Annotated in this window: 84 protein-coding genes (1 of these 84 cut by a window edge); 83 read left to right on the forward strand and 1 reads right to left on the reverse strand. The window is 40.9% G+C overall.

Annotation, left to right across the window (positions count from 1 at the left end; all coding sequences use genetic code 11):
* The 56 genes from trmFO to AWT60_RS09620 form a co-directional block, all read left to right on the forward strand.
* Positions 1–1,256, forward strand: the 3' portion of a protein-coding gene (trmFO, locus tag AWT60_RS09345; protein ID WP_024424183.1) for an FADH(2)-oxidizing methylenetetrahydrofolate--tRNA-(uracil(54)-C(5))-methyltransferase TrmFO. 49 nt of this gene lie to the left of the window's left edge; 1,256 of the gene's 1,305 nt are visible here — the last part of the coding sequence; the start codon falls outside the window, past its left edge; its stop codon occupies positions 1,254–1,256.
* 62 nt (positions 1,257–1,318) lie between these two features.
* Positions 1,319–2,236: a tyrosine recombinase XerC gene (xerC, locus tag AWT60_RS09350; protein WP_087978882.1), complete on the forward strand. Its 918-nt coding sequence runs from the start codon at positions 1,319–1,321 to the stop codon at positions 2,234–2,236.
* Between the two features lie 14 nt (positions 2,237–2,250).
* Positions 2,251–2,796 (forward strand): ATP-dependent protease subunit HslV, encoded by a 546-nt coding sequence (gene hslV / locus AWT60_RS09355; RefSeq protein ID WP_024424181.1) that lies wholly within the window; start codon positions 2,251–2,253, stop codon positions 2,794–2,796.
* Between the two features lie 16 nt (positions 2,797–2,812).
* Positions 2,813–4,213 carry an ATP-dependent protease ATPase subunit HslU gene (hslU, locus tag AWT60_RS09360; protein ID WP_041108980.1) on the forward strand — a complete coding sequence of 467 codons (1,401 nt, stop codon included), beginning with the start codon at positions 2,813–2,815 and terminating at the stop codon, positions 4,211–4,213.
* A gap of 34 nt (positions 4,214–4,247) precedes the next feature.
* Positions 4,248–5,027 carry a GTP-sensing pleiotropic transcriptional regulator CodY gene (gene codY, locus AWT60_RS09365; protein WP_041108981.1) on the forward strand — a complete coding sequence of 260 codons (780 nt, stop codon included), beginning with the start codon at positions 4,248–4,250 and terminating at the stop codon, positions 5,025–5,027.
* A gap of 288 nt (positions 5,028–5,315) precedes the next feature.
* A complete protein-coding gene (gene flgB, locus AWT60_RS09370) occupies positions 5,316–5,705 on the forward strand; it encodes a flagellar basal body rod protein FlgB (protein ID WP_041108983.1) in 390 nt (129 codons plus the stop codon).
* Positions 5,705–6,157, forward strand: coding sequence for a flagellar basal body rod protein FlgC (flgC, locus tag AWT60_RS09375; RefSeq protein WP_024424179.1), 453 nt, complete (start codon positions 5,705–5,707; stop codon positions 6,155–6,157). Before flgB ends, flgC begins: the two co-directional genes overlap by 1 nt.
* Before the next feature lie 11 nt (positions 6,158–6,168).
* Positions 6,169–6,486, forward strand: a complete 318-nt coding sequence (fliE, locus tag AWT60_RS09380) for a flagellar hook-basal body complex protein FliE (RefSeq protein WP_076839565.1) — start codon at positions 6,169–6,171, stop codon at positions 6,484–6,486.
* 49 nt (positions 6,487–6,535) lie between these two features.
* A complete protein-coding gene (gene fliF / locus AWT60_RS09385) occupies positions 6,536–8,128 on the forward strand; it encodes a flagellar basal-body MS-ring/collar protein FliF (protein ID WP_218677166.1) in 1,593 nt (530 codons plus the stop codon).
* An 11-nt stretch (positions 8,129–8,139) separates the two neighbouring features.
* Positions 8,140–9,156 (forward strand): flagellar motor switch protein FliG, encoded by a 1,017-nt coding sequence (gene fliG, locus AWT60_RS09390; protein WP_034281776.1) that lies wholly within the window; start codon positions 8,140–8,142, stop codon positions 9,154–9,156.
* Positions 9,149–9,913, forward strand: a complete 765-nt coding sequence (gene fliH, locus AWT60_RS09395; protein ID WP_218677167.1) for a flagellar assembly protein FliH — start codon at positions 9,149–9,151, stop codon at positions 9,911–9,913. Before fliG ends, fliH begins: the two co-directional genes overlap by 8 nt.
* Complete coding sequence (fliI, locus tag AWT60_RS09400) at positions 9,910–11,226, forward strand: flagellar protein export ATPase FliI (RefSeq protein ID WP_197202457.1); 1,317 nt, start codon at positions 9,910–9,912, stop codon at positions 11,224–11,226. Before fliH ends, fliI begins: the two co-directional genes overlap by 4 nt.
* Before the next feature lie 8 nt (positions 11,227–11,234).
* Positions 11,235–11,678, forward strand: coding sequence for a flagellar export protein FliJ (fliJ, locus tag AWT60_RS09405; RefSeq protein ID WP_218677168.1), 444 nt, complete (start codon positions 11,235–11,237; stop codon positions 11,676–11,678).
* 12 nt (positions 11,679–11,690) lie between these two features.
* Positions 11,691–12,392 (forward strand): MotE family protein, encoded by a 702-nt coding sequence (locus AWT60_RS09410; RefSeq protein ID WP_218677169.1) that lies wholly within the window; start codon positions 11,691–11,693, stop codon positions 12,390–12,392.
* Positions 12,393–13,718 (forward strand): flagellar hook-length control protein FliK, encoded by a 1,326-nt coding sequence (locus AWT60_RS09415; protein WP_218677170.1) that lies wholly within the window; start codon positions 12,393–12,395, stop codon positions 13,716–13,718.
* On the forward strand, positions 13,718–14,164 hold the full coding sequence (gene flgD / locus AWT60_RS09420) for a flagellar hook assembly protein FlgD (protein ID WP_218677171.1): 447 nt from the start codon (positions 13,718–13,720) through the stop codon (positions 14,162–14,164). Before AWT60_RS09415 ends, flgD begins: the two co-directional genes overlap by 1 nt.
* Positions 14,165–14,181: 17 nt before the next feature.
* Positions 14,182–14,976, forward strand: coding sequence for a flagellar basal body rod protein FlgG (gene flgG / locus AWT60_RS09425; RefSeq protein ID WP_034281786.1), 795 nt, complete (start codon positions 14,182–14,184; stop codon positions 14,974–14,976).
* Between the two features lie 37 nt (positions 14,977–15,013).
* A complete protein-coding gene (gene swrD / locus AWT60_RS09430; protein WP_008344794.1) occupies positions 15,014–15,229 on the forward strand; it encodes a swarming motility protein SwrD in 216 nt (71 codons plus the stop codon).
* On the forward strand, positions 15,226–15,654 hold the full coding sequence (fliL, locus tag AWT60_RS09435; RefSeq protein ID WP_197202461.1) for a flagellar basal body-associated protein FliL: 429 nt from the start codon (positions 15,226–15,228) through the stop codon (positions 15,652–15,654). Before swrD ends, fliL begins: the two co-directional genes overlap by 4 nt.
* Before the next feature lie 32 nt (positions 15,655–15,686).
* The gene (fliM, locus tag AWT60_RS09440) at positions 15,687–16,685 is read left to right on the forward strand and encodes a flagellar motor switch protein FliM (protein ID WP_024424167.1); all 999 of its coding nucleotides are present in this window, start codon (positions 15,687–15,689) and stop codon (positions 16,683–16,685) included.
* A complete protein-coding gene (gene fliY / locus AWT60_RS09445; protein ID WP_024424166.1) occupies positions 16,675–17,796 on the forward strand; it encodes a flagellar motor switch phosphatase FliY in 1,122 nt (373 codons plus the stop codon). The genes fliM and fliY overlap by 11 nt, the downstream gene beginning before the upstream one ends.
* A gap of 27 nt (positions 17,797–17,823) precedes the next feature.
* Entirely contained in the window at positions 17,824–18,186 is a 363-nt protein-coding gene (gene cheY, locus AWT60_RS09450; protein WP_007499584.1) for a chemotaxis protein CheY, read from the forward strand.
* Between the two features lie 18 nt (positions 18,187–18,204).
* Complete coding sequence (gene fliZ / locus AWT60_RS09455; RefSeq protein WP_041109001.1) at positions 18,205–18,864, forward strand: flagella biosynthesis regulatory protein FliZ; 660 nt, start codon at positions 18,205–18,207, stop codon at positions 18,862–18,864.
* Positions 18,857–19,522 (forward strand): flagellar type III secretion system pore protein FliP, encoded by a 666-nt coding sequence (gene fliP, locus AWT60_RS09460; RefSeq protein ID WP_008354479.1) that lies wholly within the window; start codon positions 18,857–18,859, stop codon positions 19,520–19,522. Before fliZ ends, fliP begins: the two co-directional genes overlap by 8 nt.
* Positions 19,523–19,538: 16 nt before the next feature.
* Positions 19,539–19,808, forward strand: coding sequence for a flagellar biosynthesis protein FliQ (gene fliQ, locus AWT60_RS09465; protein WP_003211206.1), 270 nt, complete (start codon positions 19,539–19,541; stop codon positions 19,806–19,808).
* Positions 19,809–19,814: 6 nt separating this feature from the next.
* Positions 19,815–20,594, forward strand: a complete 780-nt coding sequence (fliR, locus tag AWT60_RS09470) for a flagellar biosynthetic protein FliR (protein ID WP_024426982.1) — start codon at positions 19,815–19,817, stop codon at positions 20,592–20,594.
* Positions 20,591–21,679, forward strand: a complete 1,089-nt coding sequence (flhB, locus tag AWT60_RS09475; protein ID WP_056766440.1) for a flagellar biosynthesis protein FlhB — start codon at positions 20,591–20,593, stop codon at positions 21,677–21,679. The genes fliR and flhB overlap by 4 nt, the downstream gene beginning before the upstream one ends.
* Before the next feature lie 29 nt (positions 21,680–21,708).
* Positions 21,709–23,742, forward strand: a complete 2,034-nt coding sequence (gene flhA / locus AWT60_RS09480; RefSeq protein ID WP_041109003.1) for a flagellar biosynthesis protein FlhA — start codon at positions 21,709–21,711, stop codon at positions 23,740–23,742.
* A complete protein-coding gene (flhF, locus tag AWT60_RS09485) occupies positions 23,742–24,860 on the forward strand; it encodes a flagellar biosynthesis GTPase FlhF (protein ID WP_202739065.1) in 1,119 nt (372 codons plus the stop codon). The genes flhA and flhF overlap by 1 nt, the downstream gene beginning before the upstream one ends.
* Positions 24,854–25,759, forward strand: coding sequence for a MinD/ParA family protein (locus AWT60_RS09490; RefSeq protein ID WP_218677189.1), 906 nt, complete (start codon positions 24,854–24,856; stop codon positions 25,757–25,759). Before flhF ends, AWT60_RS09490 begins: the two co-directional genes overlap by 7 nt.
* A complete protein-coding gene (locus AWT60_RS09495; protein ID WP_218677172.1) occupies positions 25,756–26,829 on the forward strand; it encodes a protein-glutamate methylesterase/protein-glutamine glutaminase in 1,074 nt (357 codons plus the stop codon). The genes AWT60_RS09490 and AWT60_RS09495 overlap by 4 nt, the downstream gene beginning before the upstream one ends.
* Positions 26,830–26,834: 5 nt before the next feature.
* Positions 26,835–28,862, forward strand: coding sequence for a chemotaxis protein CheA (locus AWT60_RS09500; RefSeq protein WP_041109011.1), 2,028 nt, complete (start codon positions 26,835–26,837; stop codon positions 28,860–28,862).
* 24 nt (positions 28,863–28,886) lie between these two features.
* Complete coding sequence (locus tag AWT60_RS09505) at positions 28,887–29,348, forward strand: chemotaxis protein CheW (RefSeq protein WP_024424157.1); 462 nt, start codon at positions 28,887–28,889, stop codon at positions 29,346–29,348.
* Positions 29,349–29,360: 12 nt separating this feature from the next.
* Positions 29,361–29,987 (forward strand): chemotaxis protein CheC, encoded by a 627-nt coding sequence (locus AWT60_RS09510; protein ID WP_163115146.1) that lies wholly within the window; start codon positions 29,361–29,363, stop codon positions 29,985–29,987.
* On the forward strand, positions 29,987–30,487 hold the full coding sequence (locus AWT60_RS09515) for a chemotaxis protein CheD (RefSeq protein WP_024424155.1): 501 nt from the start codon (positions 29,987–29,989) through the stop codon (positions 30,485–30,487). Before AWT60_RS09510 ends, AWT60_RS09515 begins: the two co-directional genes overlap by 1 nt.
* A gap of 24 nt (positions 30,488–30,511) precedes the next feature.
* Positions 30,512–31,279, forward strand: coding sequence for a FliA/WhiG family RNA polymerase sigma factor (locus AWT60_RS09520; protein WP_024424154.1), 768 nt, complete (start codon positions 30,512–30,514; stop codon positions 31,277–31,279).
* 21 nt (positions 31,280–31,300) lie between these two features.
* The gene (locus AWT60_RS09525; protein ID WP_218677173.1) at positions 31,301–31,840 is read left to right on the forward strand and encodes a Swarming motility protein SwrB; all 540 of its coding nucleotides are present in this window, start codon (positions 31,301–31,303) and stop codon (positions 31,838–31,840) included.
* Between the two features lie 155 nt (positions 31,841–31,995).
* Positions 31,996–32,730, forward strand: a complete 735-nt coding sequence (rpsB, locus tag AWT60_RS09530) for a 30S ribosomal protein S2 (RefSeq protein WP_024426991.1) — start codon at positions 31,996–31,998, stop codon at positions 32,728–32,730.
* 91 nt (positions 32,731–32,821) lie between these two features.
* Positions 32,822–33,703 carry a translation elongation factor Ts gene (gene tsf, locus AWT60_RS09535; protein WP_024424151.1) on the forward strand — a complete coding sequence of 294 codons (882 nt, stop codon included), beginning with the start codon at positions 32,822–32,824 and terminating at the stop codon, positions 33,701–33,703.
* Between the two features lie 134 nt (positions 33,704–33,837).
* Positions 33,838–34,560, forward strand: a complete 723-nt coding sequence (pyrH, locus tag AWT60_RS09540) for a UMP kinase (protein WP_008344767.1) — start codon at positions 33,838–33,840, stop codon at positions 34,558–34,560.
* Position 34,561: 1 nt separating this feature from the next.
* Complete coding sequence (gene frr, locus AWT60_RS09545; protein ID WP_024424150.1) at positions 34,562–35,119, forward strand: ribosome recycling factor; 558 nt, start codon at positions 34,562–34,564, stop codon at positions 35,117–35,119.
* 130 nt (positions 35,120–35,249) lie between these two features.
* The gene (locus AWT60_RS09550) at positions 35,250–36,032 is read left to right on the forward strand and encodes an undecaprenyl pyrophosphate synthase (protein WP_024424149.1); all 783 of its coding nucleotides are present in this window, start codon (positions 35,250–35,252) and stop codon (positions 36,030–36,032) included.
* A 12-nt stretch (positions 36,033–36,044) separates the two neighbouring features.
* Positions 36,045–36,839: a phosphatidate cytidylyltransferase gene (locus AWT60_RS09555; protein ID WP_024424148.1), complete on the forward strand. Its 795-nt coding sequence runs from the start codon at positions 36,045–36,047 to the stop codon at positions 36,837–36,839.
* A gap of 39 nt (positions 36,840–36,878) precedes the next feature.
* Positions 36,879–38,030 carry a 1-deoxy-D-xylulose-5-phosphate reductoisomerase gene (dxr, locus tag AWT60_RS09560; protein ID WP_041109015.1) on the forward strand — a complete coding sequence of 384 codons (1,152 nt, stop codon included), beginning with the start codon at positions 36,879–36,881 and terminating at the stop codon, positions 38,028–38,030.
* Between the two features lie 6 nt (positions 38,031–38,036).
* Entirely contained in the window at positions 38,037–39,302 is a 1,266-nt protein-coding gene (gene rseP / locus AWT60_RS09565; RefSeq protein WP_087975441.1) for an RIP metalloprotease RseP, read from the forward strand.
* An 80-nt stretch (positions 39,303–39,382) separates the two neighbouring features.
* A complete protein-coding gene (locus AWT60_RS09570; protein WP_218677174.1) occupies positions 39,383–41,080 on the forward strand; it encodes a proline--tRNA ligase in 1,698 nt (565 codons plus the stop codon).
* Between the two features lie 73 nt (positions 41,081–41,153).
* A complete protein-coding gene (locus AWT60_RS09575; RefSeq protein WP_218677175.1) occupies positions 41,154–45,467 on the forward strand; it encodes a PolC-type DNA polymerase III in 4,314 nt (1,437 codons plus the stop codon).
* Between the two features lie 425 nt (positions 45,468–45,892).
* Positions 45,893–47,743, forward strand: coding sequence for a glycoside hydrolase family 9 protein (locus AWT60_RS09580; RefSeq protein ID WP_218677176.1), 1,851 nt, complete (start codon positions 45,893–45,895; stop codon positions 47,741–47,743).
* 32 nt (positions 47,744–47,775) lie between these two features.
* Complete coding sequence (locus AWT60_RS09585; protein WP_218677177.1) at positions 47,776–49,881, forward strand: glycoside hydrolase family 48 protein; 2,106 nt, start codon at positions 47,776–47,778, stop codon at positions 49,879–49,881.
* An 80-nt stretch (positions 49,882–49,961) separates the two neighbouring features.
* Entirely contained in the window at positions 49,962–51,191 is a 1,230-nt protein-coding gene (locus AWT60_RS09590; protein WP_218677178.1) for an endo-1,4-beta-xylanase, read from the forward strand.
* Between the two features lie 24 nt (positions 51,192–51,215).
* Positions 51,216–52,349: a glycoside hydrolase 5 family protein gene (locus AWT60_RS09595; RefSeq protein ID WP_163115142.1), complete on the forward strand. Its 1,134-nt coding sequence runs from the start codon at positions 51,216–51,218 to the stop codon at positions 52,347–52,349.
* 308 nt (positions 52,350–52,657) lie between these two features.
* Positions 52,658–53,251 (forward strand): hypothetical protein, encoded by a 594-nt coding sequence (locus AWT60_RS09600; protein WP_024426999.1) that lies wholly within the window; start codon positions 52,658–52,660, stop codon positions 53,249–53,251.
* Positions 53,244–53,537 (forward strand): winged helix-turn-helix domain-containing protein, encoded by a 294-nt coding sequence (locus AWT60_RS09605; RefSeq protein WP_024427000.1) that lies wholly within the window; start codon positions 53,244–53,246, stop codon positions 53,535–53,537. The genes AWT60_RS09600 and AWT60_RS09605 overlap by 8 nt, the downstream gene beginning before the upstream one ends.
* Before the next feature lie 21 nt (positions 53,538–53,558).
* Positions 53,559–54,452, forward strand: a complete 894-nt coding sequence (locus AWT60_RS09610) for an ABC transporter ATP-binding protein (RefSeq protein ID WP_163115141.1) — start codon at positions 53,559–53,561, stop codon at positions 54,450–54,452.
* A gap of 257 nt (positions 54,453–54,709) precedes the next feature.
* Positions 54,710–55,456 (forward strand): ABC transporter permease, encoded by a 747-nt coding sequence (locus AWT60_RS09615; protein ID WP_024427002.1) that lies wholly within the window; start codon positions 54,710–54,712, stop codon positions 55,454–55,456.
* A 76-nt stretch (positions 55,457–55,532) separates the two neighbouring features.
* The gene (locus AWT60_RS09620; RefSeq protein WP_218677179.1) at positions 55,533–56,252 is read left to right on the forward strand and encodes a pentapeptide repeat-containing protein; all 720 of its coding nucleotides are present in this window, start codon (positions 55,533–55,535) and stop codon (positions 56,250–56,252) included.
* Between the two features lie 220 nt (positions 56,253–56,472).
* Here AWT60_RS09620 and AWT60_RS18755 read toward each other — a convergent pair whose 3' ends face one another.
* Positions 56,473–56,598: a plantazolicin family TOMM peptide gene (locus tag AWT60_RS18755; RefSeq protein WP_080701195.1), complete on the reverse strand. Its 126-nt coding sequence runs from the start codon at positions 56,596–56,598 to the stop codon at positions 56,473–56,475.
* A gap of 421 nt (positions 56,599–57,019) precedes the next feature.
* On the opposite strand from AWT60_RS18755, the gene AWT60_RS09630 reads away from it, so the two are divergent.
* The 27 genes from AWT60_RS09630 (at position 57,020) to rnjB (ending at position 83,362) form a co-directional block, all read left to right on the forward strand.
* Positions 57,020–57,727: a Rossmann-fold NAD(P)-binding domain-containing protein gene (locus AWT60_RS09630; protein ID WP_218677180.1), complete on the forward strand. Its 708-nt coding sequence runs from the start codon at positions 57,020–57,022 to the stop codon at positions 57,725–57,727.
* A gap of 14 nt (positions 57,728–57,741) precedes the next feature.
* Positions 57,742–58,722, forward strand: coding sequence for a TOMM precursor leader peptide-binding protein (locus AWT60_RS09635; protein ID WP_218677181.1), 981 nt, complete (start codon positions 57,742–57,744; stop codon positions 58,720–58,722).
* 2 nt (positions 58,723–58,724) lie between these two features.
* Positions 58,725–60,071, forward strand: a complete 1,347-nt coding sequence (locus tag AWT60_RS09640) for a YcaO-like family protein (protein ID WP_041109037.1) — start codon at positions 58,725–58,727, stop codon at positions 60,069–60,071.
* Positions 60,072–60,096: 25 nt separating this feature from the next.
* Positions 60,097–60,906: a SagB/ThcOx family dehydrogenase gene (locus AWT60_RS09645; RefSeq protein WP_218677182.1), complete on the forward strand. Its 810-nt coding sequence runs from the start codon at positions 60,097–60,099 to the stop codon at positions 60,904–60,906.
* A gap of 13 nt (positions 60,907–60,919) precedes the next feature.
* Entirely contained in the window at positions 60,920–61,585 is a 666-nt protein-coding gene (locus tag AWT60_RS09650; protein ID WP_052462962.1) for a CPBP family intramembrane glutamic endopeptidase, read from the forward strand.
* A 26-nt stretch (positions 61,586–61,611) separates the two neighbouring features.
* Positions 61,612–62,418, forward strand: coding sequence for a class I SAM-dependent methyltransferase (locus tag AWT60_RS09655; RefSeq protein WP_218677183.1), 807 nt, complete (start codon positions 61,612–61,614; stop codon positions 62,416–62,418).
* A gap of 718 nt (positions 62,419–63,136) precedes the next feature.
* Positions 63,137–63,610 (forward strand): ribosome maturation factor RimP, encoded by a 474-nt coding sequence (gene rimP / locus AWT60_RS09660; protein WP_003211398.1) that lies wholly within the window; start codon positions 63,137–63,139, stop codon positions 63,608–63,610.
* 32 nt (positions 63,611–63,642) lie between these two features.
* Positions 63,643–64,758, forward strand: coding sequence for a transcription termination factor NusA (nusA, locus tag AWT60_RS09665; protein WP_024424140.1), 1,116 nt, complete (start codon positions 63,643–63,645; stop codon positions 64,756–64,758).
* Positions 64,759–64,773: 15 nt separating this feature from the next.
* Entirely contained in the window at positions 64,774–65,058 is a 285-nt protein-coding gene (gene rnpM, locus AWT60_RS09670; RefSeq protein ID WP_024424139.1) for an RNase P modulator RnpM, read from the forward strand.
* Positions 65,051–65,353, forward strand: a complete 303-nt coding sequence (locus AWT60_RS09675; protein WP_024424138.1) for a YlxQ family RNA-binding protein — start codon at positions 65,051–65,053, stop codon at positions 65,351–65,353. The genes rnpM and AWT60_RS09675 overlap by 8 nt, the downstream gene beginning before the upstream one ends.
* A 19-nt stretch (positions 65,354–65,372) precedes the next feature.
* Positions 65,373–67,493 (forward strand): translation initiation factor IF-2, encoded by a 2,121-nt coding sequence (gene infB, locus AWT60_RS09680; protein ID WP_025092597.1) that lies wholly within the window; start codon positions 65,373–65,375, stop codon positions 67,491–67,493.
* Positions 67,490–67,768 carry a DUF503 domain-containing protein gene (locus tag AWT60_RS09685; protein WP_024424137.1) on the forward strand — a complete coding sequence of 93 codons (279 nt, stop codon included), beginning with the start codon at positions 67,490–67,492 and terminating at the stop codon, positions 67,766–67,768. The genes infB and AWT60_RS09685 overlap by 4 nt, the downstream gene beginning before the upstream one ends.
* Before the next feature lie 17 nt (positions 67,769–67,785).
* Positions 67,786–68,136, forward strand: coding sequence for a 30S ribosome-binding factor RbfA (gene rbfA, locus AWT60_RS09690; RefSeq protein ID WP_007499525.1), 351 nt, complete (start codon positions 67,786–67,788; stop codon positions 68,134–68,136).
* A gap of 68 nt (positions 68,137–68,204) precedes the next feature.
* The gene (gene truB, locus AWT60_RS09695) at positions 68,205–69,134 is read left to right on the forward strand and encodes a tRNA pseudouridine(55) synthase TruB (protein ID WP_218677184.1); all 930 of its coding nucleotides are present in this window, start codon (positions 68,205–68,207) and stop codon (positions 69,132–69,134) included.
* A 17-nt stretch (positions 69,135–69,151) separates the two neighbouring features.
* The gene (ribF, locus tag AWT60_RS09700) at positions 69,152–70,117 is read left to right on the forward strand and encodes a bifunctional riboflavin kinase/FAD synthetase (RefSeq protein ID WP_034623584.1); all 966 of its coding nucleotides are present in this window, start codon (positions 69,152–69,154) and stop codon (positions 70,115–70,117) included.
* A gap of 140 nt (positions 70,118–70,257) precedes the next feature.
* On the forward strand, positions 70,258–70,527 hold the full coding sequence (gene rpsO / locus AWT60_RS09705) for a 30S ribosomal protein S15 (RefSeq protein WP_008354438.1): 270 nt from the start codon (positions 70,258–70,260) through the stop codon (positions 70,525–70,527).
* A 181-nt stretch (positions 70,528–70,708) separates the two neighbouring features.
* Entirely contained in the window at positions 70,709–72,826 is a 2,118-nt protein-coding gene (pnp, locus tag AWT60_RS09710) for a polyribonucleotide nucleotidyltransferase (RefSeq protein WP_024424134.1), read from the forward strand.
* A gap of 124 nt (positions 72,827–72,950) precedes the next feature.
* Positions 72,951–73,904 (forward strand): polysaccharide deacetylase family protein, encoded by a 954-nt coding sequence (locus AWT60_RS09715; protein WP_218677185.1) that lies wholly within the window; start codon positions 72,951–72,953, stop codon positions 73,902–73,904.
* A gap of 33 nt (positions 73,905–73,937) precedes the next feature.
* The gene (locus tag AWT60_RS09720) at positions 73,938–75,167 is read left to right on the forward strand and encodes a M16 family metallopeptidase (RefSeq protein ID WP_025092599.1); all 1,230 of its coding nucleotides are present in this window, start codon (positions 73,938–73,940) and stop codon (positions 75,165–75,167) included.
* A gap of 72 nt (positions 75,168–75,239) precedes the next feature.
* Positions 75,240–76,163, forward strand: a complete 924-nt coding sequence (locus AWT60_RS09725) for an aminoglycoside phosphotransferase family protein (protein WP_218677186.1) — start codon at positions 75,240–75,242, stop codon at positions 76,161–76,163.
* 71 nt (positions 76,164–76,234) lie between these two features.
* Complete coding sequence (locus tag AWT60_RS09730; protein WP_008344726.1) at positions 76,235–76,507, forward strand: YlmC/YmxH family sporulation protein; 273 nt, start codon at positions 76,235–76,237, stop codon at positions 76,505–76,507.
* A 123-nt stretch (positions 76,508–76,630) separates the two neighbouring features.
* The gene (dpaA, locus tag AWT60_RS09735; RefSeq protein WP_095408534.1) at positions 76,631–77,533 is read left to right on the forward strand and encodes a dipicolinic acid synthetase subunit A; all 903 of its coding nucleotides are present in this window, start codon (positions 76,631–76,633) and stop codon (positions 77,531–77,533) included.
* On the forward strand, positions 77,530–78,123 hold the full coding sequence (gene dpaB / locus AWT60_RS09740; RefSeq protein WP_218677187.1) for a dipicolinate synthase subunit B: 594 nt from the start codon (positions 77,530–77,532) through the stop codon (positions 78,121–78,123). The genes dpaA and dpaB overlap by 4 nt, the downstream gene beginning before the upstream one ends.
* A gap of 139 nt (positions 78,124–78,262) precedes the next feature.
* Positions 78,263–79,282: an aspartate-semialdehyde dehydrogenase gene (gene asd, locus AWT60_RS09745; RefSeq protein WP_024427010.1), complete on the forward strand. Its 1,020-nt coding sequence runs from the start codon at positions 78,263–78,265 to the stop codon at positions 79,280–79,282.
* Between the two features lie 92 nt (positions 79,283–79,374).
* Positions 79,375–80,589, forward strand: a complete 1,215-nt coding sequence (dapG, locus tag AWT60_RS09750; RefSeq protein WP_024424126.1) for an aspartate kinase — start codon at positions 79,375–79,377, stop codon at positions 80,587–80,589.
* 30 nt (positions 80,590–80,619) lie between these two features.
* The gene (dapA, locus tag AWT60_RS09755) at positions 80,620–81,486 is read left to right on the forward strand and encodes a 4-hydroxy-tetrahydrodipicolinate synthase (protein WP_024427012.1); all 867 of its coding nucleotides are present in this window, start codon (positions 80,620–80,622) and stop codon (positions 81,484–81,486) included.
* A gap of 208 nt (positions 81,487–81,694) precedes the next feature.
* Entirely contained in the window at positions 81,695–83,362 is a 1,668-nt protein-coding gene (gene rnjB / locus AWT60_RS09760; RefSeq protein ID WP_012010007.1) for a ribonuclease J2, read from the forward strand.
* The last annotated feature ends 200 nt before the right edge of the window (positions 83,363–83,562 follow it).

Here is an 83,562-nt window from a genome sequence, read left to right on the forward strand (position 1 = left end):
CAGCATGGCAAATCGCTAAACGAGGAATTAAAGTCAATTTATATGAAATGAGACCTGTGAAACAAACGCCGGCTCACCACACAGATAAATTTGCGGAGCTTGTATGCAGCAACTCACTGCGTGCGAATGCTTTGACAAATGCAGTAGGTGTATTAAAGGAAGAAATGCGTCATTTAGATTCAGCTATCATCGCAGCAGCAGATGAAAGCTCAGTTCCTGCTGGCGGCGCGCTTGCAGTAGACCGTCATGAATTTGCAGCAAACGTGACAGACCGCGTGAAAAATCATCCGAATGTTACTGTCTTTCAAGAAGAGGTGCAGAGCATTCCAGAAGGTCCGACAATTATCGCGACTGGCCCGCTGACATCTGAAGCACTTTCCAAAGAATTAAAATCGTTAACAGGAGAAGAATATCTCTATTTCTACGATGCAGCGGCACCTATTCTAGAGAAAGACAGCATTGATATGGATAAGGTGTACTTGAAATCTCGCTATGACAAAGGAGAAGCTGCTTATTTAAACTGTCCAATGACAGAAGAAGAATTCGATCGTTTTTATGAGGCGCTCATTTCTGCTGAAACTGTGCCATTAAAAGAATTTGAAAAAGAAATCTTCTTTGAAGGCTGTATGCCAATTGAAGTCATGGCGAAAAGAGGAAAGAAAACGATGCTGTTTGGTCCGATGAAGCCAGTAGGACTGGAAGATCCGAAAACAGGAAAAAGACCTTACGCTGTTGTTCAATTAAGACAGGATGATGCAGCAGGTACTTTATATAACATCGTTGGCTTCCAGACACATCTGAAATGGGGCGATCAAAAGGAAGTATTCCGTTTGATTCCAGGTCTTGAAGAAGCAGAGATTGTTCGTTACGGCGTGATGCACCGTAATACATTTATTAACTCCCCAAGCCTTTTAAGACCGACTTATCAGTTTAAAAATAGAGATGACCTATTCTTTGCCGGACAAATGACAGGCGTTGAAGGGTATGTCGAGTCCGCAGCGTCCGGACTTGTGGCTGGAATTAACGCCGCTCGTTTTGTCAAAGGAGAAGAGCTTGTGACACTTCCTGAGGAGACGGCGATTGGCAGTATGGCTCACTACATCACATCGACAAACAAGAAAAGCTTCCAGCCGATGAATGCGAATTTTGGTTTGCTGAAAGATCTAGGTGTTCGAATTAAGAACAAACAAGAACGCTATGCAGAGTACGCTAAGCGCGCAATCGAAACTATTCAAACTATTTCGAAATCTCTGTAGTAAAACATTGCACGGAAAGCAAGATATGTGATACCATTTAAAAGCCTTAAAGAGGTGTAAAAATGACGAATAAACAGCGTCTTGTCCACTTATTCATTGAATATCTGCAAATTGAAAAAAACTATTCAGCTTTAACGATCTCAGGATATACAGAAGCCATTGAAGAGTTTGTCAGATTTATGAACATTCAAGGAATAGACGGTTTTGAAGAGGTATCCTATCAAGATACGAGAATTTATTTAACAGAAGCTTATGAAAAAGGCCTGACAAGAAGAACGATTAGTAAGAAAGTCTCTGCGCTTCGCAGCTTTTATAAATTTTTATTAAGAGAACAGCTTGTGAAAGAAAATCCTTTTTTACTCGTTAGCTTACCAAAGCAGGATAAGCGGATTCCTTCATTTTTGTATGAAGAGGAACTAAAAGAGCTTTTTACAGTTTCTGATGTCAGCACACCGCTTGGGCAAAGAAATCAAGCCATTTTAGAACTTCTTTATGCAACAGGTATGAGGGTCAGTGAGTTATGTTCATTAAAAGAATCTGATCTTGATCTATCGATGGATACAGTGCTTGTTCATGGGAAAGGCAGCAAGCAGCGGTATGTTCCTTTCGGGTCATATGCTCATGAAGCGCTCATTACTTATTTAGAGGATGGAAGGCAGAAGCTGAAATCTAAAGGGAAAGACCGCGCTGATACTCATGTGTTTTTGAATCAGCGCGGGATGCCTCTTACAGACCGAGGTGTACGATTCATTCTCACTGAATTAATGAAAAAGGCGTCAGGTACATTACATATCCATCCTCACATGTTAAGGCACACCTTTGCTACGCATCTCTTAAACGAGGGGGCGGATTTGAGAAGTGTTCAAGAACTTCTCGGTCATTCAAATTTATCATCTACACAGGTGTACACGCATGTATCAAAAGATTCTTTAAGAAACACGTACATGTCTCATCACCCAAGGGCTTTTAAACGATCCTAAAAGGAGGTTTTTTCATGTCATCATTTCATGCAACAACCATCTTTGCCGTTCAGCATAAAGGAAAAAGTGCAATGGCTGGCGACGGTCAAGTCACTTTCGGGCAGGCTGTCGTGATGAAACACACAGCAAAAAAAGTGCGCCGTCTTTTCGGAGGCAAGGTGCTTGCAGGTTTTGCAGGTTCAGTAGCCGATGCTTTTACACTCTTTGAAAAGTTTGAAACAAAGCTTGAAGAATATGGTGGTAATTTAAAGCGGGCAGCCGTAGAACTAGCGAAGGAATGGCGAAGTGACAAGATGCTAAGGCAGCTTGAGGCTATGCTCATCGTCATGAACAAAGAAAGCATCCTGCTTGTGTCTGGAACAGGAGAGGTCATTGAACCAGATGATGGGATTTTGGCCATTGGCTCAGGCGGCAACTATGCGCTTAGCGCCGGGAGAGCACTCAAAACCCACGCAGGTGATCATCTCTCAGCGAGAGAAATTGCAAAGGCCGCTCTTGAAACGGCCGGAGAAATCTGTGTCTACACGAACGATCAAATCACTTTAGAAGAGCTTGAATAGAAAGGACATGAGACGTATGGAGAAAAAGCCGTTCACCCCAAGAGAGATAGTTGAAAAGCTTGATCAATACATCATTGGTCAGCTTGATGCGAAAAAAGCAGTGGCGGTGGCTTTAAGAAACCGTTACAGAAGAAGTCTTTTGCATGATAAGCTTAAGGATGAAGTCGTTCCTAAAAACATTTTAATGATCGGTCCAACAGGTGTGGGGAAAACAGAGATTGCCCGCAGAATTGCTCGAATTTCTGGTGCGCCTTTTATTAAAGTGGAAGCGACGAAATTTACTGAAGTGGGTTATGTCGGCCGTGACGTAGAGTCCATGGTGAGAGATTTAGTTGAAACAGCGATTAGACTCGTCAAAGAAGAAAAGATGAAAGATGTTCAAGAGGAAGCAGAAAAACAAGCAAATAAACGTCTTGTTCATTTACTTGTTCCTGGCAAGAAAAAAAGCCAGTCTGTGAAAAATCCGTTTGAGATGCTGTTTGGCGCCTCTGATGAAGATGACCGTGATCGAGATCATTCAAATGAAGAAGTGGAACTCGAATCGACAAGAAAGCGAATCGCTCATCAGCTGGCGATGGGAGAACTTGAAGATCATTACGTTACGATTGAAGTAGAAGAACAGCAGCCTTCCATGTTTGATATGCTTCAAGGCTCGGGTATGGAGCAAATGGGTATGAACATGCAGGATGCGCTCGGCAATCTAATGCCTAAAAAGAAAAAACGCAGAAAGCTGACTGTCAGAGAAGCAAGAAAGGCGTTAACGGCTGAGGAAGCTTCAAAACTGATTGATATGGATGAAGTCAGTCAGGAAGCGGTCTACAAAGCAGAGCAGCAAGGAATTATTTTTATCGATGAAATCGACAAAATCGCCAAAAGCGGTGGTGCATCATCTGCAGATGTTTCTCGTGAAGGGGTTCAGCGTGATATTTTACCGATTGTAGAAGGTTCAACTGTGATGACGAAATATGGTGCCGTTAAAACTGATCATGTGCTGTTTGTTGCAGCAGGTGCATTTCATATGGCAAAGCCATCAGATTTGATTCCAGAGCTTCAGGGGCGCTTCCCAATCCGTGTAGAATTAGATAAATTAAGTATAGAAGACTTTGTGAAAATCTTAACGGAACCAGATAATGCATTATTAAAGCAATATAAAGCTTTACTTGAAACAGAAGGTATATCTCTTGAATTTTCTGACGATGCTATTCATAAGATTGCCGAAGTGGCTTATCATGTCAATCAGGAGACAGATAACATCGGTGCAAGAAGGCTTCATACCATACTTGAGAAGCTGCTTGAAGAGCTTTCATTTGAGGCGCCTGATATTACGATGGAGACAGTGACCATTACCCCTCAGTATGTTGAAGAGAAGCTAGGAAAGATTGCAAATAACAAAGATTTAAGTCAATTTATACTTTAACAAATGAATAAAGTAATCTAGGAGGATCATTATTATGGCGTTACTACAAAAAACAAGGATTATTAACTCAATGCTGCAAGATGCAGCGGGGAAACCAGTTAATTTTAAAGAAATGGCAGAAACACTGAGAGATGTCATTGATTCAAACATTTTCGTATTAAGCAGAAGGGGAAAGCTTCTTGGCTACTCCATTAATCAACAGATCGAAAATGCACGTATGAAAAAAATGCTTGAAGATCGTCAGTTCCCTGAAGAATATACAAAGAGTCTATTCAATGTCCCTGAAACGTCTTCAAACCTTGATATTAACAGTGAATATACAGCTTTCCCGATTGAAAACCGTGACTTATTCCAATCAGGTTTAACAACAATTGTTCCAATTATCGGTGGAGGAGATCGTTTAGGTACGTTAATCCTGTCCCGCTTGCAAGATACATTCAAAGATGATGATTTAATTCTTGCTGAATACGGGGCTACAGTTGTTGGAATGGAGATTCTTCGCGAGAAAGCAGAGGAAATCGAAGAAGAAGCAAGAAGTAAAGCGGTTGTCCAAATGGCGATTAGCTCTCTTTCATACAGTGAGCTTGAAGCGATTGAGCACATTTTTGAAGAGCTGGATGGAAACGAAGGTCTTCTCGTTGCAAGTAAAATTGCAGACCGTGTAGGGATCACGCGCTCAGTGATCGTAAACGCCTTACGTAAGTTAGAAAGTGCAGGCGTGATTGAATCTCGTTCTCTTGGAATGAAGGGAACGTACATCAAAGTGTTAAACAACAAATTTTTAATTGAACTCGAAAATTTAAAATCTCATTAATCCAAAACCCTTTTTGGCCGAAATAAAGGCTGAAAAGGGTTTTTTTATGTGAAAAAATGAGGATTTGTCCGAAAAATGTCACTCTTTTTTCCAAGAAACCCCTTACAAATCTGTAGTGCTTTGAATCTAGGTCTTTATACCTATTCGTAAAATAGATATATATTACGAGTTTTTTTTACATATACATCATAGACTTTAATCCTATTATTTCTTACAATGAACATATGGTTTTACAAATCTCGACATGATTAAATGGAATGAAATACATATGATTGGAGGTATATGGTTTTGGATATATTTTCTGGAACGATAAGCAACCTTGAGAATGCCTTGGGCAGAGCGAATGTTAAGCAAAAAGTCATAAGCAATAATATCGCAAATATAGACACACCGAACTACAAGTCGAAAAACGTCGCATTCCATGACATGCTAAATGATGCGTCAATCAAATTAGATGCTAAAAAAACATACCAAGGACACATTGATTTTTCAAAAAAAGGGTCTAATTATTCAGTTGTTTCGAGCAACCGTACTTCTTATCAAGAAAACGGAAATAATGTCGATATTGATCAAGAGATGAGTGAACTCGCTAAAAACCAAATTCAGTATAATGCGCTGGTGGAAAGAATGAGCGGGAAATTCAATTCTCTTAAAACAGTTTTGACAGGAGGTAAGTGATGTCAATCTTTTCAGGAGTGAACGCTTCGGCCTCAGCATTAACGGCACAGAGGCTCAGAATGGACGTTGTATCCTCAAACCTTGCAAATATGGATACAACAAGAGCTAAACAGGTTGATGGCAACTGGGAGCCTTATAGACGTAAGCTTGTCACATTACAGCCGTCAGGTGAATCGTTTTCATCTATATTGAACTCAAGTATGAATTCGAGCGGCAAATTAGGAAACGGCGTCAAAGTAACAAAGATTACTGAAGACGAAACTCCATTCAACCTTCAATATGATCCTACAAATCCCGATGCCAATGAAAATGGATATGTTCAAACACCAAATGTCGATCCATTAAAAGAAATGGTCGACCTCATCAGCAGCTCAAGATCATATGAAGCAAACGTGACTGCTCTAAATGCGAACAAAAGCATGCTGATGAAAGCTTTAGAAATAGGAAAGTAAGGTGAAAACAATTGGTTAATGCAATATCTCCTTTCCAGCTTCAAACTGCTCAGCAAGCAAGTGAATTGACGAATGCATCGCCCGTTCAGGCGGCTGCACCTAAAAGTCAAACGAATTTCTCTGATGTGCTGAAGAATTCCATTGAGGCATTAAATCAATCACAGCTGAAATCAGACCAGTATACAAATGCGCTTGCACAAGGAAAAGATGTCAATCTCGATGAAGTCATGATTGCTTCACAAAAAGCGAGTGTTACACTCACAGCTGCAACAGAGTTTCGAAATAAAGCAGTCGAAGCGTACCAAGAGATTATGAGAATGCAGATGTAGGAGGTGCTGGTGGACAAAAAAAGACTGAATGGAATGACCGGGGGTTAAGATGAATCGTACTTTAATGCAATTAAGAACAAAAACAGTTGAGTTTTGGCGAAATCGATCAAAATTACAAAAAATACTCATGATTGGCGGCGTTGCTGCCCTAGCAATCATTATTACGGTTGTTAGCATCTTTGCTTCTTCTGAAAAAATGGTTCCGCTCTTTAGAGACTTGTCTGAGGCAGAAGCTGGACAAATCAAACAGGAACTAGATGGCAAAAACGTTAAATCGGAACTTGCAAACAATGGAACAACGATTCTCGTTCCAGAAAAGCAAGCAGATTCTTTAAAAGTAACACTCGCATCCGAAGGGCTCCCTAAGACAGGCAACATTGATTATTCCTTCTTTGCAAACAATTCAGGCTTCGGTTTAACAGATAATGAATTTGATGTTCTGAAAGTAGACGCAACTCAGACAGAACTATCCAATCTGATCAACAAGATTGATGGGATTAAAGATTCAAAAGTTATGATTAACCTGCCAAAAGATTCCGTTTTTGTTGGAGAAGAGCAAAGTAATGCATCAGCATCCATTGTGCTGCAAGTTGAGCCTGGCTACACGCTCACACCGCAGCAAGTAAAAGGCCTTTATCATCTTATTTCAAAAAGTGTGCCGAATTTAAAAACAGAAAACATTGTCATTATGGACCAAGATTCCAACTACTACGACTTAAACACCAGCTCCGATTCCTATGCAAGTGGAATGGATGCACAGCAGCAGAAAAAAGAGGAAATCGAAAAGAACCTTCAAAGAAAAATTCAGCAGCTGCTCGGAACAATGATGGGTCAAGATAAAGTGGCTGTATCGGTCACAACAGACATTGATTTTACTGAAGAAAAAAGAAAAGAAGACCTTGTAGAACCTGTTGATAAAGAAAACATGCAGGGAATTGCTGTCAGCGCTGAAAAGATTGCTGAAACTTATTCAGGTAATGGCGCAGCAGCTGGAGGCACTGCTGGAACAGGTGACGATGATGTCACAAATTATCAAGGTGCCGATGGAGCGAATGGAAGCGGAGATTACGAAAAGAGCGAAGATCGCATCAATTATGAAGTCAACCGCATTCATAAAGATATCAAAGAAAGCCCTTATAAAATTAGAGATGTTGGCATTCAAGCATTGGTCGAACCACCAACTGCAAACGATGTAAACTCTTTAACGGCTGAAAGACAAGATGATATCAAAAAGATTCTTTCAACGATCATTAGCACATCGATTGATAAAGAATACACAAATGGTCAAGCGCTCACTCAAGCAGACTTAGATAACAAAATCGTTTTATCTGTATCAAAATTAGACGGTAAACAGCAAACTGCGGCAGATAACCCTTCAAACAATATTCCAATCTGGGTTTATATTGTAGGCGGTGTGCTCCTACTTGCAATTATCGCTCTTATCATTCTTCTTGTACGCAAGCGTAGAAGAGATGAGGAAGAAGAGTTTGAGTTTGATGAACGTACACCAATCGATGTTCCTGATATCGACACTGAACCAGAAACAGAAGAAATGGTGAGAAAAAATCAGCTTGAAAAAATGGCAAAAGAAAAACCAGAAGACTTTGCTAAATTGCTACGCAGCTGGCTGTCCGAGGATTAGGAGGAATACACATGTCGAGAAAAGATCCAAATCGACTAACAGGCAGACAAAAAGCAGCAATCCTAATGATTTCCTTAGGGCTAGACGTGTCAGCATCTGTATACAAACATCTGTCTGAAGACGAAATAGAAAAATTAACATTAGAAATTTCTAATGTACGAAGTGTAGATACTGCTAAAAAAGATGAAGTCATCGAAGAGTTTCACAGCATTGCCATCGCGCAGGACTACATATCGCAGGGCGGTCTTATGTACGCAAGACAAGTGCTTGAAAAAGCGCTTGGTGAGGACAAAGCGGACAGCATCTTAAACAGGCTAACATCCTCTCTTCAAGTGAAACCATTTGATTTTGCTCGAAAGGCTGACCCAGAACAAATTTTAAACTTTATCCAGCATGAGCATCCACAAACGATTGCACTTATCCTTTCCTACCTGGATCCAGTGCAGGCTGGGCAAATTTTATCTGAGTTAGGCGAGGAAGTACAAACTGAGGTTGCGAGACGTATTGCCTTAATGGACCGCACATCTCCAGAGATCATCAATGAGGTGGAACGTATTCTTGAACAAAAGCTTTCTTCAACCTTTACGCAGGACTATACGCAAACGGGCGGAGTCGAAGCGGTAGTAGAAGTGCTAAATGGTGTAGACCGTGCTACTGAGAAGACCATTTTAGACACACTTGAAATTCAAGATCCAGAGCTTGCGGATGAAATTAAGAAACGTATGTTTGTCTTTGAAGATATTGTCACTCTTGACAGCAGAGCGATTCAGCGCGTCATCAGAGATGTTGAAAATGATGACTTATTGCTCGCACTCAAAGTGGCAAGCGAAGAAGTCAAAGAAATTGTCTTCCGCAACATGTCACAGCGGATGGTCGAAACATTCAAAGAAGAAATGGAGTTTATGGGGCCAGTCCGGCTTAGAGATGTCGAGGAAGCACAAACCCGTATTGTCAGCATCGTAAGACGACTTGAGGAAGCTGGAGAAATCGTCATAGCTCGAGGCGGAGGAGACGATATCATTGTCTAGGATTATCAAACATGAAACATCTGTTATTCCTGAACAAGGACGGCAAACGATTCCTTTACAGCAAGTAAACTTTAAAAGAGAACATCACGAAGAAGAGCTTGTCAATGAAACCGAAGCATCACAGCTTGTACTCAGTGATGCAGAAGATCAAGCGAGCCGCATATTAGAACAAGCAAACAGTGAGCTGGAAAAAACAATGGCTGAAATCAATCAGCGCAGAACTGATTTTGAAGAAGAAAGAATGCAGCTTATTGAAGAAGCGAAACAAGCAGGTTATCAAGACGGCTTCCAAAAGGGCGAAGCAGATGCGAATATGCAGTACCAAGCTATTCTTGATCAAGCAAATGACATCGTCAGTCTTGCAAGGCAGGATTACGAAGAAAAAATTGAAAGCTCTGCTGAGCAAATTGTGGAACTCGCTTTTGAACTCGCCAAACGCGTTTGGAATGCAGCTGAGGACACGAAAGATCCATTTTTGACTCTTGTGAAGCAGGTCATTTCAGAAGTGAAAGAATATGATGATATTTCCATCTATGTTGACCCTGAACATTACGAGCATGTGATGGAATATAAAGACGAATTGATTAGAATCCTTCAAAAGGATACACACCTTGCCATTTACTCGGATGAAAAAGCGCCAAAAGGAACTTGTTATGTAGAAACAAGTTTTGGAAAAGTAGAAGCGAGTGTTGATACCCAAATGAATCAGTTGAAAGAAAAATTATTAGAAGTCATTGATTCAGGTGATCACAAATGAAAATGGATGTACTAAAAGAAACGATTGAAACCGCCGATCCTTATAAACGATTTGGTAAAGTCAATCGAGTGGTTGGGCTGATGATTGAATCTAAGGGGCCGGAGAGTTCGATCGGTGATGTGTGTCTCATTCATAAAAAAGGGAGCAAGCACCATCCGATAAAAGCAGAGGTCGTAGGATTTAGAGATGAAAACATTCTGCTCATGCCTTATGTAGAAGCATCCAATATTTCACCAGGAAGTCTTGTTGAAGCGACCGGTGAGTCGCTGAAGGTCAAAGTAGGGACTGGATTAATTGGTGAAGTCGTTGATGCCTTCGGTCATCCGCTTGATGGCAGTATGCTCCCAAAGGGACTTGCACCTGTTTCGACAGATCAGTCACCTCCAAATCCAATGGACAGGCCGCCTATTCGAGAAAAGATGGGTGTTGGTGTTAGAGTGATTGACAGTCTGCTCACAGTTGGCACTGGTCAAAGGATCGGGATTTTTGCCGGAAGTGGTGTTGGAAAAAGTACCTTAATGGGGATGATTGCAAAGCAGACAGAAGCAGACCTGAATATCATTGCCCTTGTGGGAGAGCGTGGCCGTGAAGTTCGTGAATTTATTGAAAAGGATTTAGGTGCTGAAGGACTGAAGCGATCCATTGTTGTCGTTGCAACTTCTGACCAGCCTGCACTGACGAGACTGAAAGCTGCGTATACAGCAACAGCTATTGCGGAGTATTTCAGGGACAGAGGCAAAAATGTCATGTTCATGATGGATTCTGTTACAAGGGTCGCCATGGCGCAAAGGGAAATAGGACTCGCAACTGGCGAGCCGCCAACAACAAAAGGATATACACCTTCAGTGTTCGCTATACTGCCAAAATTGCTCGAACGAACTGGGACAAATCAGCTTGGTTCCATCACAGCGTTTTACACAGTGCTTGTTGATGGGGACGATATGAACGAGCCGATTGCTGATACAGTGAGGGGGATCCTTGACGGGCACATTGTACTTGATCGTGCTTTAGCCAACAAAGGACAATTTCCCGCTGTTAACATTCTGAAAAGTATCAGCCGTGTCATGAGTAATATCGCAAGTCATGATCACAAGGAGGCGGCTAACCGGTTCCGCCAGCTTTTATCCACTTATCAAAACGCTGAAGACCTCATTAATATTGGAGCATATAAAAAAGGCTCCTCCAAAGATATCGATGAGGCCATGCAGGCTTACCCTCATCTGATTACATTTTTGAAGCAGGATGTAGAAGAGGCTGTATCTATTGAAGACAGTGTGAGTTTATTGCTCAGTTTGATGAATAGAGAGGATTGACAAAAACAGTGAGATATCAATACAAGTTTCAAAAGCTCTTAGAACTGAAAGAAAGTGAAAAAGACAAGTCACTCGCAGCATACCAACAATCCGTTTCGGCATTTGAGCAAGTTGCTGAAAAACTCTATGAAAATATGAGTAAAAAAGAGCTAATGGAAAAAAGCAAAGAAGAAAAGCTGAGAAGTGGAATGAGTGTTCAAGAAATGCGTCATTACCAGCAATTTGTGACCAACTTAGATAACACCATCCAGCATTATCAGCAGCTTGTGATCATGAAACGCAATCAAATGAATGAAAAACAATCTGATTTAACTGAAAAAAACATTGAGTTTAAAAAGTTTGAAAAAATGAAAGAAAAGCAATTTGAAAAGTTCTCCCTTGAACATAAGGCAATTGAAATGAAAGAAATGGATGATATCTCTATCAGCCAATTCATGTTTCAAGGACATTAGGAGTCGAGATGAATGCCTAAGAAGGAAAAAACGAAGGAATCAGGTGGCGGGAAATTTCAATGGATCTTGTTTATTGTCATCATCCCATTGATTGTGCTTGTGATTGTCACTGGCACAATCCTTTATATGGCAGGTTTTGATCTAAAAAAACCGCTCCAAAACATTCCGGTGATTAGCAGCTTAGTTGGTTCAGATGACAACTCAAAAACGTCATCTTCATCTAATGATCAAAGCGATGCAGAGTTGAAAGAACTGAAAAAGACCATTAAAGAGCAAAAAAATGAACTCGAAATTGCACAAAAAGATTTGAAAACAAGTGATGAAGAGATTAAGAGACTGAATCAAAAAATCAACTCACTTGAAAAAACATCTGAAAATGATGAAAAGAATACGTCAGCCAATGACAGTTCATCGAATAACAGCTCATCAAATAACACGTCAGGTAATAACTCGGCAGGAACGTCCTCTGATGCAGCGGCATCCTCTAATCAGCAGACAAAAGGAAAGGTCGCCAGCATTTATGAAAGCATGGACCCAGGGAAATCCGCCAAAATTTTATCAGAATTAAGTGATAAAGAGGCGTTAAAAATCCTTGAAGAGCTGAGCAAAAATAAACTGACAGACATATTAGCAAAACTGACACCTCAGAAGGCAGCAACGTTTACAAAAGAGCTTGCCAAAAAAGAAGAAAGTGAAAATGGGGGTGGACAATAAGTGAAGCTATTGGATATTGGAGCCTTACAGCAATCTTCTCAAGGTCTCTCAGGGCTAAAAGGAGACGGCGCTGCATCTGCACGCGGTTTGTTTAAACAATTGCTTAGCGGAGCAGGCGCTCAAAGCGGGCCTGTTCATGCTGAGACAGCCGCTCTTACCTCTCTTTCTATCAATGATGCGATGCAAATTGTTGAAAAATGGATGCAATCACCTGAAGAAGGAATGAGCGCAGACCTACTAAGTGCGCTTCAAACACTACAAGGTCAAACGCTTGAATCATCCGATCTCAAAACACTTGAAGAGTTATTTCAAAAAATGGAATCTTCCATTTACGGTGATCAAGCTGAAAAGCCAGGTTCTGAACATAGTGAACAGCTCATACAAGTCCACTTTTTCATCTATCAATTGCTCAATCAACAGCCGCCAAGCTTTGATGCGAAACTTGTGCAGGATATTGAAGGGAAAGGTCAAGACTTCATCCACTTTCTCTCGAAAAACGGGGTAGATGAAAAACTCATTCAGCAAGTAAAAGAGCAGTTCTTCTCGCAGGGATCAGCACCCAAGCTGAATTCGATGACTCAAAGTGAGCTAAAGCACTTTAATCAGTTAATCGACCATATGATGGCGAATGCGAAAGGGTCTGACAAAGAGTGGAAAATTTCACTAGGAGAGTTGAAGGAACTAATCTCTCCAAAACAAGAATCTACTCTCGCTTCTCCGGCAAAAGGGAATGCATCTCTTGAGTGGCTCATCAAAAAAGAAGTCGTTAAAGGACAAAGCGCTGCTGCACCAGCTTCTGAAAAAATAATGACCCATACACTTTTGCCAGGTCATAAGCAGTTTTTCCAACTGCAGTCAGCGGCTCCTGTTCAGCAGACACAAACGACTGATGAAAAGCCGGGAACAGTTGATCAGCAAATTCTAAACACGTGGAAGCAAATGAAATTCACGCCGTTTGGCAATTCAAGCGGACGCTTTACCGTTCGATTAAATCCAGAAAATCTTGGATTCATTACCATTCAGCTAACCAAGCAAAACGGTATGTATGCGAGTAAAATTACAGCCTCGACGCAAGCAGCGAAAGAGCTGTTAGAGCATCATCTGCCGCAGCTCAAGCAGGCGCTTCCGAATATGTCGGTTCAAGTGGACCGTTTCCATATACCGCTTCAATCAAATGAGCAGCCGTTATTTGGACAGTTTAGTGAAGAAAACAAGCAGCAGCAGCCAAAAGGACAGAATTTCCAGCAGGCTGATGAACAGGAAGCAGAATTCCAAGATGTACTGGATGCTCTTGTTGGGTCAGATGAAGAAGAGGAGGAGATCTAATGGCAACAGTTGATGCTACGAATAGAACAGCCGCACTAACAGACACTTCTTCAAAAGCAGAAAAGAAAACAGATACGCTTGGTAAAGATCAATTCTTGAAAATTTTGCTCACGCAGCTTCAAAACCAAGATCCGACAAACCCGCTTGATGACCGTGAGTTTGTCACGCAGCTTGCGACATTTTCATCTTTAGAACAGCAAACCAATATGAACGATTCGATCACCAAGCTGAATCAGCTCATGTCTACATTTGTTGCACACCAAGATCCGTTTACGACGTATGTAGGCTGGATTGGTAAAGAAGTATCGGGCAAATTGGATGATAAAGAGATATCGGGCACTGTGAAGTCTGTTAAAAACATAGACAATGAATACTTACTTGTTTTAGAGGATGGAACGAAAATCAGCCCTTGGGATGTTACAGCAGTTGGAGAAAAAACGAAGTAATTCGAGGAGGAAAATAAATGTTACGCTCACTTTACTCAGGAATTAGCGGAATGAAAAACTTCCAATCAAAATTAGATGTGGTAGCCAACAACGTAGCCAACGTTAATACACATGGATACAAAAAAAGCCGTATCACGTTTAAAGATATGGTCAGCCAAACCATTTCAAGCTCAGGTGGACCAACGAACAACTCTGGTTCAATCAACTCAAAACAAATTGGTTTAGGGTCCTCTTTATCTTCTATTGATAAAATCATGAAATCAGGTTCTTCTCAAAATACAGACGAACCATTTGATTTCTATATTAATGGAGATGGATTTTTCCGCATTCAAAAGCAAGGTGAAATCCTATTTACAAGAACAGGGAACTTCAAACCTGATTCAAATGGGGATTTGGCAACACCTGATGGAAACTATCTACTTGGCATGGATGGGCAAAGAATCAACATTCCAAGCGACAATGTGTCAAGTGTCAGTGTTGGGCCAGATGGGACCGTTTCTGTTGTTGAGAACAACGTTTCTCGTACTGTTGGGCAAGTATCACTTGTGTCATTCAGTAATGCAGGAGGTTTAGATAAAGTTGGGGATAACCTATACCGCCAAACGCTCAGTTCCGGTGCGCCAAGTAATGCCATCGCTCCTGGAAGTCAAGGAACAGGTGAACTTCAAACAGGGAAACTTGAAATGTCAAACGTTGATTTAACAGATGAGTTTACCGAAATGATTATCGCGCAGCGTGGATTCCAATCGAATGCAAAGACGATCACAACATCTGATGAAATTCTGCAAGAGCTTGTGAATCTGAAACGATAGGAGGTAGGGGGAGCGGGTGCTCGCTTCTCTGCTTAAAATGATTGAAGTGACAAGATTAAATGGCAAAGGATTTATGCTGAACGCTCTCCATATCGAGCAAATCGAAAGTTTTCCAGACACGACCATTACTTTGGCCAATGGAAAGAAATTCGTTGTGAAAGAAGATGAAGAGCAGCTTCAAGAGAAAATCATTTCTTTCTACAGAAAAATCCAAGTCATTTCATTGAATCAAGGAATAGAGGAGTTTGAATGAAGAAGAAATTAGTCGTAGTAATGCTAATCATGATTATTGCCATCGTCGGAATTGGAGCAGGCATCTTTTTTCTGCTGAATGGGTCAGACGAAGCAAAAGCCGAAAAAGAGCCAACAGCAGATGAAGTTGTAAAAGCTTCTGTTGAAATTCCTGAGATTATCACCAATTTAAAATCTGAAGGAAATGCTGTCAAACTTGTCCTGAATATTGAAACGGACTCTGAAAAAGCAAAATCAGAGCTTGAGAAAAGAAGTTTCCAAGTAAAAGATGCTGTAATCGATATTTTATCAGACACGAATGCAGATGAACTTGATGGCAAAAAAGGCAGAGAACATTTTAAAACACAAGTCAAAAACAGAGTGAATAACTATTTGCAAGATGGCAAGGTGAAAGAAGTATATATAACCTCCTTTAATCTGCAATAGAGGCGATTAATTAACGCGATGGAGGTGAAGAAATGTCAGGAGAAGTGCTTTCCCAGAATGAGATCGACGCATTATTATCCGCCATCTCAACAGGCGAAATGGATGCAGAAGAGCTGAAAAAAGAGGAAACGACGAAAAAAGTGAAGGTGTATGACTTTAAACGTGCACTGCGCTTTTCAAAAGACCAGATTCGAAGTTTAACAAGGATTCACGATAACTTCGCTAGACTGCTCACCACGCATTTTTCAGCGCAGCTAAGATCATATATTCAAATTACTGTCAGCTCGGTTGACCAAGTACCATACGAAGAATTTATTCGTTCGATTCCTAATATGACATTATTAAACTTATTTTATGTCAGCCCGCTTGAAGGAAGAATCATGCTTGAAGTAAACCCAACAATCGGCTATGCGATGATGGACAGGCTGATGGGCGGGATTGGCATTAGTCATAATAAGACAGAATCACTTACAGAAATTGAAACAAAGATTATCTCAAACATGTTTGAGGGAGCTTTGGAAAATTACAGAGAAGCGTGGCAGTCCATAACCGACATCGAGCCTGAAATGGCAGATTTCGAGGTAAATCCCCAGTTTGTTCAAATGGTGTCACCAAACGAAACAGTTGTCGTCATTTCTCTTAATACACAGATTGGCGAGGTAAGCGGGGTTATTAACCTATGTATTCCTCACGTTGTATTAGAGCCTATTATTCCGAAGCTGTCTGTACACTACTGGATGCAGTCTGAACGAAATGAACCAAAACAGCAAGAAACAAAGGCCATTGAAAAACGGATTATGAAGGCAAAAATACCGGTAGTCGCAGAGCTGGGACAATCGGAAATGACGGTGGAAGAGTTTTTGAATTTGGAAATTGGTGATTGTATTGCCTTGGACAAACCAGTAAATGCGCCTCTTACTGTTATGGTCGGAAATAAACCGAAATTCTTGGGACAGGCCGGCCGCGTGAATCGGAAACAGGCGATTCAAATTCTAGATCACGACATAAGAGGTGAAGAAGATGGAGAATAACGGAAGTAAATTATCACAAGACGAAATCGATGCGCTCCTTAAAGGAGGCAGCAATGACGATATAGAGCCTGATACAATCCTTTCTGCAATGGAGCAAGATGCCATTGGAGAAATCGGAAATATATCATTTGGCAGCTCTGCAACAGCACTTTCAACCCTATTAAATCAAAAAGTGGAGATTACAACTCCAACTGTTACAGTGATTCAAAAAAGTATGCTGAATGAGGAATTTCCTCATCCGTATGTCGCTATTGAAGTGAATTATACGGAAGGTTTCAGCGCAAGTAACCTGCTTGTTGTCCAGCAAACAGATGCAGCAGTTATTGCGGACTTAATGATGGGCGGAGACGGGACAAATGCTGACCCTTCTTTAAGTGAGATTCACTTAAGTGCAGTACAAGAAGCAATGAACCAAATGATGGGTTCTGCTGCGACATCCATGTCGACTGTCTTTAATAAAAAGATTGATATTTCTCCGCCGCGTGTCGAATTACTTGATGTGAAAGAAGGAGAAGGGACAGACCGCATTCCAGCTGAAGAAATGCTTGTCAAAGTATCCTTCAGATTAAAAATAGGTGAACTCATCGATTCAAATATTATGCAGCTTTATCCTATTACATTTGCGAAGGATTTAATTGCAGAATTAACAGATCCTGCGCAAGAAGAAGAGCCGGTTCAAGAAGAAGTGAGTGCACCTGAACCTCAGCCGGCAGCTCCGCAAACGCAGTCTGCCCCAGCGCAGCAAGCAGCACCGCCGAAAAGACAGGCGAAGCCAAAGCCGGCAGCACCTGTAAATGTGGCGCCAGTTGAATTTGAATCGTTCAGTGAGCCTCAGCATACAACAAGCCAGCTTGGAAACCTTGATATGCTGATGGACATTCCGCTTTCCATTACGGTGGAACTTGGAAGAACTCAGCGCAGTGTGAAAGAAGTTCTTGAGCTTTCAGCTGGAAGTATCATTGAACTGGACAAACTTGCTGGTGAGCCAGTAGACATTCTAGTTAACAAACGAATCGTCGCCAAAGGGGAAGTCGTTGTCATTGATGAGAACTTTGGTGTTCGTGTGACTGATATTTTAAGTCAGTCAGAAAGACTTTCTAATTTAAAATAAACAAACATATAGGGAGAGAATAAGTAAATGGCTACTAAGGTATTAATCGTAGATGATGCAGCATTCATGAGAATGATGATCAAGGATATTCTTGTAAAAAACGGATTTGATGTAGTAGGAGAAGCAGAAAACGGCGCACAAGCAGTTGAAAAATACAAAGAAACATCTCCTGATCTTGTCACAATGGATATCACAATGCCAGAAATGGACGGAATCACTGCACTAAAAGAAATTAAACAAATCGATGCTTCTGCAAAAATCATCATGTGTTCTGCTATGGGACAGCAGTCAATGGTTATTGACGCGATCCAAGCAGGTGCAAAAGACTTTATCGTGAAGCCATTCCAGGCAGACCGCGTACTTGAAGCAATTAATAAAACGTTAGGCTAAAAAAGGGTGTAAGATTTGTTGAAAAAACGTTTGATATGTATAGCAATGATCAGTTTTATGCTTTTCTTGACGATGCAGCCTGCCTCACTGTTTGCCGAAACGAAAGATTCTGAGAATGGCACAGTGAATGACTGGCTCAAAGGTGAGAAAGAAAGCAAAAAGGATACAGAGAAGAAAACCACTGACAATCAAACGAATCCGGCAGAAGAAGTTCCCTCTTCTTCTGTCTCCATTATGGATTTTGTCAAAATGATTGGTGCCTTACTTTTTGTCATCCTGCTTATTTATGGATTGGTGAGATTTGTTGGTAAGCAAAACCGCTTACTCAAACCATTTCGATATGTTGAAAATATTGGCGGAACGACAGTCGGACAAAACCGTTCAGTCCAGCTGATCAAAGTGGGCAAAAGAGTATTAGTTGTCGGCGTAGCAGACTCAATCCAGCTGCTAAAAGAGATTGATGATGAACAAGAATGTGAAGCAATCGTGAAACAATATGAAGAAGCGATGGAAAGCAAAACCGATTTGCCAAAAATGGTTCAAAAATTCACATCGCAGGTAAAGAAACATGATCAGCCGACCACTTCTTCTTTTTCAGCCAATTTAAAGGCTCAGCTAGCCGAATTGAAAAAGACCCAATCAGAAGTCAGAAAGAAAGGCCCGAAACAAAATGAATGAGTTTATCGATTTATTTAATTCCAGCGGTGCAGGAAATATCAGCACATCTGTCCGTCTTCTATTACTTTTAACTGTATTTTCGGTTGCACCGGGCATTCTCATTTTAATGACTTGTTTTACACGGATTGTGATTGTACTTTCATTCGTCAGAACATCACTTGCAACCAACTCAATGCCGCCAAACCAAGTGCTTGTTGGACTTGCTTTGTTTCTCACATTTTTTATCATGGCGCCCACGTTCTCACAGATTAATAAAGAGGCGCTGACGCCGCTTTTAAATGATGACATCACGTTAAATCAGGCGTATGAAAAAGCCGAAGTGCCTATTAAAGAGTTTATGAGTAAACATACAAGACAGAAAGATTTGGCTTTATTTCTTAGCTACGCAAAAATGGATACACCTGAATCGATTAAAGATATTCCATTAACGGCGATGGTTCCCGCTTTTGCTATTTCAGAATTAAAGACGGCATTTCAAATTGGTTTTATGATCTTTATTCCATTTTTAATTATTGACATGGTGGTCGCAAGTGTTCTGATGTCAATGGGGATGATGATGCTTCCGCCGGTTATGATATCGCTCCCTTTCAAAATATTGTTATTTGTTTTAGTCGATGGATGGTATTTGATAGTTAAATCTTTGCTGCAAAGCTTTTAGAGTAGGTGCTTAAAACATGAGTTCAGAATTTGTCATTACGATGGCTGAAAGATCAGTGTATGTAGTATTGCTTGTGAGTGGGCCGCTTCTAGCGCTCGCACTTATTGTGGGACTGATTGTCAGTGTGTTTCAGGCGACAACCCAAATTCAAGAACAGACGCTTGCGTTTATTCCTAAGATTGTTGCTGTACTCATTGGGCTTGTTGTGTTTGGTCCATGGATGCTTTCAACAATCGTGTCCTTTACGACAGAGCTGTTCTCGAATTTAGATCGATTTGCAGGTTAACAAGCGATGTCAATCATAGAATTATTCCCTGCTTTTCTTTTAGTTTTTATTCGGATCACCGCTTTTTTTGTGACAGTACCGCTTTTAGCGCATAGAACGATCCCAGCTGTACACAGAGTTGGATTCTCACTGTTTTTAGCTGTCATTAGTTTTAGCACCATAAAAGAACCGCCAGCACTCGACATAGACGGTCTTTATATGATGCTTGCGGTGAAAGAAGCAATGGTCGGACTTCTGCTTGGGCTGATTGCATACATCATGGTGTCCGCTGTTCAGATTGCCGGCTCATTCATTGATTTTCAAATGGGTTTTGCGATTGCCAATATTATTGACCCACAAACAGGGGCGCAGACACCGCTGATGGGACAGTTTTTTTATACGGTCACATTGCTGTTGATGCTGGCAACAAACGCACATCATTTGCTGCTTGATGGAATCTATTACAGCTTTCAATACATTGCAGTTGATCAATACGCGCTGAATTTCGGCAGTGAATCCTTTGCTTACTTTATCGCAAAAAGCTTCAACCAAATGTTTATCATCGCCTTTCAAATCTCGGCACCTGTCGTGGCAAGTCTGTTTTTAGTCGATTTGGCGCTGGGGATTGTGGCACGTACAGTTCCGCAAATGAACGTATTTGTGGTTGGACTTCCTATTAAAATGGGTGTGAGTTTTATTATGATCATCATCTGTATGGGCGTCATCTTCGGTGTTGTCCAAAATACATTTGAAACGATTGTACTCACCATGAGGAATTTCTTAGCATTGGTCGGTGGTTCGTCATGATGACAAGGCTTAGACTAGACTTGCAATTTTTCGCAGGTGAAAAAACAGAAAAAGCAACGCCGAAAAAAAGGCGGGATTCACGTAAAAAAGGACAGGTTGCCAAAAGTACCGACGTCAATACAGCCATCTCATTTCTATTAATTTTTTTATCATTCTTTTTTATTGGGCCTTTTATGAAAGAGCGGATTATCGCGCTCATAGAACGTTTTTATTCAACAACCATGCTAATGAAGGTTAGCACATCTAATATTCATCAACTATTCTTGGAATTGCTTCAGGAAACAGGGCTCCTCCTCATGCCAATCCTTGGTGTTGGCATGCTGGCGGGGATTATCAGTAACTATTTACAAGTCGGCTTTCTCTTTTCGGCAGAAGTGATCAAACCGAAATTAGAAAAGCTTGACCCAATCAAAGGGTTTAAACGGATATACAGTATTCGAGCCCTCGTAGAGCTATTAAAATCCATTTTGAAAATTGGCTTTGTTGGCTTTGCGACATTTATTGCTCTTTGGATGCACTTTGACGAAATTCTGCGGCTTCCTTTATTAACAGCAGAGGAAACCCTTCATTTCGTTGCAAATATGACCTTAATTATGGGGCTGTATGCTGCTGGTGCTCTTTTGATTTTGGCAGGGCTTGATTATATGTATCAGAAATTTGATTATGAAAAAAACTTGCGGATGTCGAAACAAGACATCAAAGATGAGTATAAAAAATCAGAGGGTGACCCGCTTATCAAATCAAAGATTAAACAGCGTCAGCGGGAAATGGCCATGAGACGGATGATGCAGGAAGTCCCAAAAGCGGACGTCATCATTACAAACCCAACCCACTATGCCATTGCTTTAAAGTATGATGAAGAAAAAATGGATGCGCCCTTTGTTGTGGCAAAGGGTACGGATATTTTGGCTTTGAAAATTAGAACGATTGCGAAAGAACATGATGTCATGACTGTAGAGAACCGCCCGCTTGCCCGCGCGCTCTATGATCAGGTCGACATCGACCAAGCGGTGCCGGAAGAATACTTTAAGGCCATCGCAGAAATTTTAGCTTACGTCTATAAAACGAAACAAAAGATTTTATGAATTTTTGGTTTTAAAAGGAGAGAACAGGCATGTCAGCAAGAGATTTATCTGTTTTATTCAGTGTTATTTTAATTGTGGCGATGCTGGTCATACCGTTTCCGCCCATTTTATTAAGTATTTTAATCATTATTAATATTTCTCTTGCGCTTATCGTGCTTCTCACCACAATGAACATGCAAGAACCACTGCAATTTTCAATTTTTCCATCATTGCTTTTGCTCTTAACGCTGTTTCGTTTAGGGCTAAACATCTCTACAACACGTTCTATTCTTTCAACAGGAGATGCTGGAAAGGTTGTCGAAACGTTCGGTTCATTTGTTGTTGGAGGAAATGTCCTCGTTGGTCTTGTTGTTTTCCTTATCCTGATCATCATTCAGTTTATTGTTATCACAAAAGGGGCAGAGCGTGTATCAGAGGTTGCGGCAAGATTTACACTCGATGCGATGCCAGGTAAACAAATGAGTATTGACGCAGATTTAAATGCAGGAATGCTGACCGAAAGTGAAGCAAGAAACCGCCGTGAAAAAGTAGCGAGAGAAGCAGACTTTTATGGAGCGATGGATGGTGCCAGTAAGTTCGTTAAAGGGGACGCCATCGCAGGTATTATCATCGTCATCATCAATATTATATTTGGAATCATTATCGGGATGCTTCAGCAAGGAATGTCGATTCAAGAATCAGCTTCCCACTTTACCCTATTAACGGTAGGGGACGGAATCGTTTCACAAATTCCGGCCCTCCTCATCTCAACGGCAACAGGGATTGTCGTGACGAGAGCTGCTTCTAACGGAAACCTTGGATCAGATATTACAGGGCAGCTCTTTGCATTCCCAGCCATGCTTTATGTGACAGCAGGCACGATCTTCCTTCTTGGGCTGTTTACACCAATCGGCATCCTTTTGACAGGGCCGATCGCAGGTTTACTTGCCCTTGGCGCATACATGATGTCGAAAAACAAACAAGACCAAGAAGAAATCGAAGAGGTACTGGAGGAACAAGCAGAGGTAGAAGAGATGAAAAGTCCAGAAAGTGTTATTCATCTCCTGCAAATGGATGCCATTGAATTTGAATTTGGCTACGGCCTGATCCCGCTCGCTGATGCAAATCAGGGCGGTGACCTGTTAGACCGAATTGTGATGATCCGAAGGCAGCTTGCCCTCGAACTTGGTCTTGTCATTCCAGTCGTCCGAATCAGGGACAATATTGCACTGAACCCAAATGAATACCGGTTGAAAATTAAAGGGAACGAAGTAGCAAAAGGTGAGCTGCTGCTCGATCATTACTTAGCGATGTCCCCAACGCCTGATGATGATCCGATTGAAGGAATTGAAACAATCGAACCATCCTTTGGTCTGCCGGCTAAATGGATATCAGAAGCAGAAAAAGATCAGGCTGAGATGCTAGGCTATACGGTTGTGGACCCAGCTTCTGTTGTGTCTACTCACATCACAGAGAAGATTAGACAAAACACACACGAGCTGCTCGGACGCCAAGAAACGAAGCAATTAATCGATCATCTGAAAGAAAGTTATCCTGTCTTAGTGGATGAGGTAACGCCAAATCCGCTGGCAGTCGGTGATATTCAAAAAGTACTGGCGAAGCTGCTGAAAGAAAAGGTCTCTATCCGAAACCTTGTCACCATTTTTGAGACGCTTGCAGACTACGGAAAATTAACGACTGATACTGATTTATTAACAGAGTATGTGAGACAGGCGCTCGCAAGACAGATTACCGCACAGTATGCAAGAGAAAATGAATCACTCAAAGTCGTGACATGCTCAGGCCGAGTAGAAAAGGTGATTGCAGACAGCGTTCAGCAGACAGAGCATGGAAACTACTTATCGTTAGATCCAGAATCCTCTGAAAGTGTGATTCAATCAGTGGCGAGAGAAATTGAACAGCTTTCGCTTCGTCAGGAAACGCCGGTTCTATTATGCTCACCTCCTATAAGAATGTACGTTAAGCAGTTGTTAGAAAGATATTTCCCAGATTTACCGGTACTATCTTATAACGAACTAGAAGCGAATGTGGAAGTACAGAGCATCGGAGTGGTGGATATCTAATGAAAATGAAAAAAATCACAGCAAATTCTATGCAGGAGGCAACGATTCAAATCAGGCAGCAGCTTGGGAAAGATGCCGTTATTTTAAATTCTAAAACCGTTGTCAAACGCAAACTGTTCGGTTTGAAGAAACAGCAAATGGTCGAAGTGATTGCAGTGCTGGATCAAGATTTCGAAGAAAGAGCTGGTAAAGGGTTAAACCCTGCGCCGCCTCTTCCAGTATTACCAAAAAAGGAACAAGTTCAACAGCTGCCCGAAGAGCCTTCATTTGCTCCCAAGGCGGCGAAACCAGCGCCTTCTCATACTCAGCCTTTAGAATATGTGAGGAATGAACGGCATGCGGGTATTTTGCCTGATCCTCTCATAGCAATCGATCAAAAGCTAAAGGATCAAGGGCTTGATGATGCCATTCGAGACGAATGCCTGAAGGGTCTTTTAACAAAGGGCGCGGTTAAAGAAAATCACATAAAAAAAGAACTTGAACAACTGCTGACAGATATGCTGCCAGCTAAAACCTCTGATGAGCCGATGATTTCTTCAAAATACATTGTACTGTTCGGTTCAACCGGAGCTGGTAAAACGACAACGATTGCAAAGCTGGCTGCTAAAACGGCCATTCAACAGCAAAAGAAAATCGCTTTTATTACAACCGATACGTACCGGATAGCAGCGATCGAACAGCTGAAAACATATGCTGAACTGCTGAATGCACCGCTTGAGGTTTGTTATTCAAGAGAGGATTTTGTAAAAGCCCAAGAGACCTTTAAAGAGTATGATCATATCTTCATCGATACAGCAGGTCGTAACTTTAAAGAAGAAGCGTATATCAAAGAGCTGACCGACATTATTCCATTCGATGAGAGCATTCAAAGTTTTCTCGTGATGAGTGCCACATCGAAGTATCAAGACATGAAAGCCATGGTCAAACGCTTTGAGCACGTTCCAATCAATCAATTCATTTTTACAAAAGTAGATGAAACGGACACGATGGGAACCATTTTTCAAATCATTGCTGACTCTCAAATCAAACTTGGTTTTTTAACAAATGGTCAAAATGTGCCTGAGGATATTCTTGAAGGTTCTCCTCTTGAACTTACAAGGATGGTTTTACAATCATGAAGCCCGACCAAGCAGAAGGGTTAAGAAAACTAGTTCAGCAGAGTCAAATCATCACACCGGCTCCTCTTAACGGTAGCGGACAGGCAAAAACCATTGCCGTCATGAGCGGTAAAGGCGGGGTAGGTAAATCGAATTTGACCCTGAATATGGCACTGTCTATTGCAAGTACAGAGAGAAGAGTGTTAGTGATCGATCTTGATTTTGGGATGGGGAATATTGATATTTTACTAGGGAAAACATCGACTAGTTCTATATTAGATGTTCTCGTTAGAAAAAAATCCTTCCAAGCAGCCATGACAAAAGGAACGGACAACCTATATTACATTTCTGGCGGAAGCGGGCTTGAACAGCTGTTTTCTTTAGATAAAGATCAATGGTCGTTCTTTTTGGAAGAGATGGAAAGAATAATGCAGGACTTCGATTGTATCTTCTTTGATATGGGAGCCGGCTTGTCAAAAGATCAGCTGCCTTTTGTCTTATCGGCAGGAGAAGTGGTCGTTGTGACTACGCCAGAGCCAACATCCATCATGGATGCCTACAGCGCGATTAAACACTTAGCCATTCATCAGTTTGAACGGTCTGTGCAAATCATTGTTAACCGGTGCAAAACCCCGTCAGAAGGGTCTGAAACCTACCGGAAATTAGCAGGAGTGGTCACATCTTTTCTTCACAGAAAACTTGTATTTGCTGGCGCTGTGCCTGAAGATCCTGCGGTTCCTAAAGCAGTATCAGAACAAATTCCATTTTATATGAAGCAGCCTCATTCAAGGCTGAGTAAAACGATTAAGATGCTGGCAGAAACAATATATCATCAGCAGATAAGAGAGGCACGGAGAGAACAGCATACGTTTATAGATAAGTTGTCCTCTTTTTTTAAAAGGAGGAAGGTGGACTCATGATTAGAGTGCTAGTAGTAGATGACTCGGCCTTTATGAGAAAGCTCATTAGTGATTTTCTAAGTGCCGAGCAAGAAATAGAAGTCGTCGGAACGGCGCGAAATGGGGAAGATGCCTTAAAACAGATCAAGGAACTGAATCCAGATGTTGTCACGTTAGATGTGGAAATGCCTGTTTTAAATGGGACAGAAGCATTAAAACAAATTCTGGCTGAACACGACCTTGCCGTGATTATGGTGTCAAGCCAGACAAAGCAAGGAAAAGATTTAACCATCCATTGCTTAGAACTCGGTGCTTTTGACTTTGTGACAAAGCCTTCGGGAAGTATTTCGCTCGATTTGCACAAAGTGAGGGGGCAAATTGTAGAGCGGGTACTTGCAGCAGGACTGTCAAGGAAACGCACTGAAGAGAAGGTGTCTCCTAAACCGGTGATAAAGCCGCCAAGTCCAGTGGCTTCACCCCGGCTGCAACCATTAAAAGGCAGCTCACTCCGAAAGATTATTACTATCGGAACATCTACAGGAGGACCAAGGGCACTTCAACGAGTCGTAACGAAGCTGCCTAAGGACATCGAGGCACCTATATTGATTGTGCAGCATATGCCAGCAGGATTCACGGCATCACTTGCTACTAGGTTAGATCATTTATCACAAATTACGATTAAAGAAGCGCAAGATGGAGACATCGCGAAAAATGGAGTGGCTTACATAGCTCCTGGTGGAATGAATATGTCACTTCATGACCAAGGGGGGTCACTTGTTATCAGGCTGTCCCCTGAAGACACGGAAAGCCGGCACAAGCCATCTGTTAACTATTTATTTGAATCCATCAGCAGCATAAAGGGTTACGAGAAAATCGCTGTCATTATGACAGGGATGGGCAGTGACGGTACTGAAGGTGTCAAAAAAATGGTCGCAAGCGGTCATACGAAAGTCATTGCAGAAAAAGAAGAATCATGTGTTGTTTTCGGAATGCCTAAATCAGTCATTAAAGCAGGCCTTGCACATGAAACAAGGCATGTGGATGACATCGCACATGCAATTATTAGCTCCATGAAAAAAGAGAGGGCGTGAACACGTTGGATGTAAACCAATACTTAGATATCTTTTTAGATGAAAGCAGAGAACACTTACAAACTTGTAATGAAAAACTTCTTGATTTAGAAAAGAACCCAACCGACTTGCAGCTAGTGAATGATATATTCAGAGCGGCTCATACATTGAAAGGCATGAGTGCAACGATGGGCTTTGATGATATGGCTCACTTAACGCATCATTTAGAAAACATGTTTGATGCTATCCGTAATGAACAAATGATTGTCACTCCTGAGTCAATGGATACGATGTTCGAAGCACTCGATCATCTTGAAGCAATGGTTCAATCGATTGCAGAAGGAGGAGACGGGAAACGTGATGTCACAGAGATTAGTAAAAAGCTAGATGTGACAGGAAGCCATGCTGAGGCAGCTTCAAGCGTTGAAACAGCAGATGCATCAGCTGCTGCTAATGACTTAGATTATAACGAATTTGAACGAACGGTTCTTGATGAAGCGAGAGAGCAAGGCTTTAAATGCTATGAACTTAACGTGACATTAAGTGAAGCGTGCTTACTAAAAGCCGTTCGTGTCTATATGATTTTTGAAAGATTAAATGAAGCAGGCGAGGTTGTCAAAACTGTTCCAAATGCAGAACTGTTAGAATCAGAAGATTTTGAATCTGAATTCAGCATTTCTTATCTTTCTAAACAGCCGATGGATGAAGTGCAGAAAATCGTCACGGCGATCTCAGAGGTTGAGAAGGTTGAGATCTCTGAAGTCTCCGCATTTGAAGAAGCAGCTCCGGCTGAAAAGCAAGAGGCGCAGCCTGAACAGAAAAAAGAAGAAGTATCGGTTCCTGCTGCGAAAGCGCCAGCAAATGATGCGCCAAAAGCAAATGGCAATAACGGTGCAGCTGCCGGCGGAACGAAAACAATTCGTGTCAACATCGACCGTCTTGATTCTCTTATGAATCTTTTTGAAGAACTTGTGATTGATAGAGGCCGTTTAGAACAGATTGCTAAAGAACTAGAAAATAACGAACTCACAGACACAGTCGAAAGAATGACTCGTATTTCTGGAGACCTGCAATCAATCATCCTGAACATGAGAATGGTACCTGTGGAAACTGTCTTTAACAGATTCCCGCGTATGATTCGTCAATTGACGAAAGAGCTTAATAAGAAAATTGAGCTGATTATTGAGGGTGCTGAGACGGAGCTTGATCGAACAGTGATCGACGAGATTGGTGATCCGCTCTTGCACTTACTCAGAAACAGTCTAGATCACGGGATTGAATCACCAGAAGAACGTGTGAAAAAAGGCAAGCCGGAAAAAGGTACGGTTCTATTAAAAGCGTACCATAGCGGAAACCATGTCTTCATTGAAGTAGAAGATGATGGTGGCGGAATTAACCGTAAAAAGGTGCTTGAAAAAGCATTAGAGCGCGGGGTTATCACAGAAAGAGAAGCAGAAACACTTGAAGATCATCAAATTGATTCATTGATCTTTGCAGCAGGATTCTCTACAGCTGATACGATTTCTGACATCTCAGGCCGCGGTGTAGGTCTTGACGTTGTGAAAAACAAGCTGGAATCACTTGGCGGATCTGTAAGCATTAACTCAACAGAAGGACAGGGTTCACTATTTTCGATCCAGCTTCCGCTTACATTATCAATTATTTCCGTTCTTCTTGTAAAACTAGAAGAGGAAACATTTGCGATTCCGATTTCTTCTATTATTGAAACGGCTGTCATTAAGAAAAGTGACATCCTGCAAACGCATGATCGTGAAGTGATTGATTTCCGCGGATTTATCGTACCGGTCGTGTACTTGAAGAAACAATTCAACGTACCAAATGCGAATGAATTAGAGGAAGAGCTGCACATCATTGTTGTTCGTAAAGGAGACAAGCTGACAGCATTTGTGGTCGATTCATTTATTGGTCAGCAAGAGGTTGTATTGAAATCACTAGGAGATTATCTGCCAAACGTATTTGCGATATCCGGCGCAACGATCCTAGGTGACGGTCAAGTTGCACTCATCGTTGACTGTAATGCACTGATCAAGTAAAAAACAATAGAGGAGCGGTCTGAAATGAGTACAGATATCAAAACTGGCGAAAAGATGATTGTGTTTATCGTAAACAAAAAAGAATACGCCATTTCAGTATCAGAAGTAAAGTCCATTGAAAAATGGCAGCAGCCGACAAGAGTTCCTGGCGTTGCCCCTTATATATGCGGTGTTATTAATTTACGCGGTGTCGTGACACCTGTCATTGACCTGAGAGTCAGACTTGGTTCTACTGACAACGAAATTACAGATGAAACAAGAATGATCATTGTACAAGTTGGTGACATTGAAGTCGGCTGGATTGTTGATGAAGCAAATGATGTCATAACCGTACATCAGGAAGAAGTAGAATCTTCTCCTGAATCAGCTGAAAAAGAAGGACAGTCATGGGTGACAGGTATCATTAAGCATGATCAGCGTCTTTTCAATATCATTCATGCCGGTGCTGTCCTCGACAAGAGCGTTCAAGGTGCACCTGTTCATTAAGGGGGATGTGAAATGAGCATTTTCAACGAAATTAAAGATGAACAGCTAGATATTTTAGGAGAGGTTGGGAATATCGGGGCAGGCCACGCAGCGTCTGCTCTTGCCAACCTATTGGATCGCAAAATAGATATGGCTGTTCCTTTTGTCAAGGTTCTCTCGTTTGAAGATTTAATGGATTTCTTTGGCGGTGCAGACCTTCCTGTTGCAAGCATTTTCCTGCGAATGGAAGGGGATTTAACCGGCTCAATCTTTTTCATTATGCCGTTTAAGCAAGCAGAGCAATTTGTAAGAGAGCTTGTCCAGGATCCGGCATTTGATATTGATACGATTCATGAACATGAGATGGGGACGTCAGCACTTCATGAACTTGGAAATATTTTAGCGGGCTCTTATTTATCAGCCCTTGCCGATTTAACCAAATTGCAGCTTTACCCAAGTGTTCCAGATGTCACGCTCGATATGTTCGGGGCTGTCATTAGTGAAGGGTTGATGCAATTCAGTCCTCTTGGTGATCAGGCGATTGTGATTGATACATCTATTTTTGATGATCAAAATAAGCAAGAGCTGAAAGGAAATATGTTTCTATTACCAGACTTTGAATCGTTCGAAAAACTATTCAAAGCATTAGGTAACCTATAATGAACGTGCAAATTCCGGCAGTTGTAAAGGTTGGTATTGCGGATGTTCAGCTTGTTAAATCACCGGACCGCATTCGGACATCCGGTCTTGGTTCCTGCGTAGGGCTTGTCTTGTTTGATCAAGACAAAAAGCTGGCAGGCCTTGTCCATGTTATGCTTCCAGATTCCTCTCTTTCAAAAGGGGCGGTGGAGAACTTGGCTAAATATGCAGATACAGGTGTCAAGCATACAATTGATCTGCTCTTAAAAGCAGGCGCACGCAAACATGCGCTAAAGGCAAAACTTGCTGGCGGGGCGGAAATGTTTAAGTTTAAGTCAACCAATGATCTAATGAGAATTGGACCTAGAAACGTTTCAGCTGTAAAAGAACATCTGTCTCTTCATCATATCCCGATTATTAGTGAGGATACAGGCGGAAACAGTGGCCGCACGATCGAATTCGATCCGCTTACGGCAGAGCTTGAGATCCGTACTGTGAAGCAAGGCATTATGAAGATATAACTAAGGAAGTATAGGGGGATAAAGATGCAATCCTTAAATTACGAAGATCAGGCGCTATGGGCTAGATGGAAAGAGTGGAAAGACCCAGCTGCTGGAGATGATCTTATGCGCCGCTATATGCCGCTCGTCACATATCATGTTGGAAGAATTTCCATCGGTCTCCCGAAGTCAGTGCATAAAGAAGACTTGATCAGTCTAGGGATGCTCGGTTTATATGATGCCCTTGAAAAATTTGATCCCGGAAGAGATCTGAAGTTTGATACATATGCATCCTTCAGAATCCGCGGGGCCATTATCGACGGTCTTCGTAAAGAGGACTGGCTGCCTCGTACATCAAGAGAAAAAACAAAAAAAGTAGAAGCGGCTATTGAAAAGCTTGAACAGCGTTATTTGCGTAATGTGACGCCGACAGAGGTGGCTGAGGAACTCGGCATGAGTGAACAGGATGTCGTCACAACGATGAATGAAGGATTCTTTGCAAATCTGCTCTCAATCGATGAGAAGCTGCATGATCAAGAAGACGGAGAGAACGTCCAAGTCATGATTCGCGACGAGAAGTCTGTGACTCCAGAAGAGAAAATGCTGAAAGATGAATTAATTGAACAGCTTTCTGAAAAAATCACAGAGCTTTCAGAAAAAGAAAAACTTGTGATCAGTCTTTTCTATAAAGAAGAACTGACATTAACGGAAATCGGTCAAGTGCTCAATTTATCTACCTCGCGCATTTCGCAAATTCATTCAAAGGCCTTGTTCAAGCTTAAGCATCTGCTTGATAAAGCCATTCAATCTTAAAGAGTTAGTGAGTGAAAAAATATGTTATGGCTGATTAGCTTCATGCTTCATGCTGCACTTATTTATTTTGTGATTATTTTATATACGAGAATGAATTCGCTGAAGGCAACAGAACAAAAGCAGCGAGAACTTCTAGAAGAAACGGAAAATACCCTGGCTGCATTTTTGATGGAGGTCAAAGAAGAGAATGACAAACTATCAAAAGTGGCAGCCGCTTCCCCTGATTTTTCTGCTGAAGAGCTGAAATCGGATCTTCAGACACCAAAGCAGCCACAACCACCAATTGAATCCCAGCAATCGGTCGAAAGTGAAGATCCCGTACCAGAGCACCTGTCGGCTCTCCTTAGCGAAGTTGAGGTGCAGGAAGAGAAGGTAAACGAACCCGTTCCACAACTTGAAACAGAGGCTTCTCTGCTTTCTAAAAGTGAAATAGAAGAACCATTCGAGGACCAAGTGAAGACCCTATATGATGAAGGGCGGTCACTAGAAGAAATAGCGAAAGAAATGAAAACTGGCAAGACAGAAATCGAGCTTTTATTAAAATTTAGCGGAAAGCTGTAAAGGATTCTTGATTGTCAGTCCATCATGTGTTATATTATTTCTTGGTGTTAAATACACACGCTTAATGATTCGTATGAAGGTGCTGCCGTGGCGCAGTTTTATGTGAACATGACTTAAGCGGAGGAAAAAAAACCATTATATTAGGAGGCAACAAAATGTCAGTTATTTCTATGAAACAATTGCTAGAAGCTGGTGTTCACTTCGGTCACCAAACTCGCCGTTGGAACCCAAAAATGAAGCGTTACATCTTTACAGAGCGTAACGGTATCTACATCATCGACCTTCAAAAAACGGTGAAAAAAGTAGAGGAAGCTTACAACTTCACGAAAAACCTTGCTGCTGACGGAGGAAAAATCCTATTCGTTGGTACGAAAAAGCAAGCACAAGATTCAGTGAAAGAAGAAGCAATCCGTTCTGGTATGTTCTATGTGAACCAACGCTGGCTTGGTGGAACTTTAACAAACTTTGAAACAATCCAAAAACGTATTAAACGTTTAAAAGATATTGAAAAAATGCAAGAAAACGGTACATTCGAAGTTCTTCCTAAGAAAGAAGTCGTTCAACTGAAAAAAGAATTAGAGCGTCTTGAAAAATTCCTAGGCGGAATCAAAGACATGAAGAGTCTTCCGGATGCACTTTTCATTATCGACCCTCGTAAAGAGCGTATTGCAGTTGCAGAAGCTCGTAAATTGAATATCCCAATCATCGGTATCGTTGACACAAACTGTGATCCAGACGAAATTGATGTTGTGATCCCTGCAAACGATGATGCAATCCGTGCTGTAAAACTTCTAACTGCTAAAATGGCAGATGCGATTCTTGAGTCTAAACAAGGCGAAGAAGAAGCTGTTGTAGAAGAAACGACAGAAACTGAAACAACAACTGCGTAACCTATTCAAAAGGTGATAAGAGGGAAATGCCTTTTATCACCTTTTTTTCACCTAGTAATCCGTGTTTTAACATAGAAGGAGGAAATGTAAAATGGCAATTACTGCTCAATTAGTTAAAGAACTGCGTCAAAAAACTGGTGCAGGTATGATGGACTGTAAAAAAGCGTTAACAGAAACTGATGGTGACATCGAGAAAGCAATCGACCTTCTAAGAGAAAAAGGAATCGCAAAAGCTGCGAAAAAAGCAGACCGTATTGCGGCAGAAGGATTAACTCTTATCAAAACTGACGGCAACACAGGCGTGATCCTAGAAGTGAACTCTGAGACTGATTTCGTTGCGAAAAACGAAGGATTCCAAGCACTTCTTAACGAACTTGCTGATCATTTGCTTGCTGCTAAACCTGCAACACTTGAAGAAGCTCATGCTTCTAAAATGGAAAACGGTTCAACAGTTGAAGAGCATATCACATCTGCAATTGCGAAAATCGGAGAGAAAATCACTCTACGCCGTTTCTCTGTCATCACAAAAGAAGATAATGCTGCATTCGGTTCTTACCTGCACATGGGGGGACGTATCGGTGTGTTAGCTGTTCTTAACGGAACAACTGACGAAGAGCTTGCAAGAGACATCGCAATGCACGTTGCAGCTGTAAACCCTAAATACATTTCTCGTGACCAAGTGTCAGAAGAAGAAGCAAACCGTGAGCGTGAAGTATTAACACAGCAAGCGCTTCAAGAAGGAAAGCCTGAAAACATCGTAGCTAAAATGGTTGAAGGCCGTCTAAACAAATTCTTCGAAGAAATTTGCTTACTTGACCAAGCGTTCGTTAAAAACCCAGATGAAAAAGTGAAACAAGTTGTAGCTGCGAAAAACGCAACTGTTCAAACTTATGTTCGCTATGAAGTGGGCGAAGGTATCGAAAAACGTCAAGACAACTTTGCTGAAGAAGTTATGAGCCAAGTGAAAAAATAATGTTTGAAAAGCTCTCTGGGGCTTTTTTAGGGAGCACAAGCACTGTGTTCCCTATTTTTTAGAGGATATTGATTTACAAAAGGCAGTTTCTTACGCATAATAAGAGACGGTATAGTATACACTTGGAGGTTATCATGAGCAAACCGAAATATAATCGCATTGTACTGAAGCTAAGTGGCGAAGCACTAGCGGGTGATGCTGGAAATGGAATTAACCCAACTGTCATTCAATCAATTGCAAAGCAAGTAAAAGAAATTGCAGAGCTTGATGTTGAAGTTGCAGTCGTTGTAGGCGGAGGAAACCTTTGGCGCGGGAAGACAGGCAGTGATCTAGGAATGGACCGTGCAACAGCAGACTACATGGGGATGCTGGCAACAGTGATGAACTCACTGGCGTTACAGGACAGCCTAGAAACGCTTGGCATTCAGTCTAGAGTGCAAACCTCTATTGAAATGAGACAGGTTGCAGAGCCATACATAAGAAGAAAAGCGATCCGTCATCTTGAGAAGAAACGTGTCGTCATTTTTGCTGCTGGAACAGGAAACCCTTATTTCTCTACAGATACTACGGCAGCACTTCGAGCAGCAGAAATTGAAGCAGATGTCATTTTAATGGCGAAAAATAATGTAGATGGTGTCTACAGTGCTGATCCTCGTACAGATGCGGATGCAGTAAAATATGATAAGCTTTCATATCTTGATGTACTTAAAGAAGGGCTTGCTGTAATGGATTCTACTGCGTCCTCATTATGTATGGACAATGACATTCCATTAATCGTCTTCTCCATTATGGAAGAAGGAAATATTAAACGTGCCGTAAATGGCGAATCAATCGGAACGATCGTGAGGGGGAAATAACGTGTCAAAAGAAGTGTTGAACCAAACGAAAGAAAAAATGGAAAAAGCCGTACAAGCATACGGACGTGAGCTTGCAACTGTTCGTGCTGGCCGTGCAAATGCTTCACTGCTTGATAAAGTGACAGTGGATTATTACGGTGCACAAACACCGCTTAACCAAATTGCGTCGATCACAGTGCCAGAAGCACGTATGCTGATTATCACACCTTACGATAAAACAGCAATCGGTGATATCGAAAAAGCGATCCAAAAGTCTGATCTTGGCATCACGCCAACAAGTGACGGAAATGTGATCCGCATTGCGATTCCTGCGCTGACAGAAGAAAGACGTAAAGAGCTTGTGAAAGTCGTAAAAAAATACTCAGAAGAAGCAAAAGTAGCTGTTCGTAACGTGCGTCGTGATGCAAACGATGATTTGAAAAAGCTTGAGAAAAATGGGGAGATCACTGAAGATGAATTAAGATCATCGACAGAGGATGTTCAAAAATTGACAGATGAATATGTCGCTAAAATTGATGACGTGACGAAAGATAAAGAAAAAGAAATCATGGAAGTTTAAGAAAAAACTATGTACAATAGATAATAGTGAAAAGACCCTCTTCATGTTTACAGGGGGTTTTTTTGTTAATACTGTTGATGACTATATTATTTAGCGGGAACGCAACCTTTTTGGGTGATGGAGGAATCTCATGCTCAATATACTCAAAAATTGGAAGAATCAGCAAACAGCAGCTTCCAACTTAGAAAGCCTAACAAAAGAAGACATATTAAATGGAGAAATTCCTGAACATATCGCCATTATCATGGATGGGAACGGAAGATGGGCGAAAAAACGTGCTCTTCCACGGGTAGCAGGTCATCATGAAGGAATGAAAGTCGTCAAGCGCATGACAAAGCTTGCAAATGAGCTGAATGTCAAAGTGCTGACTTTGTATGCTTTCTCTACGGAAAATTGGAAACGTCCAAAACTAGAAGTAGACTTTTTAATGAAACTTCCTGAAGAATTTTTAAACATCTACCTGCCTGAACTCATCGAGGAGAATGTCCGTGTGCGTTTAACAGGTGATCCAGACGGCCTCCCGCAGCATACGAAAAAAGCGGTAGAGAACGCAGTAAAGAGTACGGCGAATAACGACGGGCTCGTTTTGAATTTTGCGCTAAACTATGGAGGGCGCACAGAAATCGTCTCCGCATGCAGACAAATTTCTGAAAAGGTCAAAGAAGGTAAGCTTCGAGCAGAAGACATCACAGAAGAGATGTTTTCAGCTTATTTAATGACAGAATCTCTTCAAGATCCGGATTTGCTCATTCGCACGAGTGGAGAAATTAGATTAAGCAACTTTATGCTTTGGCAAATTGCGTACAGCGAGTTTGTCTTTACGGATGTGCTTTGGCCTGACTTTTCTGATGAGCACCTTATAGGCGCTATCGGAGAGTACCAGCGCCGCGGCCGGAGGTTCGGTGGAATTTAGAGGGTGGTGCAGATGAAACAAAGAATTTTGACGGGTGTTTTGGCAGCTGCAGTCTTTTTGCTTGCAGTTATATATGGACAGATGCCATTTACCCTGCTGATTTATTTAATGGGAAGTGTCGCTCTCTTTGAGCTTTTAAGAATGAAAAAGATCTCGATTTTCAGCTTTCCTGGTATTGTCAGCTTAATATTGCTTTGGCTTTTAATGGGCGGAGACAACAGCTTCTTCCCAAACGTGGACGCATCAAAAATGCAGATTGCTTTATTTGCAGTCTTAATACTTTTAACTTATACAGTTTTGAGCAAAAACTCTTTCACATTCGATGAGGTTGCTTTTGTTGTATTAGCCACATTATATATTGGCGTTAGTTTCTATTATTTTATCCAAATTAGAGGCTTATATGGCATGAGTGCGATCTTCTTCGCAGCAGTGATTATTTGGTCTACTGACTCAGGAGCCTATTTTATTGGGAAATCTATGGGGAAACGAAAGCTTTGGCCAGAAATCAGCCCAAACAAAACAGTAGAAGGATTTATCGGCGGAATCGTCACAGCGGTCGTGTTGTCACTTGTGTTTCAGGCGGTTACAGGATTTTTGCCATCATATCTGCTTGTGATGTTTATTACTCTTTTACTCAGTATCTTTGGACAGCTTGGCGACCTTGTGGAATCTGCTTTAAAGCGTCATTATCACGTGAAGGATTCAGGGACAATTCTCCCTGGCCATGGCGGGATTTTGGACAGGTTTGACAGCTTTTTATTCGTTCTGCCGTTTTTATACTTACTGCTCGCAACGTTTGCCAGCTAACCTCATAGAAACTTATTGAACGAGAGAAGGAGTGGCAATTTGAAATATATTTCGCTATTAGGCGCAACAGGATCAATTGGAGAACAAACGTTAGATGTGATCAGGCAGCACCCGGACAAGTTTAAGCTGAAAGCCATGACATTTGGCAGAAATATAGCAAAGGCGATTCCGATCATTGAGCGCTTTCAGCCTGAATTCGTCGGATGTGTAGACGAAGAAACCTATCACATGCTAAAAAATCATTCATTTGCATACGATGTGAAGCTGGCTGCTGGTGATGAAGCCAACATCGAGGCAGCGACCTATGATGCAGTGGACGTAGTGGTCAATGCACTTGTAGGAAGTGTTGGACTTGTTCCAACATTAAAGGCCATTGAACAAAAAAAGACGATTGCTCTCGCAAATAAGGAAACACTTGTGACAGCTGGTCATATAGTAAAAGAGTACGCTAAAACATATGATGTACCTTTACTTCCTGTCGATAGTGAGCATTCCGCTATTTTTCAATGCCTGCAAGGTGAACAAGCTAAAAATATTGAACGCTTAATCGTGACAGCTTCAGGTGGTAGTTTCCGAGATAAAAAACGAACTGAACTTGAAGGTGTTACGGTTGAAGAAGCGCTGAACCACCCGAACTGGTCGATGGGAGCGAAAATCACCATTGATTCAGCGACGATGATGAATAAAGGGCTCGAGGTGATCGAGGCACATTGGTTGTTTGATATCCCTTATGAACAAATTGATGTGCTGCTACATAAAGAGAGCATTATCCATTCGATGGTGGAATTTCACGACAAAAGCGTCATGGCTCAGTTAGGGACACCAGACATGAGAGTGCCTATTCAATATGCACTCACATACCCTGACAGGGCGCCGTTACAAGAAGCGAAATCATTGAACCTTTGGGAGATTGGACAATTGAATTTCCAAAAAGCGGATTTTGACAGGTATCGCTGCTTACATTTTGCTTATGAATCAGGTAAAATAGGAGGGACAATGCCTGCTGTACTTAATGCAGCAAATGAAATGGCAGTCGATGCATTTCTGAAAGGCAAAGTAACGTTCCTGCAAATTGAAGAATTGATTGAAAAGGCACTAATCAGACATCATGTGATTTCAACGCCTAGTTTGCAAGATATCCATGAAGTGGACAAAGATACACGAGACTTTGTTCAATCAATCCTCACATAAGGTGGTATGTTCGTGAATACAGTGATTGCGTTTATTATTATTTTTGGAACGCTCGTTTTTTTCCACGAGCTTGGCCATTTAATTATGGCGCAGCGCGCGGGGATTTTATGCCGCGAGTTCGCAATTGGTTTTGGGCCGAAGATTTTCTCCTTTAAACGAAAAGAAACCGTTTATACCATTAGACTTCTCCCTATTGGCGGATTTGTTAAAATGGCTGGAGAGGACCCTGAAGTTATCGAAATTAAACCAGGTCATACAGTGGGGCTCTTATTCAATGAGCAAAATGAAGTAGAAAAGATCATTTTAAATGATAAAGAAAAATATCCTGATGCACTTGTCATCGAAGTTGAGCAAATTGATTTAGATCATGCTATGAGAATCTCGGGATATGAAGCTGGAAATGAAGATATTCTGACTGGCTACAATGTCAGTCAAACAAGCTTCTATATTGCAGATGGTGAAGAAATTCAAATCGCACCATACAATCGTCAATTTGGTTCAAAAACAGTTTGGCAGCGAATTAAAGCCATCGCAGCTGGACCGATTATGAACTTTATCCTGGCGTATGTGATTTTGGTTGCTTTAGGTTTTATTCAAGGGGTAACCGTTGATGATCCTGTACTCGGTAAGCTGACGAAAGACGGCCGGGCGGCTGAGGCTGGACTCATGCAGGGAGATCACATCGTGTCCATTAACGGCGAGAAAATGAATTCTTGGACAGACGTCGTTCAAACAGTTCAAAAGAACCCTGAGAAAAAAATGAATGTCGTCATTGACCGAGACGGCAAAGAAAGCACTGTGCAGGTTGTACCTGAAGCTGTAAAAGCAGATGGGAAAAGCATTGGCCGTTTCGGATCATATCCGCCAACGGAAAATGGATTTTTGAAAGTTATTTCATCTTCTGGAACAACTGTCATTTCAACGGCAGGTCTGATCTTAACGAACTTGCAAAAAATTGTCACAGGACAATTTTCACTAGACATGTTAGCAGGTCCTGTTGGAATTTATGACATGACAGGAGAAGTAGCCAAACAAGGTGTGTTAACATTAATGCAGTTTGCGGCGTTCCTCAGCATCAACCTAGGCATCGTGAATTTGTTACCGATTCCTGCATTAGACGGAGGACGTTTACTATTCTTATTTGTTGAAGCCATTCGCGGTAAACCTATTAATCGTGAGAAGGAAGCACTTGTTGTCTTTATCGGTGTTGCTTTCCTCATGCTGTTAATGTTAGTGGTAACGTGGAATGACATTCAGCGGTTATTTTTATAAAAACCATTCTCTCTTGTTTCTCATTCCGGGAAACAAGAGTTTTTGTGAGAAGTCCTATTTCATAAATGAGGTGTAACGACATGAGACAATCCCTGACTTTTATTCCAACTCTTCGAGAGGTGCCGGCAGATGCTGAGGCAAAAAGTCATCAACTCTTAGTAAGAGCTGGGTTTATTAGACAAAATACAAGTGGAATCTATCATTATCTGCCGCTTGCGCATAAAGTCATTCAGCATATTCATTCGATCGTCCGCAAGGAAATGGAAAAGGCAGGCGCAGCTGAGCTGTTAATGCCAGTGCTGCAGCAGGCGGAAATGTGGCAAGAGTCAGGAAGATGGTATACATACGGTCCAGAACTGATGCGTATGAAGGATCGCCATGGCCGCGAATTTGCGCTTGGCCCAACCCACGAAGAAGTGATCACATCACTAGTACGCAGCGAAGTGAAATCGTATAAGAAGCTTCCTTTAACTTTATATCAAATTCAATCAAAATTCCGTGATGAACAGAGACCGCGCTTTGGACTGCTGCGCGGACGTGAATTTATTATGAAGGATGCATACTCATTCCATTCTTCACCAGAAAGCCTTGATGAGACATACAACAAAATGTTTACGGCTTACTCTAATGTGTTCTCAAAAGTGGGTCTCAATTTTAGACCGGTCATTGCAGATTCTGGGGCAATGGGAGGAAAAGATACGCATGAGTTCATGGCGCTCTCAGAAGTCGGAGAGGATACCATCGCTTATTCTGATACGTCCTCATATGCTGCAAACATTGAAATGGCTGAGGCTGTATATCACGGAGAAGAAGCAAATCCTGCTGACTTCAAAGAGCTTGAAAAAGTCCACACGCCGCAAGTGAAAACCATTCAAGATGTGGCTGGATTTTTAGAAGTTGACCCTTCTGCTTGCATTAAATCTGTTTTGTTTAAAGCAGATGATGCGTATGTTCTCATTCTTACTAGAGGCGATCATGAAGTAAATGATGTGAAAGTGAAAAACTTGGTAGGAGCACAGCTTGTCGAGCTTGCTTCACGCGAAGAAGTGCTGAAAGTCATTGGAACTGAGCCTGGATTTGTTGGACCTGTTAAACTGGAAGCAGAAGTCGATATTTATGCGGACCTTGCTGTGAAGGGAATGACAAATGCAGTCGCTGGTGCAAACGAAGCGGATTATCATTATGTCAATGTCAATCCTGCACGTGACGTGTCAGTAAAAGAATTTACAGATCTTCGCTTGATTCAAGAAGGAGATGTTTCTCCAGATGGGGAAGGCACAATCCAGTTTGCAAAAGGGATTGAAGTAGGACAAGTCTTTAAACTCGGCACTCGTTATTCTGAGTCAATGGATGCAACTTACCTTGATGAGAATGGACGTGCGCAGCCAATGATTATGGGCTGCTATGGCATCGGTATCTCTAGAACGCTGTCAGCGATTGTTGAACAGCATCACGATGAGAAAGGAATCATTTGGCCGGAAACAGTGGCACCATATGACCTTCACCTCCTTGCATTAAATATGAAAAACGACGCACAGAAAGAACTGGCGGAAACGTTGTACGAGCGCTTAGAAGATGAAGGCTTTGATGTACTTTTTGATGACCGCCAGGAGCGTGCAGGAGTGAAATTTGCAGACAGTGATTTAATTGGACTGCCAATTCGTATTAGCTGCGGAAAACGTTCAGAAGAAGGTATAGTAGAAGTGAAGTTTAGAAAATCAGGTGAATCACATGAAGTATCTGTTGATGATCTGATTTCATTTATACGCCAAGCATAAAGCGAACAAAAAAATGAAGGTACCTCCTGTAGAAAAGAGGTACCTTTCTGATTGACAAAAGGAGGGTCCTGTCTTGGATGAACAATTACCGATCACACGGCGGCAATTTCATATATTACTCAATCAAATTCAAATGACAGATGATGACCTCAGTCGTTACTTTGAAGAAGGGGAAATCGTCAAATTGACCGTGCACAAGGCGACGAAAACATGGCATTTCCTTTTTAAATTTAAGGCGCTTTTGCCTTACAAAGTATACGCCATGTTTCTCAGCAGGCTGACAAATGCATTTTCACATATTGCACAAATCACTTGTACGATTGAAGTGAGTGATCCGCACATATCTGAAGAACTCGTGCAATCGTACTGGTCACATTGTGTGGAAGAACTTCAAGGAATTTCTCCCCCAATCATCAGCTTGCTTCAGCAGCAAAAACCATCGCTGTCTGGACATAAAATCATCATTAAAACGAAAAGCGAAACAGAGGCACTCGCTATTAAGAAGAAGTACAGCCCGATGCTCCAAGCCGCATTTAAACAAGTGGGCTTTCCAGAGCTGCAATTCGATACAGAAATTTTTGTATCAGATCAAGAGATTCAGAAGTTCAGAGAACAAAAGCTTGCTGAAGATCAAGAAAGAGCCATGCAAGCCCTCACTGAGATGGAGAAGAAAGAAAGTGAGGAGCAGAATGAAGCTCCGTCAGGCCCTCTGATGATTGGCTATCAAATCAAAGACAATGAAGAAATTCGTACGCTTGATAGTATCATGGACGAGGAAAGAAGAATTACCGTTCAAGGCTACGTATTCGATGCAGAAACGCGTGAGCTGAAAAGCGGGAGAACGCTTTGTATCTTTAAGATCACAGATTATACAAATAGTATTTTGATCAAAATGTTTGCAAGAGAAAAAGAAGATGCTCAGCTGATGAAATCATTGAAAAAAGGCATGTGGGTGAAAGCAAGAGGAAGCATTCAAAATGATACGTTTGTCAGAGATCTTGTCATGATCGCCAATGATGTCAATGAAATGAAACCGCAGCTGAAAGAAGATACAGCACCTGAGGGTGAAAAGCGTGTGGAGCTTCATTTACATTCCCCTATGAGCCAAATGGATGCTGTCACTGGCATTGGCAGACTTGTTGAACAAGCAAAAAAATGGGGGCATGAAGCAATTGCCCTGACAGATCATGCCGTTGTACAATCATTCCCAGATGCGTATGCAGCAAGTAAAAAGCATGGCATCAAAATGATGTACGGTGTGGAAATCAACTTAGTAGACGACGGGGTACCGATTGCATACAACCCAGAGCACCGCTTGTTAGAGGATGCGACGTATGTCGTATTCGACGTCGAGACAACTGGACTTTCAGCTGTTTATGACACAATTATTGAGCTTGCAGCAGTGAAAATAAAAGGCGGGGAAATCATTGACCGCTTTGAGGCATTTGCAAATCCCCATCACCCGTTATCAGCGACAACCATCGAATTAACAGGTATCACCGATGATATGGTGAGAGATGCACCAGATGTCGTCGACGTCGTACGGGATTTCAAAGAATGGATTGGACAAGATATCCTTGTTGCGCACAATGCGAGCTTTGATATGGGCTTTTTAAATGCAGCGTATAAACGCCTGTTAAAAACAGATAAAGCGTCAAACCCTGTCATTGATACACTTGAACTTGGCCGGTTCCTTTACCCAGAATTTAAAAATCACCGGCTGAACACCCTTTGTAAAAAGTTCGATATTGAACTGACGCAGCATCACCGGGCGATTTATGATGCAGAGGCGACAGGCTATCTCATGCTGAAGATGCTAAAAGATGCAGCTGAAAAAGAGATTGCCTATCACGATCAATTGAATGAAAACATGGGGCAGTCGAATGCTTACCAGCGCTCACGTCCTTACCATGCGACTTTGATTGCTCAAAATGAGACAGGTCTTAAGAATTTATTTAAGCTTGTTTCACTTTCTCATATTCATTATTTCTACCGGGTTCCGCGTATTCCGCGCTCCCAGCTTGAGAAATTTCGAGAAGGTTTAATTGTTGGGTCTGCTTGTGATAAGGGTGAGGTATTTGAAGGAATGATGCAAAAGTCACCTGATGAGGTGGAAGATATTGCAGCATTTTATGACTATTTAGAGGTACATCCGCCGGAAGTGTATCAGCACCTGCTGCAGCTAGAGCTTGTTCGAGATGAACGTGCGTTAAAAGAAATCATCACAAACATTGTCAAACTTGGCGAAAAGCTGAATAAACCAGTTGTGGCGACTGGAAATGTACATTACCTGCATCCTGAGGACAAAATTTATCGTAAAATCTTAATTTCATCACAGGGTGGAGCGAATCCGCTGAACCGCCATGAACTGCCAAAAGTTCATTTTAGAACGACAGATGAAATGCTCGAAGCCTTCTCCTTCCTAGGAGACGAAAAAGCGAAAGAGATCGTCGTAACAAATACGCAAAAAGTATCTGAGATGGTCGAAAGCATTAAACCTATCAAAGATGATCTTTACACACCAAAAATTGAAGGTGCAGATGAAGAAATACGGGAAATGAGCTATCAAATGGCGCGCAGCATCTACGGAGATGATTTGCCGAAAATCGTAGAAGACCGCATCGAGAAAGAATTAAAAAGTATTATCGGTCATGGCTTCGCCGTTATTTACTTAATCTCTCATAAGCTCGTAAAAAAATCACTTGATGATGGATATCTCGTTGGTTCAAGGGGATCTGTCGGCTCATCTCTTGTTGCGACATTAACAGAGATTACTGAAGTAAATCCACTTGCACCTCATTATGTATGCCCAAGCTGTAAGCACTCTGAGTTCTTTAATGATGGATCTGTTGGTTCAGGCTTTGACCTTCCTGATAAGGACTGTCCAGAATGTGGAACACCGTATAAAAAAGATGGACATGATATTCCGTTTGAAACGTTCTTAGGTTTTAAAGGAGACAAAGTCCCTGATATTGACTTGAACTTCTCAGGCGAATATCAGCCGATAGCACATAACTATACGAAAGAGTTGTTCGGTGAAGATTATGTATACCGAGCAGGTACAATTGGTACCGTTGCAGAAAAAACAGCATATGGTTACGTAAAAGGCTATGCAGGAGATCATAACCTTCATATGAGAGGCGCTGAAATCGACCGGCTTGTACAAGGCTGTACAGGAGTAAAACGGACAACAGGCCAGCATCCAGGCGGAATTATCGTTGTGCCTGATTATATGGACATTTACGATTTCTCACCTATTCAATACCCAGCAGATGCGACAGGTTCCGATTGGAAGACGACACATTTTGATTTCCATTCGATCCACGATAACTTGCTCAAGCTGGATATTCTTGGGCACGATGATCCAACGGTCATTCGTATGCTTCAAGATTTAAGCGGAATCGATCCAAAAACGATTCCAACAGATGACCCTGAAGTCATGAAGATTTTCCAAGGGACAGAGCCACTAGGTGTCACAGAAGAGCAAATTGGCTGTAAAACAGGTACACTCGGTATCCCAGAATTTGGGACAAGATTTGTTCGGCAAATGCTAGAGGATACAAAACCAACGACTTTCTCAGAGCTTGTTCAGATTTCTGGACTATCACACGGTACGGATGTTTGGCTCGGAAATGCGCAAGAGCTCATTCACAATAAAACGTGTGAACTAAGTGAAGTAATTGGGTGCCGTGATGATATTATGGTCTATCTCATCTATCAAGGCTTAGAGCCGTCACTTGCCTTTAAAATTATGGAATCTGTTCGTAAAGGAAAAGGACTTCCTCCTGAATGGGAAGAAGAAATGAAGAATAATAATGTACCAAACTGGTATATTGATTCTTGTAAAAAAATTAAATACATGTTCCCTAAAGCCCACGCGGCTGCTTATGTGTTAATGGCTGTTCGTATTGCTTATTTTAAGGTGCATCATGCACTCCTGTACTATGCGGCTTACTTTACCGTTCGTGCGGATGACTTTGATATTGAAACAATGACAAAAGGATCGAATGCGATTCGAGCCGTTATGGACGATATTAATTCAAAAGGTTTAGATGCATCACCGAAAGAAAAGAACCTATTAACTGTACTAGAGCTTGCCCTTGAAATGTGTGAAAGAGGCTACCACTTCAAAAAAGTTGACCTTTACCGCTCAAGTGCAACAGAGTTTATCATTGATGGAGACGGATTAATACCGCCATTCAACTCGATCCCTGGCCTCGGTACAAACGTTGCATTAAATATTGTCCGCGCGCGGCAAGATGGGGAATTCCTCTCAAAAGAAGATTTACAAAAACGCGGAAAAGTGTCGAAGACCATCCTTGAATATTTAGATCGTCAAGGCTGTTTAGAAGCACTTCCTGATCAAAACCAGCTTTCTTTATTTTAATGTGATAAATAAGAGCGCCCTAAAAGGGCGTTCTTTTCTTTATATACAATAATTTTATTATGTTAACTAATAAAGATTTCTTATCAATTGGAATTATTTTCTTATTCATTCATATATCTTGATTTAGCGTGATGTTTTAAGAGAAGAGATTGTATGTCATTCTTTCTACCCAAATAGAGCTCAAAAGAGAATTTCGCCGTCTGAAATGTTCTCAAGCGACATATGATCATTCTGGGTACAGTCAGAAGGAGAATCAAGAGAAAACCTTCGATGAGCGTAAAGCTGATTGCTGTTTACTATGCTTATTTTTGAAACATACTTGATTCTTTTCAAAACTGTACAGATCACGAAACGAAGGTTAGAAAGGAGGCGGTCGCGTCTATTGATCAATGTTTCACTAAAAAGAAGGGGTGAGCAATAGAGAAATGGCATCTTACAACTATGTAGAGGTTCTCCAAAAATCCATGCTGTTTTATGAAGCGCAGCGGTCAGGCCGGCTTCCGGAAAGTAATCGTCTTAACTGGAGGGGAGATTCTGGACTCGAGGACGGGAAGGATGTTGGGCATGACTTAACTGGCGGCTGGTATGATGCAGGAGATCATGTGAAATTTGGACTTCCGATGGCTTACTCAGCAGCCGTGCTTGCATGGACAGTATATGAATACCGAGAAGCTTATGAAGAGGCGGAGCTGCTTGATGAGATACTAGATCAAATCAAGTGGGCAACAGATTATTTTTTGAAAGCACATACAGGACCGAATGAATTTTGGGCACAAGTAGGTGATGGAAACGCCGATCACGCTTGGTGGGGACCAGCAGAAGTGATGCCGATGAACCGGCCAGCTTTTAAAATTGATGAACATTGTCCTGGCACAGAAGTAGCTGCACAAACTGCGGCGGCTTTAGCAGCAGGTTCTATCATTTTTAAAGAAACAGATGCGTCCTATGCAGCAAAGCTTTTGACGCACGCCAAACAGCTATATGCATTTGCTGACAGGTATCGCGGCAAATATACAGATTGTGTCACCAATGCGCAGCCATTTTACAACTCCTGGAGCGGCTATGTTGACGAACTTATTTGGGGCGGAATCTGGCTATACTTGGCGACAAATGAAGAAACCTATTTAAACCAAGCATTAAAAGCGGTAGAGGAATGGCCGAAGGATTGGGATTATACGTTTACCATGTCATGGGACAATACTTTTTTTGCCTCACAAATCTTACTAGCAAGAATCACGAAAGAAAACAGATTTATAGAATCGACAGAGCGCAATCTTGATTACTGGACCACAGGTCTTGTTCAAAATGGAAAAGTAGAAAGAATCACCTATACGCCTGGCGGTTTGGCATGGCTGGATCAATGGGGTTCACTTCGTTATGCCGCCAATGCAGCATTTTTAGCCTTTGTCTATGCTGATTGGGTATCTGATCAAGAAAAGAAAAATCGATACCAATCGTTTGCGATTAAGCAAACTCACTATATGCTGGGTGATAATCCGCTGAATAGAAGCTACGTCGTTGGGTTTGGTCAGAATCCGCCGAAGCACCCGCACCACCGTACTGCACATGGCTCGTGGTCTAACCAGCTGACAAATCCTCCATCTCACCGGCACACTCTTTATGGAGCGCTTGTAGGGGGGCCTAATGCACAGGATCAATATGATGATGACATCTCTGATTATATATCAAACGAGGTGGCGACCGATTATAATGCCGCCTTTACTGGAAATATCGCCAAAATGGTGCAGCTGTTTGGTCAAGGGCAATCAAAGCTGCCAAATTTCCCGCCTAAAGAACAGGTGGAGGATGAATTTTTTGTAGAGGCAGCTGTGATGCATAACGATACAACATCTACTCAAGTGAAAGCAGTGCTGTACAACAGGTCCGGCTGGCCGGCAAGAAGCAGTCAAACACTATCCTTTAGATATTACGTCAATCTGAGTGAGGTCTTTGCAAAGGGATTCACTGAAAAGGATATTCAAGTGACAGCAGCCTACAATGACGGCGCTTCCTTATCACCTTTAAAAGTATATGACGCATCAAGCCGCGTCTATTTTGCAGAAATCGATTTTACGGGCGTAGCTATTTCTCCTAGAGGAGAATCTGAGCATAAGAAGGAAATACAATTTCGATTATCTGCTCCAAATGGATCGAATATATGGGATGCCTCAAATGATTATTCCTATCAAGGATTAACATCCAATATGCAAAAAACAACAAAGATTCCTGTCTTTGACGATGATGTTTTAGTATTTGGCACACTTCCAGACAAATAAAAATCAACGATTTTATTGAAAGGGTGAAGGACTTGTCAAACAAAGAACGGTTTTTAACGCTTTATCATCAAATTAAAAGCGATGCGAATGGATATTTTTCACCAGAAGGAATTCCGTATCATTCAATCGAGACACTCATTTGCGAAGCACCTGATTACGGGCATATGACAACTTCAGAAGCATATAGCTATTGGCTGTGGCTTGAGGTGCTGTACGGACATTACACAGGGGACTGGAGCAAATTAGAGGCAGCTTGGGACAATATGGAGAAGTACATCATCCCAGTCAATGAAGATGGAAATGATGAGCAGCCGCATATGAACGCTTACAATCCGTCCAGCCCAGCCACATACGCAGCAGAGAAACCATTTCCGGATCAATACCCAAGCCAGCTGACCGGTGCTCGTCCTGCTGGTCAAGATCCAATTGATAGTGAATTGAAATCAACCTATGGGACGAATGAAACGTATTTAATGCACTGGCTCCTTGACGTAGATAACTGGTATGGCTATGGCAACTTGCTCAACCCATCACATAAAGCCGCCTATGTGAACACATTCCAGCGTGGTCCACAGGAATCTGTATGGGAGTCCATCCCTCATCCATCACAGGACGATAAATCTTTTGGTAAACCGAATGAAGGCTTTATGAGCTTGTTCACAAAAGAAAATCAAGCTCCAGCTGCTCAGTGGCGCTATACGAATGCAACGGATGCTGATGCGCGCGCGATACAAGCGATGTATTGGGCAAAGGAGCTCGGCTATAATCGGTCAGCTTATCTTGATAAAGCGAAAAAAATGGGGGATTTCCTCCGTTACGGCATGTACGATAAATATTTTCAAACGATTGGAAGCGGGAAGCAGGGGAATCCGTATCCTGGAAACGGAAAGGGTGCCTGTCATTACTTAATGGCATGGTATACCTCTTGGGGCGGAGGACTTGGGGAGTACGCAAACTGGTCATGGCGTATCGGAGCGAGCCATTGTCATCAAGGATATCAAAATCCTGTCGCCGCTTATGCTTTATCCTCTGATAAAGGAGGCTTAAAGCCATCTTCAGCAACAGGGGCAAGCGATTGGGAAAAAACATTAAAGAGACAGCTTGAATTTTATGTATGGCTTCAATCGAAAGAAGGAGCCATAGCAGGAGGCGCAACCAATAGCTGGAATGGAGACTATAGCGCTTATCCAGCAGGAAGAAGTACTTTTTATGATATGGCATATGAAGATGCACCTGTTTACCTTGACCCGCCTTCAAATAACTGGTTTGGAATGCAGGCATGGCCAATGGAGCGCGTAGCAGAGCTTTATTATATTTTTGTAAAAGATGGCGACAAAACATCTGAAAATGTCCAAATGGCCAAATCTGTCATAACAAAATGGGTCAGCTATGCCTTAGATTACATTTTTATCGGCAGCCGTCCTGTGTCAGATGAAGAGGGTTATTTCTTAGATGAGCAAGGACAAAGAATTTTAGGAGGAGCGAATGTTTCGGTTGCTACAACAAGTGCGCCTGGAGAGTTTTGGCTTCCTGGAAATATTGCTTGGAGCGGACAGCCTGATACTTGGAATGGGTTCCAGTCTGCAACAGGAAATCCAAATTTAACAGCTGTAACTAAAGATCCGACTCAGGATACGGGCGTATTAGGAAGTCTAGCCAAAGCTTTGATATTCTTTGCTGCAGCCACAAAGCTGGAAACAGGTGATTATACAGCGCTTGGTGCAAGAGCGAAAGATGCAGCCGCGCAGCTCCTAGAGGTTGCATGGAATTACAATGATGGCGTCGGCATAGTGACAGAGGAAGATAGAGAAGACTATGACCGTTTCTTTAGAAAAGAAGTGTATTTCCCAAATGGATGGAACGGGACATTTGGTCAAGGAAATCAGATTCCTGGAGCCAGCACCGTTCCTTCTGACCCGCAGCGAGGAGGGAATGGAGTCTATACGAGTTTTGCTGATCTTCGTCCGAAGATTAAACAAGATCCAGCGTGGTCTTCACTCGAAAGTAAATATCAGTCTTCATTTAATGAAGCTACAGGCAAATGGGAGAATGGCGCACCAGTTTTCACTTATCACCGCTTCTGGTCTCAAGTGGATATGGCCACTGCCTATGCTGAATACCATCGTCTGATCAACTAAGAGGTCAAAATCAAGCTGCCGGCTTCTAGCCGGCAGTTTGAATAGGTAATATCAAACCAATGAAGATAAGGGTGATTTACATGGTCAAAGAAAGAAGCTTTCTTCATCATTCATTCAGTAGAGGCGAAAATGGGCAGGAAAATCTGATGTGGAAAAAAGAGGCGGATGATCGAATTTCAGAGCATAGACAAAGAGATCTTGTGATCAACGTGACAAACGGCGAAAAAAAGCCAATAGCAGGTCTAGAGGTTGAAATAAAGCAAATCAGACATGAATTCGCCTTTGGTTCAGCGATGAATGATCAAGTGTTATTTAATCAACAATATGCTGATTTTTTCGTGAAGCATTTTAATTGGGCTGTTTTTGAAAATGAAGCAAAATGGTATGCGAATGAGCCAGAAAGAGGGAAAATCACCTACGAAAAAGCAGATGCGATGCTGAATTTTGCAGATCGACATCAGCTTCCAGTGAGGGGGCACGCTTTATTTTGGGAGGTAGAGGATGCGAATCCAAGCTGGCTGAGGTCACTGCCGAATCACGAAGTATATGAAGCCATGAAAAACCGGCTTGAGCATGCAGGCAATCATTTTAAGGGAAGGTTTCGTCATTGGGATGTAAACAATGAAATGATGCATGGTTCATTTTTTAAAGATCGCTTTGGGAAAAATATTTGGAAGTGGATGTATGAAGAAACGAAAAAAATTGATCCTCAAGCACTATTGTTTGTGAATGATTATAATGTGATCTCTTATGGTGAACACCATGCCTATAAAGCGCATATCAATGAACTGCGTCAGTTAGGCGCGCCTATTGAGGCGATTGGGGTTCAAGGCCATTTTGAAGAACGAGTTGATCCAGTCATTGTCAAAGAGAGGCTCGATGTCCTTGCTGAGCTTGGTCTTCCAATATGGGTCACAGAGTACGATTCTGTTCACCCTGACCCTAATAGAAGAGCGGATAACCTGGAAGCTTTATATCGCGTCGCATTTAGTCATCCAGCCGTAAAAGGAGTGCTGATGTGGGGATTTTGGGCAGGTGCCCATTGGAGAGGTGAACATGCAGCCATCGTGAATTATGATTGGTCTTTAAATGAAGCAGGACGACGTTATGAAAAGCTTCTAAATGAGTGGACGACCCAAAGAGTTGAAAAAACAGATGCTAATGGCAATGTGAAATGTCCAGCATTTCACGGAACATATGAGATTCGAATCGGTAAAGAAAGTAAAATGTTGAAACAGCAGACGATTGAACTTGATTCAAATGAACAAACACCTTTTCAACTAGACGTGATCCTGCCTCAAGAAGGATAGAGATAGATTGTGAGGAGAATGTAAATGAAAAAGTGGGCTCAAAGAGTGTCTTGCTTCATACTTATAGCCGCTATATGGTCTGGCTGGTTTTCGCTTACGATGAAGGCCGCCGCTTATGTGCAGACGTCTGGTACACAATTTACGCTGAACAATCAACCATTTTACTTCGCCGGCACAAATAATTACTATTTCCATTACAAATCTAAAAAAATGGTAGATGCTGTGTTCGATGATATGAAAGCAATGAATTTAAAGGTCATACGGATTTGGGGCTTTCACGACGGGGCCCCTCAAGAAAACTCAGTCTTACAATCTAGTCCAGGCGTCTATGAAGAATCTGGTTTTCAAAAACTAGATTATGCGATTTATAAAGCAGGTCAGGAAGGAATAAAGCTTGTGATCCCACTAGTGAACAATTGGGATGACTTTGGCGGGATGAATCAATATGTGAAGTGGTTCGGGGCAGGATCGCATGATGCCTTCTATACAGATCCTCGTATTCAAAAAGCTTACAAAAATTATGTGCGCTATGTATTAGAAAGAACCAATACGTTTACAGGTGTTCAATATAAAGACGATCCAGCTATTATGACTTGGGAATTAGCCAACGAGCCGCGGATGCAGTCAGATCCAACGGGAAATGTACTAGTCAAATGGGCAGATGAAATGAGTACATGGATCAAATCGCTGGATCGTCACCATCTTGTTGCAGTAGGAGATGAAGGATTCTTTCGCATACCAGGACATGAAGATTGGTTTTACGGTGGAGGAGAAGGCGTCGATTGGGACCGTTTAACATCTCTTCCTAATATCGATTATGGAACCTATCATCTGTACCCAGATCACTGGAACAAGTCTGCTGCCTGGGGAGTGAAATGGATCGAAGACCATATCACCCGCGGGAAGTCAATCGGAAAGCCAGTTGTGCTAGAAGAGTTTGGCTATCAAAATCAATCAGCTCGTCCTGACGTATATCAAAGCTGGCTGTCAGCGGTTGAGCGGCTCGGAGGGGCTGGCAGTCAATTTTGGATTTTAACAAGTATTCAGGACGATGATTCGCTCTATCCGGATTATGACGGTTTCCGCATTATAAAAGGAAGCAGGGAGGCAGCACTTATCAGTGAACATGCGAAAAGAATGAATGAAAAGAACCGATGACGAATGCCTGCTGAATAAGGAACTGATTATATAGCTCACTCCAATTAGTAGTTCTTACTTTCCAAATAGAAAATTTAAAATGCTTGTTTATCACTTTTTCTATATTTAAATTTCTTAAAATATGATGCGTTTATGAGACCAACCATTGAAAAAGGTTTTCAGAAACGATCAAGAAGCAGAAGGTATTTGGAGATTCGTTAGGAAGGAGGTGGTTATATCTATTTTTTATTTTACCAATAACTTGACTAAATGGAAATTTAATTCTATACTCTGTAGTACAGAGTTCTTTGTGGAAGAGGAGTTTATTTATGTCTAATGAAAAATTCAATAATTCAGAAATATTAGAGAATTTATCTCATATCAAGACGATTACAAACTATAAAACAGAGTATTGTAAACAAACCAGCATTTATTTTATCATTTGGGGCCTCATTTGGATAATGGGATATTCAATACCTTTACTTTTTGCTCATTCAATAACTGCAGGTGTCTTTTGGCTTATTTTAGGCATTGCGGGCTGGGTTATCACTTTAACTACATATTTTAAACAAAAGAAAATGATACCAATGCCCTTGTTTTTAAGAACTCAATTGCAATACACATGGCTTGGTATTGGAATCATTTTAGGTATCTTTATTTTTTTAATATGTGTTGGCTTATTACCATATACATTAAATAATTTACCCTTCTATGTTGTTTTATTGGTTTCCATCATGTATTTACTCTTAGGTATTGTTCTGGCTAAAGAGATCTTTATTATGGGGTTCTGGCTAAGTGTTTTAGGTGTAACTACATTTTTATTATTTCCTAGTTTAATGAACATTATCTTCGCTTTTATAGGTGGAGGAAGTTTGTTATTAACTGGTGTGATTTTAAAAAGAAAAGGACAAGGAAATGAGTAATGTCAATAATTTAAATGATTTAATCCATCCAAAAGTTCGGTTAGGGATTATGAGTTTATTAATGATTTATGAAAAATGTGATTTTAGCTTCTTAAAAGGTTCTTTATCTGTAACAGATGGTAATTTGGGCTCGCATTTAAAAAAATTAGAGGAAGCAGGCTATGTGCTAATTACAAAAACCTTTGTGGATAAAAAACCAAAAACAATCGTTAGTATAACAGATTTGGGAGAGCAAGCCTACAAAGAATATTTGAGTGTTATTGAAACCATTTTAAAAAATAAATGAGATGAAAGGAAAGGGTGCCGAATGTTGCAAATAGAAAACGTCAGTAAAACATATGGAACTTCCCAAGCGTTAAGAAGTGTTACATTAACGATTCCAGAAGGAGTTTGTTATGGATTAATAGGTCCAAATGGGTCTGGTAAATCAACCTTGATGAAAATTATATCTCACATCATTAAATCATATGAAGGCAAAGTTGAGCATGTTGGTGAATCTAAAAGTGCGCTCGGCTACATACCGCAAGACATCAGCTTAGAGGAAAAATTAACAGCTAAAGTAAATATGGAGTTTTTTGGACAAATTTATGGTTTAAAAGGGAAAACATTAGATGAAAGAGTAGAAAAAACACTAAAAGATGTAGGATTGTGGGAAAGAGCAAATGATATCGTTGAAAGCTTTTCAGGAGGAATGAAACGCCGTTTGAATATTGGCTGCGCTTTAATGCATGCTCCTAAGTTAATTCTTTTAGATGAACCGACAGTGGGGGTAGATCCTCAATCAAGACGTTATATTTTCGACATCATTAACAAATTGAAGGAAGAGGGAAGAACTATTATCTATGTTAGTCATTATATGGAGGAAATAGAGAGTTTATGTGATTATGTGGCTTTCATTGATAAAGGGAACATTGTTGAAGAAGGCAAAATAGATGAGCTTTTGAACCGTTACGCAGAAACATCAGTCTTTTTTGAATCTAAGATTCCTAATAAAACATTAACTAATCTCGGGTATGATTTTGTAACTTATCAAGGAGGAGTGTTAGTTAAAACTACAAAACCATTAGATACTTTAGAAGATTTGGCTAAACTGAGTAAAAAGGAATCATTGGTTCCCCAACAATTATCTTTGTACAGACCGAGACTTGAAGATGTCTTTTTTCAATTAACAGGAACAGATTTACGTGATCAATTACAATAAAAATGCCCTTTATGAATGAAAACCACTCTCGTATTTCAATGAAAATAACTTAAAAGAGTGACTGATGTAGAAAGAGCATAAATCTAACGAACAGAATTAATTTGTGTGTACCGTAGATTTAAAATCATAAGTAATTAGTCAACATTATGTGACTAATTCTAATTCGTCACATCCGCAAATGGTAAAATAAATAAAAAATGTGATTATTTAAGAGTTGTATAGAAGGGAATCAAATGAATATAACGGGAGTGATTTTTATGTGGCCATTAGTCCGCATCGAATCTATAAAACAGGTGAAAGATCGATCATTGTTGTTCTGGACCATTTTATTACCAGTTGCTTCAATTATTCTTTTAATAGAATTATTTACATCAGGTAGTTCTCAAGCACAAAAAACATTAGTTGCTTCTCAATCAGTGACAGGGATGAGCGTGTTTTTCTCCACATTTGTCATTATTTCAATTGTCATTAGTTTTGTAAAAGATCGTGAGAAAGGAATTGTGGCAAGGCTAGCAAGTACTCCTTTACAGCCGCATCATTTTTTTCTTGGAAAGTGCGTTCCGTTTTTTATCATTATCTTATTTCAAGTTTTGTTGTTAACCATTTTAGGGGTTTATTTATATGGTATTGAAATAACACAATACAGCTCGTATTTCTTAGTAGTTGTCCTATTATCAATGCAAGTGACTTCATGGGGAGTTGCCATCGCCGCATTTGCTAAAACTGAGAATACAGGCTTAGTAATGACGAACATGATTGCTTTAGGGACAGCAGTTGCTTGTGGTTTATGGACTCCATTTGATCAATTACCTAGTTATCTCAAAATAATTGGTATGCTCTTCCCGCAGTATTGGGCACATCAAGGCTTAGTGCAATCAGTATCAACATTACCAGGGGGAGAGAATTTGATCTTAGTAACAGCAGTCCTTATAGGCTATACACTGTTGGGGTTTATTCTTTCGTTGGTTGGCTATAAAAAATATATAAAGCGAGCAAGAGGCTAGTCTCTAAAAATTTCAGCTAAATGTTATGCACCGCAAAATCAATGCATGTATGCTGTCTGAAAAAAGGAGTGAGTCAATGTTAAGTGAAGAGTTAGAACTGTATGTTGAAAGTTGTTTTCGGCCATATAAAAAAGACAAAACATATGAAGAAAAGAAAAAAGAATTATTAGAGCTGCTTGGAAATGTTAAATTAAAACTCGAAAATGATGGATTAAAAGATGCAGAGGTTCAGGATATGCTTATTGAAAAACTGAAATCAGGCGAAATAAGCATTGATAATCATACATTAGTAATTGATGATCATAACCGCGTAGAGCATGTGAAAAAAATATTTGTTAATGCTGATTTAGATTGGTTAACGTTTATAAATGTTAAATATAAATTGTGCGATTTTAAGGGGCTATCGATTGTACAAAAAGTAATGAGCCATTCAGATTTTAATGGGTGCTATCTGAGAAAAGTTAATATTAACCATTCTAAAATTTCCTCATCTACCTTTGAAAAGAGTGATTTGACTCAATCTCATTTTGAACATTGTGAGATAACGAATTCATCCTTATATGGCTGTCATTTACCCAACATTAGTATTGATGAATCATCTTTAATAAATGTTTTATTTGAAAATTGCTATTTTAAAAACATTTCTTTTGAGAATTCTAAATTAATAAATGTTAATTTTAAATCATGTACGATTAAAAAATTAAACTTTATTGGAGTGACAATGGATAAAATGACTTATCATATTTTAGAAGGAGAAGGGGCAGATTTAAGCGGTGTGGAAGTAATCGATATTTAATACAGTGGGGCTATTGAGAAAAATCTCAATAGCCTTTTTTTGTTTTATTCACTATCTCTTGCTGTCCCATTAACATGATATGGATGCAAGGTTTTCGTTAAGCAAAATAAATGTGGAAAACTTCTATTTTCAAATAAAAGATGCCCACCCACCTAGCTAAGTCTTCTTCGCTAGGTGGGTGAGCGATCTTTTCAATGATATGTCGAAAAACTAAAGTTGATTAGAAAGTTGAAGAACTTGAGATGATTGTTGTGCAAGTGCAGCGCGCAGCCATTGGTTCGAATAAATGTTGACCTTCCCCATGTACCTTAGCGGCCAAAGCAGTTGGGATTGTAATTTTAGTCATCTTTAGACCTCCTTATTTAAAATTTATCAACATAGATATGTAGTTGATATATTACATATGATGGTTCATAAGTCTTTATTTGTCAATGATTAAGTGTGAAAGTTTTATATTTTCTGAAAAGTTCGTTGATAACACTGAAAAAGTGTGGTTTAATATGACTATGGAAAATAATACTATATTTAAAATTTTATGTATTTAAAGGGTTTATATGGTCTTAATGTTGTTTTTTGATTGAAGGGTGGCGTTATTTTGGATCAAATATTTTGGGTATTTAGATATTAAGTTAATTAAATGTATGAAAAAAGTTGAGGTTACTATGTTATGAAGAACTCGAATAGAAGATTACTTTTTCTATTATAAGTTGATTCACTTAGATTTTAACCATTTTATCCCAGAGTGGTCAGGGAAGAGGGGGCTCTTTATGAGTATTCATTATGTCGGTATTAGAGAACCAATAAAAACTTATTTAGAGAAGATGAAAGTTGAGTATGAAGACTATCCTGCTCAAATAATCGATTTGGGCGGGGCTGTTAGCTATGACAAAGAATACTTTATAAATAATACTGATTTTCAAACGGAAACGATTATTTTATCTAATAGAAGGCATACTGTTGAGGATGAACTAGGTTCACTTGAAAGTGAATTATTGAAAATCTATCAGAATAGCATACTTTATAGGACTTCACCGCTTGATATCAATATAGAACTTTATAGGGGATGGGCAGGTGCTACTGGTAAATTAATAACTGCATTTTCTCCCGAGGGAGTTAATTGGATCAATACAAAAGATGTTGTAAAGGCATGTTTAATCCCTAAAAAAGATGTTAGGAATCGCGCTGGTAAGGCATATGATTTAACAGGACCAGAGTTAGTAAGTATGAGTAGGCTGAAGGATATTTTTGAAGAGGATTTAAATATGAATATTGAATTATATTGTAAAAGTAAAGAAGAGGTCATATCAATTTTGTCCCAGAACAATATGCCTTTAGACGTATTAGAATGGTTAGTCGGATTTCAAGAAGCTTCTTCTTCAAAACATTTACAGCCATTTACGAACACGCTGGAACAAATAATTGGTCACCCCCCAAATCGGGCACAATTATCTAAAATACAAATTAATTATTCTTAAAGGAGGAATAATATATGTTTGTCAAAGACCACGAAATGACGAGGTATAAATTAGCACCACACATTACGCTAGGTAAACTAGAAGACAGTTTGATTGGTTTAAAAGCGCAAACTGTCACCAAAATTGAAGGTGACGGAATTATTGAATTTATTCAAGAAATTTCTAATTATCTCACGGAAGATAATGGGGTTTCGATTAAAGAGCTAGAGGAGAATTTCGAAGTAGAGAGTGATCAATTAAAACATGTCCTCGAATTTTTAGTTGCAAACGGAATGTGTGTTAAGACGGATATGAACTTTGATTTGACGGCGCTTTTGTCTTATGAAAGAGCCGGTGGACAAGTATTGGTTGAAGATATACTAGATCGTTTAAAAACAGGAATTGTTGAAGTTATTACGCGAGATCATAATCCAGTTGCTGCTGAATTCATTCGTCATTTGCAAGCGGCAGGGCTACAAGTAGTGCTTAAAGGAGAATTAAATAAGCAGCCAGATATCAGGGTTGCTATTGGCAACTCTCATTTAGATCCGATTTTTGAAGAAATAAATGATCTGGCATTAGAAGACCACATCCCTTGGTTAAGCATTGTGCCATATGATGGACAGACATCTTGGGTAGGTCCATTTTTCTTGCCACATCAATCAGCTTGTTTACATTGCTATAACCTTCGAAAATCAGCAAATTTTTCTGACGAAGTATTGCGATCAGACTTAATGAAAATAAAACCTATAAATCCTGAAAAGAAACCGGTTTATCATATGCCGATTCATTTAGTTCAAATCGGAATTGCAAGTAATTTAATTTTAGAATGGCTCACACTAAAAGATTACGCACCAAGTGCAACGCCAGGTGGATTTACAACAATTAATTTAGATGATAAAGGTGTCTCATGTAATCATCATCGTGTTTATCGAGTTCCTAGATGCCCAAAGTGTTCCCCAGCCGCAGATACAGGTTTTCCTCAAGTTTGGTTTCATGGTGAGGTGAATAATTAATTATGGCTAATAAATGGACAACGTTAGAAGAGTCATGGGAAATACTCGACCAATTGGCAGATCCTTATGTTGGGATAGTCCGTAGAGAGTATAGAAAACTCAGAGACGTTGATGATATATGGGGTCATTCATATGGAGCGCATGGTACAGACAGCAATATTTTATTTGGAATACCATCTAATTCATATAATGGGGGAGGATCTGCTAATCCAGCTGCAGCCAGATTAGCAGCTATAGGTGAAACGGTGGAAAGATATAGTGCCGCTTATTTACCATTAAACTCTGATGTTGTATGTTTTGGTACTCAAAAGGACTTAATCAATGAAGGCAAATCAGTAATTGGCTTTGATAAGTGGGAGATGTATGCTGTCACTCAATATGAAGACCCGAATTTTCCTCATGATAGATGGAATGAAGATACAAAATTATGGTGGAGAAAAGGTCATATTGCTGAAAATAATGAAGAAGTTTGGACGCCTGCTCAATTAATTCATATTGCAAACTATACTGAGTGGCCAGGAGACCCCAATATTGGTCATGCAACTAGTAATGGACTAGCTTGTGGAATTACATATCAAGAAGCGGCAATCTCAGGTTTATTTGAAACAATTGAAAGAGATGCATTTATGCTTACTTGGTACAATAAGTTAAGTTTACCGCAGATCGATATTAATACCTCACCTAGATTAAAACACTTCTATGAAAGATATATTAAACCTACTTCTCTTAATTTGCATTTAGTAGACATGAGCATTTTTTCTGGTGTTCCTACTATTTTGGCAGTGATAAGAAATCCTCATACAGATTTAGCTCCATTTGCTATTGGCGCGGCCTCTGCTCATTCAATTGAAAGAGCATGTGAGAAAGCTGCAATAGAGGGAATGTATACAAGAACTTGGGTAAAAACAGAACAACGATTAGGGAACGCCTTAGTGGATGTAGATTATCATCGAGATATTAACAGTTTTGAAGATCATATTAAACTCTATGCGGGAACAGCTATTGTGAAAGAAGCTGATTTTTTAACAGCGAGTGAGAAATTAGTGGACGTTAAAGACTATGCACCGTTTGATGATCGTTCTCCAGACATTTTATGGACGAACCTTGTCAGTCATTTATCAAAACAAGGATATCATGTGGCAACTTTTGATTTAACCAGCCCTGATATAAAAGATGCTGGTGCCTATGTCGTAAAATCAATTATTCCTGGATATAAACCGATTGACGTTCTTTATAGAGGTAGAATGTTGGGCGGAGAACGAATTTTAAAACATTCTTATCATTTAGGTTTAGTAGATAAACCTTTTAAGTTAGAAGAACTGAATCCAATTCCGCATCCATTTCCTTAATATCGTAGAAAGGTGATTAAATATAATGAATAGTATTGAAAGACATGCTACTAATTTGGCTGATGTTGTGTATGGAAACGAAGCATTACGGTTTGATGACCCTTCTGAAAATTGGTTTGAGGCAACAAAAATCTACAGGGGTTCAATGGCATGGGACGCACCTGGTGTTGCAGGGCTGCTACGATCTCAAACTTTGCAAAAGATTGCTACACATGCAGGTAAAAGATTTGATGACCTACCTTTAATTTTACTACCTAAACCATTAAATACAAATATAACTTTAGACGATGTCATTAAGGAACGAAGAAGTGCAGATTATTTTAACGGGGGGAGTGTGTCATTAGAACAACTCTCAACAGTTTTACAGAAGAGTTATGGATTGGTAGAGCGTAAAGAAGGACCTAGACGCCCTATACCATCTGGCGGGGCACTTTATCCTCTAGATCTATTTATTGTAGCCAACAAAGTGGATTCTTTAGACAAAGGTATTTATCATTTCGATCCGTATAGAAAAGGATTGACTAAAATGGGTGATTACTCTGAAAAAGAATTTGAGAAAATAATGTTACAAGAAGAATCCGTTCAAGATTTTGCGTTTGCTATAGTCATTTCAGCTAATTTTTGGCGTTCTCGATTTAAGTATGGACATCGTTCTTATCGCTTCGTTTTTATGGAGGCAGGACATGTCATGCAAAATATGATTTTGTTATCTACTGCACAGAAGATTAATAGCCGACCATTCGGAGGGTTTATCGATGATGAGTTAATGGAACTGATCGGTGGATTTAATGGAGTAGATGATGCCCCGATTTATACATTGATTGCGGGTACTTAAATAGATGATTTCAATGGTAGCAGCTTTAGGGATCCTTATTCACTTTTTGGGTCCCTTAAGCTCTAAAATGGTGATCAAAATCAAGAGAGATAAACCAATATCCGATCGAAAGTTAATAACATATATCACTCCTCAGAGGAGCTATGATGGATTCACGATTATCGGAGCTTTTATATGCTGTGGGGCATTTTCTCAAGAGCTCTTAGTTGAAATTTCTAATAATAAAAATGTGTATGGTATTTTATTCTTCTTTTTATTAGGTGTCCTATTACCGTCAGTTCTATGGAAATTAAAAAACAAAGTTGTTGCATTTAGAGGCAGATATGTTGTCAATGTTGATTCAATCTTTTTTCTTCCATTAACGGCTCTATCAGAAGAATTGATTTGGCGGTTCTTTCTTCCGTTATTATTACTAACAAATTCTGTGGAGTCTGTAGCGGTATCGATCTGTATCAGTTCAATAGGATTTATCTTGCTGCATATACCAATAGGCGGTGTTAAGTCTATTGCTTATATGTCGCTTTTTACATTAATCACAGTTATTTCATACTTAACATTTGGTATTCTAGCAGCGATAGCATTTCATATTTCACATAATCTGTTCATTCATTTTTTTCAACCTCGCAAAATAAAGAACTTCAAAACGAAACCTCCCGTATTATCTGAAACTGATTGGTGAGACTTTTTATAAAGGTGGGAAACCCTGTGATAATACAAGAAAAGATGAAAGAGCTTAAAGGAAAAAGAGCTCTGGCTCAATCATGGTTTTTGGATCCAGAAAAAAGAAAAATAAGTTCAAATTATGATAATCGAGAAACGCCATTTACTCGATGTCTATCAGCTGAAACTTTCATTTCTTATTATCAACTAACATTCAAAAAAAAGCCTGCCTCTATTTTAGATATAGGATGTGGACAAGGGCAGATGCTTGAGTATTTATCTAAGCAATTACCTCTAGCTGATTTGACTGGAATTGATTCATCTGAAGAAGCCATACATTGTGCAAATCAATTGAATATAAAAGCTAATTTTATTTGTACAGATATCAAAAATTTTTCATCACATGCGAAAAGTTATGATGCGATTTTAATACATCTGTGTTTTGGGCTATTTGAAGATCCTTTAGCATTATTAGAACAGTTACTTCCTTATTTATCAAATGAATCTATTATTTATATAGTTGATCTAAATCGAGATAGTATAGAAAGTGGATTGAGTTCAGTTCAGAACAAAGAAGAAGAACTGTATTTATATGATCAATATCACGCCTCATTGACATTATCTGAGTTCGAGCAGTTACTCACCTATATGACCAAAACTAGAAAAGATATGATGTATAAGATTGGTACTTCTATAATTGGAGGGTTTAGCCCATTTAGTATGGAATTTTTATCGTTAATAGGAAATGAAAATTTACAACAAACGTTAAGGCAGGTTCCAGATGAATATAGCAATTCAGCACAGAAGACACCTTTACTTTTACATGCATGGCTGATTAAACAGTCTGGATAAATTCATTCCATATAAACATGGTTCTTTCTCTATGTAAAATATGAAGGTTATCCGTTCAGTCTCCGCCTGCTCTTCGGGGAGTTCAATATGAATGATCTTTAAATTGCGATTCCCTAAAAATGAGAACGCGGTTCTCTGAAGTGAGTGAGCAAAGGCAAAGTGCTTAAAATTGAACTGCTTATTTCTTTAACGTTAAAGTACTTATCCATTAGGGGGGGTTGAAAAATTTGAAAGTGAAGGCTGTTTACTGATACACTCTTTGCTTCTATATAAATAACCATATTGTGTCATGCAAAATGTTTTTTGGAAATAGAGATGGCTTAGTGTAGATGTTACTTTCTTTCATAGGGAGCTCTGTTCTTCGCTCATAGTATGTAGCTGCATGATTACCAGCCCGTTCTGTTCAGAGTGGCTTTCTGTTTATATATAAGGAAGAGAGAGGTATTAATGGCAGTGAACATGCTGCATTAATCGATGAGCGAGTACCTATTATAAGGAGGAACTTCATTTGCATAAAAAAATTGGATATGGTATAGTTTTTATGGAAATGCTAACGATTACCGAGACAAGAGTGGGGAAACCCGCTCTTTTGTATTGAACAGGCAATTTTTGTCTCGACATTATTCATCCGTTTTCTGCTCCCCCTGCTCACATAAAGCAGGGTTTTTATGCAGAATGATTGATAAGAGCGTTTATCGAAAGCACAAGGAGGAAGAGAATGAGCAAAAAAGTAGTGGATGTCGTAAGCGAAATGGTGCAGCCAATTTTAGATGGCTTACAGCTTGAACTCGTTGATGTTGAATTTGTCAAAGAGGGTCAAAACTGGTTCCTTCGCGTGTTTATTGACTCTGATAAAGGTGTCGATATCGAAGAGTGTGCCAAAGTGAGCGAAGCCTTGAGCGAAAAGCTTGATGAGGCAGATCCGATTAGCCAAAACTACTTTCTTGAAGTGTCCTCTCCTGGAGCGGAGCGCCCATTAAAGAAAAAAGCTGATTTTGAAAAAGCACTTGGAAAAAATGTTTTCATGAAAACATATGAACCAATTGATGGTGAAAAAGCATTTGAAGGTGAGCTTACAAGCTTTGATGGTGAGATTGCAACAGTGACAGTGAAGATCAAGACAAGAAAGAAAGAGATCAATATTCCATACGAAAAAATAGCTAACGCAAGATTAGCAGTTTCGTTCAATTAACCTTTTCATTGATATAAGGGGGAACCATAAAAATGAGTAGTGAGTTGTTAGATGCCCTGACTGTTCTTGAGAAAGAGAAGGGTATTAGTAAAGAAATTATAATTGAAGCGATAGAAGCTGCACTCATTTCTGCATATAAGCGTAATTTTAATCAAGCACAAAATGTTCGTGTTGATTTAAACCGCGAAACGGGAACGATTCGCGTGTTCGCAAGAAAAGATGTTGTAGATGAAGTGTATGATTCTCGCCTTGAAATCTCTGTAGATGATGCAGCCAATATTAACCCGAATTACATGGTTGGTGACGTCGTTGAGATTGAAGTCACACCAAAAGACTTTGGACGCATTGCAGCTCAGACAGCGAAACAAGTTGTGACGCAGCGTGTGAGAGAAGCAGAGCGTGGTGTGATCTACACTGAGTTCATCGACCGCGAGGAAGACATTATGACGGGAATCGTTCAGCGGATTGACAGTAAATTCATTTACGTGTCACTTGGCAAAATCGAAGCCCTTCTTCCTGTCAATGAACAAATGCCAAATGAAGAATACAAACCACATGATCGCATTAAAGTGTTCATTACAAAAGTAGAAAAAACAACAAAAGGACCACAAATTTATGTGTCTAGAACACATCCAGGTCTTTTAAAGCGTTTATTTGAAATTGAAGTACCAGAAATTTATGATGGTACTGTAGAGCTTAAATCGGTTGCTAGAGAAGCTGGGGACCGTTCTAAAATATCTGTTCGTACAGATGATCCTGATGTTGATCCAGTTGGCTCCTGTGTTGGTCCAAAAGGCCAGCGTGTACAAGCAATTGTCAACGAGCTAAAAGGCGAAAAAATTGACATTGTCCATTGGTCGAATGACCCGGTTGAATTTGTTGCCAATGCGCTGAGTCCATCAAAAGTACTTGATGTCATTGTGAATGAAGAAGACAAGGCGACAACAGTCATTGTCCCTGATTATCAGCTGTCATTAGCGATTGGTAAAAGAGGTCAAAATGCCCGCCTTGCAGCGAAGCTGACCAGCTGGAAAATCGACATTAAAAGCGAAACAGATGCAAGGGAACTCGGTATTTTCCCAAGAACTGAAGACTCTGAATCTCTTTTCTTAGAGGCTGAACCAGTAGCTGAGGAATCTGACGAATAAGAGGTGATATTAAAGGTGAAAAGCCGAAAAAAAATCCCGCTTAGAAAATGCGTCGTGACGGGAGAAATGAAACCAAAGAAAGAACTGATCCGTGTTGTTCGTTCTAAAGAAGGAGAAGTGTCTGTTGACGCTACCGGAAAAATGAACGGACGCGGAGCTTACCTTTCTCTCGATAAAGAAACCATTCTTGCGGCAAAGAACAAACGCAGTTTACAGCAGCAATTTCAGACACAGATTGACGAACACATATTTGAAGAATTACTAGAACTAGCTGAAAAGGTGAAAAAACCTAATGAATGAATCTGAATGGTATCCTTTGCTTGGTCTAGCAAATCGAGCTCGTAAAGTCGTGTCAGGAGAAGATCTGGTGATCAAAGAAATTAGACATGCGCGTGCTAAGCTGGTTCTTCTTGCAGCAGATGCCTCATCTAACACAGAGAAAAAGGTATCTGACAAATGCAAATTTTATAATGTTCCGGTTAGAAAAGTTGAAGACCGTTCCGTTCTCGGACGTTCTATTGGGAAAGAAGCTCGCGTAGTTGTCGCTGTCACTGACCAAGGCTTCGCTAAGAAGCTCATAAGCTTGCTCGATTAATTTATTTGGGGGTGAACGAATGGCTAAAGTGAGAGTATATGAATACGCAAAAGCCATAGATGTTTCAAGTAAAGATATTATAGCAGCGCTTAAGGATATGAACGTGGAAGTGAACAACCACATGGCGACGCTTGAAGACGACACTGTGAAAAAGCTAGACGCTATCTATAAAAAAGCCAAAGCAAAAGAGACAGCTAACGAGAAACCCGCAGAACAAAAAAAACAATCATCTAACAAAAACAATGATAGAAAGAAGAATGACGTGCAGAATAATCAATTTAATAAAAACAAAAAAAACAACAACCAAAATAAAAACAAAAATAAACGCGGTGGAAATAACAAACCGCAGCATCAGCAAGCTAGACCTGTGAAGCCTAAAAAAGAGCTTCCTGAAAAAATTGAATTTACAAATTCAATGACTGTCGGCCAGCTGGCTGATGAGCTTGGAAAAGAAACAGCTGAAATCATCAAAAAGCTGATGATGCTTGGTGTCATGGCAACGATCAACCAAGAACTTGATAAAGATACAGTTGAATTAATCGCTTCTGAATATGGTGTTCCAGTAGAGGAAGTCATTATTTTAGAAGAAACTGAACTTGAAAAGTATGAAGTTGAAGATAAAGAAGAAGATATGCAAGTACGCCCTCCAGTTGTAACGATCATGGGACACGTTGACCACGGGAAAACAACTCTTCTTGACAGCATTCGTAAGACAAAAGTCGTCGAAGGCGAAGCAGGTGGAATCACGCAGCATATCGGTGCATACCAAATTGAAGAAAACGGCAAAAAAATTACGTTCCTTGATACACCTGGACACGCAGCATTTACAACGATGCGTGCACGTGGTGCCGAAGTAACGGATACGACCATTCTGGTTGTTGCAGCAGATGATGGTGTCATGCCGCAAACAATTGAAGCGATTAACCATGCGAAAGCGGCAGAAGTGCCAATCATTGTCGCTGTTAACAAAATTGACAAACCAACAGCGAACCCTGACCGCGTGATGCAGGAATTAACTGAGCATGGTCTTGTACCAGAAGCTTGGGGCGGCGAAACCATTTTCGTTCCACTATCTGCGAAAACAGGTGAAGGCATTGACGAATTGATCGAAATGATCCTTCTTGTCAGCGAAGTAGCAGAACTGAAAGCCAACCCTAATCGTGCGGCAAAAGGGACTGTCATCGAGGCTGAGCTTGATAAAGGAAGAGGTTCTGTTGCAACCCTTCTTGTTCAAACAGGTACACTTCATGTAGGTGACCCAATCGTTGTCGGAAATACATTTGGCCGTGTACGTGCAATGGTCAATGACATCGGCCGCCGCGTGAAAACAGCAGGACCATCTACACCTGTTGAAATCACTGGTTTAAACGATGTACCGAATGCAGGGGATCAGTTCCTCGTATTCAAAGATGAAAAAACAGCTCGTCAAGTCGGTGAGGCGCGTGCTTCTAAGCAGCTGGACGAACAGCGTTCAGATAAAGCAAAATTATCTCTAGACGACCTATTTGAGCAAATCAAACAAGGTGACGTAAAAGATATCAACTTGATTGTGAAAGCAGACGTACAAGGCTCTGCTGAAGCATTAACAGCAGCTCTTCAAAAAATTGAAGTCGAAGGCGTAAAAGTGAAAATCATCCATACGGGTGTTGGAGCGATTACAGAATCAGACATCATTTTAGCAAGTGCTTCTAATGCCATCGTGATTGGCTTTAACGTACGTCCTGATGGAAATGCGAAGAGCACAGCTGAGACTGAGAACGTTGATATCCGCTTGCACCGCATTATCTATAAAGTCATCGATGAAATTGAAGCTGCGATGAAAGGAATGCTTGACCCTGAATATGAAGAAAAAGTCATCGGTCAAGTTGAAGTTCGTCAAACGTTCAAAGTATCTAAAATCGGTACAATTGCTGGCGGCTATGTAACTGAAGGAACGATTACAAGAGATAGCGGAATCCGCTTAATCCGTGACGGCGTCGTTATTTTTGAAGGCGAAGTTGACGTGTTAAAACGATTTAAAGATGATGTGAAAGAAGTTTCACAAGGCTATGAATGTGGTATTACCATTAAGAAATACAATGATATCCGTGAAGGTGATGTCATGGAATCATTCGTTATGCAAGAAATCGAAAGAAAATGATCGGTTATACCGAATGTGAGTGCATGATCTATGATGCATCCTCACTGAAGGAAAAACGTGCGGTTCTTCAGCGAATATTGACAAGAACGCGTCATAAATTCAATGTAACCATTGCTGAAATGGATTACCAGGATACATGGCAGCGTACATCAATCGGAATCGCCGTGATTTCCTCATCTCGGGTTCAAGTGGAAAAGGAGCTTCAGCGTGTATTAAGCTTTATCGATTCTTTTCCTGAAATTGAACGAACGATCACGAAAACTGAGTGGTTTTAATTAGAGGTGATAAGATCATGAGTATGAGAGCAACCCGTGTGGGTGAGCAAATGAAAAAAGAATTGGGCGACATCTTAGGCAGAAAGCTAAAAGATCCAAGAATCGGCTTTTTGACTGTAACTGATGTCGAAGTATCCGGTGATTTGCAAATTGCCAAAGTCTACATTTCTGTTCTTGGCGACGAGAAGAAAAGAGAGGAAACCTTAAAAGGTCTTGCAAAGGCTAAAGGGTACATCCGCTCTGAAATTGGCAATCGAATCAGACTTCGCAAAACACCAGAACTGCATTTTGAATTCGACGAATCTGTAGATTACGGAAATCGAATTGAAAGCCTGATTGCTGAATTAAACACAAAAGATCACGAATAAGACGTTGAAATAAGGATAGGCGATGATCGTCTGTCCTTTTTCATCGTTTATGAAAGGAGAGAACGCAGATGATAAATGGTGTTCTTTTATTACATAAAGAAAGAGGCATGACCTCACACGACTGTGTGTTTAAAGTAAGAAAAATTTTGCACACAAAAAAAGTCGGCCATACAGGCACCCTCGACCCAGAGGTTTCAGGTGTTCTGCCTATTTGTATCGGAAGAGCAACGAAGATTGTAGAATACTTAACAGATAAATCGAAAACGTATGATGCGGAGATCACGATTGGCTTTTCTACAACAACAGAAGACCAAACAGGTGAGATCGTAGAAGAAAAAAAGGTGGAAAAACCGATCTCAGAAAAAGAAATTGATGCGGCGCTGAAGCAGTTTGAAGGAACCATTGAACAAATTCCTCCCATGTTTTCTGCTGTGAAAATTGGCGGGAAAAAGCTCTATGAATATGCAAGAGAAGGCATTGAAATTGAGCGGCCGAGCCGAGAAATTACTATTCACCGGATCGAGCGGACTACACCTGTCACATATGAGGATGGTAGCGTGTCATTTAGGTTTACCGTTCTATGCTCAAAGGGAACATATGTGAGGACCTTAGCGGTTGATATCGGGAAGAAACTAGGGTTTCCAGCCCACATGTCACATCTCATTCGTACAGGGTCTGGTGATTTTACACTTGATGAATGTATCACGCTGGATGAGCTGCGAGATATAAGCGAGGAAGGAACTGTAGATGAGCACCTTGTCCCGATCGAGCGTGCGCTCAATCATTTGCCGAAATGGGAGATAAATGATACATTAGCAAGTAAAGTGGAAAACGGTGCAGTCCTGCCAATGCCTGATGAATTTGCTCATTTCGCAGAGGCGGATCGTGTCGCTGTATTTGCTCCTTCAGGCTGTTGTCTAGCGATTTATATGAAGCACCCGACCAAACAGAACCTGATGAAGCCGGCGAAGATCTTATGTCAGGACAAGCAATCTTAAAGAAAAGGTGACATCTCGTGAAGACTATACATATTTCACACCCACATACATTGAATCAAAAGGATCAAGTCCCGTCTGTCATGGCTTTAGGGTACTTTGACGGTGTTCACCTCGGGCATCAAAAAGTCATTGATGAAGCGAAAAGCATTGCGGAAAAAGAAGGATTGGCCTTAGCAGTCATGACCTTTCATCCGCATCCATCACATGTTTTGCAAAAGGCACGGGAACCAAAAGACTTAATTACACCGCTTGAGGATAAAATTGATTTTATCGAACAGCTGGGCGCTGACTATTTATACATTGTACAATTCAGCGAGAGCTTTGCAGCTCTATCTCCTCAAGAGTTTGTGGATCAATATTTGGATGAACTGAATGTGAAGCACGCAGTAGCGGGGTTTGATTTTACGTTTGGCCGTTTTGGTGCAGGCACAATGGAAACGTTCGATGAATACGGAAAAGGCCGTATCAATGCAACCATCGTACCTAAGCTGTCCAATCAAGACCGAAAAGTCAGCTCCACTCTCATCCGTTCCGCATTAAAAAATGGGGATGTTGAATATGTGAGCGAGCTTTTAGGAAAACCTTATCAGCTTCGCGGCATTGTCATCCATGGAGACAAACGCGGACGGACGATCGGATTTCCGACAGCTAATGTCGGCTTATCTGCTGAATACATTATTCCGCCAACAGGGGTATATGCAGTAAGAGCGGAAGTAAAAGGTAAAGTATATGACGGCGTTTGTAATGTCGGCTATAAACCAACATTTTATGAAAAACGTCCTGATCAGCCTGCCATTGAAGTAAACCTCTTTGATTTTAACGAAGAAATATATGGCCAGCCGATTAAATTACAATGGTTCAAGCGGATTCGCAGTGAACGAAAATTTAACGGAATCCAGGAGCTGACGGCTCAAATCAGTCAAGATAAAGAAGAAGCGATTCAGTTTTTTCAAGATCAGCATAAGCAAACAAAAAAATCATAGAAAAACTGCTCTACCATTTGCAAATTCAGCATATTTTTAGTATGATTATTCCTGTAGCTTTAAAACCACTTACTTGGCAGGCCGACTTCACCGACGGCTGCGAGGTAGATGGGGCTAACATGATTTGGAGGTGAAACAGGATGGCAATTACTCAAGAGCGTAAAACGCAATTAATTAATGAGTTCAAAACACACGAATCTGATACTGGATCTCCAGAAGTTCAGATCGCTGTCCTAACAGAATCAATTAACAACTTGAACGAGCATTTACGTACTCATAAGAAAGATCACCACTCACGTCGCGGTCTTTTGAAAATGGTAGGTAGACGTCGTAATCTTCTTACGTATCTACGTAATAAAGACGTAACTCGTTACCGTGAGTTAATTAACAAACTAGGCTTACGTCGATAATCGTAAAAAGCGGGAGGATTCCCGCTTTTTTATCGTATAATCACTAATATTTTATGGTTAAAATGTTGAAAGAATGGCAAATACCCTTCTACATACAGCTTTCACATTGATATGTGAAAATCATTTTGTTCATAATAAGAACTAACTAAAATTTTACGATAAGAGAGGAGTTTATCTCAGAATGGGACAAGAGAAACATGTCTTCACCATAGACTGGGCTGGACGTCAACTGACAGTTGAAACTGGCCAGCTTGCAAAGCAAGCAAACGGAGCGGTCCTCGTACGCTACGGAGATACGGCTGTGCTTAGCTCAGCAACAGCTTCTAAAGAACCAAAACCACTTGATTTCTTCCCGCTCACTGTGAACTACGAAGAAAGACTATACGCAGTAGGTAAAATTCCTGGCGGCTTCATTAAAAGAGAAGGCCGTCCAAGTGAAAAGGCGATCCTTGCAAGCCGCTTAATTGACAGACCAATTCGTCCGCTGTTTGCAGATGGATTTAGAAACGAAGTACAAGTCATTAGTATCGTCATGAGTGTGGATCAAGATTGTTCATCTGAAATGGCTGCAATGTTTGGCTCATCTTTAGCTTTATGTGTGTCTGACATTCCATTTGAGGGACCAATCGCCGGCGTTACAGTAGGACGAGTGGATGGAAAGCTGATCATTAACCCAAATGTGGAGCAGCTTGAACAAAGTGACATCAACCTTGTGGTTGCCGGAACAAAAGATGCGATCAACATGGTAGAAGCTGGTGCTGATGAAGTACCGGAAGAAACAATGCTTGAAGCGATCATGTACGGTCACCAAGAGATCAAACGCTTAATCGAATTCCAAGAAGAAATTGTGAAGGCAGTCGGTAAAGAAAAAATCGATATTCCTTTATATGAAGTAGATCAAACGTTAGCAGACGAAGTAAAAGCACTTGCTGAAGCTGACCTGCTGAAAGCGATTCAAGTACATGAGAAGCATGCGCGTGAGGATGCGATCAGTGCTGTGAAAAAAGCTGTAGTTGAGAAGTTTGAAGCAGAAGAACGTGACGAAGCAACGATTAAACAAGCGAAAGATGTATTAAACAAGCTTGTCAAAAACGAAGTTCGCCGTCTGATCACTGAAGAGAAAGTACGTCCAGATGGACGCGGCGTAGATCAAATCCGTCCACTTTCTTCAGAAGTAGGACTTCTGCCAAGAACGCACGGTTCAGGCCTATTTACAAGAGGACAAACACAGGCGCTCAGTATTTGTACATTAGGTGCACTTGGCGATGTGCAAATTCTTGATGGTCTAGGTGTTGAAGAATCAAAACGCTTCATGCACCATTACAACTTCCCGCAATTCAGTGTTGGTGAGACAGGTCCAATGCGCGGTCCAGGCCGTCGTGAGATCGGACATGGTGCACTAGGTGAACGTGCACTAGAACCAGTCATTCCATCCGAAAAAGATTTCCCTTATACGGTTCGCCTCGTTTCAGAGGTATTAGAATCTAACGGATCTACTTCACAAGCAAGTATTTGCGCAAGCACACTTGCGATGATGGATGCCGGTGTTCCAATTAAAGCACCAGTTGCAGGGATTGCAATGGGACTTGTGAAATCTGGTGAATACTACACAGTGCTGACAGACATTCAAGGAATGGAAGATGCACTTGGAGATATGGACTTTAAAGTTGCAGGTACATCAAAAGGTGTCACAGCCCTTCAAATGGACATCAAAATCGATGGCTTGTCAAAAGACATCTTAGAAGAGGCTCTTCAACAAGCGAAAAAAGGCAGAATGGAAATTTTAGACAGTATGCTGTCGACAATTCCTGCTTCTAGAGGAGAATTGTCTCGTTATGCACCTAAAATCTTAACGATGACAATCAATCCGGATAAAATTCGCGATGTCATTGGACCAAGCGGTAAACAAATCAATAAAATCATTGAAGATACCGGTGTGAAAATCGATATTGAACAAGATGGTACAATCTTTATTTCTTCTACAGAAGAAGATATGAACCAAAAAGCGAAGAAAATCATTGAAGATCTTGTGAGAGAAGTTGAAGTAGGACAGCTTTACTTAGGTAAAGTCAAACGCATTGAAAAATTCGGTGCCTTCCTTGAAATCTTCAGTGGAAAAGATGGACTTGTTCATATTTCTGAGCTTGCGCTTGAGCGTGTGGGCAAAGTAGAAGATGTCGTGAAACTTGGCGATGAATTACTTGTCAAAGTCACTGAAATCGATAAACAAGGCCGTGTGAACCTTTCTCGGAAAGCTGTTTTACGTGAAGAAAAGGAAAAAGAAGAAAAGCAGTCTTAATGAGATCAAATAAAATGTGTTAGAAGCCAGGTATCCGTGCCAGGCTTCTTTCTTTTCTTGCGCTAACAATAGTTCTAGCTTGTTTCTCCCCATCATAATTTGTGGTAAAGGGGAGGGACAACCATTGAAAAAAACGTTACCATTCATTGTGTTTGTATTTTTACTGCTCGTGTCATATCAAACGATGAAGCAGCCGGCTGCTGTTACATATATTGAATCAATGAAAGAGCATGCCGAGGTTGCATCTGTGTCAAAAGATATTTTATATCAGGAGATTGAATCGAAGTCTTCTGACTATGAAGTAAAGGCGCAAAATGCTAAGATTGATAAAGTGTGGAAAAAGATGCCTGGCTTAAATGGACAGACAGTTGATATCGATGCCTCTTATGAAAAAATGAAGAAACAGGGGTCATTCGATGAAAAGCTGCTTGTTTTTAATGAAACAAAACCATCTACTCATTTACATGAGCTTGGTGCAGAGCCCATTTATAAAGGACATCCAGATAAAAAAATGAATGCATTCCTCATCAACGTAGCTTGGGGTGATGAGCATTTAATCAACATGTTAAAGACGCTGGAAAAGCATCAAGTCAAGGCGACCTTTTTCTTAGAAGGCAAATGGGTGAAAAAAAGCACAGAGCTTGCTAAAAAAATCGTGGCAGATGGTCATGAAATTGGAAATCATTCATACAATCACCCAGATATGCGCACACTGACAAGAGAACGAGCATTAGAGCAGATAACGAAAACAAATCGCCAAATTGAAGAATCCCTTGGGAAGAAACCAAAATGGTTTGCGCCTCCAAGCGGCAGCTTTAAAGAAGAAACAGTCAAGCTTGCCAAACAAGAAGGCATGGAAACCATTATGTGGACAGTAGACACCATCGACTGGCAAAAACCATCCCCGGCTATTTTACAAAAGCGGGTGCTTGGGAAAATTCACAATGGGGCGATGATATTAATGCATCCAACAGATGCAACAGCGAAAAGTCTTGACGCACTTATCACTCAAATCAAGGAAAGAGGATATGAATTAGGGACGGTTTCTGACCTCCTAAGTGAAAAAAGACATCCGTGATGCGATCTGTTTGTTGAATAGGAGGAGCAAAACTTGGTCAAAACGTATACATGCCAAAACGGAGTAAGAATTGTACTCGAAAACAATCCCACTGTAAGGTCTGTCGCAATTGGCGTCTGGATTGGAACAGGCTCTAGACATGAGACACCTGAAATTAATGGAATCTCACACTTTTTAGAGCATATGTTCTTTAAAGGAACAAAGACAAGATCTGCACGTGATATCGCAGAATCCTTTGACCGCATTGGTGGTCAGGTGAATGCCTTTACATCAAAAGAATACACTTGCTACTATGCGAAGGTGCTTGATTCACATGCTGGCTACGCCCTCGATGTATTAAGCGACATGTTCTTTCACTCTGCTTTTGATGAAGAAGAGCTGAAAAAAGAAAAAAATGTGGTGTACGAAGAAATTAAAATGTATGAGGATACTCCTGATGACATCGTTCATGATTTATTAAGTAAAGCCATTTATGGTGATCATTCATTAGGATATCCAATTTTAGGAACAGAGGAAACACTCTCTACCTTTAACGGAGACTCACTTAGAAAATACATGGATGAATTCTATACTCCGGACCGCGTCGTGATCTCAGTTGCAGGGAACGTAGATGAGACCTTTATTCGAGAGGTTGAAAAGCTATTCGGCTCTTATGAAGGAAAAGGGAAAAAGCAGCCTGTAGAAGCTCCAGCATTTCATTATGACAAGCTCACACGCAAAAAGGAAACAGAACAAGCGCACCTATGCCTGGGCTTTAATGGCCTTCCAGCTGGAGATAAGGGCATCTATGACTTAATCGTCTTAAATAATGTTCTTGGCGGAAGCATGAGCAGTAGATTATTCCAAGATGTAAGAGAGGACAAAGGACTTGCTTATTCCGTCTTCAGCTATCACAGTTCATTTGCAGATAATGGAATGCTGACGATTTACGGCGGAACTGGAGCGAAGCAGCTAAACCTGCTCTCTGAGACCATCTTACAAACATTAGACGTCTTAAAGCGTGAGGGAATCACGCAGAAAGAACTAGAGAACTCTAAGGAGCAAATGAAAGGCAACCTTATGCTCAGCCTTGAAAGCACAAACAGCAAAATGAGCCGAAACGGTAAAAATGAACTGCTCCTTGGCAAACATCGGACACTCGATGAAATTATTGATGAAATCAACAGCGTCACATTAGACGGCGTGAATAACTTATCTAAACGCATCTTTACAGAAGATTATGCGCTCTCGCTTATTAGTCCGACGGGTGATCAGCCATCATAATGTAAACAACACGGCAGACTCAAAAAAGTCTGCCGTTTTATTGTAGGTAAAGAAGAAAGGGGTTCTGCTTTCATGGAACATGAAAAGCTGAAACAGCTCTCTCCACTTCTGACACAAGCTATTTCTTTCCAAGCCATAACATCTGGTTTTTCGGGAGATCGTACCTATTTGGTTACAATATCATCTAGTGAAAAGCTGGTGCTTAAGTTATCAGACATTCAAACGTATTCGCGCTATAAAAGAAAAGCATCATTTCAGCGGAAGTTAAAAGATCGAGGGATTCTTTGTTCTGAAGTGATTGAGATTGGAATGAGTGCTGAACTAAACTGTACCTATCGAATTTTCTTCTTTATCGAAGGCGAGAATGCTAGAGACTCCATCCATCTACTTACAAATGAAGAGCAGTATGAAATCGGGAGGCGGGCAGCCAGAGAGCTAAGTTTGATGCATACATGCCGTGCACCTTCTCATGTTCGTCCGTGGGATGAGAAAGTCATGGCAAAACATGAACGGTATGTACATGCCTATCAATCAAGTGGCGTGACGTTTTCCAATGATCAGTTTGTATTAGATTTTATCAAGTCGAATGTTGATGCGGTAAAAGAGAGGCCTAACCAGTTCCAGCATGATGATTTTCATTTAGGGAATATCATCATACAAGGTAATCAATATGCCGGTGTGATTGATTTCGATCAATCCGACTGGGGCGACCCGGTTCATGACTTTTATAAATTGTCCTTATTTAGTCGAGAAAGCAGCATTCCGTTCTCAGCTGGACAACTGGATCAATACGTGAGTACGCAGTCCACAAACGATTTTTGGCTTCTTTTTTCCATCTATACAGCAATGAGCTGCTTTTCATCTATCATCTGGACGCTTTCCTATGATACGGGACATGTAAAAGACATGGTGAAACGAGTGGAGAGAATGCTAAAAGATCATAATTGCTTTCATCAACTTAAGCCTGTTTGGTATACCAACTCACATTATACATAAACTTGAAAGAGCAGGACGGTCTATTTCTTCCTTTTGGTGCATATATGATACGGAAGGGAAGTGATGCGACTTTGAGGCTGAGTGAACTGTCGGGAAAAGAGATTGTCGATATTAAAAGAGCGGAGCGGCTTGGCGTGCTTGGACAAACTGATCTTGAAATCAATGAACAGGACGGTCAAATTACAGCACTCATTATACCTTCCGTGAAGTGGTTTGGCTTTCGAAAACAAGGAAATGACATCCGCGTCCCGTGGAATCACATTCAAAAAATAGGATCAGATATGATCATTCTCGATGTGCCTGAAGAACTTCAGCCGCACGGAGAAAAAGAGCACCCGTCATAAACGGGTGCTCTTTTTCTTTTCTCTCTCTGATTCGTTCACAGGCTGAATCCTCTCCTCATATGCTGAAAGGGAGATTCAGAAAATATTACAGACTTTTTTAAATAAAGAAGGTGAACGGTCAGTATGTTGAGCGGTTTAACGGTTGCGGTGATCGGGGGAGATGCAAGGCAGCTTGAAATTATTCGCAAGTTGTCACAGCAGCATGCCAAAGTGTTTTTAGTCGGATTTGATCAGCTGGATCATGGATTTATTGGTGCTGAAAAGCTGAAAATGTCTGAACTTCCATTCGAACAAGTAGACAGTATGATCCTGCCAGTATCAGGGGCAACGGATGAAGGCGTTGTTGCAACTGTTTTCTCAAATGAGCAGGTCTTGCTGGAAGCAAAATATTTAGAAAGAACCCCTGCCCATTGTACCTTGTACTCAGGTATTTCAAATACGTACTTAGACAATCTGGCAAAGCAGGTGAACCGGAAGCTTGTGAAGCTGTTTGAGCGAGATGATATTGCCATATATAACTCTATTCCAACAGTTGAAGGGATTATCATGATGGCCATTCAGCAAACGGACTATACGATTCACGGCTCTCATGTCGCTGTTCTCGGACTTGGAAGAACAGGACTCACGATTGCCCGCACATTTCGGGCACTAGGGGCAGACGTAAAAGTAGGGGCGGCAGACACAGCACATTTAGCGCGGGCCTTTGAGATGGGGCTTGATCCATTTTCAATGGACCGGTTAAAAGAGGAAGTAACGGATGTTGATATTATCATCAATACCATTCCAAGTCTTGTATTAGATTCATCAGTCATCGTCAGCATGACACCAAAGACACTCATTTTGGATATCGCCTCCCGCCCAGGCGGAACAGACTTTGACTTTGCACAAAAGCACGGAGTAAAGGCACTTCTTGCACCAGGACTCCCGGGGATTGTTGCACCAAAAACAGCAGGACAAATCATTGCAAAAGTGCTTTCCGGGCTTTTATGTGAACTTGCGGAGGAAAAAAGGGGGATGGAATCATGACATCATTAAAAGGAAAAAGAATCGGCTTTGGTTTAACAGGTTCCCACTGTACGTATGAAGCTGTTTTTCCGCAAATCGAAGCGCTTGTAAAAGAAGGGGCAGAGGTGCGTCCAGTGGTGTCTTACACGGTGCAGAGCACGAATACGAGATTTGGAGATGGAGCCGAGTGGATCGAGCGGATTGAGAAGCTGACTGGATTTAAGGCGATTGACTCAATCGTTAAAGCAGAACCGCTCGGACCTAAGCTGCCGCTTGATTGTATGGTCATTGCTCCTTTAACTGGAAACTCAATGGCGAAATTTGCAAATGCCATGACAGACAGTCCTGTTTTAATGGCTGCTAAAGCAACCATTCGAAATCATCGTCCTGTCGTTTTAGGTATCTCAACAAACGATGCGTTAGGCTTAAATGGTACAAATCTGATGAGACTGATGTCGACAAAGAATATTTTCTTTATTCCATTTGGCCAGGATGATCCATTCAAAAAACCGACCTCGATGGTCGCAAACATGGATCTGCTATCTCAAACAGTAGAAGAGGCGCTCCAGCATAGACAAATTCAGCCGATTTTACTTGGACCAAACGAATAATAGTTTCACTAGAAAATCATGAAAGATTCAAAAAAGATGCTTCAAGCCTTGCTTTTCTATGGTAAAATAAAATGTAAAAAGTCATAGGATGGCCATCCGAAAGAAAAGAATCATGGATGGGTCGGAAGGAGTTTTACTGATGGGAAGAGGATTGCATGTAGCTGTAGTTGGAGCGACTGGAGCTGTCGGTCAACAAATGTTAAAAACACTAGCTGACAGAGATTTTGAAATGGATACACTTACTCTACTATCCTCAAAACGTTCTGCTGGAACAAAAGTGACATTCAGAGGTCAAGAGTACACTGTTCAGGAAGCAACACCTGAAAGCTTTGAAGGAGTGAACATCGCATTATTCAGTGCTGGAGGAAATGTTTCTAAAGCGCTGGCTCCTGAAGCAGTCAAACGAGGTGCGATTGTTGTTGACAACACAAGTGCTTTTCGTATGGACGAAAACATCCCTCTTGTCGTACCAGAGGTAAACGAAAAAGATTTGCATGATCATCAAGGGATCATTGCAAACCCTAACTGTTCAACGATTCAAATGGTAGCGGCATTAGAACCGCTTCGTCAGGCATATGGAATGAAAAAAGTCATTGTCTCTACGTATCAAGCAGTATCAGGTGCTGGACATGAAGCCATTGACGAACTATACAGCCAATCACAAGCCATTTTAAATAAAGAGGATGTAACACCAGAAGTCATGCCTTATCAAATTGCATTTAATGCGATCCCGCAAATTGATAAATTCCAAGACAACGGTTATACATTCGAAGAAATGAAAATGATCAATGAAACGAAAAAAATCATGCATATGCCTGAGCTGGAAGTAGCGGCAACATGCGTAAGGCTTCCAATTGAAACAGGTCATTCAGAATCTGTCTACGTCGAACTAGAATCAAATGATGCAACAGTGGAAGACCTCAAATCAATTCTAAAAGATGCACCAGGAATTACGCTGCAAGATGATCCGTCTCAGCAAATTTATCCAATGCCTGCAGATGCTGTTGGGAAAAACGACGTATTTGTCGGCCGCATTCGGAAAGATTTGGACCGTCCAAACGGGTTCCATATGTGGATTGTATCTGATAACCTGCTTAAAGGCGCTGCATGGAACTCAGTTCAAATTGCAGAAAGCTTAAAAGCATTAAAATTAGTTTAACATTCAATGGATGATGAGGACGAACAGAAGAGAGTTAGGCATCTTTCGCCTGCTCTCTTCTGTTACGTCAGAATGAACTTGGAGTGAAAACAGTGAAAATAATTGTCCAAAAATTTGGCGGTACATCTGTCAAAGATGATCAAGGTAGAAAAAGGGCACTTGCACATATCTTATCTGCAAAAGAGAAAGGCTATAAATCGGTTGTTGTCGTTTCTGCAATGGGACGAAAAGGCGATCCCTATGCGACAGATACGCTGCTCGGTCTGCTTTACGGCAGCGCGCAGAACATGACAAATCGAGAAAAAGACTTGCTTGTTTCCTGCGGAGAGAATATCTCAGCTGTTGTGTTTTCAAGTATGCTGAATGAAAACGGTCTAAAGGCTGTAGCGATGACTGGAGCTCAGGCGGGCTTTGTGACAGATAAGGAGCATACAAGTGCGAAAATTATTGACATGAAATGCGAACGTCTGGAAGCAGCACTGTCTGAACATGATGTTGTCGTTGTCGCTGGGTTCCAGGGAGCTGCGAAAAATGGAGACGTGACAACAATCGGACGAGGTGGCAGTGATACGTCCGCAGCTGCTTTAGGCGCTGCATTGCAGGCAGACTTTATTGATATTTTTACAGATGTAGAAGGCGTTATGACAGCAGATCCCCGCATTGTTGAAAATGCAAAACCGCTGAGAGTCGTGACATATACGGAAATTTGCAACCTCGCATATCAAGGGGCAAAAGTCATTCACCCGCGAGCTGTCGAAATTGCGATGCAGGCAAAAGTACCAATGAGGGTCCGTTCAACATACTCTGATGATGAGGGCACACTCGTTACATCACACTACTCAGATAAAATGAGCCATGATGTGTACGACCGCCTCATTACGGGTATTGCACATGTCAATGATGTGACGCAAATCAAAGTCCCTGCAAAAGAAGGACAGTACAGCGTACAAACAGAGGTCTTCAAAGCAATGGCAAACGCACAAATCAGTGTCGACTTCTTCAACATCACACCGAGTGAAATTGTGTATACAGTGACAGGTGCAATGACTGAAAAGGCAACGTCGATCCTAAAAGATCTTGGCTATACACCAATTGTGACAACAAATTGTGCAAAAGTATCAGCTGTTGGCGCAGGCATTATGGGTGTACCAGGTGTCACATCGAAAATTGTAACGGCTCTATCCGAGCAAAACATTCCGATTTTACAATCGGCTGACAGTCATACGACCATTTGGGTGTTAGTGAACGAAGAAAACATGAGAGCGGCTGTCAATGCCCTGCATGAAGTGTTTGAACTTTCAAGATAAATGTGATTGAATCATGATGAGGTGAAAAAAATGAATTTCGGAAATATCGCAACAGCTATGATTACACCTTTTGATAAAAAGGGCAACATCGATTTCCAAAAGCTATCAATTCTCATTGATTACTTGTTAAAAAACGGCAGTGACTCCTTAGTCGTTGCAGGGACAACAGGCGAATCGCCAACTTTATCGAATGAAGAAAAAGTCGCTCTTTTTCAGCAATCGGTCAAATTAGCAAATGGTCGTTGTAAAATCATTGCAGGAACAGGCAGTAATAATACAAATGCGTCTATCAAACTAACGAAAAAAGCAGAAGAAGCGGGCGTTGATGCAGTGATGCTTGTCGTACCTTATTACAACAAGCCATCACAGGAAGGCATGTATGCACACTTTAAAGCCATTGCCGAGTCTACATCTCTTCCTGTCATGCTTTACAATGTACCAGGAAGAACGGCAGCTTCATTAGCACCAGAAACAACGATTAAGCTTGCGCAAATACCTAACATTGTTGCCATTAAAGAAGCAAGCGGCGATCTTGATGCTATGACAAAAATCATTGCAGAGACGCCAGAAGATTTCGACGTATATTCAGGGGACGACAGCTTAACACTTCCAGCTGTATCTGTTGGTGCAAAAGGAGTTGTCTCGGTTGCGTCTCATATCGTAGGACTGGATATGCAGCAAATGCTGAAAAGCTATGCTTCAGGCCAGACAGCGAATGCAGCATTGATCCATCAAAAGCTGCTTCCAATCATGAAACAGCTTTTCTCAGCGCCAAATCCAACACCTGTCAAAACAGCCCTTCAGCTGAAAGGACTAGACGTTGGATCTGTTCGTCTTCCGCTTTTGCCTTTGTCAGAAGAAGAGAGACTGGATTTAAGCAGCGTTTTAAACAGCTGATCAAAACAAAAGATTTCGTAGCGTTTTAAACAGCTGATCAAAACAAAAGATTTCGTAAGCGGTCATTCTCAGATGTCCCTGAGTATGACCGTTTTTTATACATAAACACTTTCTTAAAATGTGACTTCATCTTGTTTTCTAAAATTAGATTCAGTTATAATAGCATTAAGCGATGATGGACGGGCTTGAGACTAGGAGGATAAGAATTTTGAAAAAGAAAAATACAGAGAACGTAAGAATTATTGCACTCGGAGGCGTTGGAGAAATCGGAAAAAACCTATATGTCATTGAGATTGATTCGGACATATATGTAGTAGATGCAGGTTTAATGCATCCAGAAAATGAAATGCTGGGCATTGACGTCGTCATTCCTGATATCTCTTATTTAACAGAGCGTGCTGATCGGGTGAAAGCAATTTTTCTTACCCACGGACATGATGAAGCAATCGGAGGCGTATTCCATTGCTTGAGCAAATTGTCTGTACCAGTCTACGGAACGAAGCTGACCCTTGCGTTACTTCGAGAAAAATTAAAGCAGTATGGCTTCAATCAAAAAGCTGATTTGCGTGAGGTACATGCAAAATCAGTTATTACTTTTGAAACAACAAAAGTATCGTTCTTTAGAACGAATCACAGCATTCCTGATTCAGTTGGGATCAGCTTCAAAACCTCTCTTGGTTCAATCGTATGCACAGGTGATTTTAAATTTGATCAAACCCCAGCGCTTAACCAAGCCTGTGACATCGGAGAGATTGCGAAAATTGGAAACAATGGCGTTTTAGCACTACTTTCAGACAGTGCAAATGCTGAAAAACCAGGCTATACACCTTCTGAGGCGCTCGTCCAAGACGAAATCTCAAATGCGATGTACAATGCTGAAAATCGTGTGATTGTTGCTGTGTCTTCATCTAATATTAACCGCGTGCAGCAGATCATTAATGCAACAAATCAAAATGGCCGTAAGCTTGCCGTTGCAGGGAAGAATATGATGACAACCCTTCAGCTGGCGATCAAGCTTGGTTATGTTACAGCAGACGAAGAATTATTTGTACCCGTTCAAGAAGTGAAGAAAATGGCGAAAAACGACGTGGTCATCCTGACCGCTGGAAGCCACGGAGAGCCGCTTGCTGCTTTAACAAAAATGGCGAAGCAAAATCACAAACAGCTTCATATTGAAAAAGATGACACGGTTGTGATTGCATCTACACCTCTTCCTGGACAAGAACTCACATACTCTAAAACAGTGGATTTCCTTACAAGAAGCGGAGCACAAGTCATTTTTGCGCAAAAACGTGTGCATGTATCTGGACATGGCTGCCAAGAAGAGTTAAAGCTAATGCTGAACTTACTAAAACCGAAGTATTTAATTCCGGTGAATGGCGAATATCGTATGCAAAAAGCACATTCTCGTATTGCTGAAGAAGTAGGTATGAAACGCAGTGACATTTTCTTGATTGATAAAGGAGATGTTGTTGAGTTTAGAGGACAGAACGTCAAAATCGGTGAAAAAGTTCACCAAGGAAACATTTTGATCGATGGTCTTGGCGTTGGTGATATCGGAAACATCGTGTTACGCGATAGACGCCTTTTGTCTCAAGACGGCATCTTGATTGTTGTCATCACGCTTGATAAACAAAAGAAACAATTAATTTCTGGACCTGAAATCATCACAAGAGGATTTGTCTATGTAAGAGAATCCGAAGAGCTGATTGTGAAAGCAACAGAAATGGTCAAAGGGATTGTCAAAGAGCAAACGGAAAACTCAATTGTTGAATGGTCAACATTGAAACAATCCATGCGCGATGTACTAAATCAATTCCTATATGAAAAAACAAAACGTAAGCCGATGATCATTCCAATTATTATGGAAGTGTGATGAGAAAAGCCCAAAGAGTATAAGCTCTTTGGGCTTTAGATTGTTGACAAAGTGCTAAAATGAACTTTATTTTAGCACTTTGTCTTCTTTTTAGCGTGATAGAAAACCTTTGCAGTCTAGAAAGGACGGGCACCGGAGCGGAGCGAATTTGACATTCGTGAGCACCGAAGCGTAGGACTGCGGGCGAATGCGAGGGTTTG

The sequence above is a fragment of the Bacillus sp. F2HM genome (assembly GCF_019266135.1).
Lineage (GTDB): Bacteria > Bacillota > Bacilli > Bacillales > Bacillaceae > Bacillus > Bacillus safensis.

Bases quoted from the DNA above. Each gene is read 5' to 3' on its own strand.
- xerC (WP_087978882.1), top strand. From the start codon at position 1,319: ATGACGAATAAACAGCGTCTTGTCCACTTATTCATTGAATATCTGCAA.
- hslV (WP_024424181.1), top strand. From the start codon at position 2,251: ATGTCATCATTTCATGCAACAACCATCTTTGCCGTTCAGCATAAAGGA.
- hslU (WP_041108980.1), top strand. From the start codon at position 2,813: ATGGAGAAAAAGCCGTTCACCCCAAGAGAGATAGTTGAAAAGCTTGAT.
- codY (WP_041108981.1), top strand. From the start codon at position 4,248: ATGGCGTTACTACAAAAAACAAGGATTATTAACTCAATGCTGCAAGAT.
- flgC (WP_024424179.1), top strand. From the start codon at position 5,705: ATGTCAATCTTTTCAGGAGTGAACGCTTCGGCCTCAGCATTAACGGCA.
- fliF (WP_218677166.1), top strand. From the start codon at position 6,536: ATGAATCGTACTTTAATGCAATTAAGAACAAAAACAGTTGAGTTTTGG.
- fliG (WP_034281776.1), top strand. From the start codon at position 8,140: ATGTCGAGAAAAGATCCAAATCGACTAACAGGCAGACAAAAAGCAGCA.
- fliI (WP_197202457.1), top strand. From the start codon at position 9,910: ATGAAAATGGATGTACTAAAAGAAACGATTGAAACCGCCGATCCTTAT.
- AWT60_RS09410 (WP_218677169.1), top strand. From the start codon at position 11,691: ATGCCTAAGAAGGAAAAAACGAAGGAATCAGGTGGCGGGAAATTTCAA.
- flgD (WP_218677171.1), top strand. From the start codon at position 13,718: ATGGCAACAGTTGATGCTACGAATAGAACAGCCGCACTAACAGACACT.
- flgG (WP_034281786.1), top strand. From the start codon at position 14,182: ATGTTACGCTCACTTTACTCAGGAATTAGCGGAATGAAAAACTTCCAA.
- swrD (WP_008344794.1), top strand. From the start codon at position 15,014: ATGATTGAAGTGACAAGATTAAATGGCAAAGGATTTATGCTGAACGCT.
- fliL (WP_197202461.1), top strand. From the start codon at position 15,226: ATGAAGAAGAAATTAGTCGTAGTAATGCTAATCATGATTATTGCCATC.
- fliM (WP_024424167.1), top strand. From the start codon at position 15,687: ATGTCAGGAGAAGTGCTTTCCCAGAATGAGATCGACGCATTATTATCC.
- fliY (WP_024424166.1), top strand. From the start codon at position 16,675: ATGGAGAATAACGGAAGTAAATTATCACAAGACGAAATCGATGCGCTC.
- cheY (WP_007499584.1), top strand. From the start codon at position 17,824: ATGGCTACTAAGGTATTAATCGTAGATGATGCAGCATTCATGAGAATG.
- fliP (WP_008354479.1), top strand. From the start codon at position 18,857: ATGAATGAGTTTATCGATTTATTTAATTCCAGCGGTGCAGGAAATATC.
- fliQ (WP_003211206.1), top strand. From the start codon at position 19,539: ATGAGTTCAGAATTTGTCATTACGATGGCTGAAAGATCAGTGTATGTA.
- fliR (WP_024426982.1), top strand. From the start codon at position 19,815: ATGTCAATCATAGAATTATTCCCTGCTTTTCTTTTAGTTTTTATTCGG.
- flhB (WP_056766440.1), top strand. From the start codon at position 20,591: ATGATGACAAGGCTTAGACTAGACTTGCAATTTTTCGCAGGTGAAAAA.
- flhA (WP_041109003.1), top strand. From the start codon at position 21,709: ATGTCAGCAAGAGATTTATCTGTTTTATTCAGTGTTATTTTAATTGTG.
- flhF (WP_202739065.1), top strand. From the start codon at position 23,742: ATGAAAATGAAAAAAATCACAGCAAATTCTATGCAGGAGGCAACGATT.
- AWT60_RS09495 (WP_218677172.1), top strand. From the start codon at position 25,756: ATGATTAGAGTGCTAGTAGTAGATGACTCGGCCTTTATGAGAAAGCTC.
- AWT60_RS09505 (WP_024424157.1), top strand. From the start codon at position 28,887: ATGAGTACAGATATCAAAACTGGCGAAAAGATGATTGTGTTTATCGTA.
- AWT60_RS09510 (WP_163115146.1), top strand. From the start codon at position 29,361: ATGAGCATTTTCAACGAAATTAAAGATGAACAGCTAGATATTTTAGGA.
- AWT60_RS09515 (WP_024424155.1), top strand. From the start codon at position 29,987: ATGAACGTGCAAATTCCGGCAGTTGTAAAGGTTGGTATTGCGGATGTT.
- AWT60_RS09520 (WP_024424154.1), top strand. From the start codon at position 30,512: ATGCAATCCTTAAATTACGAAGATCAGGCGCTATGGGCTAGATGGAAA.
- AWT60_RS09525 (WP_218677173.1), top strand. From the start codon at position 31,301: ATGTTATGGCTGATTAGCTTCATGCTTCATGCTGCACTTATTTATTTT.
- rpsB (WP_024426991.1), top strand. From the start codon at position 31,996: ATGTCAGTTATTTCTATGAAACAATTGCTAGAAGCTGGTGTTCACTTC.
- tsf (WP_024424151.1), top strand. From the start codon at position 32,822: ATGGCAATTACTGCTCAATTAGTTAAAGAACTGCGTCAAAAAACTGGT.
- pyrH (WP_008344767.1), top strand. From the start codon at position 33,838: ATGAGCAAACCGAAATATAATCGCATTGTACTGAAGCTAAGTGGCGAA.
- AWT60_RS09550 (WP_024424149.1), top strand. From the start codon at position 35,250: ATGCTCAATATACTCAAAAATTGGAAGAATCAGCAAACAGCAGCTTCC.
- AWT60_RS09555 (WP_024424148.1), top strand. From the start codon at position 36,045: ATGAAACAAAGAATTTTGACGGGTGTTTTGGCAGCTGCAGTCTTTTTG.
- rseP (WP_087975441.1), top strand. From the start codon at position 38,037: ATGTTCGTGAATACAGTGATTGCGTTTATTATTATTTTTGGAACGCTC.
- AWT60_RS09570 (WP_218677174.1), top strand. From the start codon at position 39,383: ATGAGACAATCCCTGACTTTTATTCCAACTCTTCGAGAGGTGCCGGCA.
- AWT60_RS09580 (WP_218677176.1), top strand. From the start codon at position 45,893: ATGGCATCTTACAACTATGTAGAGGTTCTCCAAAAATCCATGCTGTTT.
- AWT60_RS09590 (WP_218677178.1), top strand. From the start codon at position 49,962: ATGGTCAAAGAAAGAAGCTTTCTTCATCATTCATTCAGTAGAGGCGAA.
- AWT60_RS09595 (WP_163115142.1), top strand. From the start codon at position 51,216: ATGAAAAAGTGGGCTCAAAGAGTGTCTTGCTTCATACTTATAGCCGCT.
- AWT60_RS09600 (WP_024426999.1), top strand. From the start codon at position 52,658: ATGTCTAATGAAAAATTCAATAATTCAGAAATATTAGAGAATTTATCT.
- AWT60_RS09605 (WP_024427000.1), top strand. From the start codon at position 53,244: ATGAGTAATGTCAATAATTTAAATGATTTAATCCATCCAAAAGTTCGG.
- AWT60_RS09610 (WP_163115141.1), top strand. From the start codon at position 53,559: ATGTTGCAAATAGAAAACGTCAGTAAAACATATGGAACTTCCCAAGCG.
- AWT60_RS09615 (WP_024427002.1), top strand. From the start codon at position 54,710: ATGTGGCCATTAGTCCGCATCGAATCTATAAAACAGGTGAAAGATCGA.
- AWT60_RS09620 (WP_218677179.1), top strand. From the start codon at position 55,533: ATGTTAAGTGAAGAGTTAGAACTGTATGTTGAAAGTTGTTTTCGGCCA.
- AWT60_RS18755 (WP_080701195.1), bottom strand. From the start codon at position 56,598: ATGACTAAAATTACAATCCCAACTGCTTTGGCCGCTAAGGTACATGGG.
- AWT60_RS09630 (WP_218677180.1), top strand. From the start codon at position 57,020: ATGAGTATTCATTATGTCGGTATTAGAGAACCAATAAAAACTTATTTA.
- AWT60_RS09635 (WP_218677181.1), top strand. From the start codon at position 57,742: ATGTTTGTCAAAGACCACGAAATGACGAGGTATAAATTAGCACCACAC.
- AWT60_RS09640 (WP_041109037.1), top strand. From the start codon at position 58,725: ATGGCTAATAAATGGACAACGTTAGAAGAGTCATGGGAAATACTCGAC.
- AWT60_RS09645 (WP_218677182.1), top strand. From the start codon at position 60,097: ATGAATAGTATTGAAAGACATGCTACTAATTTGGCTGATGTTGTGTAT.
- AWT60_RS09650 (WP_052462962.1), top strand. From the start codon at position 60,920: ATGGTAGCAGCTTTAGGGATCCTTATTCACTTTTTGGGTCCCTTAAGC.
- rimP (WP_003211398.1), top strand. From the start codon at position 63,137: ATGAGCAAAAAAGTAGTGGATGTCGTAAGCGAAATGGTGCAGCCAATT.
- nusA (WP_024424140.1), top strand. From the start codon at position 63,643: ATGAGTAGTGAGTTGTTAGATGCCCTGACTGTTCTTGAGAAAGAGAAG.
- AWT60_RS09675 (WP_024424138.1), top strand. From the start codon at position 65,051: ATGAATGAATCTGAATGGTATCCTTTGCTTGGTCTAGCAAATCGAGCT.
- infB (WP_025092597.1), top strand. From the start codon at position 65,373: ATGGCTAAAGTGAGAGTATATGAATACGCAAAAGCCATAGATGTTTCA.
- AWT60_RS09685 (WP_024424137.1), top strand. From the start codon at position 67,490: ATGATCGGTTATACCGAATGTGAGTGCATGATCTATGATGCATCCTCA.
- rbfA (WP_007499525.1), top strand. From the start codon at position 67,786: ATGAGTATGAGAGCAACCCGTGTGGGTGAGCAAATGAAAAAAGAATTG.
- truB (WP_218677184.1), top strand. From the start codon at position 68,205: ATGATAAATGGTGTTCTTTTATTACATAAAGAAAGAGGCATGACCTCA.
- rpsO (WP_008354438.1), top strand. From the start codon at position 70,258: ATGGCAATTACTCAAGAGCGTAAAACGCAATTAATTAATGAGTTCAAA.
- pnp (WP_024424134.1), top strand. From the start codon at position 70,709: ATGGGACAAGAGAAACATGTCTTCACCATAGACTGGGCTGGACGTCAA.
- AWT60_RS09725 (WP_218677186.1), top strand. From the start codon at position 75,240: ATGGAACATGAAAAGCTGAAACAGCTCTCTCCACTTCTGACACAAGCT.
- dpaA (WP_095408534.1), top strand. From the start codon at position 76,631: ATGTTGAGCGGTTTAACGGTTGCGGTGATCGGGGGAGATGCAAGGCAG.
- dpaB (WP_218677187.1), top strand. From the start codon at position 77,530: ATGACATCATTAAAAGGAAAAAGAATCGGCTTTGGTTTAACAGGTTCC.
- asd (WP_024427010.1), top strand. From the start codon at position 78,263: ATGGGAAGAGGATTGCATGTAGCTGTAGTTGGAGCGACTGGAGCTGTC.
- dapA (WP_024427012.1), top strand. From the start codon at position 80,620: ATGAATTTCGGAAATATCGCAACAGCTATGATTACACCTTTTGATAAA.